The organism is Pseudomonas sp. FBCC-B1565, from assembly GCF_059133265.1.
The window spans coordinates 5882742-5998084 of the sequence record NZ_CP101438.1 but is presented as its reverse complement, the minus strand read 5'-3'; the positions used below and the strand labels follow the sequence as shown (position 1 = coordinate 5998084).

Here is a 115343-nt window from a genome sequence, read left to right as displayed (position 1 = left end):
CAGACCGCCCAGGGCTCAGTGCAGGCTGCACAGGTGGTCATCGCCTCCAACGCCTACACAGAAGGTGAGTGGACTGAACTGCGGCGCAATTTTTTCCCCGGTTATTACTACCAGGTCGCATCGGCCCCGCTGACGGACGCCGCCGCCGAACAGATTTTGCCCGGCGGCCAGGGCTCCTGGGATACACGCCAGGTCTTGAGCAGCATCCGCCGCGACGCCGACGGCCGCCTGTTGCTCGGCAGCCTGGGCAACGGCAACCAGAAACCCACCTGGTTCCTCAAAGCGTGGGCCGATCGGGTGCAGCAGCATTACTTCCCGCACCTCAAATCGGTGCAGTGGGAATACACCTGGACCGGCTGCATCGCCTTTACCCCGGACCATTTGATGCGCCTGTTCGAGCCCGCCCCGGGCATTGTGGCCGTAACGGGCTATAACGGCCGTGGCGTGACCACCGGCAGTGTGGTCGGCAAGGCGTTTGCCGACTATTTGTGTCACCAGAATCCCCAGGCCTTGCCGATTCCCTTTGCGCCGATGCAACCGTTGTCGGCAGTCGGGTTACGCAGCTGTCTTTATGAGGCGGGTTTCTCGCTGTATCACGCCGGCCAATGCCTGAGGATCGTGATCTGATCAGCGAAATACCGCTCAAAAGCCTGCATTTTCTTAGCAGGCTACTAATCTGTATTGGTGCAAGTCGTAGCAGTCGCGCACTGTAAATGTGCAGTTCCGTTACGCCGGCTGTTACAGCTGTAGGAACTGTCGTTTATAGGTTTGGTTGCAGGTGCGACCTGCCGAGGTTGTACTTTTTCGATCCATTGGTTGCACCTCTGGACGCTAGAGGGTTGCACGTACTGGCGAACGGAGCCGAAACGCCTGCAATAACAATGACACCGTGTCTTTTTGAAGAATAAAAACCTAATGGCACGCGCTTTGCTCTGGGCTTTCAGTGAAAAGTTTGAACGCAAGTTGTCGTGCCAAAAATCAAAAATATCGGAGCACCACTCATGTCCCAGACGTTTTACAAGAAAGGTTTTCTGGCCCTCGCCGTTGCAGCGGCACTGGGTGTTTCTACGTTTGTTCAAGCTGATGTGAAGATTGGCGTGGCGGGCCCTATGACGGGTGCCAACGCGGCTTTCGGTGAGCAGTACATGAAAGGTGCCCAGGCGGCAGCCGATGTGATCAACAAGGCCGGTGGCATCAACGGCGAGAAAATCGTGCTGGTGGCCGGCGACGACGCCTGCGAACCCAAGCAGGCTGTAGCCGTGGCCAACCGCCTGGCGGACCAGGACAAAGTGATCGGCGTGGTGGGGCACTTCTGCTCCTCCAACACCATCCCGGCGTCCGAGGTGTATGACGAAGCCGGCATCATCGCAATCACCCCAGGCTCCACCAACCCACAGGTGACCGAACGCGGCCTGGGCGCCATGTTCCGGATGTGCGGGCGTGACGACCAGCAAGGCATCGTGGCCGGCGACTACATCGTCGATGTGCTCAAGGGCAAGAAAGTCGCGGTCATCAACGACAAGGACACCTACGGCAAAGGCCTGGCCGACGCCACCGCTGCCCAGTTGACCAAGCGCGGCGTCAAGCCGGTGCTGGAAGAAGGCCTGACCCGTGGCGAGAAAGACTTCAGCGCCCTGGTCACCAAGATCCGCTCCACCGGTGCCGACGTCGTGTACTTCGGCGGCCTGCACCCGGAAGCCGGCCCACTGGTTCGCCAGATCCGTGAAGCGGGTCTGAAAGACGTGAAGTTCATGTCCGATGACGGCGTGGTCACCGACGAACTGGTTGCCACCGCTGGCGGTAAGCAATATGTCGACGGCGTGTACATGACCTTCGGCGCCGACCCGCGCCTGCTGCCGGACAGCAAGGCGGTGGTGGAAGAGTTCCGCAAGAACGGCACCGAGCCTGAAGGCTATACCCTGTACGCCTACGCGTCGCTCCAGGCCCTGGCCGCCGGCTTCAACGGCGCCAAGTCCAACAAGGGCGAAGACGCTGCCAAGTGGCTCAAGGCTCACCCGGTGAAAACCGTCATGGGCGAGAAAGCCTGGGATTCCAAGGGCGACCTGAAAATCTCCGACTACGTGGTTTACCAGTGGGATAAAGACGGCAAATACCATCAGTTGGAAAAGCAGAAGTAAGACTGAGCGCCGCCGTTCCAATGTGGGAGGGGGCTTGCCCTCGATAGCGCAGTGTCAGCCAACGCATGCATGACTGACGCACCGCAATCGGGGGCAAGCCCCCTCCCACAGGGGGAGTGGTGTTGTTATTGAAATCTGTTTTTTCCTCCAGAAGCGCCGCACACCTCCCGGTGTGCAGGTGCTCACCGCGTGAGATTGCGTTATGGATGGTATTTTCCTGCAGCAACTGGTCAACGGCCTGACCCTCGGGTCGGTCTATGGCCTGATCGCCATCGGCTACACAATGGTCTATGGCATCATTGGCATGATCAACTTCGCCCACGGCGAGGTTTATATGATTTCCGCTTACCTCGCGGCGATCAGTCTGGCACTGCTGGCTTACTTCGGCATCGAATCCTTCCCGCTGCTCATTCTCGGCACCTTGATCTTCACCGTGGTCGTCACCGGCGTGTACGGTTGGGTCATCGAGCGTGTCGCCTACAAACCGTTGCGCAACTCCACCCGACTGGCACCGCTGATCAGCGCCATCGGTATCTCCCTGATCCTGCAGAACTACGCGCAGATCGCCCAGGGCGCGAAGCAACAAGGCATTCCCACCCTGCTGGCAGGCGCCTGGCGCGTCGATTTCGGCACAGGGTTCGTCCAGCTCACCTACACCAAGGTCTTCATCCTCGTGGCGGCGTTCGCCGGCATGGGGTTGCTCACCTACGTGATCAAGTACACCAAGCTCGGCCGCATGTGCCGCGCCACCCAGCAAGACCGCAAGATGGCCTCGATCCTCGGCATCAACACCGACCGGGTGATCTCCTATGTGTTCGTCATCGGCGCCGCCATGGCGGCATTGGCCGGCGTGCTCATCACCCTCAACTACGGCACCTTCGACTTCTATGCCGGCTTCATCATCGGCATCAAGGCGTTCACCGCGGCGGTACTCGGCGGCATCGGCTCCCTGCCTGGGGCGATGTTGGGCGGGATCATCCTCGGTATCTCCGAGTCGCTGTTCTCGGGGTTGATCAACTCTGACTACAAAGACGTGTTCAGTTTCTCCCTGCTGGTGGTGATTCTGATTTTCCGTCCCCAGGGCCTGCTTGGTCGCCCACTCGTGGCGAAGGTGTAAACATGTCTGCTGCCAAATCAATCGATATCAAGAAAAGTGTGGTCGATACGATCCTTGCCGGGCTGATTTCGCTGATCGTGTTCGGTCCGATCGTCGGCGTGGTACTCGACGGCTACAGCTTCAACCTGGAACCGGCCCGCGTCGGCCTGCTGGTGGCCATCGTGATGGTCGGCCGCTTTGCCATGAGCCTGTTCCTGCAAACCCCCAAGGGCCTGAAGATTTTGCAGGGCTTCGAGAGCAGCGGCTCCGGCGTGCATGTGCTGGCGCCGGACTACAAGTCGCGGCTGCGCTGGATCATCCCGGCACTGATCGTGATCGCCATCGTGTTCCCGATCTTCGCCAACAAGTACCTGCTCACCGTAGTGATCCTCGGCCTGATCTACGTGTTGCTCGGCCTGGGCCTCAACATCGTGGTAGGTCTGGCCGGCTTGCTCGACCTGGGTTACGTGGCGTTCTACGCCATCGGCGCCTACGGCCTGGCACTGGGTTATCAATACCTGGGCCTGGGCTTCTGGACCGTGCTGCCATTGGCGGCCATCGCGGCGGCGCTGGCGGGGTGCATACTCGGGTTCCCGGTGTTGCGAATGCACGGTGACTACCTTGCCATCGTGACCCTGGGCTTTGGTGAGATCATCCGGTTGGTGCTCAATAACTGGCTGTCGTTTACCGGTGGGCCGAATGGCATGCCGGTGCCTTCACCGACCTTCCTCGGCCTGGAGTTCGGCAAACGGGCGAAGGATGGCGGGGTTCCGTTCCATGAGTTCTTCGGCATCGACTACAACCCCAACATCAAATTCCTGTTCATCTACATCGTGCTGTTCCTGGTGGTGCTGGCCGTGCTGTATATCAAGCATCGCCTGACCCGCATGCCGGTCGGCCGCGCCTGGGAAGCCCTGCGCGAAGATGAAATTGCCTGCCGTTCCATGGGCCTGAACCATGTGCTGGTCAAGCTCTCGGCGTTCACTATCGGTGCATCGACGGCCGGTCTGGCCGGGGTGTTCTTTGCCAGTTACCAGGGCTTCGTCAACCCCTCGTCGTTCACCTTCTTCGAGTCGGCGCTGATCCTGGCCATCGTGGTGTTGGGCGGCATGGGCTCGACGGTGGGCGTGGTGATTGCGGCGTTTGTGCTGACCGTCGCACCTGAGTTGCTGCGCAGCTTCTCCGAATACCGCGTGCTGCTGTTTGGCGTGTTGATGGTGGTGATGATGATCTGGCGACCGCGAGGTCTGATCCGCATCAGCCGTACCGGTGTGACACCACGCAAGGGGGTAGCGCCATGAGCAAGGAAGTCGTCCTCTCCGTGGAACACCTGATGATGCACTTCGGTGGCATCAAGGCCTTGAGCGATGTGAGCCTCAAGGTCGAACGCAACTCGATCTTCGCCCTGATCGGCCCCAACGGCGCCGGCAAGACCACGGTGTTCAACTGCCTCACCGGCTTCTACAAAGCCAGCGGCGGCAAGATCGAACTGAACATCCGCGGCAAGCAGACCAACGTGATCCAGTTGCTCGGCGAGCGCTTCCAGCCGACCGACTTCGTGTCACCGAAAAGCTTCTTCAGCCGTATGTACTACAAGATGTTCGGCGGCACCCATCTGGTCAACCGTGCCGGTCTGGCCCGGACGTTCCAGAACATCCGCCTGTTCAAGGAAATGTCGGTACTGGAAAACCTGCTGGTGGCCCAGCACATGTGGGTCAACCGCAACATGCTGGCGGGCATCCTCAACACCAAGGGCTACCGCAAGGCTGAAAGCGACGCCCTCGACCACGCCTTCTACTGGCTGGAAGTGGTGGACCTGGTGGACTGCGCCAACCGCCTGGCCGGTGAACTCTCCTACGGCCAGCAGCGCCGCCTGGAAATCGCCCGCGCCATGTGCACCCGGCCGCAGATCATCTGCCTGGATGAACCCGCTGCGGGCCTCAACCCCCAGGAAACCGAAGCCCTCAGCGCGATGATTCGCCTGTTGCGCGACGAACACGACCTCACGGTGGTGCTGATCGAACACGACATGGGGATGGTGATGAGTATTTCCGACCACATCGTGGTGCTCGACCACGGCAACGTGATCGCCGAGGGCGGGCCGGACGCGATTCGCAACGACCCGAAAGTGATTGCCGCCTACCTGGGCGCTGACGAAGAGGAGCTGGTATGAGCGCACCTATCCTCGAAATGAAGGACCTGGATGTGTATTACGGCCCGATCCAGGCCCTGAAGAAAGTCTCGCTGCACATCAACGAAGGTGAAACCGTCAGCCTGATCGGCTCCAACGGCGCGGGCAAGTCCACGCTGCTGATGTCGATCTTCGGCCAGCCACGGGCCGAGTCGGGGGAGATCCTCTACAACGGCGTCGACATTACCCACAAGTCGTCCCACTACATCGCCTCCAACGGCATTGCGCAGTCGCCGGAAGGGCGGCGGGTGTTCCCTGACATGACCGTCGAGGAAAACCTGCTGATGGGCACCATCCCGATTGGCGACAAGTACGCTCAGGAGGACATGCAGCGCATGTTCGAGCTGTTCCCACGGCTCAAGGAACGGCGTACGCAGCGTGCTATGACCATGTCCGGTGGTGAGCAGCAGATGCTCGCCATTGCGCGGGCACTGATGAGTCGTCCGAAGTTGTTGCTGCTGGACGAGCCGAGCCTGGGCCTGGCGCCGATTGTGGTGAAGCAGATCTTCTCGACCCTGCGCGAGCTGGCGGCCACCGGGATGACTATTTTCCTGGTGGAGCAGAACGCCAACCATGCGCTGCGCTTGTCGGATCGCGCATACGTGATGGTCAACGGCGAGATCCGCCTGACCGGCACTGGCAAGGAGCTGCTGGTCAACGAGGAAGTGCGCAACGCCTACCTCGGCGGGCACTGATCTAAATAACGACGCGGTCCCCCTGTGGGAGGGGGCTTGCCCCCTCCCACATTAAGCCGATCCACATGTATTTTTGTGGTGTGAATAGGGTTGCCGCCAAATTGTGGAAAACAAATCCAGCCCTCCTCCAAAGCGCGACATATAGCCGCCGCAAATCCCTGTTTTGTCACAGTTTTGACTTGTCCCCATCCGCTGTGGAACCGGCTGTGGGTAACGTGGGAGTAGCTGGCTGAAAGCCAACAAACACGCGGCCTGTAGCGCGGTGATTGTTTTTTGATCAGCGGGTTTTTGGGTACCGCCCGAGCCCGTTGTCAACCTGTTTAAAGACACAGGTATATGACTGGAATATGTCCCGGCAGCCTGTGGATAAGTCTGTGACTAAACTCTGGAAAGACCGCCGCAGAGGCCGGAATGACTGGCCTGGAGCCATCGTTCTGGTTTGCCGTTCGTAGAAGGGCCTACATACGCACCGGCCAAGGTCAAGCAAAAAACTTTCTAAAACCGCCTGCAACCCTTGTGTATAGAGGCCTGAGGCATTTTGCACTTGCCCCCAAAGACTGTGGGCGCAGTTGTGGATAACCTGCGCGCATATGGCTGTAAGCCACGGTCTATAAGGCTTTGCTTTAAGTGGTTAAAAAGTGATCAGGCATGTGTCAACTTGCGTGCCCAGTAGTTGCCGACATCGCGGCGTACGGGCATTCTGCTGGCTGTTTTTTTCCCGATGCCCGCAAGGAGAACACCATGTCCGACACGCTGTTTATTACTGGCGCAACCTCAGGTTTTGGCGAAGCCTGCGCCCGTCGTTTTGCCGAAGCCGGCTGGAAACTGGTGCTCACCGGTCGTCGCGCCGACCGCCTGAATGCATTGGTCGAAGAGCTTTCCAAGCAGACCGAAGTGCATGGCCTGGTCGTAGACGTGCGTGACCGCAAGGGCATGGAAGACGCCATCGCCAACCTGCCGCCCTCGTTCGCCACATTGCGCGGGCTGATCAACAACGCCGGCCTGGCGGTGGGTACCGACCCTGCACCCAAGTGCAATCTCGACGATTGGGAAACCATGGTCGACACCAACATCAAGGGCCTGCTCACCACCACCAGCCTGCTGCTGCCGCGCCTGATCGCCCATGGCCGTGGCGCCGGCATCATCAACCTCGGCTCCATCGCCGGCAGCTACCCGTACCCGGGCAGCCATGTGTACGGCGGCTCCAAGGCGTTCGTGAAGCAATTCTCGCTGAACCTGCGTTGCGACCTGCAGGGCACCGGCGTGCGCGTCACCAACATCGAGCCGGGCCTGTGCGAGAGCGAGTTCTCGCTGGTGCGTTTTGGCGGTGACCAGGCGCGGTATGACGCGACTTATGCGGGGGCCGAGCCGATCCAGCCGCAGGACATTGCAGATACCATCTTCTGGGTGATGAACACACCGGCACATGTGAACATCAACCGCTTGGAGCTGATGCCCGTGAGCCAGACCTGGGCTGGGTTTGCGATTGAGCGTGGGGCCAAGTAAGGCTTAAAAACGAGCCGCTGCCATCGGGGGCAAGTCGAATCGTCGCACCGCCCCGATGGCGTCAGATCGGCCAAAACAGGCCATAAGGTACACTCACCTCCTGAAAACCCCTCCGCACTCTGCGGATTCAAGGTTTTTGACGGGAGGAAATGTGAGTAACCGAGGTGAGCAGGCACTGCTCAAACAATCGACCATCCTGATGTTCGCCGTGGCGATCGCCGGGATTGTCACGGGTGTGGTATCTGGCGCCCAGTCCATTCTGTTCGACGGCTTTTTCTCGCTGATCGCCACCGCCATCAAGGTGCTGATGCTGATCACGGCCAAGCTGATCGCCAAGAAAAGCAACGAGCGCTTCCAGTTTGGCTACTGGCACCTGGAGCCCATGGTGCTGCTGATCGAAGGCAGCTTCCTGTTGTTGATCGCCATCTACGCGTTCCTCAACGGCGTGTTCGGCATTATCAATGGCGGGCGCGAGATCGAGTTGGGGCTGGTGATCATCTATGCGGCGGTGTTTACCGTCGTCGAGTTCGGCTATTTCTTCTACGTGCGCTACCGCAATCGCACGCTGAGATCATCGCTGATCCAGTTCGACAACATCAGTTGGCTGGTGGACGCGATGCTCTCGGTGGGCCTGCTGATCAGCTTTCTGGCGGCCCTGCTGCTCAAGTCCCAGGGCTATGGCGAATGGGCGGTGTATGTCGACCCGTTGATCCTGATCCTGCTGGCCCTGAGCATGCTGGCGCCGGCGTTCAAGATTTTGCGCCCGGCGTTGCGTGAGGTGCTGGGGATTGCGCCGGACCACCTGGACGACAAGGTGCGCGAGGTCATGGACGCGGCACAGGCCAAACATGGTTTCGACGACTACGTGTCCTACGTGCAAAAGCACGGGCGCGCACGGTTTATCGAGATTCATGTGGTGTTGCCGGCGGATTACCCGGTGGACAACGTCGCGACCCTGGATGGGTTGCGCGAAGAGATATCCACAGGGCTCGGCACGCCGGATGCGGCGCGCTGGTTGACGATCAGCTTTACCGGAGATCGCAAGTGGATTGCATAAGGCCCTGGTAACAGGTCGCCAAGTGATACGGCGTGGTCGACGGCATATCCCGTCGGCTCACCGCGCCCTTGGCATCCAGGCATTCATGCCAGCCTTTGGCATGCAAAAAGTGCTGTTGCAGCGCCAGCAACTGGCGCTGTAACCGCGCTTCGCTGTCCGGTTGCAAGGTCAGTGCCCGCAGGTACTCGGCCTGGGCCCAGATGCGTTGGGTGCCGTCACGCACCGTTCCGTCCAGCGCCAACATGCCGCTGACGGCGCCACTCTCGTTATCCACACCCTTCTCTTCGGCGTAGGCAAACGCCCGTGTCAGGGAGGCGTGCAACGGCGTACCGCGCAGTAACTCAGACGACTCCAGCAAGAAGAGCCACTCGAACTGGTGCCCTGGCTCAAACCAGTTATCCACAGCACCCAGCGGTTTTTCCATCATCACGCCGTGCTGGCGGTCGATGAAGCGCTGCTGCATGGCGTTGGCCAGGTCCAGCAGGGCGTCCTGCGTGATGGCGTCTTCGCGCACGGCCAGCGTGGCGAGGAAGCCTTCGGCGAGGTGCATCAGCGGGTTTTGCAGGGGGCCGGACTTGACGGATGACCAGTTGCGTTCCAGCACCGCTTCGTACAGGCCGTCGCCTGTGGAAAACCGTTCGGCGACCACTGCCAGGGCGGCATTGAGCACAGATTCCACCAGTGGCTCACGCACCTTGGCCCAGTAATGGGCGCAGGCGAAGATGATGAACGCGTGGGTGTACAGGTCTTTGCGCTTGTCCAGCGGTCGGCCGGCGGGGTCGATGCTGTAGAACCAGCCGCCATGTTCGGCGTCGTGGAAGTGCCGTTGCAGCGAGCGGAACAACGCCGCCGCACGTTCTTCGGCAAAGGCCGCATCGGGTCCGCCGATCAGGCTGGCGAACAGGTACAACTGCCGGGCGCAGGCCATGGCGCGGTAGCGTTGCGGGGGTAATGGCCGGTGGTCGGCGTCCAGCGCCTCGTAGGGCAATGCCAGGTCGGCATTCCAGCCGGGGCCTTGCCAGAGCGGCACGATCAGGCTGTGGAAGTGCGTGAGCACGGTGTTCAAGGAGGGTTGGGAAGCGCTGGGCATTGGCTGGCGTCGTCACGGCAGGGGTGTAGGCGCGCATGGTAGCAGGCTTGGGTTCTGTGGTGTCTGGTCTAGCGCTATCGGGGGCAAGTCCCCTCCCACAAGGTGGGAGGGGGCTTGCCCCCGATGAGGCCGTCAAATACGCCGCAAATCAGCCTGCCAACAACCAGACCCCGGTCGCCGCCGAAGCCGCCCCCGCAACCCGCACCAACGGCGCCGCCGCCGCCGGCAGGAAGCGCACCACCGCGTAACCGGCAGCATGCAGCACTGCGGTCGCAGCAACAAAACCTGCCGCGTACGCCCACGGGCTGGACATGTCCGGCAGCTCCAAACCATGGGCCACGCCATGGAACAGTGCGAACAAGGCTGTCGCGCCGACCGCCACGAACAACGGCGGACGCACCGCCAGCGCGACTGCCAGGCCCAGGGCCAGCACCGACGCGGCAATCCCGCTTTCCAGCGCCGGCAACGCCAGGCCTTCAAACCCCAGCACGCCGCCGATCAGCATGGTGCCCACGAAGGTGCACGGTAGTGCCCAGCGCGCGGCGCCTTTTTGTTGGGCGGCCCACAAGCCGACGGCGACCATGGCCAACAAGTGATCGATGCCGCTCAGGGGATGGCTGATGCCGGCCACCAGGCCGTTGTCGCCGTGGCCCGGGTGGGCGAAGGCCAGGGCAGGGGCCAGCAGCAGGGCGGCGGCGGTCAGCAGTTTCTTGAGGTTCATGGACAGGTTCCTTATGGGTTGATCAGGCGGCGGTCAGCAGGCCTTGGCGTTCGATGAAGGCGACGATGTCATCCAGGCCGACGCCGGTTTTCTGGTTGCTGAACACAAAGGGTTTACCGTTGCGCATGCGGGTGGTGTCGCTGTTCATCAGCTCCAGCGAGGCGCCGACCAGTGGGGCCAGGTCGATCTTGTTGATCACCAGCAGGTCGGACTTGCAGATGCCCGGGCCGCCCTTGCGCGGCAGCTTGTCGCCGGCGGACACATCGATCACGTAGATGGTCAGGTCCGACAGTTCCGGGCTGAAGGTCGCCGACAGGTTGTCGCCGCCGGATTCCACCAGGATCAGGTCCAGGCCGGGGAAGCGGCGGTTGAGCTGGTCCACGGCCTCCAGGTTGATCGAGGCGTCTTCGCGGATCGCCGTATGCGGGCAGCCGCCGGTTTCCACGCCGATGATGCGTTCCGGCGCCAGGGCCTGGTTGCGCACCAGGAAGTCGGCGTCTTCGCGGGTATAGATGTCGTTGGTGACCACCGCCAGGTTGTAGCGATCGCGCAGCGCCAGGCACAAGGCCAGGGTCAGGGCGGTCTTGCCGGAGCCCACCGGGCCGCCGATGCCGACGCGTAGAGGTTGTGCGTTCATGTGTGTTGTCTCCTAGGAACGGAACAGGCGGCTGTATTGGCGCTCGTGGGCCATGCACGCCAGGGACAGGCCAAAGGCGGCGCTGCCGAGTTGATCAGGGTCGATGCGGCTGGCGTCCTGCTGGGCGTGTTGCAACAGCGGCAGCAGTTCGCTGGTCAGGCGTTGGGCGGCTTGCTGGCCGAGCGGCAGGGTTTTCATGAGCACCGCCAATTGGTTTTCCAGCCAGCTCCACAGCCACGCGGCGAGGGCGTCGGCGGGGCTGATATTCCAGGCGCGGGCGGCCAGGGCCCAGCCCAGGGCGAGGTGAGGTTCGGTGCACTGTTGAAGAAAGGTGCGGGCCGCGTCGTCCAACTCGGGCAGGCCATTGAGCAGTTGTTGCAGGGAGTAGCCCATCTGCCGGCTTTCCTGATACAGCTCGCGGGTTTCACGGCTGGCGCGGTGTTCTTCACCCAACTGCGCCAGTCGCGACCAATCTGCCTCCAGGGCGGCCTGGCAATGGGCGAGCAGTAAAGGCGCCTCGAAACGCGAGAGGTTGAGCAGCAACTGGTCGCTGATCCAGCGGCGCGCAGTGGCCGCATCGTTGACGCGGCCGTTCTCGACGGCCATTTCCAGGCCTTGTGAATAGCTGTAGCCGCCAATCGGCAATTGCGGACTGGCCAGACGCAGCAGCGCCCAGGCTGGGTTCATAGACGCACGCCGAACTGGTGCAGCTTGGGTGGGTAGTTGAAGTCTTCATCACCATGGCGCGAATGATGATGGCCGCCGCCATAGGCACCATGCTCCGGCTGAAACGGCGCTTCGATGGTTTCCGTCTGTGCACCCAACTGTTCGAGCATGGCCTTGAGCACGTAGTCGTCGAGCAGGCGCAACCAGCCGTCACCTACTTGCAACGCCACGTGGCGATTGCCCAGGTGATAGGCCGCACGGGTCAGTTCGAATGCACTGCTGCAGGTCACGTGTAAGAGTTGTTCAGGCCGGGCGCACACGCGTACGACGCGTCCGTCTTCAGCCTGCAGAAATTCACCATCGTGCAGCGGTGGCTGGCCGCGCTCCAGGAAAAGGCCGACGTCTTCACCGTCGGCACTGAAACAGCGCAGGCGGCTTTTGCTGCGGGCTTCGAAATTCAGCAGCAACTCGGCGGCCCAGAGGGCTTGGGGGGCGATTCGGCGGTGGATCACCAGCATCAGGCAGCTTCCAGCTATGAGCGATGAAACAGCTAGAGCAAGGGGCTTGCCAACCTCGTCGAGGCGTAGGAAATGCCTGTAGGTATGCGGGGTGGCGCCACTAAATAGGGCGTGAAGACATTGCGTGTATGCGCCAAGTTGGTGCAAGAGATTGCCTGTTGCACGCGGGGTGGGCGTTTTCGGATTTTCCCTACATGGTCTGAGGAATCGGCGTTCATCAGGTTACCTGCGAGATCTTTAGCCTGTGCGTCGTGTTTTATCCACAGCGACGTTCATCATGTTCAAGTCACTTTGTTATCTATTCATTGTCAGCCTGACGTTTGTGCTTTCTCCGGCCTCCGCCAACTTGCAACACCCTGCCTCTTTCTCCGTTTCACTGAAAGAGGCATCCATCAATGATGTGATCGACCGTGCCCACCAACTGCTGGGAACGCCCTACAAATGGGGTGGCACCTCGGCGGATCAGGGCTTCGATTGCAGCAGTTTCCTGGTGTATCTGTTCAAGACCCAAGCCAATATCCAGATACCCCGCACGACGGTCGCGATGCACCGCTCCACGGCCCCGACCATCAAACGCAACGCGCTCAAGCCCGGCGATGCGGTGTTTTTCAAGGGGAATGGGCGCGGCCAGGTCAGCCATGTGGGCCTTTACATCGGTGAGGACAAATTTATTCATTCGCCGCGTACCGGCAAGAGCATCCGCATCGATTCGTTGAGCAACAGCTACTGGAACAAGAACTACACCACGGCCAAGCGCTTCCACTCGGCGGGATGATGGCGTTACTCGGTGCTGCCCAGGCCTTGCCAGTGCTTCAAACCGATAAAGATGAAGCGCAGTTGCTGGGTGATTTTCGCCTGAGGCGTGAGGTGGTCAGGCAGGGCCTGGGCCGGCGGGTCGATGATGTCGGGCAGGGTGGCGAACACACTTTTAACGATCAGGTCAGCCATCACGTGCAAACCTTCGGCATCCAGGTGCTGCAGCTTGGGCATCAGGGTCAGGTCGGCTGCCAGGTCGCGGGTGATGTCTTCGCGCAAGGCGCCGATCGCTTGGCGCACCGCGAGGCAGCCACCGTATTGTTCACGGGCCAGGAACAGGAATTGCGAACGGTTGGCCGAGACCACATCCAGAAAGATCCGCACGGAGGCATCGATAATGCCGCCCATCACGAATTCGTTGTGGCGCACCAGACGGATCGTGGCGCGGAAGGTTTGGCCCACTTCGCTGACCAGGACGAGCCCAAGCTGGTCCATATCGGCAAAATGGCGGTAGAAACCGGTAGGCACGATGCCGGCTGTCTTCGCCACTTCCCTCAGGCTCAGGCTGCCAAACCCACGGCCACACTCCATCAGATGGCGGGCTGCGTCCATCAAGGCGAGGCGGGTCTGTTGCTTCTGTTCGGCGCGGGGCAGCATTGGCAGGCGGGCTTTGTCGGCAAGTACAGCGACGCACTCTAGCAAAACAGCTTCGCTGGCGTCGAACTTGGCGGGTAGTACTTGCGTGACAGTCTCTACAAAAAGTCAAAAGCCCGATCGGCTGATCGGGCTTTTTTCTGGGCCACCACGGGGTTAGCTCTGTGCTTGATGCAGTTCTTGCAGACGGTCAGCGCCGCCTTCGGCAATACCTTGGGTGTAGGCACGCTCGTTGGCTTGTTCAGCGCCACCTTCAACCAGGCCTTTCTGTTCCAGACGATCACGGCCACCTTCGGCGACAGCGTTGCGTTCCAGCAGGCGATCAGCGCCACCTTCAACCAGACCTTTCTGTTCCAGGCGGTTGCGACCGTTTTCGGTCAGGCCTTCGGTGTAAGCGCGTTTGTTGGCGTGTTCCGAACCATTTTCAGCCACAGCGCCTTTGGCGTAGTCACGGTTTTCTTCTTCTTGCGAACCGCTGCGAGCGACGGTCTGGCTGAAATGTGCAGCGTCAGCTTTGACTTGTGGAGTGGCCTGTTCGGCAGCTGGCAGGGCAAAGGCACTGGAAGCCAGGATGGATAACAGGACGGTAGCGAGTACTTGGCGTTTCATGATGGGTTGCTCCTTGGGAGGGCGATAAAGTGGGTACAGGGCTAATGCTACTCTCGATAAGTCGATATAAAAGTTCATAAACACAATGGTAATAATCAACAGAATTGATTGTTCTAGGCGGAGGCTCTAGAACGGGCCTCTCAAGCACGCGGTTTTGCACCGGTGTGGGTATTTTCGACACGCGAGTGGGTAACAATGGTGCGGTGCCGCAGGGTAAATCTGTCGAAGTGGTCAGAAAATGAGGTTTTTCCTGGCAAATCGAGGATTGGGTTAAACCCCGCGACGGTTTGCCAGTCGTAGTCCTATAAGCTGTCTTTAAAGGCTGTCACCCAGCCAGTCGTATTCAGGAGTCTTGTGCAATGACGCGCACGCGTAAAATCGCCGCTTGGAGCTGCGCCAGCTTCGTGCTGTTAATCGCCATCGTGGTAGTGGTCCTGGTGTTCTTTGACTGGAACCGCATCAAACCGCCCCTCAATGCCAAGGTCTCCGAAGAATTGCATCGACCCTTTGCCATCAACGGCAACCTGGCGGTGGTGTGGGCGCGTGAGCCCGATGAAGGCGGCTGGCGTGCCTGGGTGCCGTGGCCCCATGTGATTGCCGAAGACCTGACCCTGGGCAACCCCGACTGGTCGAAAAACCCGCAGATGGTCACGCTCAAAAAGGTGGAACTGCGCATTTCACCCCTGGCGCTGCTGGTGCAGCGCGTGGTGATCCCGCGCATCGACCTCACCGAGCCCAGCGCGCAATTGCAGCGCCTGGCTGACGGTCGCGCCAACTGGACCTTCACGTTCGACCCCAAGGACCCCAACGCCGAGCCCTCCAACTGGGTGGTGGACATCGGCGCCATCGGCTTCGACAAAGGCCACGTGACCCTCGACGACCAGACCCTCAAGACGCAACTGGATGTGATCATCGATCCGCTGGGCAAACCCATTCCCTTCGGCGAAATCGTCGGCGACGCCGATGCCAAGAAGGCGCTGGAAAAAGGCTCCGCGCCACAGGATTACGCGTTCGGCCTCAAGGTCAAAGGCCAGTACCACGGCCAGAAACTCGACGGCAGCGGCAAGATCGGCGGCCTGCTGGCCTTGCAGGACGCGGCCAAGCCGTTCCCTCTGCAAGCCCAAGTCAAGATTGCCGACACCAGCATCGCCCTGGCCGGCACCCTCACGGACCCACTGAATCTGGGCGCCCTCGACCTGCGCCTGAAACTCGCCGGCTCCAGCCTGGGCAACCTGTATCCGCTGACCGGCGTGACCCTGCCGGATTCGCCGGCTTATTCCACCGATGGCCACCTGATCGCCAAGCTGCACGAGCCAACCGGCGCCTCGTTCAGCTATGAAAATTTCAACGGCAAGATCGGCAACAGCGACATCCACGGCAGCCTCGCCTACGTCGCTAGCCAACCACGGCCCAAACTCAGTGGCACGCTGGTGTCCAACCAACTGCTGATGACCGACCTCGCGCCCCTGATCGGCGCCGACTCCAACGCCCAGCAAAAAGCCCGTGGCGGTGACAGCAAGCAGCCCGCTACCAAGGTGCTGCCGGTGGAGGAGTTCCGCACCGAGCGCTGGCGCGTGATGGATGCCGATGTGGAATTCACCGGCAAACGCATCGTGCACAGTGCCGATCTGCCGTTCACCGACCTCTACACCCACCTGGTGCTCAATGACGGCGAACTGAGCCTCGAACCCCTGCGTTTCGGCGTGGCCGGCGGCAAGCTGGATGCGCAGATTCGCCTGAATGGCCGTACCACGCCGATGGAAGGCCGCGCCAAACTCACCGCGCGCAACTTCAAGCTCAAGCAACTGTTCCCGACTTTCGAACCGATGAAGACCAGCTTCGGTGAACTCAATGGCGATGCCGATATTTCCGGGCGCGGCAACTCGGTGGCGGCATTGCTGGGCACCTCCAACGGTGACCTGAAGATGCTCATCAACGACGGCGCGATCAGCCGTGGCCTGATGGAAATCGCCGGGCTCAACGTGGGCAACTACGTGGTGGGTCGCCTGTTCGGCGATAAGGAAGTGAAGATCAACTGTGCGGCGGCGAACTTCGGTATCAAGACCGGCCTGGCGACCACTCGCCTGTTTGTGTTCGATACCGAGAACGCGATCATCTATATCGATGGCACGGCGAATATGGCCACGGAGCAGCTTGATCTCACCATCACCCCGGAATCGAAAGGCTTCCGCCTGTTCTCGCTGCGTTCACCGCTGTACGTCAACGGGCCGTTCATCAAGCCCAATGCCGGGGTGAAAGCCATTCCGCTGGCATTGCGTGGTGCAGGCATGGTGGCGCTGGGGGTGATCGCCGGACCGGCTGCCGGGTTGCTGGCATTGGTCGCGCCGAGTGGCGGTGAACCGAATGAGTGCGCGCCGTTGCTGCAGCAGATGAAGGAAGGCAAGGCGCCGAAAACCGTGAAAGGCTAACTGCAAATGTGGGAGGGGGCTTGCCCCCGATGGCGGTAGACCAGTCGACATCTCAATTGACTGATCCACCGCTATCGGGGGCAAGCCCCCTCCCACATGGGGTTACAGGCTTTCTAGAATATCCGCCATGTCGTCCGCATGCTCTTCTTCCTGCGCCAGGATCTCTTCGAACAGGCGGCGCGTGGTCGGGTCTTTATCACCGATGTACTGGATGATTTCGCGGTAGCTGTCCACGGCGATCCGCTCGGCGACCAGGTCTTCGTAGACCATCTCCTTGAGGTCCTTGCCGGCCACGTATTGCGCGTGGGAGTTCTTCGACAGCAAGTCCGGGTTGAACTCCGGCTCGCCGCCCAACTGCACGATGCGTTCGGCGAGTTTGTCGGCGTGTTCAGCTTCCTGGGTGGCGTGTTCGAGGAACTCTTGCGCGGCGACGGCGGCCTTGATGCCGCTGGCCATGAAGTAATGACGCTTGTAGCGCAACACGCAGACCAGTTCGGTGGCCAGCGACGCGTTGAGCAGGCGGATGATTTCTTCGCGGTCGGCGTCATAGCCCTCGGTCACGGCACCGTTTTCGACGTTCTGGCGGGCGCGGCTGCGCAGGGTCGCAACGTCAGTCAAATTTGCTTCGGTCATCTCAATCTCCTGGGGCTAATCCGGTTTTGCGCCACGCTCTGTCGGCGTGATCGCTCCAAGTTGTGAGTCCTGGAGAAAGCAAAAAGTTTTATTGGATTTACCGATAGCGTCATAAGCCCGACTTGAGGCTGGGCTAGGCTGGATGGATCGGATTGAGAGGATGCCCGGTTCATGCCGCAGTCGTTGGCCACGCGCTACCCCCTGGTGTTGGTACCCGGCATGCTCGGCTTCGTGCGTTTGGGCTGGTTCCCGTACTGGTACGGCATCGTCCCGGCATTGCGGGCGGGCGGGGCGCAGGTATTTCCCGTGCAAGTGGCGCCGCTGGACTCCAGCGAGGTGCGTGGCGAGCAACTGCTGGTGCAGATCGAGCGCATTCGCCGCGAAACCGGTGCCGACAAGGTCAACCTGATCGGCCACAGCCAAGGCTCGCTCACCGCGCGGTATGCGGCGGCCAAGCGCCCCGAGTGGGTCGCCTCGGTGACCTCCGTGGCAGGCCCCAATCATGGCTCGGAGCTGGCGGATCATATCCACCTGCATTACCCCGCTGACGGCGTGAAGGGCCGGATCATGAGCGCGCTGTTTCACCTGGCCGCCTGGGTGATGGGCGTGCTGGAAACCGGCTATCGCGGACCGCGCTTCAAGACGGACTTGCAGGCGTCCCATCACTCCCTGACCAGTGCCGGCGTGGCGTTGTTCAACCAGCAATACCCGCAGGGATTGCCGCAGACCTGGGGCGGGCAGGGCGCCGAAGAGGTCAACGGCGTGCGCTATTACTCATGGTCCGGCACCTTGCAGCCGGGCATCACCGACCGTGGCCGTAACCTGTTCGACGGCACGAACCGCAGTTGCCGTTTGTTCGCCCGCAGCTTCGTACGGGAGAAGGGCCAGTGTGATGGCATGGTCGGGCGCTACAGCTCACACCTGGGGTTGGTGATCGGCGATGACTACGCGCTGGATCACTTCGATATCGTCAACCAGTCCCTGGGCCTGGTGGGCAAGGGTGCGGAGCCGATCCGGCTGTTTGTCGAGCATGCACGGCGCTTGAAGGCGGCCGGTGTTTAGCGCACCGGCGTGGTCCAGCGCTCCGACAAGATCACCCCGCCCAAGGTCAGCAGGCCGCCCACCAGGTGATACAGCGCCAGTTCTTCCTTCAGCACCACGGCGGCGATCAGCGCGGTGATCAACGGCAGCAGGTTGAAAAACAACGTGGTGCGGCTCGGCCCCAGGGTCTTCACCGAATGCATCCAGGCCAGCGGTGCCAGCATCGACGCCAGCAGGCACGCATACAACACCAGCGGAATATTGGCCCAACCCAGGCCGGCCTTCGCCGAGAACAGGAACAGCGGAAACAGCACCACCACCGCCACCAGCACCTGCAGATACAGCAGCACCAGCGGCGGCAGGCGCAGTTGCCATTTCTTCAGCAGGGTGCTGTAGACCGCATAGGCCAGGGTGGCGACCAGCATCATGCCGTCACCCAGGTTGACCCCGTGTTGCAGCAGTGCGCCGAGGCTGCCGGCGGACACAACCACCACCACGCCGGCGAATGACAGTACCGCGCCGGTCAGTGCGCCGTAGGTCAGGCGCTGGCCGAGGCTGATGATGGCCGCCGCCAGCGCCATCAATGGCATCAGTGACAGGATGATGCCCATGTTGGTCGCCGTGGTGAGCGACGCGGCGTAGTACGCCAGGCTCTGGTACACCGCCATGCCCAGCACGCCGAGGATGAACACCTTGCCCAGGTTCGGGCGGATCTGCGCCCAGTGGGCAATCACCGGCTTGAGCATGAATGGCGTAAACAGCAGCGCCGCCAGCAGCCAGCGGTAAAAGCCGATCTCCGCCGGGAAGATCGAGCCCACGGCCAGTTTGTTGACGACGGTGTTGCCGGCCCAGATAAAAATGGCCAGCAAGGGATAAGCGTATTGCATCGAAAGGAACCCGGTGTGTAGATGAGGCAGGATTATCCATTGTCTGGATCGAAGCCTATACTGCGATCCAGACAACCCACTGCTGTATCCAGACAACATGGCCAAGCACAACGTACGCCTCCAGGATTTCCCCCAACTGCCGAGCCCGGTGTATTTTCGCTATTCGGATTTCGCCCCCGACACCGAGTGCACGCCGCACCAGCATTTCTGGGGTTCGCTGGATTACTCTGCCAGTGGCGTGATGCGCATGGAAGTGGCCGGCAGCCGCTTCATGTCACCGCCGCAGTACGCCGTGTGGGTGCCGCCGCATACCGAGCACAGTTCCTATAACGCCGAGGCAATCGTCTACCACTCGGTGGGGCTGGCCCCGGAACTCTGCGAGCAATTGCCCCGGCAGCCGTGCACCCTGGCCATCAGCGATATCCTCAAGGCCATTCTCAGTGACTTCGCCCAGCGCGACGTGAACATGCCGCAGACCGAGTCCGACGTCCGCCTGGCCCAGGTGCTGGTGGACCAACTCAAGCAGGCGCCGATCCACGAGTGCTTCCTGCCCTACGCCCGTCACCCAGGGCTGCTCGGCGTACTGGAAGGCATGCAGGCTGATCCCGGCGACAACCGGCCGCTGGCGCACTGGGCCGAACAGGTGCACGTGAGCGAGCGCACCCTGGCACGTCAGTTCATACGGGAGCTGGGCATGAGCTTCGGCGAATGGCGCCAGCGCCTGCGCTACCTGGCCGCCATCGAGGCCCTCGACAGCGAGCGCAGCGTGCAACATGTGGCGTTTGACCTGGGCTACAGCACCGCCTCCGCGTTTATCGCCATGTTCCAGCGCCAGGCGGGATGTACCCCCGAGCAGTACCGGCGTGCCCATATTCGTAGTCGGTGAAGATGTAACAGGCTTTGACTACACTGCTCGGTAGGCCGTGCCCGTCGGCGCGGTAACAGGGAGAAAACTCCATGAAGATGCTGCGTATTCCGCTGTTGATGATGGGCTTGCTGTTGTGTTCCCAAGGCTTTGCCGCCACCGCCCAGCAAAACAAAATGACCACCTGCAACGCCGAAGCCACCACCAAGACGCTCAAGGGGGACGAGCGCAAGGCGTTCATGAAGACCTGCCTGTCCGCTCCGGCGGCCAATGATGCCAAGACCCTGACACCGCAGCAGCAGAAGATGAAGGATTGCAATGCGTCGGCGAAAACCAAGGCGCTGACCGGCGATGCGCGTAAAACCTTTATGAGCACCTGTCTCAAAGGCTGATCGCTCTTTCGCGAACGCCGCAGATCAACGGTGGGAGCCGGGCTTGCCCGCGATACAGGCGCCTTGCTCTGTCTGCTACACCGCGGCGAGGCCATCGCGGGCAAGCCCGGCTCCCACACTTGATCGCATTCACAACCGACCCACTCGCTTGATTCCCTCAAGGCTGGCAGACTGCCCATCCTTTAACGCCGTTCGTTTTGAGGCTGTATGCCAACGTTTTCTCAGCGTCACGTGCTATTGCTGGCCAGCTACATCATCATTTTTGGCGGGTTGCTGCTGGTGCTGCCGCTCAAATTGCTGCCCAGCCTGCTGGCCGGCCTGTTGGTCTATGAACTGGTCAACATGCTCACCCCTCAACTGCAACGGCTGATCGAAGGTCGGCGCGCGCGCTGGCTGGCGGTAGCGTTGCTTGGCACCCTGATCGTCAGCGTGCTGGCGCTGATCTTTGCCGGCGCCATCAGCTTCCTGCTCCACGAAGCGGAAAACCCCGGGGCGTCCCTCGATAAATTCATGGGTGTGGTCGACCGCGCGCGCGGCCAGTTGCCGCCGTTCCTCGACGCCTACCTGCCCGCCAGCGCTGCCGAGTTCCGTGTGGCCATCGGTGACTGGCTGAGCAAGCACCTCAGCGAACTGCAACTGGTGGGCAAAGACGCCGCCCACATGTTCGTCACCTTGCTGATCGGCATGGTGCTCGGCGCGATCATCGCCCTGCAGCGCGTGCCCGACCTGACCAAACGCAAACCCCTGGCCGCCGCGCTGTTCGACCGCCTGCACCTGCTGGTCCAGGCGTTTCGCAACATTGTCTTCGCCCAGATCAAGATCGCCGCGCTCAACACCGCCTTCACCGCCGTGTTCCTCGCCGTGGTACTGCCGCTGTGTGGCATCCACCTACCGCTGACCAAGACCCTGATCGTGCTGACCTTCCTGCTCGGCCTGCTGCCGGTGATCGGCAACCTGATGTCCAACACCCTGATTACCATCGTCGCGCTGTCGCTGTCGATCTGGGTGGCGGTGGCGGCGTTGGGTTACCTGATCGTGATCCACAAGGTCGAGTACTTCCTCAACGCGCGGATCGTGGGCGGGCAGATCAGTGCCAAGTCGTGGGAGTTGCTGTTGGCGATGCTGGTGTTTGAGGCCGCGTTTGGCTTGCCGGGGGTGGTCGCAGGGCCGATTTACTACGCGTATTTGAAGAGTGAGCTGAAGCTCGGTGGGATGGTTTAGGCCTTGTATTGGCCGGTCTGGCCCATCGGGGGCAAGCCCCCTCCCACATTTTGATCTGTGAACACATTCAAAGGTGGGAGGGGGCTTGCCCCCGATGGGCGCGACGCAGCGTTTCAGATAAAACTCAGCTGCCGTAGCGCTTGCTGGCCTCAATCGCCAAGCCGCTGCCAATACTGCCGAAGATATTGCCTTCCACATGCCGCGCATTCGGCAGCATCGCCGAAATGCTGTGGCGCAGTGCCGGAATCCCGCTGGAACCGCCGGTAAAGAACACTGTGTCTACCTGTGCCACGCTCACCGACGCATCGTTGAGCAACTGCGTGACGCTGTTGCGCACGCGCTCCAGCAAACCGTCGATGGCCGATTCAAATAGCGTCCGGCTCAGCTCCACGCTCAACCCTGGCTCAATCCGGTCCAGCAGCACGTGGCGGCTGTCGTCGTGGGTCAGCTGGATCTTGGTTTCTTCCACTTCCATGGCCAGCCAGTGCCCGGCGCGCTGTTCGATCAGCTTGAACAGGCGGTCGATGCCACCGGTGTCTTCGATGTCGTAGCGCATGCTGCCCAAGGCCAGCTGGGATTTTTGCGAGTACACCGAGTTGATGGTGTGCCAGGTGGCCAGGTTCATGTGGTGGCTGGTGGGCATGTAGGCGCCGCTTTTCATGCGGCTGCCGTAGCCGAACAGCGGCATCATGCCGTTCAGCGAGAGCTGTTTGTCGAAGTCGGTACCGCCGATGTGCACGCCGCCGGTGGCGAGGATGTCGCTCTGGCGGTTGTCGTTGTGGCGACGGTCCGGCGACAGGCGCACCAGGGAGAAGTCGGACGTACCGCCGCCGATGTCGACGATCAGCACCAATTCTTCTTTCTCGATGGTGGACTCGTAGTCAAACGCCGCCGCAATCGGCTCGTACTGGAACGAGATGTCCTTGAAGCCGATCTTGCGCGCCACGTCGACCAGGGTGTTCTCGGCTTCCTGGTCGGCCATCGGGTCGTCATCGACGAAAAACACCGGGCGACCCAGCACCACTTCTTCGAACTCGCGCCCGGCGTTGGCTTCGGCGCGGCTCTTGAGTTGGCCGATAAACAGCGCCAGCAGGTCGGTGAACGGCATTGCGGTACCGAGCACGCTGGTATCGTGCTTGATCAGCTTGGAACCCAGCAGGCTCTTGAGCGAGCGCATCAGCCGGCCTTCGTAGTTTTCCAGGTATTCGTGCAGGGCCAGGCGACCGTACACCGGGCGGCGTTCCTCGAAGTTGAAGAACACCACCGACGGCAATGTGATCTTGTCGTCCTCCAGCGCGATAAGCGTCTCCTCGCCGGGGCGGATCCAGCCGACGGTGGAGTTGGACGTGCCAAAGTCGATGCCGCAGGCACGGGCTGGGGATGGGTTTTTCATGTCTATCGGGTTCCGGTTGAAAAACGGCCGCGCAGTGTATGCCAGTCGAAGGCGGATGCGTAGGCCGACTATCCGCTAAATCGTGCTTGAAAGTTGGGTATTCGCCCCCACATCTGCTGCATACGGCAAGTGCCGATAACACTTTGACGCATCCCCAGGCCACATCACTCAACAAGTGCAATGCAGCGCACGTTGTGCCCCGGGCTGTGCGATCTCGATTAAGGATGGTGAACCGCCGATGGATTTCAAAGACTACTACAAGATATTGGGTGTCGAGCCGACGGCCGACGATAAGGAAATCAAGGCGGCCTATCGCAAGCTCGCGCGCAAATATCACCCCGACGTGAGCAAGGAAAAAGACGCCGAAGCCAAGTTCAAGGACGCGTCCGAAGCCTATGAGGCGCTCAAGAGTGCCGACAAGCGCGCCGAATACGACGAGCTGCGCAAATACGGCCAGCATGGCCAACCGTTCCAGGGCCCGCCGGGCTGGCAGAGCCGTGGCGGCTTTGGCGGCGGTGGTGGCGGTGAGGACTTCTCGGACTTCTTCAGCTCGATCTTCGGCTCCCGTGGCGACGCTTTTGGTGGCGGCCAGCGCCGGCCAGCCGGGCGCAAAGGCCAGGACGTGGAGATGCAGCTGTCGGTGTTTCTTGAAGAGACGCTGTCGACCGAGTCCAAGCAGGTCACCTTCCAGGTGCCGCAGTACGACGCGTCGGGCCGTCACGTGAGCAACACCACCAAGAGCCTGAACGTGAAGATCCCCGCCGGCGTTACCGACGGCGAACGCATTCGCCTCAAGGCCCAGGGCGCGCCGGGCATTGGCGGTGGTGCGAATGGCGATCTGTACCTGATCATCAAGTTCGCGCCGCATCCAAAATTCGAAGTGGATGGCGAAAACCTGATCATCAACCTGCCCCTGGCACCGTGGGAGTTGGCGTTGGGTGCTGAAGTGCAGGTGCCGACCCTCACCGGCAAGATCAACCTCAAGGTGCCTGCCGGCAGCCAGAACGGCCAACGCATGCGCGCCAAGGGCCATGGCCTGCTGAACAAGGCCGGGCAGCGCGGCTTCCTGTTCGTGCAGCTCAAGGCGGTAATGCCCAAGGGCAGCAGCGATGAGGTCAAGGCTCTGTGGCAGGAGCTGGCGCAAAAGGCGGCGTTCAATCCCCGCGAAAACTTCTGAGGGCGTGAACGCCTGGGCGCCCGTTACTGCGGGCGGGAGGCGCCGGGTTGCTGGTGATCGCCGCCGTGCGGTGTCAGCTCGGCCACCTCCCGGCGTGACAGCTCCAGCAGCTTGAGGTTACGTTCGGTGGCCTGCTCGATTTCCAGCCGGTTCAAGGCCTCGAGGTAGGCGTCATCAAAGTCTTGGTGTGCATCTTCCAGGGCGTTCTGCCGTGCGTCGGCATTGCGCTTGAGGGTGGCGAACTCGTCGGCATACCGCTGCTTGAGGTAGTCCACCCAGTAGTCCCGGCTGATCAGGTCCTCGTAAAACACCTCACTGCGTTCCGCGTCGAGAATGTTGCGGCGCGCGTCGGCCAGTTCAGTGCCAGTGATTGGCCGGCTGAACCGCATGTGGCGGGGTTGCCCAGGCAGCTCCAGCTGGTCCGGCCATCCCCTGGCCAGTCCGATGCGGTACGACAAGCGCACTTCCGCCACGTCCGAGTGTGGGACCAGCGCCCTGTCGGCCTCGACTTCGGCTCTGCCCAGCCGGAACAACTGCCGGGACAGGTTCAACAGGGCCGCACCTCTCAGATCCAGCCGCGCCGTATCGACGTTGAGCAACGCGTTGTGCTCGTAGACCCTGACTTCCAGCCCGCTGAAGGTCAGGATGCGGCCATCGACGCAGGTGCCGTGCGTATGGGACATGGCGAACAGCGCCTGGCGCAGTTCGGTGTTATCGGCGGCCGCTTCCAGCACGTTGCGTACCCGCTGCGACAGGTCGGCGCGAGCCGCGCCGAACTCCGTGGTGTCCTGCAACCGTTCGAGCAGGTGAAAAAACGCCTGGTGATCCGGTTCGGCCTGCAGTTGTGTCCAGATCTCCCGCAGCCTGCCTTGTTCAGGAAGGGGCAGGTCGTCTATCCAAGGCACCGATTGTTCAGGTAGTGCGGGTTGCGCCGGGAGCTCTTCGTCGGGTTGTTCAGGGAAGATTTCATCGGGCTCTGGTGATGACGGGAGCCCATCGTCCAGCATTGTCTGGATGTCCCGGCGTGACAGGCCCAGCGCCGAGTCACGCCCCGTGCGGTCCAGATACTCGATAAGCGCCGTCAGGCTGTCGTGCGACAAGGGGTTGTCGGAGATATCCGTACCCTCCATCAAGGCATCGTGGCTGCCATCCAGTGCTTCGGTCGGGATTGCACTGATGTCATTGGCGCTCAGGTTGAGCGTGCGCAGATGACCGGCTTCCAATGTGCCAGCCGGCCAATCGGTGAGGCGGTTACCGCTCAGGTTCAACACCTCGAGGGGCGAGCCAGGCTCGAGACTGAAAAACTCCATCAGGTTGTCGCTCATGTCCAGACGTTGCAGGTTTGGCCAGTCATCCAGGCCGATGGCCAACTCATCGTCGAATCGGTTGGATGACAGATCCAGCTCCCTCAACTCAGGTAATTCTGCGAGTGCCCTGGGCAAGCCCTGCAACTCGTTGCCGGTCAGGCGCAATGTGCGCAGGTTGGAAAAGCCTGCGAGGAAACCGTTGGAGCCTTGTTCGGCGAACAGGAGGCCGCTCAGGTCCAGGTGATGCACATGGGAAAAGTCCGCCGTTACCACCGGCAGGTTGTCCAGTTGCAAGCCGTTGAAACTCAGGGTCTGGCCCGCCGGGTCCGACGCCAGCCCCTGGCGCCAGCACGTGACGATGCGTTGCGCGGCCTGATTGCGGCGACTGGCCACGGACCAGTCGGTGGCTGGCGAGCCTCGCGTGTACAGCCAGCCATTGAGCTGGCGTATCAGGGTGTGCAGGGCCTCATTCCAGACGTCGATCAGAGCGTGCAAGTGCGTGTCACTGGCGCCGCCTGCGCGCAGGCGTGTCAGCCATTGCTGTAACGTCTGCTCATCCATGCCGTGCTGCAAACGTTGCAGGCGTTGCGGCAGGGGCAGGCCGGTGTCGGCGGTGGGCAGGTCGAGCAGGTGGCGGGCCAATGAGGCTCCGCTTTCGGCCTCGGGGAATACGTTGGTGGGTGGTTCCTCATAGGCAAAACGCTCCAGGGCTCCGGCGGGCAGGCCCCGGGCGGTTTCAACCCGCTGTCGGGCCACAGCCAGCGCGCCTTCGGAAACCTGGCTCAACGGCGTACCGACCACGTTGGTACTGAGCAGCAGCTCGTCTCTGGTCAGGATTGCCTCGGGCAACACGGTGATGCGGGTATTGCGCAGGTTCAGCGAGGTCAGTTGCGCCAAGTCCTCGAGACCGGTCGGCACTTGCTGCAGGTTCGTTTCTCGCAGGTTCAGCGTCCTGAGTCGTGGCATGTGATCGATCTCAAGGCGCGTGAGGGGATTGCCTTGCAGCGAGAGATGTTCCAGTGCGACGAAGTCCTGGAGCTCGGAGGGGGCGGCGGCCAGCTCGCAGTAGTTCAGTTCGACAGTGCGTGCCTGGGTGAATGCCCGGACGAAACGACTGACCTGCTCCATGGGCACACGCAGGTTCATCAGGCGCAAGGCTAGGGTGTGGGGGAAGCTGTTGGCCGGCAATTCGGGCAGGCTTGAGGGGCTGAAACCGCGTAGATCCACTTCCAGAAATGAGCTTGGCCGCGCGCGCAGTGGGTCAGCCGCCGCGTAGAGGTTGAGCAGCCCGCGACTCCATTGCACCCGCAAGTAACCGCCCATCCATCGTTGGTTTGCGTGTTCCACCGCGTGGGGAGGACGCAGCCACTCGTTCAGCCGCCGGTCGATTTCACTGTACTGTTCGCTCAGCGCCTCAATCGCGTCAAAGCGGGCGCGGTGACCGACCCAGCGTTCGGCGAAGCTGTTGATCAACACCTGCGAGTCCCGAGCGGGCTCCGTGAGGCGTGCCAGTTCCCCGACACAGTAAATCCGCACCATTTCCTCTAGGTCGATCAAGTGATCGGGTTGGTTGTTCAGCCGGGTATAGAGCGCTCTGAAGCTGTCGCGCGACATTCTCGACCAGTCCAGCGAGAGGCCGGACAGCAGGCGCTGGTGACCTTCCAGCAATTCGGCCGGAATACTCTGGATACCGGTGCCGCGCAGGTTCAGGCGCTCGAGCTGGGGCAGGTCCTGCACGCCAACCGGCCAATCGGTCACCTGAGAGCCGACTATTTCCAACTGGCGTAGCCGCGTCAGGCGGCTGACATCCAGACTGGGTTGGTGAGTCGGCGCAAACACGTTGTTGTTGGCAATGCTCAGCTCTTCCAACTGGCTGAGCGTGCCCAGGGTGTTGATGTTTTCGGCCGAGAGCGGTGAAAAGAGCTGCAATCTCGTAAGTCTTGGCCAGTGTGTCAATGTCTCGAGCTGGTTGATGCTCCGCGGGCCGGTGACGAAGATATGCAGGCTTTCCACGCTGGGGAACAAGCCAGGCAATTGCTCCAGCGGTTGGCCGTGGGTGACCAACACGCGCACATGGGAAAAATCCGCCGTCAACGGTGGCAACGGGGCGTCGGTGGTGAGTTCAAGTCTAGCGGCTGTCTGCACGTCACTGGCGAGGGGCGCATTGCGCCAACTGGCCCTGAGGTTTTCGGCTGTGGTATTGCGCAGCATGGCTTCCAGTGAGGTGGGCGGCTGCGTTGCAACCCACTGCGCCAGTGTGTTTTCCAGGGTTTCCCATTCACGCCCGCGTGCCTGCAACAGCCCGTAGATCTGCGCGTCGGTTTGCCCGGCGCGGCGTTGCTGGAGGATAAAGCCGTTGGCCTGCTCGTCGCTCAGGTCGGGGTACAGGTCTTGCACGCGCGTGACCAGCGACGGGTCCATGCCGGCGCCACGGCCACTGGCGTAGTAACCGGCCTGATTCACGCGGATGCGCGCAGGCGGCTTGAACCGCGTCGCCTCACCACGGGGCTGGCCCAGCCACTGCGGCGCCAGGTGACGGTGCTCGACCGCACTGCGAATGATGCTGCGCTGCAACTCGGCCTGCTGGCCCACATGGGGAACACCCAACGCCTGGCGCGCTTCGTCGGGCAGGGCATGCAGCACCGACGCGTAAAAGTTGTCGCCATACCTGGGCAGGCTGTTGAGGGCCTCGCCGCGCTCGTCGAACGCCTGGTAGACCGGGCCTTTCTTGACCAGGAATTTGCGCTGCATCGCGTGCTGGTTGCCGATGGCCTCGATCAGCCGGCCACCTACGTGTTCATCGCGGATTTCCAGGCGCACCGCGTCCGACCAGCCCGGCAGTTTCTGCAATGCGTGCAGGGCCAGGCGCTTGCTGTCGGTGGTCGCGATGTGATCCGTGTGCAGCCCGGCATAGGCGCGGGCTTGGCGCCCTTGTCGTGCATACCAGCGGCCTTCTTCGAGCAAGGCCAGCGGCACTTTGCCGGTGCTCTCCAGGCGCTCGAGGGCTTCGGCACTGGCGTGGACCAGGATGTCTTGCGCTGCTGGCTTGCTCAGCCCCGGACAGGCTTTTTGCAATTGTGTGATGCGCAGGTCAGTGGGTTTTGGCCCTTCATAGAGACTTTCGAAAATCGCTGATCGACGGGTCTGCGCAAAGTCGGCGATCTGTTTTCTGAACTCCACCGGCCTGGCCTCGCGCACCCGTGCCGCCTCGCCACCGAGCAGGCCGGTGATCTCGTCCTCGTCCAGCGCCGCCAGGATACGCCCCGGCAGCTCGCTGCCCAGTACATCCGCGCGGCTCATACGGATGGGCGCCCTGGCGCGCACGCCGGCATACAAGCGCTCGGCGCCGTACTGAATGGATTTCCCCCGCAGGCTCGGACCGTCAAAGACCTCCAGCACCCGACCCGTCGGCCAGCGGGGCAACTCAGTGACCAGCGGCAAGATGTACAGATAACGTTCGTCCACCGCCGTGCCGGTCTGCACCTGGCTGATCACGTCTTCGACGCCCCTGTCGGCTTCAAACAGGCGCATGGCATCCGTCAACTCGGGCGGCGGCGGCTGGTTGTCCAGGTGGACCTTGCGCAGGGTGTTATCGCTGACGCCGCTGACTTCGGCGATCTTCAACAGTTGCTCGTCGGAGTATTGCTCGGTCGCGTGGCCGAACCGGCGTAGCAGCGTGAGCCGGTCCCAGGCCAGTGGGCGTTCCAGGGTGTGGCGCCAGGCCCCTTGCCCGTTGTGCCGCAGCAGCGGCTGATAGGCATCCGGATCACTGGGGTGCTGAATGCGCCACTCGCCGGGCGTTGTACCTTGGCTTATTTCGTAGTGCTTACCGTCCTGGCGGATATAGGTTTTGCCGTTGACCGCATAACGTCCCTGGGGATCGGGGCTGGCCTCGGGCGCCAGGGCAACGTCGCTTGCATAGGCGTTCAGGTCGGGCTTCCACAGGCGGGTTTCTCCGTTGGGCAAGGTGACTGACTGCAACCCCTCGATCACCGGTTCAGCCGGTACCGCCGTCAATTTGGCCAGGCCTCTTCCTACCCCCACTTGAGCAGCAAGCAACACCAGGTTCTCCGCTACATCAATCAGGTGAGCCTTGGCCGCTTTGCGATCACCTTCGGACCACTCCTTCACACCTTCGAAGGTTTCGTACAGGAGCTGGCCGGCCATCACGGCGATCATGACTTCACCCAGCACCGGTACGAATATCGACACCCCGGTCAACAGCAGCATGCCGATATTGAGCAGCGCCGCCAATTTGCGCGAACGCACGGTGGCATCCACTTGCGCGGTCGGCACGGCGTGGCTGCGGGCGTCGGCGTAGACTTTGGCGCGGTGTTGCTCGTAGAGGTAGGTCCACAGGTCGAAGTTATCGATCCAGAAGATACCGCTGTGCACGGGCGCGATAACGACAGGGTTCAGGTACGGATCGTCGTTGGCCACCTGCTGGATCGGGTTGGGCGGTGGCAGGGTGTTGACCCGGCTGAACAGGGAAAACGGGTCGAGCCCCTGGCGTATCTGGTCCAGCAAGGGCGCATACGGGGCCAGGTCCTGGGCAACCGTGGTTTCCGAGGTGTCCTGGGTGAATTGGCTGAAGTAGTCCGCGCGGTCGGCGTAATCGACGAACTGGCTGAAAAAACGCTGGTAGGCGCTGGGGCTGCCGGCGGTGGCCGGGGGCGTGTCGCGGGCGGTGAAGCGCTCTTTGAACAGTGGCTTGAGCTGGCGCAAGGTGTAGCGTTTGAGGGGCGATTGCGGATCGTCGGGGATGTACAGCAGCAACTCGCTCGCGTTGTGGAGCTCTCCGCTGACCAGAAATACCACCACGCCCGTGAGACGGTGCTTCATCAAACTCAAGTCGCGAAACCAGATGCGTTGGCCGTTCAGCATCGGTTCGGTTTCGCCGCCGACCACCGCGAGCACCATGCGGTAGTCCGCGTCGGTGATGTCTTTTTTCAGCAGGGCCTGTTCAGCGGCAACGCGCAGGGAGGCCTTGTGGGCGGTGATGAATTTGTCACGCACTACGGCCTGCGTGACCGCGTCTTTGGGCTCCAGGTAATCCTTGAGGTAGGCCTGGTACTTCGCGCCGATGTCCAGTGAGCGGCACAGCCCAGTGAATTGCGCCACGGTCAGTGATGTAGACACTGCGTCGAATTCATCTCCGGTCTTGACCACGAACCCCGACGAAGGGTGAAAGGCGTTGGCCTCACATTCAGCCTCTTCGAAGTTGTGCAGGGCGGCTTGCAGCAGAGGCAGCTTCAGGGCTTCGAACCAACCGGCCGTGATCGAGAAAACGCCGACGGTGATGGATTTTCTGAGCCTCAGAAAGGTTTTATCGACATCCAGCTGCACCTTGAACTGATCGTTCAATGCCTGGGTCAACAGGGGCCGGGCAAAGGTGTCGATGTCTTGCATCGCGGACATGGCCTTGTCCAGTTTGCCTTGCGCAGTGAAGCTTGCGGTGATGGCGTCTTGCAGCGATTTGCGTTGTGCTGCCGAGGCGTGCTGGTACCAATCGGGCGTCGTCGCGGGCGTCGTTTTCAGGGCTTCACGTTGCTGCGCAGTGGCCTGGGTCAGCCAATCGGGAATGGCGTTTTCGAGAAAGGGGGTGTGCAGGCTTTTTGAAGCGGGTGAAGCCGTCATGCTGTCTCTCCTTGGGTAGTGGAGCAGACAGCAGATCACTTCGGCAGGCGCGGCTAGCGGTAGATAGAGAACACCACCGAAGGCTGGCGCCAGGGCGGGCAACCCTGGCGCCGGGTGGTCAGGTGATCGGGTTGGCGCGCAGCTCCGTGCGGGTCAGTGTTTCAATCAGGTTGGCTTCCTGGATGGCAAGCTGGGCCTGCAAGTCCCTGGCCTGCTGCGCGTAGTCGGCGTCGCCCAGCGAGCCTTCGACATGCTGGTCATGCAGCGCTGCCAGGCGCTCATGGAAGGGCTGGCCCTGCGCCTCGAATTGCTCGCGGTACTTCTGGGTCAAGTACTCCTGCCAGAATTCCCTGGAGATCAGCGCCTGGAGTTCGGCGGGCGAATTGTTCAGCTTGAGGATGTTGTCGCAGGTGGCCTTCAACACCTCTTCACTGACCCGGCCCAGGCCGATGAACTGCGCCGATTGCGGTTGTCCCGGCAAATCGAGTCTGGTTTTGTCTTTGAGCCCGAATCGATAGGCGAGCCTGATTTCAACTTCCTCGAGCATGGCGATCTGCTCGGCTTTCTCCTGCGCCGACAACCTTGGGTTGTTGTTGATCGCCTCGGTGCGCCTGGCGATATCGTTGAGCGCGGTTTTTTCCACCTCGTCGAGACGGAACAAGCCCCTGGACAATTTGATCAGTGCGGCGCCTTGATTCACATCGGCAGCCAGGGTCTTGGCGTTGTGCACCATGGCCATGACTTCCACGTTGCTGAACGACAGCCCGGCGCGATCACAGCAGGTCGCGCGGCCTGCCCATTCGAACATCTGCTCGCGCAACGCGGCGGATTCTTCGGAGTTTTGTGTGATGGCGTCGATCACCCTCCACACCCGTTGTTGCAGGTCTGCATGGCCGCCGCGAGGTTCACTCAGGCCTTCGAGCATAGCGAAGAAACCGTCACTGCCAGGCTGTTCGCGCAATTGCCGCCACTGGGTTTGCCGGGCGGCGACCTGGTCCTCGGCCAGGTCTTGGGTCCAGCGTTGAGTCTGCGTCGGCTCGATCATCACATGGTCCCGAATGCGCGGCGGCAGAGGTGTGCGCGCCGGGGCGAGTGCCGAGATGACCAGTTGGTTCGGGTGGTCGGCCGAGGCCAGGCCTGCCTGTTCAAGCCTGGCCCTGTAGTCCCTTAGTTGCTGGCGCGTCTGCTCGGTCAACGGGTTGTTGTTGAGTTCGATTTTGTGAGTGAGCTGCACGGACTGCGCCAGTTGCGCGTCGGGTGGGTTGATGAGCGAGCCGGGCAGTTGGGTGATGCGGTTATCCCTCAGCGCGACCGTGTCCAGCAAGGGTTGCGCGCCTAACCCTGTGGGGAATGTCTCAAGCCCGCAGTTTTGCAGGCCCAGCGTACGCATATCGGTGAACACGCTGAAGTCCGGTGTAAGGCCCAGTGGGTTGTTTCCCAGCAGCAGCGCCCTGAGCGTGGTTCGCCGGGCCAGCACTTGCGCGGTTTCAGCGGTCAATCGGATCTGGTTGTTCTGCAGGAACAGGCGGGTCAACCCGTTCATTTCATTGAGCGCCATCGGCAACTCGCGCAACTGGTTGTTTGACAGGTCCAGCCAGCGCACGCCGCTATGGCGTAGCAGGAACTGCTCGGGGCAGGTGCTCAGGTGCATGTTGCTCAGTTTGAGTGAGCCCACGTGGCTGAAATCGGCGTCCAGTTCGGGCAGGCTCGGCAGGTTGAGGCCGCTGAGGTCGAGTTCCAGGCCAATGGCTGTCCCATCGTTGGCGTGTTGTGTCGGCGTTTCCTTGCGCCAGCACTTCAGGACCCTCTCCCTGGCCTGGTAGCGGTCATCCAGGTCGATGACATTCAGCAAGCGCTGTTGCGTGCGCACGTAGCCTCCGCCGGTGCGGCTGTTGGCATTGCCGCCCGCCGCCGCCCAGGTATTGAGTTGTGTGTTGAGCGTCTCGAACTCTTGCTCCAAGCGCAAGAGTTCGGTGTTGGCGCCGTCACCCAGGGCCCAGATGAATTGCCGGGATTCCAGAATACTGCGCCTCGGGTACAGCGCCCGGGTGCGTTCAAGCTGCGGGTTTTGCATATCGAACACATCGGCGGTTCCGATCAGGTCCGGACGCTGTTCGTTCAGGCGCCTCCAATAGGCGTCGAAGCGCTGCGCGTACTCTGGCGGGAATGGGTTGCCTTTGAGGCGGGTGACTCCGTTGATCCTCGCGATGGTTTCCAGTTGCTGCGGTTGTGGGGCGAGATTGGCCTCGGGTATTTCGCGCAGGCGGTTGTTGCGCAGGTCGAGCAGTTGCAGGCTGGTTTTATCCTGCAGGCCGGTCGGCCACTGATCGATCCCGGTATAGGACAGGTCCAGTGTTTTCAAACGGTTCAAGGCGCTGACGTCTGGAGTGATGCCCAGGCGGTTGCCGCTGAGTTCCAGGGTTTCCAACTGGTGCAGGCGGCTCAGTTGGGCGGCGCTCTGTGGGGTCAGCATGATTTTGTTCGCTTTCAGGCTCAACTGGGCCAGCTGGGGCATTGCGTCGAGTCCATCGGGTAACGCTGCGAGTTCGCAGCCATCCAGGCTCAGGGTCTTGACCTGGCGGAAGTTGTTCAGAAACGTCTGGGCATTGCCCGACCACATTTTGGTGTTCAGCTCCAGTTTCTCGACGTGGCTGAAGTCTGCCGTCAGCGCGGGCAGGTCCACTGGCATACCGCTGATGATTTTCAGCGTATTGCCCGACTCACGACGCCAGCAGCGCTTGATGTCCTCGGCGATCACCCGGGCGTAGCCGCCAGCCCGGTCGTACGCAGTCACCACCAGGCGCGGTGGATTGGCTTTGACCCAAGCCTCCAGATCAGTTTCGAGCTTGCTGTACTCGGCTTCCCGCAGCCTCAGCCTGGTACGCACGTCGCTGCCCAGTGATTCGATAAAGGCGTCGATTTGCGCATCGCTGAAAGAGGGGTAGAGCTTGCGCACCCGCTGCGCTGTGCTGCGAAATGGCGACACCAGTTTTTCGTAACCGCGACCGCCGCCCAGTAAACGCATGGTGGTGTCGTAGGCCGGCTTGCGCACCGGGTGTTCGAGCAACACGCCGCGCAGTGCCTCGCGTGGCAAGGGGGCGGCCTGGATGGCAGCTTGCAACTGTCGGGCGTCGGCCAGCCGAAGGTCCTGGCGTTCACCCGATGACAGCGCGTCCAGAATGGCCTGGTACAGATCCGTAGGGCGAGGCCCTTTGAATTGGCCGTTTTCCAGTTGTACCAGGGTTTTGCCCGGTGCGGTGTCCAGTTCGCCGATGGCATCGAGCAGCGGACCCTGGGTGGAGTGCTGGCGCAATTCCACGCGTGCTCCGCGTCGCCAGCCGGGCAGTGTCTCCAGGGTCCGCAGGGCCAGGCGCTGGCTGTCGAGGTCGTAGGGGGTGTTCAGGTAGAGGTTTTCATAGGCGCGGGCTACGCGGGTTTCCTGTTCGGCCCATTGCGCCTGCTCGGCGAGCGCGTCCGGCAGGCGTGCGGTGCGGCGCAAGGCGACCAGGTCTTCGGTGCTCAGTTGCGTGAGCAAGTGCACGGCGATCGGGGTCGGCAGTTTCGGGTAGGCGTCTTTCAGGCGTTGCACGTCCAGGTCGGTGCTGGCCGTCAGTGTCTGATAACGCTCCTCCACCTGTGCCACCTTGAATCGTTCGACAAAATCCCCCAGCTCCCGCCGCAACTTGCCGGCCCGTATGGCAAGCGTGTCCTCGGGCGAACCAGGGATGTCGACCAGCTCCGGATCAGTGCCTTGCAATGTGCTCAGCACTTCACGCAACCCTTCGCCGCGTGCCAGCTGTTGCTCGGTAAGCAGCACCGTGCGCCGGCGCGAAGACGGTGGGTAGGGTTCGTCGTCCCATACGATGCGCCCCTCATGGTCGATTACCCGCAGCGTCGGGGAGCTGGACAGCAGGCCGCGCCGCTTCATCAAGTCCAGTTGTGTGCCCAGGTCCGCCTGGGGGTAGACCTGAGGGTCGGCGCTTTTGAGCTGTTCGATGAAGGTGGTGACCTGCTGATGAAGCCTGAAACGCTGCAACGAGTCGGCCAGCAGCAGGGGCACGTTTTCGGCGTTGGCATGGGCTTCACGCAAGGCGTTGGCGCTCACCCCGCTGGCTTCTTGGGCCTTGAACAATTGTTCGTCATCGAGGGCCTCGGCAGGCAGGCCCAGGCGCCGTAGCAAGGTGGTGTCATCCCAGGCCAGTGGGGTTTCGCCCTCGTGGTGCCAGGCGCCTTCGCCATTGTGTGTCAGCTTCGGTGCATAGGCGTCGGTACGGGTCGGGTGCTGGATGCGGTATTCGGTGCCTTCCGGGTCCTGGGCCACGCGATAGGTCCGGCCTTCCAGCGGCAGAATCCTCTGCCCGTCCTGGGTGTACAAGCCATGCGCATCGGGCCGGGCATCCGCCGCCAGTTTGACGGGCGATGCATAAGGCTCCAGGTCGGGTTTCCACAAACGGGTCTTGCCGTCGGCCGAGGTCACCGGTTGCAATTGCTCGACCACCGGCTCGGCCGGCACCGCAGTCAGCTTGCCGAGGCCCTTGCCTGCACCGGCCAGCACCGCCAGAAACACCAGGTTCTCCGCCACGTCGATGAGGTGGGCCTTGGCCGCCTTGCGATCACCCTCAGCCCATTCCTCCACACCCTCGAAGGTTTCATACATCAACTGGCCGGCCATCACCGCCATCATGACTTCGCCCAGCCCCGGCACGAATATCGACACGCCGGTCAACAGCAGCATGCCGATATTGAGCAGCGCCGCCAGTTTGCGCGAGCGCACGGCGGCGTCGACATCCGCCGTGGGCACGGCGTGACTGCGGGCGTCGGCATAGACTTTGGCGCGGTGCTGTTCGTAGAGGTAGTCCCACAGGTCAAAGTCGTCCCGCCAGAACAGGCCGCTGTGGGCTGGCGGCGTGATAACAGGGTGCAGGTACGGGTCTTCGTTGGGGACTTGCTTAGGTGGCGGTGACGCTGGCAAATCGTTGACCCGGCTGAAGATGGAAAACGGGTCCAGCCCCTGGCGGATCTGATTGAGCAGCGGTGCAAAGGGGGCCAGGTCCTGGGACAACGTGGTGTCCGAGGTGTCTTGGGTGAACTGGCTGAAGTAATCCGCGCGGTCGGCGTAATTGACGAACTGGCTGAAAAAACGCTGGTAGGCGGTGGGGTTGCCGTCTTCGGCCGGGGGCGTGTCGCGGGCGGTGAAGCGTTGTTTGAACAGGGGCTTGAGCTGGCCCAGGGTATAGCGCTTGAGGGGCGATTGCGGGTCGTTGGGGATGTACAGCAGCAATTGGCTGGTGTCGTGAAGCTGGCCGCTGAGCAGGAAGACCACCACGCCCGTCAGGCGATGTTTCGCCAGGCTCAGGTCGCGGAACCAGACGCGTTGGCCGTTCAGCATCGGGCGGGTTTCGCCGGCGATCACCGAAAGCACCATGCGGTAGTCCGCGTCGTTGATGTCTTTTTTCAGCAGGGCCTGTTCGGCGGCGGTGCGCAGGGCAGCCCTGTGGGCGACGACGAAGTGTTTGCGCAGCACCGTCGCTGCGAGCGCGTCCTTGGGCTCCAGGAAGTCCTTGAGATACGCCTGGTACTTTGCGCCGATATCCAGCGAGCGACACAACCCGGTGAATTGCGCCACCGTCAGCGGGGTGGATACCGCGTCAAAGTCATCCCCGTTCTTGATTACGAACCCCGACGTTGGGTGAAAGGCGCCGGCTTCACATTCATCCTCTTCGAAGTTGTGCAGGGCCGCTTGCAGCAGCGGCAGTTTCAATGCCTCGAACCAGCCGGCGGTGATGGACGCGATGCTGACGGTGATGGGTTTCCTGAGCCTGAGGAAGGTCTTGTCCACATCCAACTGAACCTTGAACCGATCGTTCAGCGCCTTGACCAGCAGGGGCCTGGCAAAGGTGTCGATGTCTTGCAGCGTGGACATCGCCTTGCCCAGCTTGCCTTGCGCGGTGAAGCTGGCGACGACGCTGTCTTCCAGCGTCTTGCGTTGCGCCGCCGAGGCCTGTTGATACCAGGCGGGCAGCGCGGCATCCGAGTGTTTGAGTGCGCTGCGGTAGGACGAAGGCACGTCTGCCAGCCAGGCCGGTATGGCGTCTTTGAGGACGTCATGATGGCGGCTGTCAGTGACGGATGGAGACTCAGGCATGGTGTCGCTCCTGCAATGAATGAGGGAGTCGACAGCACATCATGCGCCCAGGCTCGGGCAGCGGTAGATAGGTAGGGCCGACGGCCGGCAGGCGCGACTTAGGATTGCGCGATTGTCAGATCACACGGTAGTCACCTCATGTCCGAGCCAACCTCCCCACCTGCACCCATTGAACAAGGCCAGCATTACGCTCTGATCAAACAGGCGATTGCGCCGTGCCTGAGCCAGGCGTCGCCCTCGCGTCGCCTGGCGCTCAAGCAAACCCCGGCACAGATTCCCGATTGGTATGCCGCCGCCTCTCAATCGCGCAAAGACCAACTCAAGGCGTTGCTGGACGCGCGTTGCACGTCGCTCAACGCGTTGGAAAAGTCCCTGGCGAAGCTGCAGTCGGTGACAGCCTTCGCCCAGCCGCTGCTGGAAGCGGCGCTCAGGCAGGCCGGTTTCGAACTGGACGTCAATCAAACCTGGTTGCGCCTCTACTATCCGGTCGAAGACGCCTTTGGCGTGGCGACCGGCGGGTTCAGGACCAAGACATTCTCGTTGTTGCAGGCGGCCTTGAACAACTTCGAGGCGCGGGAAGCCCGGGCCGGGTTTTTCAATGCGTCTTCCGGGTTCATCACCACGCCCGATGCCCGGGGACAATTCGAGCGGCATGCCACGACGCTGAAGATCGAGGTGTTCGCCCAGTTGTGCCGTGGCCTGGACCTGGGCGCGAAGTACCAGGCCCACCTCAAGTCCTTCCTGCAGCCCCAGGATGCGGTCGCCGAAGGCGTGCTGCGCGAGCGTTACTTGAAGCACCAGAAGGCGGCTTTCGAAGCGGCAGCCTGCCTGGCCCTGCTCAAGGGCGATATCGATGAAGGCGACCACGCCCTGTTGATGCGCGTGCTGGCCGGCGAGCCGCAGATCATGCTGGGTGACAAGCAGGTGTGGTACCGCGTGCCCTGCGTGATGAACCTGCGCCTGCAGGATTGCCTGGTGATCGACCCCTGCGTCAAATACCGCTACTCCACATGGGTGATCGTTTATATCCCGGACGACCCCGACCACCCGATCAAGCGCTACGTCTCCTACGACGCCTTCAGCAACGCCATGACCGACCGGCTCAAGGCTGGGCCGGGGAGGGCTGCTGATCGCTCTCAAGTCGCACCGGCCACGGACTACCAGCGCTTCATCAGCCAGTTCGTTGCCTACCAGCACCGGCCCTACTACTTTCGCAGGCTCACCGAGCTGGTGCTGGATGCGCCGCCGCAGCCCTTCGCCTTGCAATGGATACGCTCGGAGTGGGGCCAGTACATCACCGAGCTCTTCAGCCCACCGGCCATCACAGGGATTGCCTCGATCTTCGGCGACTCCCAGCCCCAGGGGCGCGTACCGATCAGCGCACCTGAATTCGATGTCAATGCGGTTTCGATCAAAGGGCTCTGGGAAGAAGTGGACCTGTGGCCCTATCGATACGAAAACCTGCGTACCCGGCTGTACGCCGATGCACGCGCCCAGGCCGTGAGCACCGCGGATGCCGACGAAGCCGGACGGTCTCGGCGCCTGGAGCACTATCTGAATATCGGTTTGTTTGGCGTGAACCTGCTGGGCATGGTGATCCCACCGCTGGGCGTGGCGATGTCATTGGTGACGGCCGGGCAGTTGTTGTACGAAGTGCTGGACGGTGCTATCGATTGGGCGCAGGGCGACCGTGAAGCCGGCTGGGCGCATATCACCGATGTCATTGAAAACCTGGCGCTGCTGGCGGTCGGTGCGACCGTCAGCCATCTCACCCTTTCGCCCTTTATCGAACAGCTCAAAGCCGTGCCATTGCCTGGCGGCAAGGTGCGGCTGTGGAAACCGGACCTGTCGGCCTATGAACATACGTTGCGGTTGCCACAAGGCTCGGTCGCGGATGGGCGCGGGCTCCATCGGGTCGGCGGCAAACAGGTGCTGGAACTGGAAGGCAAGCGCTATGCCGTGCAACAGGATGCCGAGACCGAGGGCTACTACATGGAGCATCCAACGCGCAGCGACGTCTACCAGCCCCGGCTGACCGCCAATGGCAGTGGGGCCTGGAATCATGAACTGGAACAGCCGTTGCGCTGGCGCGGGGCAACCCTGATGCGGCGCCTGGGGCCGGTGATGGACGGCTTCAGCTACGCCGAGCTGGAGCAGATCCGTCGGGTCAGCGGGGTTGAGGAAGACAGGCTGCGTCGTGTGCATGCCGAGGGCGAGCCCGTGCCGGCGATCCTGCTGGACACGGTGCGCCAGTTCCGGGCCTATCACGATGCGGTGGCGGTGGCCGAGGGGATCGGCCAGGGCAAGCTCTCCAGTGCCCTGTGCAGCTTCCCGGCCTTACTGGTCACTGAGTTGAGCGGATGGCCGGAGCATCTGGCGCTGGAAGCCTATTCGGACATTGAACCGCGCAGCGTGTCGGCCAAGTACGGTAATTCAAAAGCCATTGCGCGGGACACGCTGCGTCTCAGCCGCATGGCGTTGATGAGGGGGGAGTTGCCTGCGGCGGTCATCGGCTTTTTGAGCGAAGCACAAACCCACGCGTTACTGCCCGGCTACACCCCAAGGACCCCGGAACTACGCATTGGCGCCTTGCGCAAACGCCTGAAGGACTTTGCGGTGAACCAGCGCGCCCGGTTGATGCGCAGCCTATACGCCGAGCAGCAGCCCACTGCGCAGCCCGCCACCCAATTGATTACACGCCAGTTTCCACGCGTGCCGGCGCTGATGGCCGAGGAGCTATTGGTCGGCGCTACGCCGCAGGAATTGCGCACCCTCAACACTGACCAGCGCGTGCCGTTGCGCATTGCCGAGGCCGCACGCCAGGCGCAGCAGCAAATGCGCCTGGCCCACGCCTATGAAGGGCTATACCTGGAAGCGCTGGCGGACAAGGATACCGAGGTCCTGGCGCTCAACACGCTTCAGTCCCTGCCGGGGTGGAAGGACGACCTGCGCCTGGAGGTGCGCGACGCCGAGCTGGAAGGGGAGTTGCGGGCCAGCTTCGGCGCCGAAGACGCCTCTGAGCGCAAGGTGCTGGTGCGGGTCGGCGAGGGCCGCTATCAGGCGCGCAATATTCGTGATGAAACCCTGCACGAAACCGAAGACCTGTATGCGGCCCTGCAACATGCCCTGACCGATGCGCACCGTCGGGCCATCGGCTTGCCGAGCATCAAACAAGGTCCACAACTGAAGGCAAAAATCGTTGAAGGCGCGCTGCCACGGGATCAACTGCGGCCATTGCTCAAGATGCAGCAACGCCGCTACCGCTTTGCCGACCGCCCCTCGATGCGCCTGCCCGGCGGACGGCTGGGGTATCGATGGAGCAATCATGGCCAGGACACTGCCTGGGGGCGCATCGTCGAGGAGCGCGTGCGCAGCCTCTACCCCACGTTGACCAGCGAACAGGTGAGCGCGTTTGTCGATGGGTTGGGCGTGGAGCCGCACGCGAAGCTCAAGGCCCTGGAGCTGGAATACAAAACCTTCGACAACGCGTTGCAGAACTGGCTGCGCGAGCACGTCCGGCAAGTGTCCGCAGAGGCTCGCCGCTCTGGCGCGTTCCTGCACCAGCGGCGTGCGCGCCTGAGGATCGTCAGGGCCTTGCGCGAAGCATGGCGTCGCACCGGAAGCGAGGACCTGGATATCAGCGGGTATTCCCATGGCCAGGTCATTGACCTGTCTGGAGAGGACCTGTTCGACCAATTGGAAGAACTGCCCCTGCTGACCGTCAACTTCGATCACGTCTCGGCCCTTGAACTCTCTGGCGCCGGCATCGAGACCGATCCCACCCCGTTCCTGCGTCATTTCAAGCGCCTGCGTCGTCTCGGCCTGGAGAACAACGAGCTGACGGTGCTGCCTGAGGCAATCGGGCAGATGTTGCGTTTGACTGCGTTGGACTTGTCCGAAAACCAGATCGTCCTGGACATCGACGCTGTCAATCGCCTGAAAGGGCTGACGCAACTGAACTACCTGGGACTGGAGAGTAACCCGCTTCACCTGGCCCCCGACATCGGCCGCATGCCGGACTTGAGCATGCTGCTGCTCGGCGATACCGGGCTCGGCACTTGGCCGCCTGGCCTGTTCGATCAGCCTCGTGCACGTTCTTTTGTACTGGACCTGAGTGCCAATCGGCTGGACAGCGTGCCGCAGGTCGAACCGGGGTCAAGCCAGGCGAATACCGTGGCGCGTACGCGGATCAACGCGGAACCACGGTACATCTCCGCACAGAACCTGGACGTGATCAGGGGCTATCGGCAATCGGTAGGGCTGGAGCCTGATCGACCCTATCCGCCCAGGGGTGTGCTTGACAGCATTCATTGGCGCACGGGCTTGAGCGATGAGCAGTGGGTCGCCAAGCAGCACCTGTGGGACAGCCTTGAGCACGAGCACGGGTCCGAGCCTTTTTTTAGCGAGTTGCGCAAACTGTCCGAGTCCGCAGACACCCTTGAGGAGGACGCCGCCAAAGCCGACCTGACGCGCAAAGTGTGGACCATGATCGAGTCTGCAGCTGCGCACCGGGCTCTGCGTGACAAGCTGTTCATTATGGCCGCGGCGCCCACCACCTGTGTGGATGCCGGCGCGCAACTGTTCAATGCCATGGGCATTGAAGTGCTGGTGGCCCAAGCCTACGAACTGGTGGCCGAGGACCTGGTGGAACGCCAATTGCTGGAGCTGGCGCGCGGCAAGTCGCGCTTGGACGAGTTGGGCCGGATCGCCCGCGGCAGGGTCAGTGAACTGGTGGCTCAGGGGCGCAAATTCCCCGAGTACGATGCCGAGGGGCTGCGCGTCACGCATCGTGATGCGCAAGGCAACGTGATGCGGGACATCGACGAGGTGGAGATCTACCTGATTTACGCCACCGAGTTGGCTTCCGAGGACAAACTGGACTTGCCTTGGCAATCGGCGCGCATGATGTTCGAGGAGCCGGATGTGACCCCTGCCATGATCGAGCAGGCACGCGTGCGAGTACTGGCCCTGGAAGAGGGCGACCTGTTGCGCAAGTCGATTGGTGAGCAGCCGTTTTGGCTGGGCTTTCTCAAGCAGTCCAATCCCGGGTCGTTCCAGGCGCTGCAGGCCGAGGCCGAGGCGGCGTTCGATCGGTACGCCACCTCGGACCCGGCACGGTTCGAGGCTGAAATGGCGAACCTGGCGACGCAAGACAAGGCCCTGGTCGCCAAGCTGACCGGCCAGGCCCTGGACCGTGCGCGGTTGTCGCGTATCGGCGTGCCGCTCGTGGGCTAGAACAGGAAATAGCGCTGCGCCATCGGCAGCACATCCGCCGGTTCGCACCACAGCAACACGCCGTCGGCCTTGACCTGGTAGGTCTGTGGGTCGACCTCGATGTGGGGCAGGTAGTCGTTGTGGATCAGGTCGGTTTTCTGCACGTCGCGACAGCCCTTGACCACGGCAATCTGCTTTTTCAAACCCAGGGCTTCGGGTACGCCGGCGTCCTGCGCGGCCTGGCTGATAAAGGTCAGGCTGGTGGCATGCAGGCTGCTGCCGAAGCTGGCGAACATCGGGCGGTAGTGCACCGGTTGCGGTGTTGGGATCGACGCGTTGGCGTCGCCCATCAGGCTGGCGGCAATTGCCCCGCCCTTGAGGATCAGCGTCGGCTTGACCCCGAAGAACGCCGGGCGCCACAGCACCAGGTCGGCCCATTTGCCAACCTCGATGGAGCCGACGATATGGCTGACGCCGTGGGTGATCGCCGGGTTGATGGTGTATTTGGCGATGTAGCGTTTGACGCGGAAGTTGTCGTTGCCCGCACCATCGCCAGGCAGGGCGCCGCGCTGTTTTTTCATCTTGTCGGCGGTCTGCCAGGTGCGCGTGATCACCTCGCCGACGCGGCCCATGGCCTGGCTGTCGGAGCTGATCATGGAGAACGCACCCAGGTCATGCAGGATGTCTTCGGCGGCGATGGTTTCACGGCGGATGCGGCTTTCGGCGAACGCCACGTCTTCGGCGATGCTCGGGTCCAGGTGATGGCAGACCATCAACATGTCCAGGTGTTCGTCGATGGTATTGCGGGTGAACGGTCGCGTTGGGTTGGTGGAACTGGGCAGCACGTTGGCAAAACCACAGGCCTTGATGATGTCCGGCGCATGGCCGCCACCGGCGCCTTCGGTGTGGTAAGTGTGAATGGTGCGGCCCTTGAACGCTGCAAGGGTGGCCTCGACGAAGCCGGATTCGTTGAGGGTGTCGCTGTGGATCGCCACCTGCACGTCGTACTCGTCGGCCACGCTCAGGCAGTTGTCGATACTGGCGGGGGTAGTGCCCCAGTCTTCGTGCAACTTCAAGCCGATGGCGCCGGCCTTGACCTGCTCGATCAAGGGTTCCGGCAGGCTGGCGTTGCCCTTGCCGGTGAAGCCGATGTTCATCGGGAACGAATCGCTGGCTTGCAGCATGCGCGCCAGATGCCACGGGCCTGAGGTGCAGGTGGTGGCGTTGGTGCCGGTGGCCGGTCCCGTGCCGCCGCCGATCATGCTGGTGACGCCGCTGTTCAGCGCCTCTTCGATTTGCTGCGGGCAAATGAAGTGAATATGCGTGTCGATGCCACCGGCGGTGAGGATCATGCCTTCACCGGCGATCACTTCGGTGCTGGCGCCAATGGCCATGGTCACGCCGGGCTGGATATCCGGGTTGCCGGCCTTGCCGATGGCGTGGATGCGGCCGTTCTTCAAGCCGACGTCGGCCTTGACGATGCCCCAGTGGTCGATGATCAGGGCGTTGGTGATCAGCGTGTCGACCACTTCATGGGCGAGCAACTGGCTCTGGCCCTGGCCATCGCGGATGACCTTGCCGCCACCGAATTTCACTTCTTCGCCGTAGACGGTGAAGTCCTGTTCGACTTCGATGAACAGCTCGGTGTCGGCCAGGCGGACCTTGTCACCGACGGAGGGGCCGTACATGTCGGCGTAGGCTTGGCGGCTGATTTTCATGTGGTTGCCCTGAAGATATGTGTTGAATGTGAGATCGCTATCGGGGGCAAGCCCCCTCCCACCTTGATGTGTGAACACGGTCAAAATGTGGGAGGGGGCTTGCCCCCGATAAGGCCCTAAAGATCACCCATGATCCGTCCGGCAAACCCGAATACCCGCCGCCCACCGCTCAAATCCACCAACTCGATTTCACGGCTCTGCCCAGGTTCAAAGCGCACCGCCGTGCCCGCCGGGATATTCAAGCGCATGCCACGGCTCGCGGCCCGGTCAAACGTCAGCGCGTCATTGGTCTCGAAAAAATGGTAATGCGAGCCCACCTGGATCGGTCGGTCGCCACTGTTGGCCACGCTGAGGGTGACGGTGCGCCGGCCGACGTTGAGTTCGATGTCGCCAGGCTGGATCCGGTATTCGCCAGGAATCATGCAGGTTGCCCCAGGGTCTTGAAGTAGATGGCGGTCGGGCTGTAGCGCCCGTCCGGGCTTTGGCAGTAGTCGGGCAGTTCGCCGATCTTGGTGTAGCGCAGCGACTGGTAGAAGGCTTCGGCCGGGGAGCCGGCTTCGGTGTCCAGGTACAGCAGGCCGCGCTTGTGCTGGCGTGCGGCGAGCTCCAGGGTGTGCATCAGTTGCTGGCCCAACCCATGGCGCCGTGCATTGCTGTGCACCAGCAGCTTTTGCACTTCGGCGCGGTTGAGGCCGTTGGCTTTCTGGCACAGCGCCAATTGCACACTGGCGATCACCTGCTCGTCGCGCACCACCACCCACAGCAGCAGGCTGGCGTCTTCGATGCTCGCCTGCACGGTGCCCAGATAAGCCCGCGCCTGGGCCTCATCGAAGTCCGCCATGAAGCCGACCGAAGCGCCATGCCTGACCGCGTCCAGCAACAGCTCGATCAAGCCCAGGCGGTAATGGGCAAAACTTTCAGCATTGACTCGACGCAGCTGCGCGGCGTTCATCGATCTCACTCCTTGGGCGGTTCGGCGCCCGGGTTCAAGGCCAGTTGCATGAAGGTCAGGTCCAGCCAGCGGCCGAACTTGATACCCACCTGCGGCATTTGCCCGGTGGTGACGAAGCCCAGGCGCTCATGCAGGTGGACCGAGGCCTGGTTGCCGCTTTCGATGGCGGCGACCATCACGTGTTTGCCGCACTCACGCGCACGTTCGATCAACGCTTGCATCAGCCGTGGGCCGAGGCCTTTGCCGCGCTGGTCGTTACGCACGTACACCGAGTGCTCGACGCTGTAGCGGAAACCTTCGAAGGGACGCCAGTCGCCGAACGATGCATACCCGGTGACTTCATCGTTTTCCACCGAGACCAGGATCGGATAACCCTGGGCATGCCGCGCACTGAACCAGGCCTGGCGGTTGCCCAGGTCCACCGGTTGTTCGTTCCAGATCGCCGTGGTGTTCAGCACCGCATCGTTGTAGATGTCGCGGATCGCCGGCAGGTCGTTTTGGGTTGCATCACGAATCATGACCAGGCCTCACGCGATGGGTTGGTGAACGGTGACCAGTTTGGTGCCGTCGGGAAAAGTGGCTTCCACCTGGATGTCCGGGATCATTTCCGGGATGCCTTCCATCACCTGTTCGCGGCTGAGCAGGGTGGTGCCGTAATGCATCAGGTCGGCCACGGTGCGGCCGTCACGGGCGCCTTCCATCAGTGCGGCGGAGATATAGGCGATGGTTTCCGGGTAGTTGAGCTTCACCCCGCGCGCCAGCCGGCGTTCGGCCACCAGGCCTGCGGTGAAGATCAGCAGTTTGTCTTTTTCCCGTGGGGTCAGGTCCATGGTTCAGGTGCTCCAGATTCGTGGTGAAACGGCTTCCCGGCCCAGCACCGCCGGGCGCAACAGGCGCCATAAATCGATCAGCCATGCGCGCGCCAGCAGCGCTTCACTGGCCAGGCAGCGGGCGACCAGCAAGCCCGGCAATTGGGTCAGGTCGCCGCGCACGCTGTGGGGCCGGGCGCGGCAGGTCTCCAGCAGTTCAGGTTCGATATCGCCCGTGAGCAGCAACGTCGCGAACACCGGCTGGCCATCCAGCCCGATGGGCGACTCCAGCAAGCCGTCGGCGCCCACAATGCGCTGGCGTTCATGCCAGAGCAACTGGCCGTCGCGGCGGATATCCAGCTGTGATTGAAAATGCCCCAGAGCAAAGCGTTCACCGCTGGCCGGTCGACCCAGGGCAACCACGTCCCAGTAAAACAGACGGGCATCGCCCTGCAGGTCGATGCGCGTGGTGAGTTCGGCCTGGGCCGCGCTGAACACGATGGTTTCCTGGGGCAGCCACTCCAGCGTGGCGCCGGCTTCAACGCTCAATTCGAGTTGCTGGAACGCAGGGCCCTTGGCGCGATACCACTTGGCGGCACCGGGGCTGGTCAGTTGGGCCCAGGCCCCTTCGGCGACATGGGCACGGATATCCAGGCGGTCACCACCGGCAATCCCGCCGGGCGGGTGCACGATGATGTGCTGGCACACCTCGGGGCCTTCGGCGTACAGGTGCTTCTGCACCCGCAGCGGGCCCTGGTGACGGCGCATTGTCGGGCGCGTGGTATCACCGAAGCGCGCATAGCCGAGTTCCAGCTCGGCATGCCAGCTGGGGGTGAACAGTGCGGTGGAGGCGGGCAGGTTCATGGTGAGTGCTTGAGGTCTTTTTTAAACAGCTTTTCCCTAGGTGTAGCAAAGGACGTGCCGGGGTGAAACACGGATTAGAGGTCGGTCCTGATGGAGGCGTGCACTGTTGTGGTGCTGTGCCGTCTTGAGCGATTTATTCAATGCGCTGTTGTGGTGCGCTCGGCCAGATATAGTTAGGCCCCTTCAGGGAGGGCGGGAGCGTTAGATGGGCGTTTCTTCCTCGACCCTTCCCGAAGGTGCTGCACGATGGACATCCATGACATGCCACAACCCGATGGTGTTCGGCAAAACCCCGTCTCAGATGGGCAACTGCCTGCCCTCAGCCCACCCTTTATCAGCGCCGATGATGCGGCGTATTGGGCCCATACCCAAATAGGCAGCAAGCGCGAACGCGAGTACGGCGGTGCGATTCTCAAGCACGCAGGCCAGTATTTCGCGACAGTGCCCAAGCAGGGTGCGACCAAGCAAATAGCGCTCGATAGCGTGATCCCGATCAAGGATGGCAAGCCGATCTTGCCGGCGGATTACACCTGCTCCGGGTTTTACCACTCCCATCCTGATACCGATGATGACTTTCCCTCAAGGATGTTCCCGGCCAGGCAGCGTTCAATTCTGCGCGGCTTGTTTTCTTACCCCGACATGCAGGTCATTTTTCGCTTGAGCGGTCATGTACCGGCGCATTATCTGTCGGGGCCAGATGGCACTTTGTTGAAATTTGTCGTGCGAACCCAGGCAAAGTTGCAGGCGTTTCTGACCCGGCTGGACCCCGCCATCCACCCTGAGATCGACTTTTTCACGGACTATGTGCCGGAGGTGGCCGAGGCCGGCGCACTGTGGGTACTGGTGCCCAACGCTGCCTGGGGCGGTGTGCGCGGGCGGGTCAGCAAGGACTGGGTGCTCAAGGAGTGGGTGAATGACCAACCCTTGAAGGGCGGCGAGCGGATGCAACCGTTCTCTTCCGCTGTCTTTGCGTTCTCACAACTGTCAGCGCTGATTGCCTTTACGGACGAGGCGTTTGACCAGCCACTCTGGGGGTATCTGCTCAAGGCCGCAGGCCGCGATGAATACGTCTATGTGCCTGGCGAGGGTACCGTGGATGAATGGGGGCCGCCGCACACCCTATTCTCGCGTGACGCCAACGGTCAGACGCAACTGCCGCCAGGCTTTCTGATCGAGGGCGTCTTGATGCACCTGGTCGATAAAACCAGGCCACCTTTTTTACCCGCGCACCTGGCGAGCCTGATCGAGGTGTTGGCGGACGCTCCCGCTCTCTTTGACCCCCTGCGCCCGCCGACCCTGTCGCAGCGGCTCCCCGATGGCGGCTTGAACAGTTACAGGCTCTCGGGCACGGATGCCGAGTCGTCGTTGCTGGGCAAGGGCGGGGCGATCGCACAACGGCAGATCGAGACCGGCGCGCTCACGGTGTTCCGTTACCTTGACCGGTTGGCTAGCATGGGCGAGATGGCGGTCTTGAAGGCGGGGGTGATTTGGCCACGCATTGGAAAAATACAGCCGTGGTTTGAAGAGTTACGGCCCCACTTCAGCCCGGATTTTCTCAGGCCCAATGACGCTGCCCGCTACCTCTGTGAGCAAGTATTGCGGCGTGATATCTCTCATTTTGGCTACATCCTGCAGCGCAATGACGGTAAGTTCGTGGCAACCGGACTGATCGCCGATATCAACCGGCTGGTGGGTATGGGGATGTCGAAAGGTAGCGTTCTCGACGTCCTGACGTTGCCGGCAGATTATCGCTATTACGGTTTTTTCGTTGCCGTTGGCAGCAACCCGGAAGAACTGAAACGGATGCTGGCCTCCCATCCGGACGTTGAAGGAAGGCGCTCGCTGGATGAGCGTCTGCTGTTGACGCTGACGATTCCCTATCGGAACTATGTCGCCAGCCTGACGGCGGATGGTCAGCCCATTCCTTGCCTTTACTATTCGGGTACGGCGGGTTCACTGGTCAAGTATGTGAGCAGCGGCAGCCCACAAGAGCGCGAGTTTCATACGGCGCTGACAGCGATCATCGACACCGGTATCTTCAAGCCCCGCATGGATGGTTTCCGTGGTACGCCCCTGCAAGTCGTCAGCAAGATGGCAAGCCTGGGTGAGTTCCATGTCATCGAGACGAACGCGGTCTTCGGCAACTCCCGTGGCAGGCTGCCTGTGACATGGAACGCATTTGAGTCGTTTGTCTCCGTGTCTCCTGTCGAACCGCCGTACAACTGGATCGTACCTTTCCCGGAACTGGCCGCTGAAGTGGCGCACGGGCAGTTCGGCCTCAAGCCGCAGCTGCGACAAGTCGCGTTTATTTTGAAAGCTACCGGAGCCCAAGCGTACTTCTCGACGCAGCCTGCGCCCATCGGCAGCCGGATGTTTTCACCGTCATCGGTTTTTACCCAGGATGCCAACGGTGATCCGCTGATACCCGAGGGGTATGAGGTCCACGGAATTTGCTACCAGTCGCTGCCCGGTACTGGGATGAAAACCCTTCAACACTGGTTGTACGAAAGCTTTGTCGCGCCCCAGGACCTGGCGGCTGCAATCGCCCAGGCCCGAGAGTCGAACCGTACGCTGCGTGCGCTCTACTTGAGCACGCGTGACGGTGCGCAATTGCAATACCGCTTCAGCGGGACGGGGTTGGAGAGCCAGTTGTATGGCGTCACACCTACCGGGGAGGTCAACGATAATGGCCATCAGGCGAGTTTGCGCTCCGGAGCCGTGACGCCTACGGAGTACGTACTGCGGGTGGCGGCGGCGGGCGAGTTGTCGGTGTTGGTGGCCGGCAAGCTGTGGGACATCCAGGGCCGCGTGGAACCAACCTGGCGGCCCTTTGCGCGCTACCGCATGCCGGAGTTCAGTGCGCCGTTTCTGCAGGCCGATGATGCCGCACGGTTTGCCCATGAACAGGTGGGTGCCGATCGTTATGCTGAATACTGCGGTTGCATCCTCAAGACACCCGACCAGCGTTTTGTCGCCACGCTGCCGGTGGCCTGTCTGGAGGCACAGCGGTTTGCCATCGGCACGGTGTTTCCGGCGGACCACAACGGTGTGTTGCTGGTCCCCGAGCCCTACGTGCTCTACGGGCAATACGCGTCATGCCGGTCGGTTGCCCGGCTGGACAAGACCCGCATGCAGCGCAACGGCTGGTCACGGGAGGAGGCCAGTGTCGATTGGCAACTGTTCAGCGATGCCGATCTGCGCAACCTCATCGGCAACCGGCACTGGGTCTCCACCGGCTACCTCTCCTGCGATGAGGACGGCCTGATTGCCTTTGACCTTACGGGCGCCAAGGCCCAATTGGATGAATTGAACCCAGACACCTCCTCGGCGCCCCGCGAGCCGCAGGCCAGGGTGCGGCACTTGTCGGCCAGCGGCTTGCGCATTGTGCTCGGCAGTCCGTTGTGGGGATTGCCTGGCAGTGTCTCGCCAACCTGGCGTGCCTATGCGCCGGCGGCAACCTTTGAAAAACCGCAGCAGGTGGCGTTTGGCGCAGTGTTTTCCACTGCCAGGGAAGCGGTTGCAGACGCTCACAAGCGATTGCGCCGGGGCTATTACGCGGCCCAGACGGGTTTTGCTTTTTTGCTCAAGCACGCGCAAAAGGACCAGTACGTGCTGAGCCAGCTTGTCCCTGCGGATGGCGCCAATCCGTTGTTCAACCTGGCGAGTCTGTTTGGTAACCGCGATGACGGTGCGTTCATTTTTCCCCAGGCATTTGAATTGCACGGGTTGTATTACGCGCGCCTGTGGATGCCCGACAACCTGCAGAATCCGCAGCGTTGGCTGGCTCGGCACTTCCTGTCTTCGGCCGACCTGTACAGCGCCTTCCTGTCCGCCCGGCGTTGGCGTGATACGGGTAGCAGCGTGACCTTACCCGTGTTTATTTCAACCCTGGACAACGCCGTGCTCGAGTACCAGACGGCTGTCTCGACGCCGTTGTTCGACCCGGAAAAACAGGCGTCCGGCACCTTTGAAGACGTGCATACCCAACTGAGCGGAGGCCAGCTATCACCCCAGGCATTTGTTAGAAAAGTCATCGGCACGAGCTGGCTCGGTGTGCTGGTGCCCAGTGAATGCTGGGACGAGGAGAGCAGCAGGCTGGGCGCCGACTGGCTGCCTTATGCCGACTTCAGTCGCAGGGCGTTGAGCCCGGCGTTCTTTCACCAGGCGGATGCGCTGCGCTACGCCCACCAGCGCCCGGGCAATCGCCGCGACAGGGTGTACGGCGGCTTGCTGCTCAAGCGCGTCGACGGCCTGTTTGTCGCCACCGAGCCGCTGCCCGTCGCGACAGAGAACTTCGATCCCAAATGGATCCTGCCGGATGAAGACGTGCGTGCGGACTGGTTGGCGCCGGGCATGACGCTGGTGGCGCGCTACCGTTCGCGGCGGGACGTACTGCCCAGCTTGGTGCTGGACGAGGACGGCGAGGCGGTCTATCGAGCGATGTTGTCCACCGATGTGCTGGGCACGGCGCTCACGTGCCAGCACCTGTGGAGCCATGAGTACCTGTTCGGGCTGGATGGCTCGGTGATCGGTTTCAGTTGCAAAAGCGCAACGGACGCGACCCAGCAAGGCCCGCTTTCCAACGACCTTGAAGCGCTCCGGCAAGCGCTGGCACCGGCTGAGCAAACGCCTCACGACCCGCTGAGCAACGCGCTCGAGAAGCAGATGCGCGACGGTAGCCTCACGCCTGTGGCGTTCGTCAATCGGCTGCTCAAGGTCGCCTCGATGACCGTGGTGCAAGGCAGTGCGCTATGGGGCAATGCTCAGGTGCTGGGCAGCGGATGGCTGCCTGCGCGTGGTTTTACCGCGCCTGACCGGTTCATCCATGCCACGGCCGATCGCGCCTTGGGGCCGGTGTTCAGTCATATCGATGACGCCGCGCGCAACGCCCATGAAAGCGCCGGAGAGCGAGACCGGCTGACCTACGGTTTTATCTTCAAGTTGGCCAATGGTCACTGGATGGCCAGCCTACCGGTGGACGGTGAAGACCGACGTTTCCCCTACGACAGGGTGTTGCTGGGCGGGCGTTTGCCGGTGGGCTGTACGGTGGCGGCGCTCTATCTGTGCGCCCCGGCTCGTCAGCCGCAAGAGTTGCGCGCATCAGCGGTCTATCACGCCTTCATCCCGCCGAGTCTGTTGCGTGCAGCGTTGGCGGTGGTGCGTACGAAAACAAATGCCGGGGCTGCGCCTTATCTGCCGTTGTACCTGTCCTGCGCCGACAGCGCCCTGCTCAAATACCGTGCCTCACGCCTGGACAGTAACTGGGACGAAGAGCCGCAGTTGCAGGCCTATATCCGCACGTTGAATGGGCACTTCAACCCTCACGACTACATTCGCCAGGTCGCTCGTGCCGGGCAGCTCGAGGTGCTGGTGACGGGGGCGATCTGGGCCGGCCAAGGGCCGGTGTCACAGTCCTGGCGTGAACGTGCGCCAGCTGCGGTCGCCGCAGACCCGGATGCGCGGGTGGTGCTCGGGCCGCTGTTTTCTCATCCGGATGATGCCGCGCGGTATATGTGGCGCCGCTCACCGGCTGTTCCAGGCAAGGCGAGCATGGGGGCTGTCCTGAAAAATGCAGCGGGCAACAGCTATCTCGCCAGTGAGCCGGTGGACGACAGCGGGCCGAGTGTCCACGTGGGGCTACGTATGAATACGAGTGCTTATCGACGCCTGTTCGGCTGGGTGATGAACCTGGATGAACGCACTCAACCGCGTCCCAAATACCCTGCGGGTTACCGCGTCATGGGCGTACAGCAACTGCACAAGTGGGAGGCCAATCCGGAGCGGCTGGCTGACCGACATGAACAAGCTATCGCCGAAAACTTTATCTCGCAGAAGGAGTTCAGGTTTGTGGTCGACATGTTAAGGCAGGATAAAGTGGCTGGCGCCCGCTACTACTTCACTCCCAGAAATGGCGCCCTGTTGGTCTACGCGCCCAGTTTCGAGCGCGTCGAGCACGACCTGCTGCTGTCTGGCTGGATCGACCCCGAATCGGACAAACCCCGGCTCAAGACCAGCGAAGCCCTCACGGTCTTGTTCAATTCCGGTCGGTTGCATGTGTTGGAGCCCGACCGTTTCTGGCAACCCAAGGGGCATGTCGCATCGCGTTTTCTGATGGAGTTGCGCAAAGCGCAGCAGACTCGACTCAGATCGTGACGAGGCCACGCACACCCTCGCTTTCCATGTGCTCGCCACGGCCCTGCTGCACGATTTCGCCCCGGGACATCACCAGGTACTGGTCGGCCAGTTCGGCGGCGAAATCGTAGAACTGCTCCACCAGCAGGATCGCCATGTCGCCGCGTGCGGCGAGCTTCTGGATCACCGCGCCGATTTCCTTGATCACCGAGGGCTGGATGCCTTCGGTGGGCTCGTCGAGGATCAGCAGGCGCGGGCGGCTGGCCAAGGCCCGGCCGATGGCAAGTTGTTGCTGCTGGCCGCCGGACAGGTCGCCGCCGCGTCGGTGTTTCATTTGCAGCAACACCGGGAACAACTCGTAGATGAAGGCCGGGACTTCCTTGGCCTCCTTCGCGCCAAAGCGTGACAGCCCCATCAACAGGTTTTCTTCCACGGTCAGCCGGCCGAAGATTTCTCGGCCCTGGGGTACGTACGCGATGCCGGCATGCACCCGCTGGTGCGGCTTGAACGCGGTGATGGCCTGGCCTTCCCAGGTCACCGCGCCTTCCTTGGCCGGCAACAGGCCCATCAGGCACTTGAGCAAGGTGGTCTTGCCCACGCCATTGCGCCCGAGCAGGCAGGTGACTTCGCCGATCTTCACGTCAAAGGACAGCCCGCGCAGGATGTGGCTACCGCCGTAGTATTGGTGCAGCTTGTCGACTTGCAGCATTCTCAAACCTCCTTAGATCCCACATAAAGCAAGCCAGTGTCCTGGTCAGCGACCGAGGTAAACCTCGATCACCCGCTCGTTTTCCTGCACCTGCTCCAGCGACCCTTCGGCCAGCACGCTGCCCTGGTGCAGCACGGTCACGTGGTCGGCAATCGAGCCGACAAACCCCATGTCGTGCTCCACCACCATCAGCGAATGCTTGCCCGCCAGGCGCTTGAACAGTTCGGCGGTGAACTCGGTCTCGGCGTCGGTCATCCCCGCCACCGGTTCGTCCAGCAGCAACAATTGCGGGTCCTGCATCAGCAGCATGCCGATTTCCAGGAACTGCTTCTGGCCGTGGGACAGCAACCCGGCCTGGCGCGGTGCGGAGGCGGTCAGGCGGATGGTGTCGAGCACTTCATCGATACGGTCTTTCTGTTCGCCACTCAGGCGTGCGCGCAGGCTGGCCCACACCGATTTGTCGGTCTTCTGCGCCAGTTCCAGGTTTTCGAACACGCTGAGGGCTTCGAACACCGTGGGCTTCTGGAACTTGCGGCCGATGCCGGCCTGGGCGATCTGCACTTCGCTCATGCCGGTCAGGTCGAGGTTTTCGCCAAACCAGGCGGTGCCGTGGCTGGGGCGGGTCTTGCCGGTGATCACGTCCATCAGCGTGGTCTTGCCCGCGCCGTTGGGGCCGATGATGCAGCGCAGTTCGCCGACGCCGATGTACAGGTTCAGGTCGTTGAGGGCCTTGAAGCCATCAAAGCTCACGCTGATGTCTTCCAGGGTCAGGATGGTGCCGTGGCGGGTGTTCAGGCCCTTGCCGGCCGCCTGGCCAAGGCCGATGGCATCGCGGCCGCTGCCCGCATCGAAAATGGGTTCCAGCATGACGTTCCTCATTTCTTCAACAGGCCGATAACGCCCTTGGGCAGGTACAGGGTGACGAGGATGAACAGCGCCCCGAGGAAGAACAGCCAGTATTCCGGGAAGGCCACGGTGAACCAGCTCTTCATGCCGTTGACCACGCCGGCGCCGAGCAACGGGCCGATCAGCGTGCCGCGCCCGCCCAGGGCCACCCACACGGCGGCTTCGATGGAGTTGGTCGGCGACATTTCGCTGGGGTTGATAATGCCCACCTGCGGCACATACAACGCCCCGGCCAAACCACACAACACCGCGCTCAACACCCACACGAACAGCTTGAAACCACGCGGGTCGTAGCCGCAGAACATCAGGCGGTTCTCGGCATCGCGCAGCGCGGTCAGTACCCGGCCGAACTTGCTCTGCGCCAGGCGCCAACCGATGTACAGGCTCGCCACCAGCAACGCGACGGTGGCGACAAACAGCACCGCCCGCGTGCCCGGCTCGGTAATGCCAAACCCGAGGATGCTGCGGAAGTTGGTGAAGCCGTTGTTGCCGCCAAACCCGGTCTCGTTGCGGAAGAACAGCAGCATGCCGGCAAACGTCAGGGCCTGGGTCATGATCGAGAAATACACGCCCTTGATCCGCGAACGGAAGGCGAAGAAGCCGAACACCAGCGCCAGCAACCCCGGCGCGAGCACCACCAGGCACAAGGCCCAGAGGAAATGCTCAGTGCCCACCCAGTACCACGGCAGTTCGGTCCACGACAGGAAGGTCATGAACGCCGGTAACTCATCGCCGGAGGCCTGGCGCATCAGGTACATGCCCATGGCATAACCGCCCAGCGCAAAGAACAGGCCGTGGCCCAGGGACAGCATGCCCGCGTAGCCCCACACCAGGTCGAGGGCGAGGGCGACGATGGCGTAGCAGAGGATCTTGCCGACCAGGGTCAAGGTGTAGGCCGAGATGTGAAAGAGATTGTCCGGCGGCAACAGTGACAGCAACGGCAGCGCGAGCAGTACCGCGAGGATCACCACGCCGAGGGCAATCGTCAGCTTGGGGCCGGCCTTTTGCGTGGCCGTGAGCATCAATGGCTGGTTCATCAGTCGATCACCCGTCCTTTCAGTGCGAAGAGTCCCTGCGGGCGTTTCTGGATAAACAGAATGATCAGCGCGAGGATCAGGATCTTGCCGAGCACGGCACCGATCTGCGGTTCCAGGATTTTATTGGCGATGCCCAGGCCGAACGCCGCCGTGACGCTGCCGGCCAACTGGCCGACACCGCCGAGCACCACCACCAGGAACGAGTCGATGATGTAGCTCTGGCCCAGGTCCGGGCCGACGTTGCCGATCTGGCTCAAGGCGACGCCGCCCAGGCCTGCAATGCCCGAGCCCAGGCCAAACGCGAGCATGTCCACGCGCCCGGTGGGTACGCCGCAGCAGGCGGCCATGTTGCGGTTCTGGGTCACGGCGCGCACGTTGAGACCCAGGCGGGTCTTGTTCAGCAGCAGCCAGGTCAGCAGCACCACGCACAGCGCGAAGGCGATGATCACGATGCGGTTGTACGGCAGCACCAGGTTAGGCAGCACCTGGATCCCGCCGGACAGCCACGCCGGGTTGGACACCTCGACGTTCTGCGCGCCGAACACCAGGCGCACCAGCTGGATCAGCATCAGGCTGATGCCCCAGGTGGCCAGCAGGGTTTCCAGGGGGCGGCCGTAGAGGTGACGGATCACCGTGCGCTCCAGGGCCATGCCGATGGCGGCGGTGACGAAAAACGCCACCGGCAGCGCGACCAGCGGGTAAAACTCGATGGCCGCCGGTACGTAGCGCTGCATCAGCAGTTGCACCACGTAGGTGGAGTAGGCACCGAGCATCAGCATCTCGCCGTGGGCCATGTTGATCACGCCGAGCAGACCGAAGGTGATCGCCAGGCCCAGGGCCGCGAGCAACAGGATCGAACCCAGGGACATGCCGCTGAAGGCTTGCCCGAGCAGCTCGCCGATCATCAGTTTGCGCTTGACCTGGGCCAGGCTGGTTTCGGCGGCGGTGTGCACGGCGGCATCGCTTTCGACGCCCGGTGCAAGCAGGGCTTCCAGGCGCGTACGGGCCAGCGGGTCGCCGGTATTGCCCAGCAAACGCACGGCATTCAGGCGAATGGCCGGGTCGGTGTCGACCAGTTGCAGGTTGGCCAGGGCCAGGCTGAGGGCGCTGTGAACTTGCTCATTGGTTTCGGTGGCGACCTGTTGGTCGAGGAATTTCAACTGCGCGGGTTGTGCGCTTTTCTGCAAGGTCTTCGCGGCCGCCAGACGCACCTTGGGGTCGGCGGCGAGCAGTTGCTGGCTGGCCTGCACGTTATCGATCAGACCGCGCAGGCGGTTGTTCAGGCGCACGGTTTTGGTCTCACCGTTGACGGTGAGTTGACCTTGTTGCAGGGCGTCCACCAACTCGATGCGCGCCGGGTCAGGCTGGGCGGCCCAGTCCTGGAGCAGCTTGGCTTGTTGCGTCGGGTTGGCGGCCAGGAAGTCTTCGGCGTCGCTGGCGTGTGCGGCCAAAGGCAGCAACAGCAGCAAAGCCAGTAAACAGCGGTAGAGGGCAGTGGGCATAAACAAATGTCCTGATCACGCGCGGACAAGCTTGATGTGGGAGGGGGCAAGCCCCCTCCCACATTTTTATCTGCGCTTGGGGCTTAGTTACTTTTCACCGCATAGTCCGGCTTCTTGTCATTGCCAGGAATGTACGGGCTCCACGGTTGCGCGCGGATCGGTTCCTGGGTCTGCCACACCACCGAGAACTGCCCATCGGCCTGGATCTCGCCGATCATCACCGGCTTGTGCAGGTGGTGGTTGGTCTTGTCCATGGTCAGAGTGAAGCCCGACGGCGCGGCGAAGGTCTGGCCGGCCAGGGCTTCGCGTACTTTGTCGACATCGGTGGACTTGGCTTTCTCGGCCGCTTGCGCCCACATGTGGATGCCCACGTAGGTGGCTTCCATCGGGTCGTTGGTCACGGCTTTGTCCGCGCCCGGCAGGTTGTGTTGCTTGGCGTAGGCTTTCCAGTCGGCGACGAACTTCTTGTTCACCGGGTTCTCCACCGACTGGAAGTAGTTCCAGGCCGCGAGGTTGCCCACCAGTGGCTTGGTGTCGATGCCGCGCAATTCTTCTTCGCCCACGGAGAACGCCACCACCGGTACATCGGTAGCCTTCAAGCCCTGGTTGGCCAGCTCTTTGTAGAACGGCACGTTGGAGTCGCCGTTCACGGTGGAGATCACCGCGGTTTTGCCGCCGGCGGAGAACTTCTTGATGTTGGCAACGATGGTCTGGTAGTCGCTGTGCCCGAACGGCGTGTAGACCTCTTCGATGTCTTTATCCGCGACGCCCTTGGAATGCAGGAACGAGCGCAGGATCTTGTTGGTGGTGCGCGGGTACACGTAGTCGGTGCCGAGCAGGAAGAAACGCTTGGCCGCGCCGCCTTCTTCGCTCATCAGGTACTCCACCGCCGGGATCGCCTGCTGGTTGGGCGCCGCACCGGTGTAGAACACGTTCGGCGACATCTCTTCGCCTTCGTATTGCACCGGGTAGAACAGCAGGCCGTTGAGTTCTTCGAACACCGGCAACACCGATTTGCGCGACACCGAGGTCCAGCAGCCGAACACCACGGCGACCTTGTCCTGGGTCAGCAACTGGCGGCCTTTCTCGGCGAACAGCGGCCAGTTGGACGCCGGGTCGACCACCACCGGTTCGAGCATCTTGCCGTTCACGCCGCCCTTGGCGTTGATCTCGTCGATGGTCATCAGCGCCATGTCCTTGAGGGACGTTTCGGAAATGGCCATGGTCCCGGACAGCGAGTGCAGGATGCCGACCTTGATGGTCTCGGCGGCCTGGAGGGTCCAGCTCATGCCCATGGCGGCAATGGATGCCGACAGTGTGAAAGCCTTGATCAAGCTGCGACGCTTCATGGTGCGATCTCCGTGTACCCAAGTGTTGTTGTTGGACAGATGCAAGGGCGATTGCAAAGGCTGTGCCCGCTTTGACGGGAGTGCTGTCCAGGGCTGTATCCGGGCGGGGGGGCTACGCAGGCCGCACTGAAACGGCGCCGTAGCAGCTGGGTGGTGCAGGGTGGGCATTGTTTTGGTGCGCGGCGCCGCTTAACTATTTAGCGCCCGGCGAATGGGGCGCGGGAGGATGGTGGGCACTTCGATTCTGCCAGGAGCTGTTCACATGGACGACCAACCCACGCGCCCGCAACGCGCTGCACTTGCACGAGGCCACGCCAAACTGGGCAGACTGACCCCGGCGTTCATCAGCACCGACGATCTGGTGCGCTACCTTCATGAACGCATGGCCCCACGGTTGCAGCTGGAACATGCCAGCGTGCTGCTGCAACGCTTGTCCGACGGCCTGTATCTGGCCAATGAACCGATTCCCGACCGGCCCACGGTGTTCAACTGGAACCTGCTGCTGGATGTCGATCCGGTCAGCCAGGACTTTATGGACCCTGAAGGTTTTCGAATTGTCGGTGGCTGGCATGCACACACGAACATGACCGATTGGGTCAAACGAGAAAACCCCTCGTGGACGGCAGATGAAGTCACCGCGTTCCAGGGGTTTTATTCCGAGCCGGACATCATCATCATTTTCCAGGACCGCCATCAATTCAAGGTCGTCTACCTGTCCGGCCCCGATGGCACACTGCTTAAGTTCGAGCCCGATGATTCCACCGCCGGCGCGGACTACGCGCGTTGGCTACGCAACCGCGGCGGCTTTGATTCGCCCCATGCCCACAGCGGCACCCTCGCGGGGTATTACCAGAAGCTGGCGTCACTCGGGCGCTTGACCTTCCTGGCGTCTATTCCCGCCTGGGGCGATTCGGTGGGCGCAGTTCCTGCTGATTGGCAACCGCGTAAACCCTTCAAGGCTCCTGCGCTGGCGTTGCCTTGCAGCCCGGTGTTCATGGACAAGCAGCAAGCGCTCTCCCATGCGTGGTCGCGCATCCAGCGCAGGCCAACCGCCAGGCAGCACGTATTGATCCTGCAGCGTGATGGGCACGAGCATTACCTGGCTGGGGAGCCAGAACGGGAGGCCTCTGTCGGCGGGCAACTGCCTTTACTGCCCGCAGGTTGCCACCTGCACGGCATCTACTTTCACTCCCGACCCTTGCCGGGCCTGTACCCTGATCAGGAAGTCTGGCTGTTCAAGCATTTCGTCAGCCCCCTGGAGTTGGCGCAGCGCATCGCGCAATTTCGCCATTACAGCCGGGGCGCGCAGTCCACCCTCGGTGCATCGCTGTATATCCGTGTGCGCGATGAAGCGATCCTGCGTTATCGCTTCTCCGGCTCAGCCGCCGAATCCCGGTTGTTCACCCAGGCCGCCGACGGCACGGTAGATACCGATGAGCTCCAGTCCAAACTGCACTCGGGCGTGTTGCTGACGCGCGATTTTGTCCGGCAAGTGGCCCGGGCCGGTGAGTTGACGGTGGAGAAAACCAGCGCGTTGTGGGACCGCAGCGGTGCGGTGGACGACACGTGGACGCCTTATTCGCAGGTTGTCTTGCCGGCATTGAGCGCGGCATTTCTCACCGCCGACGACGCGGCGCTCCATGCCCACCGGCGTATCGGCAGGCGCCGCGAGCAGGGGCTCGGCGGGCTGATCCTCAAGCGCGGCGATGGTCGCTTCGTGGTGACCGAGCCGCTGCCAGCCGGGCCACGCCCATTTGCCTTCGCCGGTGGGTACCCGGTGGACCGGCAGAAACAGCCGATCATTCTGCATCCCGACCACCATTTGCATGGGCGCTACGCTTCGCGCACGGCGCTGTCGCTGACCGACCCGGCCCAGGCGGTCGAGCGCAAATGGACCCGCCAGGACACCGAGCTGAATGCGCAGATGTTCCTGGCAGACGACGTTGCCGATCTGTTGGCAACCGGGCAAGTCGGCTACCTGTCGGGTACCGAGGACTGCCTGCTGGCCCTGGCCCCTTCGACCACCACTCTGGCGTGGCGCAAGCAATGGTCCAGCGAGACGGCGGGCATGCGCAGTGCAATCAACCAGCGCCTGGAAGAGGGCAAGGTCAAGCCTGCCGATGTTGTACGGACCCTGGCCGAAGCGGGAACGCTGCGTATTGTGCTCGGCAATGCGTTGTGGGGCCCAGCCGGTTTCGTCGAGGTGGACTGGTGCCCTTGGGTGCGGGCGCTGACGTTCCAGCGCCCCGCGACCGTCAGCCACGGGCCGATCTTCGAAAGCGCCGATGCGGCCGCGCGCGAACGACACCGACACGCCGCCCATTACTACGGTGACGATCATGTCAGCCGTTATTTTGCGTTCGTCCTCAAGCATCGCCAGCGCGAAGAGTACGTCGCCAGTGAGCTGGTCCCGGTGACGCGGCAGTCGGCGTTGCTGGCCCTGTCCCGGCTGTATGGCAATGCCTTGCCCGAGGGCTTTGACTGCCACAGCCTGTACTACAGCAAACCCTGGGTCGGCAACGGCACCCGCGGCTGGCTGCAACGCTTTTTCATCGAGCCGGAAGACTTGAGCGAGGCGCTGTTTCAGGCACGCGTCAATGCGCTGTTGTCGCCCCTCGGTACGCCGCTGTACATCGCGGTGCCGGACGGTGCGCTGCTGCGTTATCAGTCGCCGTCCACCCAAGGCCTGTTCGAAACGAGCAGCACGGGGGACAACGCGGCGACGGTACGCGCCAAGCTCAATGTCGGCACCCTGACGCCGTTGCAGTTTTTGCGAAATGTTGCGACTTCCGGTCGTCTGGAGGTCGTCGAGGCCAGCTCCTGCTGGGACCGCGAAGGCACGGTCACGGGGCTGTGGACGCCCTACGCGCACCTGTTGCGGCGTCGCCTGAGCCCGGCGTTTGTGTCGATGGACGATGCCGCGCTGTACGTGCGTCGCCGTGTGCCGACGAGCATCGAACACCCCTACGGCGGGCTGATCCTGCGGCGCGAAGACGGCTGGTTTTTCGCCACCGAACCCTTGCGGGTCCCCGATGACAGCTTCGACCTGAAATGGATCTTCCCCGATGAACTGGCCACCCGTGGCGAGCATCCGCTGCGAACGGTGCCGGTGGCCAGTTACTACGCAAGGCCCGTGGAGCAGTGGCCGTTCATGCTGTCGCCCACGCAGTCGCAGGTGTACGGCAACCTGTTTTCCACCCGTGCGCTGGCGCAGGTGTTCCTGACCGAGCGGGCGCGCATGCATCACTACTGGCTGGCCGCCGATGGCGCGTTGCTTCGTTTGAACACGCGTCCCGAGGAAAAAGCGCCGCTTGTGACCATCGCCGACCTAGTGACACGCCCGCGCAATCACCATGACTGGCTCAACGGCCGGGTCGAACGCATGCTGCGCGAGGGCGAGTTGACGCCCACCGCGTACGTCAACCGCATTGCCCAGACCTTCGCCTTGCACGTGGTCAGAGGCAGCGCGCTGTGGGGCAGCCCAGGCCCGGTACGCGGCTGGCAACCCTTTGCGCCTGTGCCGCCGGCCAACGGTGCCTATGTGCAGGCGTTCCACGATCCGGTGTGCAGCCCGGTGCATGTGCAGGCCGATGACGCTGTGCGCTACGCCCATGAACTCGCGGGGGCGCGTGGCGAATTGCAGTTCGGCTATGTGCTGGAATCGATCAGCAACGGGCATTTCATCGCGACCCTGCCGATCACTGACGCCGGCGCCAACCTGGCGCATCGGCGGGTATTCAGTGATGCCGGTTACCCTCATCGCTATGCCTTGGGCGGCCTGTACCTGTGTGCACCGCAGGTGTCCGAGGTGGTGCCGAGCGCGCCCGCACAGGCAGGCGACGGCGTCTATCAAGGGCTGTTTTTGCCGTCACGGTTGATCGAGGCGATGTACCAGGTAACGACCACACAGGAACGCCCTGCGTTGCCTCTTTACCTGTCATGCGCGGACGGGGCACTGCTGCGGTTCGTGGTGCGCGACCCACGGTTTATCGGGTATGGCGATGATGTGAAGCTGCGCCTGCGGCTGCTCACCCCACGTGACTTCATCCGGCGCATGGCGGCGGCCGGCGAGCTGCGGATTCTGGTGCCCAGCGAGCATTGGCCGGGGACCGGTATCGTCGGCGCAGACTGGCAGCCGGGACGCTCTCGTGGGGTCGAACCGGCGGGCGACAACTACCGCGCATTGGGGCCGGTCCATGCGCATCAAGATGACGCGGCGGGGTTCGTCCACGCTCGCGCCGGGCGTTTCACGGGGCAACAGGCGATCAGCGCGTTGCTGGAGAGCGGCGGGGTGATGGGCAAGCATGTACCGGTGCTGGAGCTGCCGGACCATGGTTTCCCTTCGGCGACGGCAGCGCGGTTATTTGTGACGGGGCCGTGGCCCGCAGGCTTGCAGGTGCGGGCGGCGCATCTGCTGTTCCATGCCGGGCTGGATCAGCCGCAGATGGGCGTCGAGCGCTTGTATGGCGAGTACTTCGTGAGCTTTCGTGAACTGGCGTACTACATTCATTCGCTCAAACAGCAGGGCCTGGCGATCAACGGGTTTTACCTCACCGCCCGGGACGGTGCCTTGCTCGGTTATGCGCCGCGCTTCGACCAGGCCGAGTACAACCTGCTGGCAACCACCGGCAAATGGAGCGCCGAAGGCGGCTACACGAGGTTCGCGCCAGACCCCTCACACGTGTTGGCCGAACTGGCGCGCACCGGCCGGTTGCGGGTACTGCACAGTGGTGAGTTCTGGACCCTGCGCGGCGCGCTGGGCATGGACCTGAAGCTGCCCGGCAGCCCCGGCGGGCGACCGTCCAGGGACGAGCTCTGAGGCGTTCAGCGCCGGCGCATCAAACCGATGAAGAACAATCCGCCAATCGCCGCCGTGGCCACGCCGATGGGCAGGTCTTCGGGGGCGATGAGGGTGCGTGCGGCCACGTCGACCCACACCAGGAACAAGCTGCCCAGCAGCGCGCACACCGGCAGCAGGCGGCGATGCTCGGCACCGACAAGACGTCGGGCGATATGCGGCACCATCAGCCCGACAAAGCCGATAGAGCCGCTGATGGAGACCAGCACACCGGTCATCAATGAGGCCACCAGGAACACCTTCAGCCGCACGGTGCGGGCGTTCAGGCCGAGGGTCACGGCGGTCTGCTCGCCGGCCATCAGCGCGTTCAACGGGCGCGCCATGCCCAGCAGCACCAGCAGCCCCAGCAGTACCGTCAACGCCGGAATCGCCAGCAGCTCCCAGCGCGCCAGGCCGAGGCCGCCGAGCATCCAGAACATCACCGCCGAGGCGGCGCGATGGTCACCCATGAACAGCAGCAGATTGGCCGCCGCCATCATCACAAACGACACCGCCACACCGCACAGCAACAGGCGATCGCTTTCCAGCCGGCCGTTACGACTGGCTACGGCCAACACCACTAGCATGCTCGCCAATGCTCCGATAAACGCGGCGATGGGCAGGGTCAGCAGGCCGATGACTTCGCCCACATGCAGCACCACGATCACCGCGCCCAGGGTGGCACCGGACGTGACGCCGAGCAGGTGCGGATCGGCCAGCGGGTTGCGCGTGACCGCCTGCAACACCGCGCCGATCAACGCGAGCCCGGCGCCCACCAGTGCGCCGAGCAGCATGCGCGGCACGCGGATCAGCCACACGATATGTTCCTGCCCGGCCGGCCAACTCACGTCGCCGACGCCGAGCGCCTTGTACAGCAGGATTCGCCACACCACGTCCACCGGCACCCGTGCCGGGCCGAAGCCCAGCGACAGGACGCAGGAGACCAGCAGCACCGCGCCAAGCGCGGCGAGCAGCAGCCCATAGCGACGGGTGATCATTCGCCGTGGAACCCCTTGGCCAGGGTTTCCACCGCCAGCACGTTGTCGATACCCGGCGTGGCCTGCACGTAAGGGATCACGATAAAGCGCTGGTTGCGGATCGCATCCACCGCTTGCAGCGCCGGGTTGTCGAGCAGGAATTGCTCTTTCTGTTCAGCAGTGACTTCGCTGTAGTCGACGATCACGATCACCTGCGGGTTGCGCTCCACCACGGTCTCCCAGTTGACGCGGGTCCAACTGGCCTCGATGTCATCGAGAATGTTGCGCCCGCCCGCCGCGTCGATCAGCGCCTGGGGCATGCCCAGGCGGCCGGAGGTCATGGCGCGGTCTTCACCGCTGTCGTAGAGGAACACCCGGGGCTTGTCGGCGGGCAGGTCTTTTTGTACCTCGGCGACCTGCGCCTGCATCTGCGCGATCAAGGCATTGGCGCGGTCCTGCACATCGAAGATCTTGCCCAGGTTGCGCAGGTCGTTATAGGTGTCTTCCAGAGTCGCAGCCGGGCGCTTCATCACGAAGGCACAGGATTCGGTCAGCTCATACACGTTGATGCCCAAGGGTTGCAGCGTGCTTGGCGTGAGGTCGCCGCCCACACGCATGCCGTAGTCCCAGCCGGCGAAGAAGAAATCCACGTTGGCGTTGAGCAGGGTTTCCACCGACGGGTACTTGCTCGCCAGCTCCGGCAGGCCGTCGAGCAGCCCGGCCATTTCCGGGGTGACCGACTTCCAGCCGGTGACGCCGCTGTAACCGGCCATGCTCGGCTTGAGGCCGAGGGCGAGCATCATCTGGGTCATGTTGATGTCGTGGCTCACCGCGTGTTTCGGCGCTTCCTGGAAGGTCACGTCGCGGTTGCAGCTCTTGATGGTAACCGGGTAGTGGGTCGCTGCGGCGAGTGCCCCGGCGGTATTGAACAGCAAGGTAATGGCAAGCAGCGAACGCAGGATCATGGTTGGGTTATCCAGGTGATTCGGGGGTAGCCGGACAGCGGGTGGGTATCGATCAACGCCTCGACGCCAAACACATCGCGCAGCAGTTCGCGGGTCAGCACCTCATGGGGCGTGCCGTTGGCGACGATGCGCCCGTGGTTGATCACGTACAGGCGATCGCAGAAGGCGGCGGCCAGGTTGAGGTCGTGAATGCTCGCCAGGGTGCCGATGTGCAGGCGCTTGACCAGCCGCAACAGCTCCAGTTGGTAACGCGGGTCGAGGTGATTGGTCGGCTCGTCGAGGATCAGCAATTGCGGTTGCTGGGCCAGGGCACGGGCCAGGATCACACGTTGTTTTTCGCCGCCGGAGAGAGTGGCGAAGGCGTGGTCCTCGAAGCCTTGCATGCCGACGGATGCCAGCACCTGCTGGATCAACTGCCGGTCGTGCAGCGTGTCGCCGTCGAACAGGCCCTTGTGCGGCGTACGGCCCATGGCGACCACTTCATCGACGCGCAGGCCGAAGGCATCCGGGAACTCCTGCAACACCACGGCGATGCGTTGCGCGCACCACTTCGAACTCTGTTTCCACACGTTCTGATGGTCGAGCAACACGTCGCCCTGCGCCGGTTTGCTGAACCGGTAGGCGCAGCGCAACAGGCTGGTCTTGCCACTGCCGTTAGGCCCGATCAGGCCGACGAACTCTCCCGCACCGACCTGCAGGCTGGCGTCACGCAGCTGGAACCGGTGATGGCAGTGGTCATGCCCCGGCGGGGTCCAGGCCAGGTCGGTGAGGGTGAGTGCGGTCATCAGAAGGTGTAGTCCGCCGTGACAAAGAACGAGCGTGGTTCACCGAGGATCCACTGCTGGCCGTCGTTGTATTGGCTGACGGCATAGGTGCGGTCGAACAGGTTGTTCAACTGCAGGCCCAGGGTGGTGTTGCGCAGGGCTTTCCACGATACGGTGGCATCGACCACGGTGTAGCTGGGCAACTCGTTCTGGTTGGCCATGTCGGCATAGCGTGCATCCACATAACGCACACCGGCGCCGGCGCGGACATTGTCGGTCACCGCCTTGCTCAACCACAGGTTGGCGGTGCGGCGCGGTACGTCCACCGGGCGGTTGCCGTCGCGGGAGACTTGCACGCCGTTGACGTCCTGTTTGAAGTCGTCGTATTGCGCATGCACGATGGCCGCGTTGGCTTGCAGTTGCCAGGCGTGTGGCAGTTGCAGGTCGAGGCTGGCTTCCAGGCCACGGGAGGATTGCTGGCCGACTTGCTGCTGCAGGCTCGGGTTGCCCGGCACGTCGGTGAGCAGTTTCTTTTTGACGATGTGGTAGGCGGCCAACGTCCATTCACCGCGCTGGTCCCAGAAGGCTTGCTTGATGCCGATTTCAGTCTGCTTGGCGGTGGACAGGCCGAACTGCTGCTGGCCCTGGCTCAGGGAAATCAGGCCACCGACGCCGTCGGTGCTGGTGGCGTACTGGCCGTAGACCGAGGTGTCGGGCGTGATCGCGTAGACCAGGCCGGCCTTCCAGTTATTGCCGGTAAGGGTCTTGTCGGACTGGCTGCCGGTGCGCAGTTCTTCGCGGTCGATGTGCGCGTAGTCGCGGCGCAGGCCGGTGATCAGCGACAGTTGGTCGGTGAGTTGCAGGCGGTTTTCCGCAAAGCCGGCAACGGTTTTGGTGGTGGTGGCGAACAGCGGCTTGAACGGGTCGTTGCTGGCGAACTGGCCCGGGGCGGGGTGGTTCACGTCGATGGGTTGGCCGCTGGCAAAGGTGTCGGTAAACGGCGAGTTGCTGGCCAGGCGGAAGCGGATACGGTTGTATTCCACGCCGGTCACGGTCTGGCTGTCGAGGCCGAACAGGCTGTGCTTGAAGGTGAAGGTCTGGCGGTCGCCGACCTGTTCCTGGTTGTGCTTGATGCCGTAGTTGCCGCTGCGGGTCAGTTGGCCGCCGGTGAAGTTGTAGTTCTCGGCGTTCTGCCAGCGACGCTGGTTTTTCAGGTAATACAGCTCGTTGGTGGCGCTGACGTTGTCGTTGATCTGCCACTCGCTGGTCAGGCGCGTCCACTGGTCGTTGTAGTGCTGGGTGTCGTTGCTGACGTTGTAGTTCTTGTCGCGCAGGCCTTTGTGCAACTGGCCATTGATCAGTGGTGTGCCGAAGTAGTTCTGCGGGCGCTGGTCGCCGTAGTCGCTGGCGAAGGTGAAGCTCAGGTTGTCTGCCGCCTGCCAGCGCAGGGCACCGCTGACGAAGTCGCTGCTGGAGTCGCCACGGTCGATAAAACCGTTGCTGCGCAGGCGATTGAGGTTCAGGCGGTAGCTCAGGGTGTCGGTCAGCGAGCCGCCGCTGTCTAGGGCTTGTTGCTGGCGATCGTAGGAACCGTAGCCGAGGCGGATGTGGTTTTCGATCGCGCCGTCGAAGGGCTTTTTCGGCACGGTGTTGATCACCGCACCGGTGGCGCCTTCGCCGTACAGCACCGAGGCCGGGCCGCGCAGTACGTCGACGCGCTCCACCGACCAGGTGTCCACCGGGAAGGTCGAGGTGCCCATGCCCATGTACATGCGGTTGCCGTCATACAACTGCATCACCGAGCCCTGGCCGGTAAAACCCCGGGCCGACAACGAGGTGCCGCCGTCGCCCGGCGTGCCGGTGCGGCTGATGCCGGTGGCGCGGGAAATCGCGTCCTGCACACTGGCGTCGCCGCGTTCGCGAATCTGCGTACCGGTCTGGCTCTCGACGCTGCCGGGGGTTTGCAGGGCCGTGAGATTCAGGCGCGAGCCGGCGGTGGTCGGGGTCTTGAGGTCGACGTGATCATCGTCCACGGCAGGTGCGGTGACAGGGCTGGCGGGCAGGGTCAGGGCCTGGGCGCTGGTATGCAGGGCGAGCAGGCACAGGCCGGACGCGAGGTACTTGTTCATCGGGTGGAAAATCTTCTTGGCGGCAGTGCTCGCCGCTGGGCGCGGCGAGCTGAGGTATGCAGTAAGTGTTATAAGTTAACACTTCCTACGTCTAGGGTGAAAGCCCGCGTAAGACTACATAACGCCTCTATGTGGGGCATCTCGCCTATTTCATGTCGAACCTGAGGCAGCTTCACGTTGTGCGAACAGCCGCGACAGCACCAGGCGATCCAACACCCACACCACGATCAACGACGCACCCACCAGCGGGAAAACGATCGCCAGCCCGAGCATGATCACCATCGCGGTTTTCCACTTCGGCAGGTCATGGCGCAGCGGCGGAACACCCAGCCCGCCCACCGGCCGACGCTTCCACCAGATCACCACGCCGCTGACCGCGCTCAGCAGGATCATCAGGCAGATCAGCAGCACGATCAGCTGGTTGACCCAGCCGAACATCTTGCCCTCGTGCAGCATCACCCCGGTCTCGGTGGCGCGCGCCACCAGGTTGTAGTGCTCCCAGCGCACATCGGCGAGGACTTTGCCGGTGTACTGGTCCACATGCAAGGTGGCGTCGTTGCGTGGGTCGTTGGCGAACACCGCGATGGTGAATACACCTTCGGCGGTGGTGGGAAAGGTGATGCTGTAGCCGGGCTCGACATGGCGCGCGTTGGCCAGGTCGACCACTTGTTGCAGGCGCAACGCAGGTGCAGCCGGCGCAGCGTGCAGGGCGCCGTGGTTCATGTGCTCGGCGTGGTCGCCGGACATCGGCATCGGCGTGTTCTCCATGGCCCACGGCACGGTCTGTTGACTGGCTGTATTGAGGCTGCGCGCCTGTTGGTCGGACTGCGGCACGTTGTTCCACATCGCCGCTGGAAAGCGATTCCACAGCTCGGCGTATTGCTTGCCCCAGAAGCCGGTCCAGGTCATGCCGCTGAGCAGCATCACCAGCAACAGCGAGGCGCCCCAGAAGCCGGTGACCGCATGCAGGTCACGCCAGAGCACCCGGCCACGGGCAGTGAAGCGCGGCCACAATACGCCCGCCGATGATTTGCCACGCGGCCACCATAGGTACAGGCCCGACACCACCAGCATCACGCCCCAACCGGCGGCGAGCTCCACCAGGCGGTCGCCGACCGTGCCAATCATCAGCTCACCGTGCAGGGCGCGGGCGATGGCTTGCAGGTTGTATTTGGCATCCTGTTCGCCGAGGACCGTGCCGCGGTAGGGGTCGACAAAGACCGTCACTTCGCGCGCGTTGTTATGCATCACGAACTGCGCGCTGCTGGTGGCGTCGGCGGGGGGCAGGTATTTGCTGATCGCAGCCTTGGGGTAGGCCGCCTGGGCGCGTTGCAGTTGCTCGTCGGCGCTCAGGGCGTGCGCGGCGCTTTGCACCTTGAGCAGGTCGCCGTACATCAGCGGGTCGAGCTGGGGTTTGAACAGGTAGATGATGCCGGTCAGGGCCAGCAGCACCATGAAAGGGGCGACGAAGAGGCCGGCGTAGAAGTGCCATCGCCAGGCCAGGTTGTAGAAGGATATTTTTTGAGTGCTCATCATTGGGCTCCGCAAGGCTTTGAATTTTTTGTGTCTGGTTGGCCGTCATCGGGGGCAAGCCCCCTCCCACACTTGATTTTGTGAACACCTTCAAATGTGGGAGGGGGCTTGCCCCCGATGCTCCTAGAAGCTCATGTCGACTTTGGTCCAGAGCGTTCGCCCTGGCTCCTTGATGGCTTGCGGGTCGGTGGCCGGGTAGCCGAACCCGGCGTTGCCGGCCAGGTTCAGGTGCTCGGCGTAGGCCTTGCCGAACAGGTTGTCGACGCCGGTGCTGACCTTGAAGTGTTTGTTGATGCGGTACGCTGCGTTCAGCGAGAACACGCCAAAACCGCCGCTCTTGTCGTAGTCCTTGCCGACCACGTTGCCCTTGTTGGGGTCGATGCGGTGTTGCGCCGCCACCACGCGCCACAACGCCCCGGCGCTCCAGTCGTCTTCGCTGTAGGTCAGGCCCAGGCGTGCATCCAGCGGTGGCATTTGCGGCAGCGCCTTGCCGTCGCTGCTGTTCTTGCCCCAGGCGTAGGCGAGGGTGGCGTCAGCCTTCCAGTTGCGCGTCAGCTTGTACGCCGCGCCCAATTCGCCGCCCATGATGCGCGCGTCGACGTTGCGGGCCTGGGAGGTGGTACCCATCATCCCGGGCCTGTAGTCGAACAGGATGAAGTCCTGTACCCGGCCGATGTAACCCGAGGCCCAGGCTTCCAGATGGTCGGCTTTGTACTGCGCGCCGAAGTCGAGCTGGGTGGTTTTCTCCGGCTTCACACCGTCGAAGGCATTCACCGAACCGACCGCGCCGGTGTTGGGCGAAAACAGCTCCCAGTAATCCGGGAAGCGTTCCGAATGGCCCAGGCCCGCATAGACGGTGGTGGGGCTGTCGGCCAGGTCGTGTTCATACCGCACGAAGCCCGATGGCAGGGTGTCGGCGCGGGTGTCGTCGGCGGTCGGGTTCGGGCGGGACATCATCCCCGAGCCGCTGGTTTGGCGGAAATCCTTGGCCGAGGCGCGGTCCAGGCGTGCGCCGGTGATCAGGCGGTCGCGGTCGGCGGCGTACCAGGTCAGTTCGCCGAACACGCCGTAGTTATGGAAGTTGGCGTCCTTGACCCGGGGCAAGTCCTTGTAGGTGTCGATGCCCATGCTGCTGCGCTGGCGGTGTTCGTTGGTCTGCGCGTCGAGGCCGCTGATCAGTTGCACATCGGCCCAGCGCCAGGTGGCCTTGATCCGTGCGCCGAGGGTGCGCCGGTCGACGTTGGAGGCCATTGGGCCGGCCATCATGCCGGTGCCGGACGGTGTGCGCAGGCTGTAGTTGTCCATCACGTGGTCGGCGTAGTTGTAGTAGACCTGGGCCTCGACCTTGTCCAGTACCTCGCCGATGTTGGACTTTTCAAAGCGTAGCCCGAGGCTCTCGCGCAGGAACTGCGAACCGTCCATGCCGCGCCCGGCGTAACGCGCTTCGCCATCGCCACGGCCGGCGGTGAGCTCCAGCAGGGTGTCGGCGTCGGGGGTGAAGCCGACCGCCACATCACCGTTCCATTTGTCGTAGCGCGAGGCGACGGTGTCGTTGTTGCCGTCCTTGTAGTCATCGGCGTGGGCCTGATTGCCGATCACCCGCACATAGCCCAGCGGCCCGCCGGCGGCGGCATCGATGACCTTGTCGAAGCGCCCGTTGGAACCGGCCAGCACACTGGCGTTGAGGCGTGTGCCCAGCTCGCCGAACTGCTCCGGCTCGCGCTCGAACAGGATGGTGCCGGCCGACGCGCCCGGGCCCCAGAGCACGGTTTGCGGGCCTTTGATCACGGTGAGCTTGTCGTAGGTCTCCGGCGAGATGTACGAGGTGGGCGCGTCCATGCGGCCGGGGCAGGCGCCGAGCATCATGCTGCCGTTGGTGAGGATGTTCAGACGCGAGCCAAACATGCCACGCAGCACCGGGTCGCCATTGGTGCCGCCGTTGCGCACCAGGGCGAAGCCGGGGATGGTCTTGAGGTAGTCGCCGCCATCGCTGGCGGGCACCGGCTGGCGTGGGTCTTTGGGGTTGGTGATAACGGTCAGCGCTGAGCTGGGGGCGATCGCCGTGATCACGGTGGGCGTCAGCTCATGTTCGGCGTGCTCGTCGGCCTGAGCGTGAGGTGCCAGTAGCGCACCGCACAGGGCGGCGAGCACGGGGGTATATCCCAAACGGGTGTCAGCAGAAAACCTGGACATGACAAATTCCATCAATCAGTCGTAAACAACACGGCCAGCAGCCTGCGGCTGTCTGTCTAAAGTCGGCCGGGGTGAAGTAACGGTGTTAAGTGCTTACGAAACGATGGGCGGCGCACGGCTGCGGGCGCCGGGGAAGATGCTCTGCCGGGCATGGCCCAGGCGTGTGGCGGGGGGGAGGGCGTTGGCCGGCGGCGGGCTGCTCAGGGTGAAGGTTGAAATGCCGCCGGGCAGGGCGGGGCAGCTATAGAGCAGGTCGCAATAGCCGCACTTGGACCAGAGGGCGTGGTGTTCGTCAGGTGCCTTGGGTTGATGGGAGGCGCCGTGGTCCATCGGCATGTCCATCGACATACCGGCGTGATGATCCATCGGCATCGCTTGGGAAATCAGCGGACCGATAAAGATCATCAGCATGGCGAACAGGCTGATCCAACTGCCGCTTCTCAGGCGGGCGTGTGGAGACAACCTGGCGCGAGGGGCGCCCATCGCGTGTCAGCCTATTGGGCGTGCTTATGCTCGTGTGTCGCCATCGGTGGCACCTTCTGCACCGACACTTCCACCTCGACCTTGCCGGCCTTTTCGAAGGTGAGCGTCAGCGGGAATTGCTTGCCGTCGGCCAACAGGCTGCGGTCCTTGAGGCCCAGCAGCATCACGTGATACGCCATCGGCGCGAAGGTCAGCTCGCCCTTGGCCGGTACGGCGACGCTGGGCACCTGCTGCATCTTCATCAGGTCGCCTTGCATCACATGCTCGTGCAGTTCGGCCTTGTCCGCCACCGGCGTGTCGACGTGGAGCAGGCGGTCCGGGGTCTCACCGGTGTTGTGAATCACAAAATAGGCGGCGACGGTCGGCGCATTCGGTGGCAACTCCTGGGACCAGGGATCGCTGACCAGCAGGTCGCCAGCCTTGTAGTCATCGGCATTGGCAGCACTGAACACCGGCAGCAACAACGCAGCCAGAAGCAGGGAAGATTTGAGCATGGCAGTTCTCCAGAACGGTTCTAAACGCAGTTCACTTGCGAAGAAGATCAGACCGTTGGAGAGGCGCGGGGGTTGAGGCTCGGCCATTGCTGGCGCGGGGTGGGGCTTTGCAGCTGGGGTGGCGGCAAGCGCTGTGAAGTATTGAATTGGGTGAGATACAACTGCGGCACATGCCCCGGCAACGCCACCAACGGCACCGAGCCCGAGCAGCACCAGCAATGCTGCATGGTGGAATGATCGTCCTGCTGCGGCGCCGGGATCTCCAGCTTGCCCAGGGCGATGGTCTTGAGGCTCGTGCCATTGGAGGAACAGAAGCTGCCCCACAGCAATTGCCGGACCGGGTCGCTGGACTGTTGCATCGCGCTGGCCATCGGCATGGCAAAGGCGTTGAACAGCACTGCAAGGCAGGCGATCCAGGCAATTGCAAAGCGTTGACGGGCCATGGCGGACAATCCGTAGGGTTAAACGATCAGGCGGGTATTTAGCCTGATCGTAGGGGATAAGTAAAAAGGGGCGGTGTGGTTTGGTGTCGCAGTGACGGGTTTGAGGATAGACGGGATTTGACTGGATGCCGATCTTCAACGCGGCACAGCTCAAATGTGGGAGGGGGCTTGCCCCCGATGACGGTGGGTCAGCCACTGATTTGTTGACTGGGCTGACGCTATCGGGGGCAAGCCCCCTCCCACATTTGGCCGGTGTTCGACAATGAATAGGGGCAAGCAGAAATATCCGACAGGCCTTTAAGGTTGTCCCTAGGACACTCAATCTCTAGTCTCCGTACACCGCTGCAAACTCAGCGGTCGGGCGTCGCGGCCCGGACTTCTCCAGACGCCGAAGCGTCATTGCCTCCTTTCAGTTGGCGTTTTTTTATCGTCTACTGTGCGGCGCTATGGCGGCTGTGCGCGGGATACCTTCGGGTATGCCGGTGTTCTGGAGAATCGGTCCGCGAACCTGCGTACAGCTGCCACCCCCATCGCGTCGCGGCGATCAGTGGCAGCTCCTCTATTACTTCTCCGGAGCTTCACAATGATCAAACCCACCCCAAATCCCCCCGTCCGGCTATTCACCGTAGCAGACGGCTTCAGCACCGAAGACCTGTTGGTCAATCTCAGCGAAACCCTTGCCTCGGCGAATGCGCTGAGTTGCGATCTTGCGTTTGACCTGGAAGGCTCGAAACGAGAGGAATTGCTCGGCGTTGCGCAGTTGATTGAGCTGGCGCTGCTGCTGGCTGATCGTGTGCATGATGGTGTCGGGCAAACGAAAAACGCTGCGTGATGATGCAGTTCTAAAGGTGGGAGGGGGCTTGCCCCCGATTACGGTGTGTCAGTCTATACATCTGTGAATGATCTACCGCTATCGGGGGCAAGCCCCCTCCCACATAGAATCGATGGTGTTTAGAGAGTGGTGATTGCCTGTAGAACCGCAGGCACAGTAGTGAATTCTCGATCCACCGCCGCCAACACCGGCCGCTTCAACACCAACACCGGCACTCCAAGCTCCCTTGCCACTTCCAGCTTCGGCTCCGTCGCGGTGCTGCCGCTGTTCTTGCTGATCAGCACATCAATGCCACGCCGTGCGAACAACGCACGCTCATCTTCGATCAAGAACGGCCCACGCGCGCCGATCACTTCACAGCGCTCGTTCCCCGGATACACATCCAACGTGCGCAGTGTCCAGAACTGCTCTGGCGGGATCTCATCAAGGTAATGCAACGGCTCTCGCCCCAACGTGAACAACGGACGCTTGAAGGGTTTGAGCGCTTCAATCAGCGAAGCCCAATCACTGACCTCGCGCCAATCATCCCCCGCCTGCGGCTGCCACGCCGGGCGGCGCAAGGCCCAACATGGCACGCCGCTCAACTGCGCGGCCTCGGCAGCATTGCGGCTGATTTGTGCTGCATACGGATGGGTCGCGTCGAGAAGCAGACTAATCCCCTCATTCCGTACAAACCGCGCCAACCCCTCAGCCCCACCATAACCGCCGACCCGCACCTGGCAGGTCAGGTCGGTGGGCACGCGCCCAACCCCGGCCAGGCTGTAGATATGTTCCGGGCCCAATGTACGAGCAATGGCCAGCGCTTCGGTCACGCCGCCCAACAGCAGGATGCGTTTCATAGCGGCTTGACCACTTCCAGCAAGGTAATCGGCAACGCCTGGCGCCATGTATCAAACTCCCCCAACGGCTGCGCCTGAGCGACATGGATGCGCGTCAGTTCGCCGCCATACTGCGCGCGCCAGTTCATCAAGGTCATTTCGCTTTGCAGGGTCACGGCGTTGGCGACCAACCGCCCGCCAGGGCGCAGGTGTTGCCAGCAGGTGTCGAGCACGCCTTCGCGGGTCACGCCGCCGCCGATGAAGATGGCGTCTGGTGCTTCCAGGCCAAGCAATGCAGCGGGGGCCTTGCCGCGAATCAGTTGCAGGCCGGGCACGCCAAGGGCGTCGCGGTTGTGTTCGATCAGGCCTTGGCGGCCTTCATCGGCTTCAATCGCCAGCGCGCGACAACTGGGATGCGTGCGCATCCATTCAATCCCAATGGACCCGCTGCCCGCACCCACATCCCACAGCAGTTCGCCGGGCATCGGCGCAAGACGGGCAAGGGTCATGGCGCGCACATCGCGTTTGGTCAGTTGGCCGTCGTGCTTAAAGGCTGAGTCCGGCAAACCTGCACGACGCGACAGGCGAGCAGTATGGGCGTCGGCCAGGCAGTCGATGGCGACGAGGTTCAAATCGGCGACCGAGGTGTGTTCCCACGAGTGCGCCAACCCGTCGATGCGCTGCTCATCCGCGCCGCCCAAGTGTTCAAACACAGACAAACGGCTAGCACCGAACCCGGATTCGCTTAGCAGCGAAGCAATCAACGCCGGGCTGCGCCCGTCATTACTCAACACCAACAACCGCACCCCACTGGCCAGGTGCGCATTCAGCGCCGCCAACGGCCGCGCCACCACCGACAACGTCACCACGTCCTGCAACGGCCAGCCCAACCGCGCTGCCGCCAACGATACCGACGAAGGCGCCGGCAAGATCAGCAGCTCATCCGCCGCCACCTGCCGCGCCAAACTCGCCCCCACGCCATAGAACATTGGATCGCCACTCGCCAGCACACACACTGGCTCCCCGCGCCGCGCCAGCACCGGCTCCAGCGAAAACGGGCTCGGCCACACCTGGCGTTCGCCACGGATACACACCGGCAGCAGGTCCAACTGGCGCTGAGCACCTATAATCCGCGTGGCGCGCAACAGGGCATGCCGGGCGTTCCTGCCCAGCCCCTTGAAGCCGTCTTCTCCGATGCCTACAACCGTCAGCCAGGGCGACATATAAATTCCTTGAACGACATCCGACGGGCAGGCTTTTCATGCCGCCGGACAAAGCAGGCATAATACCGCGCCTTTACCCACCAACCGGTAGCCCCGTGAACCCAACGCCCGCTGTGAATACCTTGCGCCCCTCGGCCTGTCCGGGGTTGCTGCGTATTGTCCAGGCGTTGGATGGCGGTATTTGCCGGATCAAATTGGCCGGTGGTTCGATCACCAGCAAGCAAGCCCAAGTGGTGGCAGATGCGGCCCAGGCCTATGCGGGCGGGGTGATCGAGGCGACCAACCGCGCCAACCTGCAGATTCGCGGGATTGGTGCCCAAGAGCAGGCATTGATCGCCCTGCTACTGGCCGCAGGCCTGGGTCCCAGCAATGCCGCCGGCGACGATGTCCGCAACCTGATGCTCAGCCCCAGCGCCGGGATCGACCCGCAGATGCTGTTCGACACCCGCCCGCTGGCCGATGAGATCCTCGCCACCCTGCAAAACCACCCACGTTTCCATGAACTGTCAGCCAAGTTCGCCATACAGCTGGATGGCGGTGAAGCCCTGGCGATGCTTGAGCATCACCACGACCTGTGGCTGTCGGCCTTCATCCGCAATGGCCAGACGCTCCTCGCGTTCGGCCTGGCCGGTTGCCCGGGGCTGGATGCGCCACTGGCCGCCGTGCCGCTGGAGCAGGGGCATGCGCTGGTGGTGGCCGTGCTGGAGGCGTTTCTGGACATTGCCACTCCAGAACAAACCCGCATGCGCCACCTGCCTGTGGATAACATGCTGAGTCATTTAAACCAGCCGCTATTGCCTGTTGATGGCTTCAAACGCCAGCCCAGCGGGGCTTTGCTGCACCTTGGCACTTATCCACAGGATCAAAAGAATCAGTTTTATGTTGCCGCCATCGCACCCTTGGGCCGCCTGGATGCGACGATGCTCAAAGGCGCCGCGCAACTGGCCAGCGAGTACGGTGATGGCACCCTGCGCTTCACCCCTTGGCAAGGCGTGTTGCTGCCCAACATCGAAAAACCGTACGCCGTGACCGAGCGCCTGGCGCAACTGGGCTTCCTTTGCTCCATCGATCAACCCCTGGCGCGCATGACCGCCTGCACCGGCGCCAGCGGGTGCGGCAAGGCCCTGGCCGACACCAAGGCCGATGCCGTGCAACTGGCTGCCTTGCAGCCCGGCCATGACGTGCACCTGTCCGGCTGCCCCCGTTCCTGCGCGGCTGCGCACGTTGCGCCGGTCACCTTGCTGGCGGTGAGCCCCGGCCACTACGACCTCTATTTCCGCGACGCAGCCCAACCCGGTTTCGGCCGGCTGCACGCGCGCACCCTTTCCATTGAAGCGGCGGGCGCCCTGTTGCGCGCTCGTCCACGGAGCAACACCGATGATTGATTACATCCGCGACGGTCAGGAGATCTATCGCAACTCCTTCGCCATTATTCGCGCGGAAGCCAAGTTGGAGCGCATTCCGGCCGACCTGGAAAAACTCGCGGTGCGCGTGATTCATGCGTGCGGCATGGTCGAGGCCATCGACGGCCTGCAGTTTTCCGAAGGCGCGGGCAAGGCCGGGCGCGATGCGTTGGCCGCTGGCGCGCCGATCCTGTGTGATGCGCGGATGGTCTCCGAGGGCGTGACCCGCGCGCGCCTGCCGGCCAATAACGCAGTGATCTGCACCCTGCGCGACGACAGCGTGCCGGCGCTGGCGCGGGAGCTGGGCAACACCCGTTCCGCCGCCGCGCTGGAGCTGTGGCGTCCGCACCTGGAAGGCAGTGTGGTGGTGATCGGCAATGCGCCGACCGCGTTGTTCTACCTGCTGGAAATGCTCGATGCCGGTGCGCCTAAACCTGCCTTGATCCTGGGTTTCCCGGTCGGGTTTGTCGGTGCTGCCGAATCCAAGGCGATGCTGGCGGCGGACAGCCGTGGCGTGCCGTTCGTGATCATGCAGGGTCGCCTGGGCGGCAGTGCGATGGCCGCCGCCGCGGTGAATGCCCTGGCCACGGAGGTCGAATAATGCCGGCACGCGGACGTTTGATCGGCCTGGGCGTAGGCCCCGGCGACCCGGAATTGATCACCCTCAAGGCGCTGCGCCTGCTGCGCGAATCGCCGGTGGTGGCGTATTTCGTGGCCAAGGGCAAGAAGGGCAATGCCTTCGGCATCATCGAAGATCACTTGGTGCCCCAACAGACCCTGATGCCGCTGGTGTACCCGGTAACCACCGAGGTGCTGCCGGCGCCGATGTCCTATGAGCAGGTGATCAGCGATTTCTATGACGCCGCCAGCGTCGATGTCGCCGCGCACCTGGATGCCGGCCGTGATGTGGCGGTGATCTGTGAAGGCGACCCGTTCTTCTACGGCTCCTACATGTACCTGCATGACCGCCTCGCCGAACGCTACGAAGCGCAAGTCATCCCCGGCGTGTGCTCGATGCTCGGCGGCGCCTCGGTGCTGGGTGCGCCGTTGGTGTATCGCAACCAGAGCCTGTCGGTGCTCTCGGGCGTGTTGCCCCATGAGGATCTGAAGCGGCGCCTGGCAGACGCCGACGCGGCGGTGATCATGAAGCTGGGCCGCAACTTCCCGAAAGTGCGCCAGGTGCTTGAAGAACTCGGCCTGGCCGAGCGTGCGCTGTACGTGGAGCGGGCGACCATGGCCAACCAGAAGATTGTGCCGTTGGATCAGGTCGACCCGGCGTCTTCGCCGTACTTCTCACTGATCATCGTGCCGGGCGAAAGGTGGCAAGGTTGATGAACCCGGCGATTGTCATTCTGGGCCAGGGCAGCCTGGCCACCGCGCGCCGGATCCAACAGCTCTACCCCGAGGCGCGGATCCACGGTCTGGCCGGGCGCGTTGGAGGTGCTGACCAGACTTACAGTGAGTTCGGCACGACCTTGCGCCAGTTGTACCAGCAAGGCACGCCGCTGATTGCGCTGTGCGCCGCCGGTATCGTGATCCGCACCCTGGCGCCGCTGCTGCTGGAAAAAGGCGAAGAGCCAGCCGTGCTGGCCGTGGCGGAAGACGGCAGCGCCGTAGTGCCGCTGCTCGGTGGCCTTGGCGGTGTGAACGTCATGGCGCGCGAGATTGCTGCCGCGTTGAACGTGGCCGCTGCGATCACCACCAGTGGCGAACTGCGGTTTGGCACCTGCCTGCTCAACCCGCCGCAGGGCTATGAGCTGGCCGACCTCGAGTTGGGCAAGCGGTTCGTTTCCGACCTGTTGGCCGGTGAAAGTGTGCGCATCGAAGGTGTAGCGCCGTGGCTGGATCAGGCCAACTTGCCGCAGGATCAACAGGCGCGCCTGGCGATTCATGTCGGCAGTGCCGAGCGCCAACCCACCGCCAATGAATTGCTGATCTACCCGAAGAACGTCAGCGTGACCTGCAAGCCCGGCGCGCAATTGGCCGAGCGTGTGCGCACGGCATTGCATGAAGCGGGTATCGCCGTGCAATCCCTGGCGTGCCTGCTGGCCAGCGAAACGCAGATGGCCGAAGCGTCGTTGCGTGACGCGGCGTTGGAACTGGGGGTGCCGCTGCGTTTTACCGGCGTTTCCCAGGACGCCGATATCGTGGTCAGCGTGGCTGAACAGCCGCTGGACTTGTCGCAGATCGGTCGTGTTCGTGGCCGCCTTGCCGTGATCGGCCTGGGCCCCGGTGCCGCCGAGTTGATGGTGCCAGCGGTGAAGGCTGAACTGGCGCGTTGCACCGATGTGCTGGGTTACGAGACCTATGTGCGCATGGCCGGCCCGTTCCGCGAGGATCAAGTGCAACACTGCACCGATAACCGCGAAGAAATGCAGCGTGCCCGTCACGCCTTCGAGCTGGCGGCCCAAGGCCGTTCGGTGGTGGTGGTGTCGTCCGGCGACCCGGGTGTGTTTGCCATGGCTGCCGCCGTGATTGAGGCGTTGCACGAATCCAGCGACCCGACCTGGCATCAGGTCGACCTGGAGATCCTGCCGGGCGTCTCGGCTTCGCTTGCCACTGCCGCCCAGGCCGGCGCACCGTTGGGCCATGACTTCTGCGTGATGTCGCTGTCGGATAACCTCAAGCCCTGGTCGATCATCGAAAAGCGCCTGGACCTGGCGTCCCAGGCCGACCTGGCGCTGGCGTTCTACAACCCGATCTCGCGTTCGCGGCCTTGGCAACTGGGGCGCGCCCTGGAAATCGTCGCCCTGCATCGCACACCGCAAACGCCGGTGGTGCTGGGCCGTGATATCGGTCGCCCGGGGCAGAGCCTGCGTGTCACTACGTTGGGGCAACTGACGCCGGAGCAGGTGGACATGCGCACCATGGTGCTGATCGGCTCGTCCACCACCTGCACATTCCCCCGTGCCGGTGGGGGTGAATGGGTCTACACACCGCGCTGGTACGGTGAAAAACCCGCCTCCTGAAAACGGCCTGTCGTCTGCCTGAAAGCGCCGAATTGCCCAGGGATTTTCCTGGCGTTGTTCGGCGCTTTTTCTTTTTTTTGCGACGAAATATGGAAACTCACCCGTGATGCCGCGTTATTGCTGGGCGTTGTGGTTCAACGGGTTGCGCCAAGGGATTTTTATCGTCTGGAAAGCCCATCGGCCAGTGAACTAGGGTGGACACAAGCCCCACGTTGGGGTGCTTGTGGAGAATCAAAATGGAGCGACATCATAGACGGATCAACAGTACAAAAAGGCGCAAGTTGATTGCCGCCTACAAATTACCGGGCGCGTCAGGCAAGCACGCGTCTGTACCGCTGGACACCGAAGATGACTTCAATGCGGCGGTGGTCAACAACAGTGTGATTTCGTTTGCCGAAGGCCTTTCGGGTCTGAACCGAGAGTACGTGCGTAAAAGTTATCTGCTGGCCAGCAGCTACGTCAGCGATGTGTTGAATGTGCACCGCGGTACCGAGGACTGGTACGACGAATTCATCAAGGTGATGGTCAGCCTGGGGTGGCTCCCGGTGCGTAGCAGCTTCGAACGGGTCTCACGTTCGGGCAAGGGGCTGACCGTGCAGTTGGCGGCGCTGAACCTTATTGCCACGCTGTTGGCTTCCACGTCCTTGTCCGCGCCGCTGCTTAGCGTGATGCCGAAACTGGCGGCGGATGCACTGGAGGCGTTGAAGCAGGCGCCGGCGTCTTTTGAATTGTTCAAGCGCAACAGCTCGGTGCACCAGGGCGGTGATTTCGGCCTGGCATCCTGTGCCGAAACCGATGGCGAATTGACGATGGTGCTGGTGACCTACAGCACTCACGGCGTGAGCAAACAGGTAGGGCTGCCCTTCCTGGAGTGGGACAGTTCCTCGTGCGAGGCCTTCAGCGGGCAGACGTGCCTGGTGCTGAATACCTCGGTGGTCAACGAAAAGACGATCCAACTGATGCGCGAGAGCGCGGGAGACAAAGTACAACTGGCGATTGCCAAATACCGGATCTAAGGCACTAGGTAGCCGCGTACCCCGGTGAAGATGATCTGCGCGGCCAGGGCGCAGACGAACAGGCCCATCAACCGGCTGACAATCTGCAAGCCCTGGTCACCGAGGATGCGTTCGATACGGTTGGACAGGTACAGCACCACGCCCACCGTGAGGCTGGCCAGGGCGATGCTGAGGATGGCGGTGAGCTTGTCATCCCAGTGCGGTTGGCTCACGCCCATCACCAGCAGCGCACCGATGGTGCCGGGGCCGACGGTGAGTGGGATGGTCAGCGGCACGATGGTCACATCCTGCTGCACGTTGTCGGTCTGCACCGCCGACTTGCCCTGGGCCATGCCCAGGGCGGAAATGAACAGCACACTGCCGGCGCCGATGCGGAAGGCGTCGACGGTGATGCCGAACACACTGAAAATCACCCGGCCGAACAGGTACAGCAACACGCTCGATACCAGGGTCGCCAACGCCACCTTCCACGCCAGGCGCCGCCGCTCTTTGCTGGAATAGCCACGGGTCAGGCTGATAAAGCAGGACAGCACGAAGAACGGGCTGTAGAGCACCAGCATTTTCAGGTAGACGCTGAATAACACGTGGAGCATGGGGGCGGCTCGCAGGAGGAAAGTGTGGAGAGTCTATCAGGCGCCAGAGATCAAATGTGGGAGGGGGCTTTTGTGGTGAGCGGGCTTGCCCCGCGCTGGGCTGCGAAGCAGCCCCAATAAGAACGCCGAGTTATGTCAGGCACTCTGCGGCGTTTGGTTTTAGGGCCGCTTCGCGCCCCAGCGCGGGGCAAGCCCGCTCACCACAAAAACCAGTTCCTACAGGAGGGCAGCGTTTCAAGTTAAGACGGGGCGTGCTCGGGCCTTTGCTGACGCTGCGCCACCCAAAACTCCACCAGCTCGCGCAACTGCGACAACTCCACCGGCTTGGCCATATGCCCATCCATCCCGGCCTGGCGCGCACGCTCCTTGTGTTCCGACAGAATGTGCGCCGTCAACGCCACCACCGGCGTGCGGATGCGCTGGTGGCTGACTTCCCAGGCACGCAGCTGCTGGGTCGCCGAGAAACCATCGAGGATCGGCATTTCGCAGTCCATCAACACCAGGTCATAACGCTGGGCCTTCATTGCTTCCAGCGCTTCCTCGCCATTGCTGGCAGTGTCCGGGCTGAGGTTGAGCTTGCCGAGCATGCCGCGAATCACCTTGGTGGAGATGCTGTTGTCCTCGGCTACCAGGATGCGGAAATCCGTCGGCACGGTGATGGCGGCCGGAGCGCTGAGGACCGGGCGTGGCAGCACGTTGCCTTTGCTGCGTTGGGTCAGTTCATCCGCCAGGGTGGTCTTGAGCGTGTAGCCGGCCACCGGTTTGGCGAGGATGCGCTTGATCCCGCAATTGCGCGCGATGATCTTGCTCGGCGCGTTGCTGATGCCGGTGAGCATGATCAGCAGGATGTCGTGGTTCAGGCTCGGGTCTTCCTTGATCTTTGCCGCCAGTTGCATGCCGGTCATGCCGGGCATGTTCTGGTCCAGCAGCACCACATCGAAGTAATCGCGCAGGTGCGCCTTAGTGCGCAGCAACGCCAGGGCTTCCTTGCCCGAGGGCACGGCGCTGACGTTGAGGCCCCAGGCCGAACATTGTTGCACCAGTACTTTACGGCAGGTGTCGTTGTCGTCCACCACCAGCACGCGCGCGCCTTTGAGCGGGCCGTCGAGGTCGGAGGTCGGGTGTTCCAGGCGTTCCGGGTCCAGCGGCAGGGTCAGCCACAGGGTGCTGCCCTGGTGGCTGCCGCTCTTGATGCCGAACTCGCCATTCATCAACAGGATCAACTGGCGGGCGATGACCAGGCCCAGGTGGCCGTTCAAACGGGTGGCCGAGAAGAAATTCTTGCTGTGCAGTTCGCTGTGCAGCAGGGCATCGCGCTCGGCGGGTTCCATCGGCAGGCCGCTGTCTTGCACGGCAATGCGCAGGCGTGGCTTGGTGCTGCGGTCGTCCAGGGCCACCACGATCAGCACTTCGCCTTCGTCGGTCTTTTGCAGGGCGTTTTCCAGCAGACTCAACATGGCCTGGCGCAGGCGCGTCGGGTCGCCGCTGATCACGCGGGGCACCTGGGGCTGGATAAAGCTGATCAGTTCGACGTTCTGCTGCTCTGCCTTGGCGCGGAAGATACTCAGGCAGTCTTCGATCAGCGCATTGAGGTCGAACTGCACATCGTCCAGTTCGATCTGGCCGGATTCGAGCTTGGAGATATCGAGGATTTCATTGATCAGCGTGAGCAGTTCGTTGCCGGCGCTGTGGATGGTTTGCACGTAGTCGCGCTGCTTCACCGACAGCGGCGTGCCCAGCAGCAGTTCGGTCATGCCCAGCACACCGTTCATGGGGGTGCGGATTTCGTGGCTGATCTTGGCCAGGAACTCGGCCTTGGCCGCGATTTCGGCATTGCTCGCCGCCAGGTCGCGGCTGAGGCTGAAACGCGCCTCGACAATTGCCCGCTGGCGCTCGCCCAACGCCAGGCTCATCAGCAGGCCGCTGAGGCAGATAAACGCCAGCAGCGTGACGATCAGGCCCTGGGGCGAGACCATCGTCAGGCCCAGCAACGCCGGCAGGATGATCAGCGTACCGATGTTGAACACCACCATCGCCGCCACGAACAGGCGTGCCGGGCGGTAGCCTTTCTGCCAGTGATAGGCTGAGACAAACAGCATGCTCAAGCCGGCGAGGGCCACCAGGGCGTAGGTGATGATGTTCAGCGGCAGGGTGTTGACGAACAACAGCAACAGGCCGCACAGCACGATGAACAGGATGTCCGCCATCAACAGCTTGTTCAGCGGGTGCGGGCCCAGGGGCATGAAGAAACGGTAGGCAAACATCAAACCGCAGGGTGCGGTGAGCAGCAGCGCCAGGTAGGCGCCTGGGGTCTGGATTGCATGCCAGTTCGGCAGCCATGGCCCTACCAGGTTGAGCAGCAGCGCCAGGCTGAGCATCAGCAGCACTTCGCACGCCGCCAGCCACAGGCTGCTGCGCGAGCGGTGATAGGCGAAGCGCGTCAGGTTGTGCAGGATCAGCATCAGCAGGCAGCCGAACAGCAGGCCGTAGATCAGCGTCTGGGTCTGGTCGGCGGCGGCGAGTACGGCTGGTTCCAGGGTGATGTAGGGGCGCAGTTCGTGTTCCGAGACCAGGCGCAGGTAAACCTCGAGGGGCTTCTGGCTCTGGGGCAGCGGCAGCATGAAGTCACTGCTGGGCAGCGGCCGCTCAGCCTGGGGCTGGCGAGTGCCGGTGCTTTGCTGTTCCACCAGGGTGTCGCCGTCCAGGACATAGAGGCTCAGGTGTGACAGATCCGGGGCGAATACCCGTAGCACTTGTTCGTGCTTGCCGGGTTGCAGCTTGAAACGTACCCACAACGCACCGTCCGGTTCCGCAGCGGTAATGCGGTCCAGTTCGATGGGGCTGAATTGATTGGTGTAGCGCGAGGAACGGATGTCGCTCAGTTGCAGGTCGGCCTGTTCATCAAGCAATACTGCCCAGCCACTGCCTTGCGCGGCGGCCTGGGCCGGGAGCAAGCAGAGCAGTGTCAGCAAGCTGACAGTGAAACCTATGGCGATCCTGAGCCAGCGCACGGCGAAATCCCTTCGTAGGTTGATGCACGGTTAACTATGCGCGGGTAGGCCTGCATACGGCAAGGGCCAGAGGCCCCTGCCTAGCCGAACGGATAGCTGCTTACTGGTTCTCGCCACGCTCCCGCGCAATGGCGCGATAGCCGATGTCCTTGCGGTAGAAACAGCCTTTCCAGTCGATCTTCGCGGCCAGCTTGTAAGCCTGTTGCTGCGCGGCGTCGACGCTGGCGCCCATGGCGGTGGCGCATAGCACACGGCCACCGGCCGTTACGACCTGGCCATCCTTGAGCGCGGTGCCCGCATGGAACACCTTGCCTTCCAGCGTAGCAGCCGCGTCCAGGCCTTCAATCACATCGCCCTTGGCGTAGTCGGCAGGGTAACCACCGGCCGCCAGCACAATGCCGACGCTCGGACGTGGGTCCCACTGCGCTTCAACCTTGTCCAGGGCCTGGGCCAATGCGGCTTCCACCAACAGCACCAGGCTCGATTGCAGACGCAGCATCACCGGTTGGGTTTCCGGGTCGCCGAAGCGGCAGTTGAACTCGATGACTTTGGGGTTACCGGCTTTGTCGATCATCAGGCCGGCATACAGGAAACCGGTGTACACATTGCCTTCGTCGGCCATGCCGCGCACGGTCGGCCAGATCACCAGGTCCATGACGCGCTGGTGCACGTCGGCCGTGACCACCGGGGCAGGGGAGTAGGCGCCCATGCCACCGGTGTTCGGGCCGGTGTCGCCGTCGCCGACGCGCTTGTGGTCCTGGCTGGTGGCCATCGGCAAGACGTTCTTGCCGTCGACCATCACGATGAAGCTGGCTTCTTCGCCGTCGAGGAACTCCTCGATGACCACGCGGGAGCCGGCATCACCGAACGCGTTGCCGGCGAGCATATCGCGCACGGCGTCTTCGGCTTCCTGCAGGGTCATCGCCACGATCACGCCTTTACCAGCAGCCAGGCCATCGGCCTTGATCACGATTGGCGCACCTTTTTCACGCAGGTAAGCCAGGGCTGGCTCGATCTCGGTGAAGTTCTGGTAGTCGGCCGTCGGGATCTTGTGGCGGGCCAGGAAATCCTTGGTGAACGCCTTGGAGCCTTCCAGTTGGGCAGCGCCGGCGGTTGGGCCGAAGCAGTCCAGGCCACGGCTGCGGAACAGGTCCACGACGCCGGCCACCAGCGGGACTTCCGGACCGACGATGGTCAGGGAGACGTTCTTTTCAGCAAAATCTGCCAACTGCTCAAGGGCCAGCACGTCGATCGCGACGTTCTCGCACTTGGCTTCAATGGCGGTGCCGGCGTTGCCGGGGGCCACGAACACTTTCTGGACGCGCGGGTCCTGGGCAACTTTCCAGGCCAGGGCGTGTTCACGGCCACCGCTGCCAATGATCAAAACATTCATTTCAAAAACCTCGGATGACGCAAATTCTTGGGAACACTGTGGGCGCTTTTCTGTGGGAGCTGGCTTGCCTGCGATGCGGGCGCCTCGGTGTAACAAGTGCACCGAGGTGATGCTATCGCAGGCAAGCCAGCTCCTACAGAAGCCAGTGCCCACCAGGCAATGTTGGATCAGTGGCGGAAGTGGCGCATGCCGGTGAAGACCATGGCAATGCCGGCCTCGTCAGCGGCGGCGATCACTTCGGCATCGCGCATCGAACCACCCGGTTGGATTACGGCGGTCACACCGGCTTTCGCGGCATTGTCCAGGCCGTCACGGAACGGGAAGAACGCATCGGAAGCCATTACCGAACCCACCACCTGCAAACCGGCGTGCTCAGCCTTGATCGCGGCGATACGCGCCGAGTTCACCCGGCTCATCTGGCCAGCGCCGACACCGATGGTCTGGCGGTTCTTGGCGTAGACGATGGCGTTGGATTTAACGTACTTGGCCACCTTCCAGGCGAAGATCAGGTCGTTGATCTCTTGCTCGGTCGGCGCGCGCTTGGTCACCACTTTCAGGTCGGCGCTGCCGATCATGCCGATGTCACGGCTCTGTACCAGCAAGCCACCGTTGACGCGCTTGTAGTCCCAGGCCGCCGCGCGGTCAGCCGACCACTCGCCGCAGGCCAGCAGGCGCACGTTGGCTTTGGCGGCGACGATGGCGCGGGCTTCTTCGCTGACGCTTGGGGCGATGATCACTTCAACGAACTGACGCTCGACGATCGCTTTAGCGGTCTCGGCATCCAGTTCGCGGTTGAAGGCAATGATGCCGCCGAAGGCCGATTCGGTATCGGTAGCGTAGGCCAGTTCGTACGCCTGGCGGATACCGCCTTCAGCGTCCGGGCTCACGGCCACGCCGCACGGGTTGGCGTGCTTGACGATCACACAGGCTGGCTTGACGAAGCTCTTCACACATTCCAGCGCGGCGTCGGTGTCGGCTACGTTGTTGTAGGACAGCTCTTTGCCTTGCAGTTGGGTCGCGGTGGCGATGCCCACTTCGGCAGGCTTGGCCTCCACGTAGAACGCCGCGCTCTGATGCGGGTTCTCGCCGTAGCGCATCTCCTGGGCCTTGATGAACTGGCTGTTGAAGGTGCGTGGGAACTGGCTGCGACCTTCTGTGCTGAGGGTTTCAGCGGTCTGGTTCACGGTGCCCATGTAGTTGGCGATCATGCCGTCGTAGGCGGCGGTGTGTTCGAACGCCTTGAGCATCAGGTCGAAACGCTGGGCGTAGGTCAGGCCACCGGCCTTCAGGCTTTCCAATACGTTGGCGTAATCACTGGCGTTGACCACGATGGCCACGTCTTTGTGGTTCTTGGCCGCCGAACGCACCATGGTTGGGCCGCCGATATCGATGTTTTCGATGGCGGTCGGCAGGTCGCAGCCTGGCTTGTTGATGGTGGCTTCGAACGGGTAGAGGTTAACGGCCACCAGATCGATCGGCTTGATACCGTGCTCGGCCATGATCGCGTCATCGGTGCCACGACGGCCGAGGATGCCACCATGGATCTTCGGGTGCAGGGTCTTGACCCGACCGTCCATCATTTCTGCGAAGCCGGTGTAGTCCGCCACTTCCACTGCGGCCACGCCGTTGTCCTGCAGCAGTTTGAAGGTCCCGCCCGTGGAGAGGATTTCCACGCCCAGAGCTTCCAGCTCCCGGGCAAATTCGAGGATCCCGGTCTTGTCGGAGACACTGATCAAGGCGCGGCGGATCGGCAGGCGGGTAGTCTGGTCGGTCATTTCAATTTCCATCAAAAGCAAAGGAGTCAGCAAAAAAGGCGACCGGTTTTACGCGGGCGCCTTTCTGGTTTGATTGAATGCTTACAGCAAATCGTATTGCTTGAGCTTTTTGCGCAAGGTGCCACGGTTGAGGCCCAGCAGCTCACTGGCTTTGGTCTGGTTGCCCTTGACGTAGTTCATCACGCTTTCGAGCAAGGGCGCCTCGACTTCGGAGAGCACCAGGTTGTACACGTCCGTGACGGAAGCGCCCTCAAGGTGGGCGAAATAATTGTGCAGCGCCTTCTCGACACTCCCGCGAAGGGTCTGGCCTTCTTCGCTCGGCGTGTTGAGGTGCTGTTTCAAATTGACGTTGTCGCTCACGGGTGTTGTTCCACTCACTAAAGTCTCGGTCATCATCGTCATGCGGCCACCCCCTCTCCGTCCCCTGTCCCCAGGCTCTTGTAACGCTCGCTGAAGAACTCACGAACGTTGGCGCATTGTGCTTCCGTATCATCCAAACGATTGAAGTGGGCGCGAAACTCCCTGGCGCCCGGCAGGGTTGCGAGATACCAGCCGACATGCTTGCGAGCAATGCGTACTCCCATCACATCTCCATAGAAGGCGTGCAGGGCGGCCAGATGCTCTAGCAGAATACGTTCCACCTCGATTAGCTCCGGTGCCGGCAACACTTCACCGGTACGCAGAAAATGCTCGATCTCACGAAAAATCCACGGACGCCCCTGGGCGGCCCGGCCAATCAACAAGCCATCGGCACCGGTGGCGTGCAGCACGCGCCGGGCCTTCTCGGCGGAGTCGATGTCGCCATTGGCGAATACCGGCATCGATACCGCCTGCTTGATCGCAGCGATGGTGTCGTACTCGGCTTCACCGGTGTAAAGGTCGGCGCGGGTGCGGCCATGCACCGCCAGCGCTGTAATGCCTGCCTGTTCAGCGATCTTCGCCACTGTCAGGCCGTTCTTGTTGTCCCGGTCCCAACCGGTACGAATCTTCAGGGTGACCGGCACATCCACTGCGGCGACAACGGCCTGCAGGATCTCGGCTACCAACTGCTCATCTTTCAACAGGGCGGAACCGGCGGCCTTGTTGCAGACCTTCTTGGCCGGGCAGCCCATGTTGATGTCGATGATCTGCGCCCCCAACTCCACGTTGGCCCGGGCCGCATCCGCCAGCATCTGTGCATCGCCACCGGCGATCTGTACCGAGCGCGGCTCGGGATCACCTTCGTGGATCATGCGCATCCGCGATTTGCGGGTGTTCCACAAGCTCATGTCGCTGGTGACCATTTCCGAGACTACTAGACCCGCGCCCAAACGCTTGCACAGCTGACGAAAGGGCTGGTCGGTGACGCCCGCCATCGGGGCGAGGATCAAGCCGTTCTGCAATGTGTATGGGCCGATGCGTACCGCCGACATAGGACTTCCCTGTTGTGGGGCCGGATCATTAGAGTTCGAAAAAGGGTTGGCATGATACCCGCTCTCGATGACTGGATAAAGGCTGAATTGGATAAAATCTGAACAGTTATTTCTTTATCGCCAGCGGTTTGGTTGCGCAGGGCAAAGTCAATAACCTGCCGTCAAACCTCAATGCATGAACCGATTCACTCGGGCGAGTGGAAGCTCAGGCTGTAATTCACGGCTTTGTTGCCCGGATCGAGGATATCCAGGGAGATATGGATCGGGGTTTGTGATGGCATTTCGCTAACGCCGGCCAACTCACCGCTGAGGTATTCGGCGGGTTTGAAGCGACGGCTGGCAATCAGGTTGCCGTTCAGGTCGGCAAAACGCAGCTCTAGCAGCGGGAAGGGCTGGGAGAAGGTTGCACGGTTATAGATGATCGCATCCACCACCAGCGCCCCGGCGAAATCGGGGTGGCTGCGCACCACCAGGTTACTGCTCTTGATATGGGCGATATCGACCCGCGACGGCACTGTGCAACCCAGGGTGGGGCACAGTTGCAGGAACCACGGGCGATACGCGTCCTGGCGGGCCAGGTCGTCGAATTGGTAGGCGATGTATTGGCCTGCGAGGCCGGCGGCGGCGATCAGGACCAGCAGCAGCCAGACCAGGCGACGGCCCAGGCCCGTCGGGCGTTTGTGTGCGTAGAGGTGCAGCGGATCGTCTTCCAGGTCCTGGAGCAAATCGTCATGGGCGCTGGTTTCAGCGCGTGGGCGCTTGCGGCGGGGTGGCAGGCGATCTTCGGGGTCGGCCGCTTTGGTCAGCGGCGTGAACGGTGGGTCGATGTCGTCATCGTCTGGTGTTGAGCGCAGGGGTGGCTCATCGTCGAGATCGTCGGTGTGGAGCGACATGGACGGTTCGGTGCGCTGCCTGGTCGCAGGTTCTGGCTCGTTTTCGCTGACGTGGAGGCGCTCTTCAGGCGGCTCGCTGAACAGGCTTGCCGCCCATTTCTCTTCTTCGGCCTTGACGCTGTCGCGGCTGGCGCTGAGAGGCTCGTCCTTTTGTCGACGATCGGCGCCCGCATGCCGGCGTTCTGCGCCCGGGGGCAGGGTGTGCTGAATCTCGCGGCGTTCCAGCTTGGCCAGTTCTTCGTCCAGGTCCAGGTTGTCCAGGTCCAGCTCTTCGGCGGTCCACTGTTTCTGGCTGATGGCGCGCGGTGCCTCGGCAGTGGTCTCGGGCTGCGGCGCCGGCGCCTGGCCGCGTTGCTCCAACAGCTGGCGGGCCGCATTGAACACTTGCAGGCACGAGCCGCAGCGCACCACGCCACGGGCCACGCTCAATTGAGCGTGGCTGACGCGAAAGCGTGCTTGGCAATGCGGGCACTGGGTGACGAAACTGTCGGTCATGCGGCCATCCGATTCAGGCAAGCGCTCATTCTAGCGCCGACGACCGCTGATGCGTACCCAGCCATCGCGGTTGGCGATCGGATCCAGCTCGAAATCCTTGGCGTAGGCGGCGGCGACGTCTTCGCCCTGCTCGGCCAGGATGCCCGACAGCGCCAGGCGGCCGCCCGGCCTGACCAGGCTCGACAGTTGCGGCGCCAGCGCCACCAGCGGCCCGGCGAGGATGTTGGCCACCAGCACGTCGGCCTGTACCTGGGGCAGTTGCTCCGGCAGGTAGAGTGGGAATTTGCCTTCAGGAATGTTGTTGCGCCCAGCGTTGTCGCGGGAGGCTTCCAGGGCTTGCACGTCGATGTCGGTGCCCACGGCTTCCTTGGCGCCGAGCAGCAGGGCGGCAATCGCCAGGATCCCCGAGCCGCAACCGAAGTCCAGCACGTGGCTGTCGGTCAGGTCCTGGCCGTCCAGCCATTCCAGGCACAGCGCGGTGGTCGGGTGGGTGCCGGTGCCGAATGCCAGGCCCGGGTCCAGCAGCAGGTTGACTGCGTCGGGCTCGGGCGCGGCATGCCAGCTCGGTACGATCCACAGGCGCTGGCCGAAACGCATCGGCTGGAAGTTGTCCATCCAGCTGCGTTCCCAGTCCTGGTCTTCGATGACTTCGCTGTGGTGCTCTGGCAGCGGGCCGCCGGTGAGCAGTTCCATATGGGCCAGCACGGCGTTGGCGTCGGTGCCGTCTTCGAACAGGGCCAGCAGGTGGGTGTGGGACCACAGCGGCGTGGTGTTGAGTTCGGGCTCGAAGATCGGTTGGTCTTCGGCGTCCATGAATGTTACGGAGACAGCGCCTACTTCGAGGAAAGCGTCTTCATAGGTTTCGGCTTGTTCTGGGCTGATGGCGAGACGGACTTGCAGCCAAGGCATGGCGGGCACCTTTGAAAAAATGAGTGTGCAGCGGGGTGGGGCTGCGAAAGGGCGCAAGTTTACGCGAGCGCACAGAAGAAGACGACATACACCGATCAAATGTGGGAGGGGGCTTGCCCTCGATGGCGCTGGATCAGACACAGATGCATCAACTGACACTCCCTCATCGGGGGCAAGCCCCCTCCCACATTGGACCCTGTACATCCAGAAATTCCAGGGCCCAGACACAACAAAGCCGCCCGGAGGCGGCTGTGTTGTTTGGAGCACTTACTGGTTGGCCAGCTTGTGTTCCAGGTAGTGAATGTTCACACCACCTTCGCAGAAGCCTTCATCACGTACCAGTTCCCGATGCAGCGGGACATTGGTCTTGATGCCATCCACCACGATTTCATCCAGGGCGTTGCGCATGCGGGCCATGGCCTCATCGCGGGTGGCGCCCCAGGTGATCAGCTTGCCGATCAACGAGTCGTAGTTGGACGGAACCTTGTAGCCGCTGTACAGGTGCGAATCGACGCGAACGCCGTTGCCACCTGGAGCATGGAAATGCTTGACCAGGCCTGGGCTCGGGATAAAGGTTTTCGGGTCTTCGGCGTTGATCCGGCACTCCAGGGAGTGGCCGTGGATCTTCACGTCGTCCTGGGTGAAGGACAGCACGTTGCCGGCGGCGATGCTCAGCATCTCCTTGACGATATCAATACCGGTGACCATCTCCGAGACCGGGTGCTCTACCTGCACGCGAGTGTTCATCTCGATGAAGTAGAAACGACCGTTTTCGTACAGGAACTCGAAAGTACCCGCGCCACGGTAGTTGATATCGATGCACGCCTTGACGCAGCGCGCCAATACTTCCTGGCGGGCTTTTTCGTCCAGGCCCGGTGCCGGGGCTTCTTCCAGTACCTTCTGGTGGCGACGTTGCAGCGAGCAATCGCGGTCACCCAGGTGAATGGCGTGGCCCTGGCCGTCGGACAGTACCTGGACTTCCACGTGACGTGGGTTGGTCAGGTACTTTTCCAGGTAGACCATCGGGTTGTTGAACCAGGCGCCTGCTTCGGAGCGGGTCTGCTTGGCGGCTTCGATCAGGTCTTCTTCCTTGTGCACCACGCGCATGCCGCGACCACCACCGCCACCGGCGGCCTTGATGATCACCGGGTAGCCGACTTCGCGACCAATGCGCAGAGCGGTTTCCTCGTCTTCAGGCAGCGGGCCGTCGGAACCTGGAACGGTTGGCACGCCGGCAGCGATCATGGCTTCCTTGGCGGAGACCTTGTCGCCCATCAGGCGAATGGTCTCGGCTTTCGGGCCGATGAAGGTAAAACCGGATTTTTCCACCTGGTCGACAAAGTCGGCGTTTTCCGCGAGGAAACCGTAGCCTGGGTGGATGGCGGTAGCGCCCGTCACTTCTGCTGCAGCGATGATGCTTGGGACTTTCAGGTACGAGCTTGTAGCCACTGGCGGGCCGATGCAGATGCTTTCGTCCGCCAGTTTCACGTGCATCAGTTCCGAGTCGGCCGTCGAGTAAACAGCGACGGTCTTGATGCCTTGTTCCTTACAGGCGCGCAGGATTCGCAGGGCGATCTCACCGCGGTTGGCGATCAGGACTTTTTCCAGTTTCTTCGCAGGTTTCAACATCGAAGGCACTCCGCGGTTCAAACGATGGTGAACAGCGGCTGGTCGTACTCAACCGGCTGACCGTTTTCTACCAGGATGGATTCGATGACGCCGGCTTTTTCAGCGGTGATGTGGTTCATCATCTTCATCGCTTCAACGATGCAGATGGTGTCGCCCACTTTCACGGTAGCGCCGACTTCAACGAAGGCTGGCGAAGTCGGTGCCGGGGTGCGGTAGAACGTACCGACCATTGGCGACTTGACCACGAAGCCGTTCAGCGCAGGCGCGGCCGGGGCAGCTGGAGCAGCGGCAGCTGCAGGGGCGGCGGCAGGCGCAGCAGCGGCCGGAGCCGGCGCTTGCATCTGTGGCGCATAGAACTGCTGGGCCGGGGTCTTGCTGTGGCGGCTGATCCGTACGGACTCTTCGCCTTCCTTGATTTCCAGCTCGTCGATACCGGACTCTTCCAGCAGTTCGATCAGTTTCTTAACTTTACGGATATCCATGAATCATCAACTCCCAAGGGTCGGTCAGGGGCGCTTGGCCGGTTGTTCAAGTTGTTCCAGGGCGGCCTCCAGGGCCAGTCGGTAACCGCTGGCGCCAAGGCCGCAGATCACACCTACCGCTACATCGGAGAAGTAGGAGTGATGGCGGAAAGCTTCGCGTTTGTGCACGTTCGACAAATGCACTTCGATGAATGGGATGCTCACCGCCAGCAGCGCGTCACGTAATGCAACACTTGTATGCGTAAAAGCGGCGGGATTGATCAGGATAAAGTCCACGCCTTCGCCGCGCGCGGCATGGATGCGATCAATCAATTCGTACTCGGCATTGCTTTGCAGGTAGAGCAGATGGTGGCCGGCTTCACGCGCCCTGCGTTCGAGATCAAGGTTGATCTGCTCCAGGGTGACAGCCCCGTAGACGCCCGGTTCACGGGTGCCGAGCAGGTTCAGGTTGGGTCCGTGAAGAACCAGTAAGGTCGCCATCGGCTGTTCCTTGTTATTGATGTGGGTACGGCAGAACCCGGCGACTATGCCGCAAAGCCTTTGTGACTGTCCAGTTCTATGCAGTAGGCGGCACGATTAGCGAGGATAGCGCGAAAATTGTGACTGTGGGGCTGGATTCGGTCATTGGCAACACCGTCTCGAATCCTGTGGAGATCGTGTCAGACGCGGAAGGCTTGAACGGCAGTGTTGAGCTGCCCACCCAGCACCAACAACTGCTCACCCTGTCGTCGGCCCTGTCCGATTCGCAGCAAATTATCCTCACCCAACTGATGAATCCGCTCACTGTTGTCGCGAATCTCACTGACGGCACCACTCTGCTGCGCGGTCACATCGGCGATGCGCACGGCGGTCTCGGAGATGGTCTGGATCGCGCCGACGATTTCATCCAGCGCACCGTCCGCTGCCTGGGCTTGCTGGGCGGTGGCTTCGGCGTGTTCGACCTGGGCGCGCATGCCTTGCACCGATTGGTGGGCGGCGCTTTGCAGCCCGGCGATCAAGGTCTGGATTTCGGCGGTGGCGCCAGCGGTGCGTTGGGCCAGCGAGCGCACCTCGTCGGCCACCACGGCAAAACCGCGTCCGGCTTCACCGGCACGGGCGGCCTCGATGGCGGCGTTGAGGGCCAGCAGGTTGGTCTGGTCGGCAATCGAGCGGATCACCGTGAGTACCCCGCCGATGGTGGCAGATTCCTCAGCGAGTTTTTCGATCATCTGCGCGTTTTGCTGCACTTCGCCCACCAGGGCATGCAGCCCGGTCAGGCTCAGGCCGATCACGCGCTGGCCTTGCTCCACCGCCTGGCCGGCGCTGCGACTGGCACCGGCAGCCTGGCTGGCGTCGCCGGCGACTTGCTGGATCGTCGCTTCCAGTTCGCCCAGCGAATCACGGATCTGCGCGGTATCCCCGGCCTGGCGTTCGGCGCCGTCGTGCAGGCCGCTGCTCAGTTCGGCGAGGGTGCGGCTGCTGCCGGCGACTTCCTCGGCGTTGCCGCGAATGGTGCCGACCAAATCCACCAGGTAGGCGCGCAGGCGGTTCAGAGACGCTTCGATATCGTGCAGTTCGCGGTTGGTCTTGCCCAGGGCAATCGGCCGGCTGAAGTCACCTTCGGCCCAAGTCGACAGGGCTGGCGCCAGGTTGGTCAGCACTCGCGCCAGCTTGCGTTGCAGGGTGTCGATCAATAGCGCGATCAACAGGATCAGGCCAATCATCAGCCCTTGCATCAGGCGCACTTCGCCCTGGATCTTGGCGTGTTGCGCACGCACGACCGGCTCCAGGCCGGCGATGGCTTGTTGCACGGTGTTGATTTTCTGGTGGGTTTTGGCGGCCAGGTCGGTGCGTTGCTGGATCTGGTCGCGGGTGCGCTTGAGTTCGGCGGGGTAGCGGGTCAGCAGGCTGTTGAGTTCACGCTTGAGGTCGACGCCGGTGTCTTGGGCTTCAGTTTTTTCGCTGTTCTCCAGGCCCATCAGCGCAGAAAAATCATCGGCGCTGGACTCGGCGCTGGCCTTCACGCCGAGCAACGGCAGTTGCTCCAGCAGGTCGGCCTGGCTGCGAATGTTGCCGACTTCGCGTTCCACATCGTCGGCCAGTTCCGCACGCCCGCTGCTCACCAGTTTGTCGCGGGCCAGCGACAACTTGCCCAGATGCTGGGAGGCGGCCAGCAACGGCGGCAGATAGCGGGCGGCTTCGGGAGAACTCACGCCGATGGCGTACTGGCTCAGTTGCTCCAGGTTGGCGCCCAATTCACGTTCGGCTTGCAGCAGCAAGGCTTGCGGGTCGCCTGCCAGCTTGCCGGCCGCCAGCAAGTCGGTCTTGCTGAACGCATCCAGGTCCACCAGGCTTGGGCGCAGGTTCTGCGCCAGGTCCGCCGGCAGTTCATTCAGATGCTGTACCAGGCTTTCCAGGCTCTGGCCCGCGCTGCTCAAGCGCAGGGCGTCGCCGCTGGCCAGGTAGTCGTCGATATTGCGCGCGGCTTCGTTCTGGAAACTCTGCGACAGGCCCAGGTAGCGCTCCATCAGCAAATAGGGCCGCTCCAGCGCCCGTTGCGACCACCACAACGTCGCCCCCAGCGCCAGGCACACGGCCACCAGAAGAAGGGTATTGAGATTGGTCAGCAGCTTCAGGCGCATGCGTGGTTTCAACCGACAGCAAAAGATAAGTGCCTGAAGTTATTGCGTTTCCGTTACAAAGTTATGACGGAATCAGTGGATTCCGGTGAAAAGATGGCACTTTGCTTTGATGTGCGTGCGGCTTGCACACGATTGCGCCCAGCGTCCTTGGCACGGTACAGCGCCTCGTCGGCCTGGGCGGCCATCATCAGGCTATCGGAGCCGTCGCACAGCTCCACCAGTCCTGCGCTGAAGGTGCACCACAAATCCTGGGGTTGCGCCGGGTAGTGGATCTCGGCAAAGCGCCCACGGATTTCATCCAGCACTCTGCAGGCCGATTCCAGATCGGTGTCGGGCATCACGATGGCGAATTCCTCACCACCATAGCGCCCGATGTAGTCGGTCTTGCGCAGGCGCTGCTTGAGAAACAGCGCCAGACTCTTGATCACGCGGTCGCCCATGGGGTGGCCGTGGCTGTCATTGACCCGCTTGAAGTGGTCGATGTCGAGCATGGCAAAGCTCAATGGCTTGTTCTCGCGGCGCGCGCGGAAGCTGCAGTCTTCGAGCAATTGCAGGATGTGGGTGTGGTTGTACAGGCCGGTCAGGCTGTCGCGTACCATCCGCGCCTTGAGGTTGCGCGCCCGCGCCGCGCGGTTGCGCACGGTGGTGATCAGGTGGCGCGGCTTGATCGGCTTGGTGAGGAAGTCGTCACCGCCTTCGCTCATGGCGTCCAGTTGCTTATCCAGGTCGTCTTCGGCCGACAGGTAGATGATCGGCACGCTGACGTAACGGTCGTTATGGCGGATGACCTTGGCCAGTTCGGTGCCGGTACAGGCGGGCATGTACATGTCGAGGATGATCAGGTCGGGCTGGAAGTCCGCCAGCTCGGCCATGGCCTGGATCGGCTCGATCAAGGTGCGAGTGACGATGCCGGCACTGTTGAGCAGGCGCTCGGTGTGCAGTGCCTGGGCCCGCGAATCGTCGATGATCAGCACTTTATACGGTTCGTACTGGGCAACGCAGGTCAGTACTTCGATCTTTTCCAGCAGGCTGGAAGCTTCCAGCGTACCGGTGAGGAATTCCTGGCCCCCGGCGCGCACGGCGGCCAGGCGGGTCGGGGTGTCGGTTTCGTGCAGGCTGAAGAACAGCAGCGGCAGCTTCTGTTCCAGGCCTTCCTGGGCTTCGGCGGCGAGCTTGAGGCCCAGGCCGGCACCGCAGAAATCCACGTCCATCACAATCGCCGAAGGCAGGCGCTCGGCCATCGACGCACGAAACGCCGCCACGCTGTCCAGGGATTGGGCGCTCATGCCAAAGAACTCCAACTGCTTGGCCAGGCGCTCGGCACGGTCGTGATCGGCCAGCATCACGTAGATCGGCTTGCGCATCGGCGGCAGGAAGGTTTGCTCAAGCTGGTCGCCCTGGCGCAGGCCGGTACGGGACAGGCGCTGCATCAGGCGGTTGAGTTCGGTGATCAGTTGGCTGCTCAGGCGCCCGCGGTTTTCGTTCACGGCCTTGAGAGACTCGCCGATGTGGTGCGCGAGCTGGCTGTGTTCCGGCTGTTCGAAACGCTCGGCAAAGCGCAGCAGGCGCAGATTGGCCTCGCTGAGTTCGGAAAGGTCGGTGCCGGACCACTCGCTGCGTTGCAGGCGCTGCCAGATCTCAAGAATTTGACGTGCCTGATGAATTACCCGCTGGGCAAAATGCTGCTTGAGGCGCTCACGGCTGGGGTCTTCTGGCTCGGTCATATCCTGACTACTAGTGAGGGTGCATGCTGAGGTCGACTGATGGCTCTATGCTAGCACCTCTTTCCCATGGGATGAGTGTCATACGTCAATAAACTGTGCGTGCGGAGTATTCAGTTGCTGACCCGCTGGTCGCTCGGCGTAAAAAGCGTGCATCCTTTATAGTCCAACACCCTCTGTGCGCCAGTTTGGCGAAAAGCCCCGCACGGGCGGGCACGATGGGGTAGGGTTGTGGTCGGAGTGTTTGAACGCACGCCATCAATTCAAGTGCATGAACTCAAGTGATTGAAAGGATATCGCCATGCTGGACTGGAAAAACCGTGCAGGCAGTGCCAAAGGCCCCGCCCCTGAGCCCAAGTCGGCCAACCGCAGCTATTTTCGTACCTTGCTGATGAGCCGCGCCGTGCTCAGCGTGCTCGGCCTGTACCTGTTGGTCACGGGCGCCCTGGGCTGGTACTGGAGCGAAGAGCCGGCGCTGTTCCCGGTCCAGCAGAATGCACAGCTTGCCGCCGAAAAAGACGGCAAGCAGATGGTGGTGGGCTTTACTACCGTCGAAACCCTCAAGACTGTGGTCGGTACCTTGCTGAACAAGCCGGGTGGCTACATTTCCAACGACCGCTTCCCGCCTGGCCTGTGGATGGACAACATGCCGAGCTGGGAATACGGCGTGCTGGTGCAGGTACGTGACCTGACCCGCGCCCTGCGCAAAGACTTCGCCCGCTCCCAATCGCAATCGGCGGAAGACGCCGATCTGGCCAAGGCCGAGCCGCGCTTCAACTTCGACAACAAGAGCTGGGTGCTGCCGTCCAGCGAGTCCGAGTACCAGGAAGGCATCAATTCCCTGAGCCGCTATGAAGCGCGCCTGTCCGACCCGAACCAGAAAGGCGCGTTGTTCTATGCGCGGGCCGACAACCTGAACAACTGGCTGGGCGATGTCGCCACCCGCCTGGGCTCGCTGTCGCAACGCCTGTCGGCGAGTGTGGGCCGGGTGAAGTTGAACACCGCGCTGAAAACCGAAGCGCTGGCGCCGGGTGAAGTGCCGCAGGTTGATGAAGAAGTGGTGGAAACCCCATGGATGCAGATCGACAACGTGTTCTACGAAGCCCGTGGCCAGGCCTGGGCCCTGTCCCACCTGTTGCGCGCCATCGAAGTGGACTTTGCCGACGTCCTGGCCAAGAAGAACGCCACCGTCAGCGTGCGCCAGATCATTCGTGAGCTGGAAGCCTCGCAGGAACCGGTGTGGAGTCCTATGATTCTTAACGGCAGTGGCTTCGGTGTACTGGCGAACCATTCGCTGGTGATGGCCAACTATATTTCCCGGGCAAACGCTGCAGTGATCGACTTGCGTCAGCTCCTCAACCAGGGTTGATGATGGACGCTACTCAAAAGGAGGCCGCCCACCGCGCGGCTTCCGATGCCGAACTGATCTGCTGGGTCGATGAGCAGGACACTCTGCTCGGCAGTCTTGTCAGGGCCGATCTGCGCCAGCGCGGGTTGATCGGCCGTTGCACCTTTATCTTCCTGTTCAATTCGGCCGGTGAGCTGTGTGTGCACCGGCGCACCCTGAGCAAAGCCATGTACCCCGGTTTCTGGGACACGGCGGCGGGCGGGATGGTGGCTGCGGGCGAATCCTACGCCGTGTCGGCGGCTCGCGAGCTGGAAGAAGAACTGGGCGTCGGCGGGGTGGAACTGGTCGAACATGACCATTTCTATTTCGAAGATGGCGATAGCCGGCTCTGGTGCAAATCCTACTCCGCCATCTGGGACGGGCCACTGTGCCTGCAGCCGGAAGAGGTCATGGAGGCGCGCTTTTTACCTATCGACACCGTCCTGCAGGAGGCTGAGCAAAAGCCCTACTGCCCGGACGCCCAGGAAGGCTTGCGCCGCTATCTGGCCTTACGTCGCTAAAGTTGCATAAATTGGCGCCATTTGGCTCTTAGCAAGTCGGCTTTTTGTGGTTACACTGCGCGACTTTTCACCCGAACCGCCTTGGCGGTTCGGTAGCGCTGCCCCTGCCTGAGTGGGGCTTCGCGGTCGGTCATCCTGATCGATCAGTCTTCATCCTCCCAAGAGGATTGCCGGTGGCCAAAAAAGCCGCATCCTTCGCCGCCCTTGGTGGCCTGGTATTTTCCACCGACGCAGGTCGACACTGCCCGGACTGTCGTCAGCCCGTGGATTCGTGTACCTGCAAACAGACCCTGATCCCCGAAGGCGACGGTATTGCCCGCGTGCGCCGCGAGAGCAAAGGCCGTGGCGGCAAGACGGTGACCACCATCACCGGTGTGCCGCTGGCCGAAGATGCGCTGAAGGAACTCGCCACCACGCTGAAAAAGCGTTGTGGCACCGGTGGCGCGTTGAAAGACGGTGTCATCGAGATCCAGGGCGATCACGTCGAGTTGCTGTTGGCCGAGCTGATCAAACTCGGGTACAAGGCCAAGAAGTCCGGCGGCTGAAAGCCTCTTCCCGACCTGTGTCTAAACTCTGTCCTGCGCGTGGGGTCCTACCTTGCACGCAGGCAAATCGTCATTTTCATTCTTTAGACTGCGCCAGCCTCAACCAGGGGCGGCGCTTTCGCCTTCATTTATAGGGGACTTCGATGTCCGTACGACGCACACGCAAAGACGATGGCAGCCAATGGACAGTTGCGGACAGCCGCAGTGTTTACGGGATTCGCCATTGGGGGGCCGGGTATTTCGCGATCAATGAAGCCGGTCGCGTAGAAGTCCGTCCGAACGGCCCGAACAGCACGCCCGTCGACCTGTACGAGCAAGTCGACGAACTGCGCAAGAGCGGCCTGTCGTTGCCGCTGCTGGTGCGCTTCCCCGACATCCTGCAAGACCGTGTACGCCAACTGACCGGTGCTTTCGATTCGAACATCGAGCGCCTGGAATACCAGAGCAAGTACACCGCGCTGTACCCGATCAAGGTGAACCAGCAGGAAGCGGTGATCGAAAACATCATTGCCACCCAGAACGTGTCCATCGGCCTGGAAGCCGGCTCCAAGCCCGAGCTGCTGGCGGTATTGGCCCTGGCGCCGAAGGGCGGCACCATCGTCTGCAACGGTTACAAGGACCGTGAGTTCATCCGCCTCGCGCTGATGGGCCAGAAGCTCGGCCACAACGTGTTCATCGTGATCGAGAAAGAATCCGAAGTTGAGCTGGTGATCGAAGAGGCCGCCAGCCTCAAGGTCAAGCCACAGGTTGGCCTGCGTGTGCGTTTGTCGTCGCTGGCGTCGAGCAAGTGGGCGGACACCGGTGGCGAGAAATCCAAATTCGGTCTGTCGGCGGCGCAACTGCTGTCGGTGGTTGAGCGCTTCCGTGCGGCCGGCCTGGACCAGGGCATCCGCCTGCTGCACTTCCACATGGGCTCGCAGATCGCCAACCTGGCCGACTACCAGCACGGTTTCAAGGAAGCCATTCGTTACTACGGCGAACTGCGCAACCTCGGCCTGCCGGTGGACCACATCGACGTCGGTGGCGGCCTGGGCGTGGACTACGACGGGACGCACTCGCGTAACGCCAGCTCCATCAACTACGACATGGATGACTACGCCGGCGTGGTCGTGGGCATGCTCAAGGAGTTCTGCGACGCGCAGAGCCTGCCGCACCCGAACATCTTTTCCGAAAGCGGCCGTTCCCTGACCGCCCACCACGCCATGCTGGTGGTGCAGGTCACCGACGTCGAGAAACACAACGACGAAATCCCGACCATCGAAAACAAGGAAGCCCTGCCGGAAACCGTGCAGTGGCTGGTGGACCTGCTCGGCCCGACCGACATCGAGATGGTCACCGAAACCTACTGGCGCGCCACCCACTACATGAGTGACGTGGCCACCCAGTATGCCGACGGCAAACTGACCCTGGCCGAAAAAGCCCTGGCCGAGCAGTGCTACTTCGCCGTATGCCGCCGCCTGCACAACTCGCTCAAGGCCCGCCAGCGCTCGCACCGCCAGGTGCTGGACGAACTCAACGACAAGCTGGCCGACAAGTACATCTGCAACTTCTCGGTGTTCCAGAGCCTGCCGGACACCTGGGCCATCGGCCAGGTATTGCCGATCCTGCCGCTGCACCGCCTCGACGAAGAGCCGCTGCGCCGCGCCGTACTGCAAGACTTGACCTGCGACTCCGACGGCAAGATCAAGCAGTACGTCGACGAGCAGAGCATCGAGACCAGCCTGCCGGTGCACGGCTTGAACGAAGGTGAAGACTACTTGCTGGGGATCTTCCTGGTGGGCGCCTATCAAGAGATTCTCGGTGATATGCACAACCTGTTCGGTGATACCGATTCGGTGAACATCTACCAGCGTGAAGACGGTTCGGTGTACAGCGCCGGTATCGAGACCCACGACACCATCGAAGACATGCTGCGCTACGTGCACTTGTCGCCGGAGGAGTTGATGACGCACTACCGTGACAAGTGTGCGAGCGCGAAGATCAGCGCCAGTGAGCGTACGCAGTTCCTGGATGCGTTGCGCCTGGGCTTGACCCGGTCTTCCTACCTGTCCTCGTAAAAAATGTGGGAGGGGGCTTGCCCCCGATAGCGGTACATCAGCAACACTTAAGTTGCCTGATCCACCGCCATCGGGGGCAAGCCCCCTCCCACATTTGACGCAGTGCTGATCCTGAAATTGTCTGAGGGCTGAGCAATGTTGAGCAAATGGCCGCAAGTGTTCACCCTGGCAGTGGCCGCATTCTTGGCCGCCTGCTCCCCCATCAAAGTCCTCAACGCCCTCACCCCTTCCAGCACCTTCACCAAGACCGCGGCCATCGCCTACGGCGCTGATCCGCGCCAGAAACTCGATATCTACCGTCCCGCTCCCGCCATCGCCAACGCGCCCGTCGTTGTGTTTTTCTACGGTGGCAGCTGGAACAGCGGCTCCAGGGACGACTACGGTTTCGTCGGCGAAGCCCTGGCGTCACGCGGTATTGTCGTGGTGATTGCCGACTACCGGCTTTATCCCCAAGTGCGTTACCCCGCGTTTCTCCAGGATGGCGCTCAAGCGGTGGCCTGGACCCACCAGCACATCGCCGAATACGGCGCTGACCCGCAGCGGCTCTATGTGATGGGCCACAGCTCCGGCGCCTATAACGCGTCGATGTTGGCGCTGGATGCGCGCTGGTTGAATGCGGTGGGCTTATCGCCTGCCATTTTCAAAGGCTGGATCGGACTGGCCGGGCCGTATGATTTTCTGCCCATTGAAAATAAGGACGTACGGCCGGTGTTCTTCTTCCCTGACTCGCCGCCTGAGTCTCAGCCGATCAACCACGTCAGTGCCGATGCGCCGCCGAGCCTGGTAATGGCGTCAACGGACGACAATCTGGTCAACCCCACGCGCAATACTGGCGGCTTGGCTAATAAGTTGCGCGCGGCCGGCGTGCCGGTAGAAGCGTTTTACTTCTCCAGGACCAACCACCAGACGCTGGTGGCCTCCCTGTCCAGGCCGTTGCGTTGGTTGGCGCCGGTGCTGGATCGGGTCATCGTGTTTATCCAAGCCACTGATCCTGTCGGTTCAAGCGCCAGGCAATCGCCCACAAAGTAAGGCTGCGCAGGGCCATGAACAGCAGGAAGCTTATCCACAACCCGTGGTTGCCGAACCCCTGAAACGCCCAGGCAAATGGCAGCAGGATCACCACGGTCAGCAACATGCCATTGCGCATTTCCCGTGCACGGGTGGCGCCGATGAACAGCCCGTCCAGCAGGTAGCTCCACACCGCAATCAAGGGCAACACGGCCAGGTAGGGCAGGTAGATATCGGCGGTCTCGCGCACGCTGGGGATATCGGTCTGCATGGCAATAAACAAATGGCCGGCGAAGGTGAACAACAGGGCAAAGCCGACGCTGGCAATCAACGACCAACCGCAAGCGACCACTAATGAACGGCGCAAGGCCTGGCGGTCATGGGCGCCGATGGCGTGGCCGCACAAGGCTTCCACCGCATGGGCCAAGCCGTCCAGCGCATGGGCCGTCAGCAACAGGCCGTTGAGCAGCAGTGCATTAGCCGCCACGGTGGCGTCGCCCAGGCGTGCGCCTTGCACCGTGATCATGAAAAACACCGATTGCAGCGCAAGGCTGCGGATGAAGATGTCGCGGTTCACCGCCAGCAACGGGCGCCAGCTCTCCCATAGTTTCAGTGCTGCCCAGGCGATATGGCCGGGGTAGGCGCGCAGGGCTTTTTGCGTCATCGCCAGGCCCAGCAAGGCGCCGGTCCATTCGGCGATAACGGACGCCCGCGCTGAGCCGACCACCCCCCAATCCAGACCCAGCACAAACCACAGGTTCAGGGCGATGTTGACCAGATTGGTGGTCAGCAGGATCGCCAACGGCGCACGGGCGTTCTGCGTGCCGAGGAACCAGCCCACCAGTGCATAGCTGGCAAGGGCGGCAGGCAGGCCGAACAGGCGCGTGTGGAAGAAGTCCCGGGTCAGTTGATTGAGTTCGGGTGAGGGTTGCATCCATTCCAATGCCAGATGACTCAGCGGAATACCCACGGTGCCCAGCAGCATGGCTAACCCCAGCGCCAGCAGCAGGCCTTGCAGGAGGATATGTCGCAACGCGGCCCCATCATTGCGCCCGGCAGCTTGTGCTGCAAAACCGGTGGAGCCCATGCGCAGGAAACCCATGGCCCAGGCCAGGAAGGTATACAGGCTGGCCCCGACCGCCACGGCGCCCAGTTGATGGGCGTGGGGCAGGTGGCCGATGACCATGCTGTCGACCAGGGCCACAAGGGGCACCGAGATATTCGACAGGATCATCGGCGCGGCCAGGGCCCAGACGCGGCGGTGGGTGGGGCGGTGGCGCCAGTCGATGAGTAGGGTGGGCATGGGGGCTCCTTGGGGGAGCGGCATTGTAACGGGCCCTTTATCTCACTGCAGAACCAATGTGGGAGGGGGCAAGCTCCCTCCCACCTTTGGATCTCCAGTGTTTGTGGGATTTGGCTCGACATTGCGTCCCATCAAGAACCAAAGCACCCTCCGTCGGTCAATGTGACCAGCACCACATCGGCCCCGTGCGGGCTGATATATAGTTCACCCTTCGGACCCCTCTCACAACGAGTGCCCCATGTTTAACAAAGGATTGTTCCTGGCCTGTGCGCTGGCCCTGCTGAGCGCCTGCGATTCCTCCGATAAACCGGCAGCCCCGACTGCTCCAGCCGCGGCGACGATTGCACCCCAGCCGGCCAAGGCGGCGGTCGACGTGGCGGCGCTGAAGCAGCGCTATGCCGGGCGTGAGTTGAGTGTGGTGGACGTGTCCGAAGTGCAGCTCGATGGGGCCAGCACCCTGTCCGTGAGCTTTTCCATTCCGCTGGACCCCGATCAGAAGTTCGCCGACAAACTCCACCTGGTGGACAGCAAATCCGGCAAGGTCGATGGCGCCTGGGAAATCTCCGACAACCTGATGGAACTGCGCCTGCGTCACCTGGAGCCGCAGCGCAAATTGGTGCTCACCGTCGATGCCGGGCTGAAGGCGGTCAACGGCAACACGCTCGCCACCGAGTACGGCGCCCGCCTGGAAACCCGCGACCTGCAAGCCACCGTCGGCTTCGCCAGCCGTGGCACCTTGCTGCCGACGCGCCTGGCCGAAGGGTTGCCGGTGATCGCGCTGAACGTCGACAAGATCGACGTCGAATTCTTCCGCATCAAGCCCGAATCCTTGCCGACCTTCCTCGCGCAGTGGGGGCGCAACACCAGCCTGCAGAGTTATGAATCCCGCGAACTGCTGCCGCTGGCCGACCTGGTCTACGGCGGTCGCTTCGACCTGAACCCGGCGCGCAACACCCGCGAAACCCTGTTGCTGCCGATCGCCGGCCTCAAGCAGTTGCAGCAGCCGGGTGTGTACCTGGCGGTAATGCGCGCCTCCGGCACTTATAACTATTCCCAGCCGGCCACGCTATTCACCTTGAGTGATATCGGCCTGTCGGTGCACCGCTACGCCAATCGCCTGGATGTGTTTACGCAGGCGTTGGAAGGCGGCAAGGCACTGGACGGCGTCGACCTTGAAGTGCTCGACGCCGAGGGCCGTGTGGTCGGCCAGGGCAAGACCGAAAAGGGCGGCCACGCCGAGTTGCCGTTGCCGAAAAAGGCCCAGGTGTTGCTGGCCAAGCAGGGCGAGCAGACCAGCATGCTGCGTCTGGACAGCGCCGCATTGGACCTGGCCGAGTTCGACATCGGCGGTCAGCCTTCCCACCCCTTGCAGTTCTTTGTCTTCGGTCCGCGTGACCTGTATCGCCCCGGCGAAACCGTGCTGCTCAACGCCCTGCTGCGCGACAAGGATGGCAATGCCGTCAAACCGCAGCCGGTGAGTGTTGAAGTGCGCCGCCCGGATGAACAGGTGAGTCGCAAATTCGTGTGGGATGCCGACGCCTCCGGCCTCTATCAATATCAACTGCAATTGGCCGGCGAAGCCCCAACCGGGCGCTGGCAGCTGGTGTTCGACCTGGGCGATGGCAAGCCGCAACTGTATGAATTCCTCGTCGAAGACTTCCTGCCCGAGCGCCTGGCGCTGGAACTCAAGGGCAGCGATACCCCATTGAACCCGGCGGATAACCCGGTGATTCAAGTGACCGGACGCTACCTCTATGGTGCGCCGGCATCGGGCAACCGGGTCAGTGGACAGATTTATGTGCGGCCGTTGCGCGAAGCGGTCAAGTCGCTGCCGGGCTATCAGTTCGGCTCCGTCACTGAAGAAGAGCTGAGCCAGGATTTCGAACTGGACGAAAGCGTGCTCGACGCCAAGGGCCAGGAAGCGTTGACCCTGGAAAGCAAGTGGGCCGAGGCTAAGTCGCCGCTGCAACTGATCGTGCAAGCCAGCCTGCACGAGTCGGGCGGGCGACCGATCACCCGGCGCCTGGTGCAGCCTATCTGGCCGGCCGAGCAACTGCCGGGCCTGCGCGGCTTGTTTGACGGCAAGGAAACCAACGGCGATGGCCCGGCGGAGTTCGAAGTGCTGCTGGCCAACCAGGACGGGCAGAAACTCGCCGCGCAGAATCTCAAGGTGCGCCTGGTACGCGAGCGCCGCGACTACTACTGGAACTACTCCGAGAGCGACGGCTGGAGCTACCACTTCAACGAGAAATTCCTCAACCTCGACGAACAGACCCTGAACATCAAGGCCGGCGACACGGCCAAGGTCAGCTTCCAGGTGGAGTGGGGCCCGTACCGCGTCGAGGTGGAAGATCCGCAGACCGGCCTGGTCAGCAGCCTGCGCTTCTGGGCCGGCTACCAGGCCCAGGACAACACTGAAGGCGGCGCCGTGCGCCCCGATCAGGTCAAGCTGGCGCTGGACAAACCGGCGTATGGCGACGGCGATACCGCCAATGTCACCGTCACCCCGCCCGCTGCCGGTAAAGGCTACCTGCTGGTGGAGTCCGCCGAAGGGCCGCTGTGGTGGCAGGAAATCGATGTACCGGCCGAGGGCAAAAGCTTTGCGGTGAAACTCGACCCGAAATGGTCGCGGCATGATTTGTACGTCAGTGCCCTGGTGATTCGCCCGGGCGAGCGCAAAGCCAACATCACGCCCAAACGTGCCGTGGGCCTGCTGCACCTGCCGTTGGATCGCACCCAGCGCAAACTCGGCGTGACCCTCACCGCGCCGGAAAAAATGCGCCCCAAACAGCCGCTGACGGTGAAAGTCGCCGCCAAAAACGCCGATGGCAGTGTGCCGAAACAGGTGCATGTGCTGGTGGCAGCGGTGGACGTGGGCATCTTGAACATTACCGAATACCCGACGCCGGACCCGTACTCCAGCCTGTTCGGCCGCAAGGCTTACGGCGTGGACCAGTTCGATATCTACGGCCAGTTGATCGAAGCCGGGCAGGGGCGCTTGGCCAGCCTGGCATTCGGCGGTGATGCGGCGCTGGCCAAGGGCGGCAAGCGCCCGGACACCAGCGTGACCATCGTTGCCCTGCAAAGCGCGCCGGTGACCCTGAACGAGCAGGGCGAGGGCGAAGTCAGCGTCAATATCCCTGACTTCAAAGGCGAACTGCGCCTGATGGCCCAGGCCTGGACCGATGACCGCTACGGCATGGCCGAAGCCAAGACGGTGATCGCCGCGCCGTTGATTGCCGAGCTGTCGGCGCCGCGCTTCCTGGCCGGTGGTGACCAGACCACGTTGGCAATGGACCTGTCCAACCTGTCGGGCCAGGCGCAGAAGCTGGATGTGCAACTGAGCGCCGAAGGGCAGTTGGAGTTGGCCAACGCTGGCGCGCAAACCGTCGAGTTGAAACAAGGCCAGCGCACCACCCTGCGCATCCCGGTGAAAGCCTGGGGCGGTCTGGGGCAGGGCAAGGTCAAGGTCACCGTGAACGGGCTGGACCTGCCGGGTGAAAACCTGCCGCCGTTCACCCGTGAATGGACGTTGGGCGTACGCCCGGCGTACCCGGCACTGCTCAAGCATTACCGCGCGGTGCTCAAGGATCAGCCGTGGAGCCTGCCGGCAGGCACGCTCGATCAGTTCGACTCATCAGGGCGCCAGGCGCTGTTGAGCCTGTCGAGCCTGCCGCCGCTTAACCTCGGTGCGCAGATCAGTGCACTCAAGGCCTACCCTTATGGTTGCCTGGAGCAGACCGCGAGCGGCCTGTACCCGTCGCTGTATGCCGACGATGCGCTGCTCAAGCGCCTGTCGATCAAGGGCGAGTCGGACAGCGAACGTAAACGCAAGATCGAGCTGGGCATCGAACGCTTGCTAGGCATGCAGCGCTACAACGGCAGCTTCGGTCTGTGGGGCGCCGATGGCGAAGAAGAATACTGGCTGACGGCCTACGTCACCGACTTCCTGTTGCGTGCCCGCGACCAGGGCTTTGCCGTACCGCCGCAAGCCTTGAAGAAGGCCAGCGAGCGCCTGCTGCGTTATGTGCAGGAACGCAACCTGATCGACGTCGACTACAGCGACAACGCCGACCACACGCGCTTCGCCGTACAGGCCTACGCCGGCATGGTGCTGGCGCGCAGTCAACAGGCGCCATTGGGGGCGCTGCGCAGTATTTTCGAACGACGCAGCGATGCACGCTCCGGCTTGCCGCTGGTGCAGCTGGCTATCGCACTGCAGAACATGGGCGACCAGCCGCGTGCCGACCAGGCCTTGCTCGCGGGGTTGGCGACGCAGCGTAACGCCAATGAGTGGCTGGCCGACTACGGCAGCCCATTGCGGGACCAGGCAATGATCCTGGCCCTGCTGGAAGAGAACGACCTGGCCAAGGGCAAGCGTGAGGAGCGCTTGTTTATCCTCTCGGATCAGTTGGCGGCCAGCCCGTACCTGTCGACCCAGGAGCGCAACTCGCTGTTCCTGGCCGGGCGCCTCGGGTTTGCCAAGCCAGAGGCGAACTGGCAGGTGTCGCTGACCGGCAGTGGCGGCGTGCAGGCATTGAGCAACCAACACTCGACGCTGGAATTGGAGGGCAAGCTGCTGTCCAGCGATCTGACCTTGAGCAATCAGGGGGACGCACCGGTGTACCAGCAGCTGACGATCTCGGGTTATCCACAGGTGCCACCGGCAGCCGGTGGCGACAACCTGAGCATCCGCCGCGAATATCTGGGCATGAACGGCCAGCCACTGAACCTGCGCAACCTCAACAGCGGTGAGCTGGTACTGGTGCATCTGGCGGTCAGCGCCAAGCAGCGTGTGCCGGATGCCCTGGTGGTGGATTTGCTGCCGGCCGGCCTGGAGCTGGAAAACCAGAACCTGGCACAAAGCGCCGCCAGCTTGGAAAACGCCAGCAGCCAGGTGAAGGAATGGCGTGAGTCGATGCAGAACGCCTCGCTCAAGCACCAGGAGTTCCGTGACGACCGCTACGTGGCGGCGATCAACCTGGACGGCTCCGGCACCACGCACCTGCTGTACCTGGCGCGGGCCGTGACGCCGGGCACTTACCGCGTGCCGCCGCCGCAGGTGGAGTCGATGTACCGGCCGAACTGGCAGGCGGTGGGGGAGACGCCGGCGGATCTGGTGATCAAGGGACGTTAATGTAAAACGGGGCCTCAATGTGGGAGGGGGCAAGCCCCCTCCCACAGGTGATTTTCGGTGTTTCGGGGTCAGTGGACGACCCAGCTCAGAAGCCACAGGCCCAGCAGCAGCCAGATGATGCCCATGATGATCGACGCCCGCATGAAGGCGCGCACCGCCGAGTACAGCAGCATCAGGCCGACAATCAGAGTGAGGATGCTGATGATCGAGGTGTCCATGCCCAAGGTGCGGGACAGGCCTTCGACAAAGTTGCCACCGGCGTGGGTCAGCGCACCGAACAGGCCGCTGAGTCCGTCGACGATAAAGCGGATGATCGAACCGAGCGCCTGGCCCAACCATTCGAAAAAGCTTTCTACCTGCATGTGTGTGTCCTGATGAGAAGGTGGGCGTATCTGTGCCTTTGGTTGTTATTGCAACAGGCTAGTTCCCTACCAGCATAGAGGTTTGCCCGTTTGAGTTTGCGTTTAGTTGCCCGCTGGACCCTGGCCAGCCTTTTGTTGGTGATCGCCCTGCTGTGGCTGGCCGATCGCATCTGGCCGTTGCCCCTGCCCAAGGATGACCTGGCGCGGGTGGTGCTGGCCGAGGATGGCACGCCGTTGTGGCGGTTTGCCGATGCCAACGGTGTGTGGCGCTACCCCGTGCAAACCAGCGAAGTATCTCCGTATTACCTGGATGCGCTGCTCACCTATGAGGACCGCTGGTTCTACCAGCACCCCGGCGTGAATCCGCTGGCGCTGGTGCGGGCGACGTGGCAGAACCTGACCGGTGCGCGGGTGGTGTCGGGCGGCAGCACCTTGTCGATGCAGGTGGCGCGCTTGCTGGATCCGCATTCGCGCACCTTCCATGGCAAATTGCGCCAGTTGTGGCGCACGGCACAGCTGGAATGGCACCTGTCCAAGGAAGAAATCCTCAACCTCTACCTGAACCGCGCCCCGTTTGGCGGGACGTTGCAGGGCGTGGCTGCCGCCAGTTGGGCGTACCTGGGCAAGTCGCCGTCACAGCTGACCCACGCCGAAGCCGCCTTGCTCGCCGTGCTGCCCCAGGCGCCCAGCCGCTTGCGTCCGGACCGCCACCCCCAACGCGCCCAGGACGCCCGTGACAAAGTGCTGCGCCGCCTCGCCGAATTCCAGGTGTGGCCGCAAGCTGCCGTCGATGAGGCCCTGGAAGAACCGCTCTTGCTTGCCCCGCGCCTGGAACCGAGCCTGGCGCCCTTGCTCGCACGGCGCCTGAACCGCCCGGACAGCCCGCCGCTGATCCGCACCACCCTGGACGCCACCCTGCAACGTCGCCTTGAAGACCTGCTGTTGGGCTGGCGCGCGCGTTTGCCGGAGCACACCTCGGCCGCGATCCTGGTGGTGGAAGAGGAAACCATGGCCGTGCGGGCCTACCTCGGCTCGGTGGATATCAACGACGTCAAGCGCTTCGGCCATGTGGACATGATCAGCGCCCTGCGTTCGCCGGGCTCCACCTTGAAGCCCTTCCTTTATGGGATGGCGCTGGATGAGGGGCTGATCCACTCCGAATCCCTGCTGCAGGATGTGCCCCGGCGGTATGGCGATTACCGGCCAGGTAACTTCTCCATGGGTTTCACCGGTGCAGTGCCGGCGAGTACGGCGCTGTCCAGCTCGCTCAACCTCCCGGCGGTGCAGTTGCTGGAAGCCTACGGGCCGAAGCGCTTCGCCGCCGAAATGCGCATCGGCGGCGTGCCTTTGGCATTGCCGGCGTTGGCCGAGCCGAACCTGGCGCTGATCCTGGGCGGTGCGGGCAGCCGTCTTGAAGACCTGGTGAGCGGCTACAGTGCCTTCGCTCGAGACGGCAAAAGCGCCACCCTTCGCTTGCAACCGGACGACACCCTCAGAGAGCGGCCGTTGCTGTCGCCAGGCTCCGCCTGGATTGTGCGGCGCATCCTCAGCGGCCAGGCGCGACCCGACCGCGACCCGCGTGCCGAGTTGGTGCAGCGCCCGGTGCTGGCCTGGAAGACCGGCACCAGCTACGGCTTTCGCGATGCCTGGGCGATCGGTGTGGGGCCGCGTTACTTGATCGGCGTGTGGATCGGCCGCCCGGACGGCACGCCGGTGCCGGGCCAGTTCGGCCTGGCCTCCGCCGCACCGTTGATGTTGCAGGTGCACGATGTGCTGACTAACCGCGACAGCCAGCGCGGTATCAGCGCGCCGGTCAAGCCGGTGCCGGCAAATGTCGGTGTGGCCGCGATCTGTTGGCCGCTGGGCCAGCCGATGAGCCGCAGCGATCCCAACTGCCGCCGCCAGCGCTTTGCCTGGACGCTGGACAACACCACGCCACCCACTTTGCAGGCGTTGGACCAGCCGTTGAGCGTGGGCTTGATGGAAAGTGTGTGGGTCAATGCCAAGGGCTTGCGGGTGGACGCTCATTGCCCTGGCGCCGAGCCCAGGAGTATCGCCCTGTGGCCCGCGCCCCTGGAGCCTTGGCTGCCCAGGGCCGAACGCCGCGAAGCGCGCATTCCCGCGGCCGACCCTGATTGCCCGCCACCGGCGCTGGCCGCGTCGTCACCTTTATCCATCGTTGGCGTACGTGAAGGTGACCAACTGCGCCTGCCCGCTGCCAGCCAACAGGCGCTGCGCCTGAAAATCTCCGCCCTGGGCGGCAGTGGCCGGCGTTGGTGGTTCCTTAACGGCGCGCCCCTGGGCGACAGCGCCAACCAGGACTTTATCAACGCCAGTTTCGAACAACTTGGGCGTTATCAACTCAGTGTCCTCGACGAAGCCGGGCAGACGGCGCGCATCGAGTTCAGCGTCGTTGATTAGATCGCTATCGGGGGCAAGCCCCCTCCCACACTGGGATGTGTTGGTCTATCAAAGGTGGGAGGGGGCTTGCCCCCGAAGGCGGTCTGAAGGTTCACTTGCCTTCAAGGCCATTCCCCCCGAAGCTATCCACCTTCAGGAGCCTGCCGCATGAACCTCGAACACCTCACCGAACGCCTGCACCGCATCCGCGATACCAACGACTGGAAGCCGTTCCACAGCCCGAAAAACCTGGCCATGGCCGCCAGTGTGGAAATGGCCGAACTGGTGGAAATCTTCCAATGGCTGACCGAAGACCAGTCGCGGCATTTGCCGGCCGACAAACTCGCCCATGCCGGGCAGGAAGTCGGCGATATCGTGTTGTACCTGCTGTTGCTGTGCAGTGAGCTGGGGCTTGATATGAATGAGGTGGTGCGCGCCAAACTGGCCGACAGCGAACGGCGGTTTGCCCATGAGTGACCGTCATTTCGACCAGTTGGCCACGCGCTTCGCCGAGAAAATCTACGGCGGTGCCAAAGGCGCGATCCGCCTGGCAGTGCTCCAGGCCGACCTCACCGAAGCCCTGCCAAAGCGCCCGCTGCGTGTGCTGGATATTGGTGCGGGCCTGGGCCATATGTCGCTGTGGCTCGCCGAACAAGGCCACCAGGTGACCCTGGCCGAACCGGCCGAACCGATGCTCGAAGGCGCCCGCCAACGTTTCGCCGAGGCGGGGCAGACCGCAACGTTTATCCATGCACCCTGGCAAGACCTGCTCGGCCAGCTCACCGAACCCTACGACCTGGTGCTGTGCCACGCGGTGCTGGAATGGCTCGCCGAACCCCATGCGATCCTGCCGGTGCTGCACCAACTCACGGCGCCGGGTGGGTGGTTGTCCCTGGCGTTCTACAACCGCGATGCGCTGATTTATCGCAACCTGCTCAAGGGCCATTTCCGCAAAATGCGCAAGAATGACATGGCCGGCGAAAAGCAGAGCCTCACGCCGCAACAACCGCTGGACCCACGAGAATTGGCGGCGCAACTCGAAGGCCTTTGGCAGGTCGAAAGCCAAAGTGGCGTGCGGGTGTTCCACGACTATATGCCGGTGGAATTCCAGGCCCGTGCGGATTTACAGGACCTTTTGGAGATGGAACTCGCTCACCGTCGTCACCCAAGCTTTGCCGGACTTGGGCGTTATTTGCACTGGATCTGCCGTCCGGTTTAAGCGGCCCAGTCTGCGGAGGTCGAAATGCGTCGTCTCTGTTTGATCCTGTTGTCCCTGGGGTTGGGCGCCTGTTCAAGCCCCAATCCTTATGTTGCCGCGTCGGCGCCGATCCCACCGGCGCCGCCCCAGGCGGCCCACACCTTTGATGCCAGTGCCTACCCGGCGCCGGTGCGCGATTACGGCGCCTACCGCAATTGGGCCTGGCGCAACGGCCAGCTTCCAGCGGGCACGGCCTGGGCGGATTCGGCGCAGATTGCCGAAGCGGTCAGCGGCGCCCTCGACCAGCGCGGCCTGCGCCCCTTGCATGACAATCGCCCGGCGGACCTCTTCGTCAGCGCCGACGTGCGCCTGGAGAAGCGTCTCAAGCAAGTCCAGGATGACTACGGCTACGGTTACGGCGGCTACAACCGCTATGGCAATGGCTATGGCATGTACAACTCGGTGCCGATCGTGCGCACCTATGAAGTGCAGGTCGTGGTGGTGCGCGTCAACCTGTTCGATGCCCGCACCGGCCAGCCGGTGTGGAGTGCCAGCGCAGAGACGGGCAGCCAGGGCAGCCTCAGTGAGCGGGGAGATGCCTTGCGCCAGGCGGTGCAGAAGGCAATGACGGCGTACCCTCCCAGTTAACCGCTATTCTCATCTTTAGCGCGGGTCGCTCTTTGGAGAACAACCATGTTTCGTCGTATCGCTACGCTCGCTTTTGTTGTGCTGCTTGGCGGTTGCCAGAATGCCCAGGTC

General features: G+C 62.6%; 84 protein-coding genes (2 of these 84 cut by a window edge). 35 read left to right on the top strand and 49 right to left on the bottom strand.

Annotation, left to right across the window (positions count from 1 at the left end):
* The 8 genes from amaA to NL123_RS27735 form a co-directional block, all read left to right on the top strand.
* Window positions 1-627: the 3' portion of an L-pipecolate oxidase gene (amaA, locus tag NL123_RS27770; RefSeq protein WP_494356754.1), read on the top strand. 657 nt of this gene lie to the left of the window's left edge; only the last 627 of its 1284 coding nucleotides appear in the window; its start codon lies off the left edge, out of view; the stop codon is at window positions 625-627.
* 374 nt (window positions 628-1001) lie between these two features.
* The gene (locus NL123_RS27765) at window positions 1002-2138 is read left to right on the top strand and encodes a branched-chain amino acid ABC transporter substrate-binding protein (RefSeq protein ID WP_248485877.1); all 1137 of its coding nucleotides are present in this window, start codon (window positions 1002-1004) and stop codon (window positions 2136-2138) included.
* A 202-nt stretch (window positions 2139-2340) separates the two neighbouring features.
* Window positions 2341-3255: an ABC transporter permease subunit gene (locus NL123_RS27760; RefSeq protein ID WP_248485878.1), complete on the top strand. Its 915-nt coding sequence runs from the start codon at window positions 2341-2343 to the stop codon at window positions 3253-3255.
* Between the two features lie 2 nt (window positions 3256-3257).
* On the top strand, window positions 3258-4535 hold the full coding sequence (livM, locus tag NL123_RS27755) for a high-affinity branched-chain amino acid ABC transporter permease LivM (RefSeq protein WP_058423438.1): 1278 nt from the start codon (window positions 3258-3260) through the stop codon (window positions 4533-4535).
* The gene (locus NL123_RS27750; RefSeq protein ID WP_071497226.1) at window positions 4532-5407 is read left to right on the top strand and encodes an ABC transporter ATP-binding protein; all 876 of its coding nucleotides are present in this window, start codon (window positions 4532-4534) and stop codon (window positions 5405-5407) included. Before livM ends, NL123_RS27750 begins: the two co-directional genes overlap by 4 nt.
* Complete coding sequence (locus tag NL123_RS27745) at window positions 5404-6120, top strand: ABC transporter ATP-binding protein (protein ID WP_494356753.1); 717 nt, start codon at window positions 5404-5406, stop codon at window positions 6118-6120. The genes NL123_RS27750 and NL123_RS27745 overlap by 4 nt, the downstream gene beginning before the upstream one ends.
* Before the next feature lie 741 nt (window positions 6121-6861).
* Window positions 6862-7626, top strand: a complete 765-nt coding sequence (locus tag NL123_RS27740) for an SDR family oxidoreductase (RefSeq protein ID WP_058423435.1) — start codon at window positions 6862-6864, stop codon at window positions 7624-7626.
* Window positions 7627-7777: 151 nt separating this feature from the next.
* Window positions 7778-8683, top strand: coding sequence for a cation diffusion facilitator family transporter (locus NL123_RS27735; protein WP_248485879.1), 906 nt, complete (start codon window positions 7778-7780; stop codon window positions 8681-8683).
* On the opposite strand, the gene NL123_RS27730 is transcribed toward NL123_RS27735, so the two are convergent.
* The 5 genes from NL123_RS27730 to ureE all read right to left on the bottom strand — a co-directional run bounded on the left by NL123_RS27730 (window position 8655) and on the right by ureE (window position 12315).
* Window positions 8655-9773 (bottom strand): AGE family epimerase/isomerase, encoded by a 1119-nt coding sequence (locus NL123_RS27730; protein WP_494356752.1) that lies wholly within the window; start codon window positions 9771-9773, stop codon window positions 8655-8657. The two genes, NL123_RS27735 and NL123_RS27730, sit on opposite strands and share 29 nt — an antisense overlap.
* 148 nt (window positions 9774-9921) lie before the next feature.
* A complete protein-coding gene (locus tag NL123_RS27725; RefSeq protein ID WP_248485881.1) occupies window positions 9922-10494 on the bottom strand; it encodes a HupE/UreJ family protein in 573 nt (190 codons plus the stop codon).
* Between the two features lie 22 nt (window positions 10495-10516).
* Window positions 10517-11131, bottom strand: coding sequence for an urease accessory protein UreG (gene ureG / locus NL123_RS27720; RefSeq protein ID WP_071491647.1), 615 nt, complete (start codon window positions 11129-11131; stop codon window positions 10517-10519).
* 12 nt (window positions 11132-11143) lie between these two features.
* Entirely contained in the window at window positions 11144-11818 is a 675-nt protein-coding gene (locus NL123_RS27715) for an urease accessory protein UreF (RefSeq protein ID WP_494356751.1), read from the bottom strand.
* Window positions 11815-12315 carry an urease accessory protein UreE gene (gene ureE / locus NL123_RS27710; protein ID WP_034105644.1) on the bottom strand — a complete coding sequence of 167 codons (501 nt, stop codon included), beginning with the start codon at window positions 12313-12315 and terminating at the stop codon, window positions 11815-11817. Before ureE ends, NL123_RS27715 begins: the two co-directional genes overlap by 4 nt.
* 277 nt (window positions 12316-12592) lie before the next feature.
* Here ureE and NL123_RS27705 point away from each other — a divergent pair, with 277 nt between their 5' ends.
* A complete protein-coding gene (locus tag NL123_RS27705; protein ID WP_494356750.1) occupies window positions 12593-13090 on the top strand; it encodes a C40 family peptidase in 498 nt (165 codons plus the stop codon).
* A gap of 5 nt (window positions 13091-13095) precedes the next feature.
* On the opposite strand, the gene NL123_RS27700 is transcribed toward NL123_RS27705, so the two are convergent.
* Window positions 13096-13728, bottom strand: coding sequence for a TetR family transcriptional regulator (locus NL123_RS27700; RefSeq protein WP_058423535.1), 633 nt, complete (start codon window positions 13726-13728; stop codon window positions 13096-13098).
* 153 nt (window positions 13729-13881) lie between these two features.
* Window positions 13882-14334, bottom strand: coding sequence for a hypothetical protein (locus tag NL123_RS27695; protein ID WP_494356749.1), 453 nt, complete (start codon window positions 14332-14334; stop codon window positions 13882-13884).
* A gap of 359 nt (window positions 14335-14693) precedes the next feature.
* Here NL123_RS27695 and NL123_RS27690 point away from each other — a divergent pair, with 359 nt between their 5' ends.
* The gene (locus NL123_RS27690) at window positions 14694-16763 is read left to right on the top strand and encodes an AsmA family protein (RefSeq protein WP_494356748.1); all 2070 of its coding nucleotides are present in this window, start codon (window positions 14694-14696) and stop codon (window positions 16761-16763) included.
* A 102-nt stretch (window positions 16764-16865) separates the two neighbouring features.
* Here the strand turns inward: NL123_RS27690 and NL123_RS27685 are convergent, their stop codons facing one another.
* Window positions 16866-17396, bottom strand: coding sequence for a ferritin-like domain-containing protein (locus NL123_RS27685; protein WP_010213553.1), 531 nt, complete (start codon window positions 17394-17396; stop codon window positions 16866-16868).
* A gap of 171 nt (window positions 17397-17567) precedes the next feature.
* Here NL123_RS27685 and NL123_RS27680 point away from each other — a divergent pair, with 171 nt between their 5' ends.
* On the top strand, window positions 17568-18458 hold the full coding sequence (locus NL123_RS27680; RefSeq protein WP_248485886.1) for an esterase/lipase family protein: 891 nt from the start codon (window positions 17568-17570) through the stop codon (window positions 18456-18458).
* Here NL123_RS27680 and NL123_RS27675 read toward each other — a convergent pair.
* The gene (locus NL123_RS27675) at window positions 18455-19324 is read right to left on the bottom strand and encodes a DMT family transporter (RefSeq protein ID WP_494356747.1); all 870 of its coding nucleotides are present in this window, start codon (window positions 19322-19324) and stop codon (window positions 18455-18457) included. The genes NL123_RS27680 and NL123_RS27675 overlap by 4 nt on opposite strands.
* A gap of 97 nt (window positions 19325-19421) precedes the next feature.
* On the opposite strand from NL123_RS27675, the gene NL123_RS27670 reads away from it, so the two are divergent.
* From NL123_RS27670 to NL123_RS27660, 3 genes are all read left to right on the top strand, one after another.
* Complete coding sequence (locus NL123_RS27670) at window positions 19422-20210, top strand: AraC family transcriptional regulator (protein ID WP_092246685.1); 789 nt, start codon at window positions 19422-19424, stop codon at window positions 20208-20210.
* Between the two features lie 71 nt (window positions 20211-20281).
* Window positions 20282-20581 carry a PsiF family protein gene (locus NL123_RS27665; protein WP_017849707.1) on the top strand — a complete coding sequence of 100 codons (300 nt, stop codon included), beginning with the start codon at window positions 20282-20284 and terminating at the stop codon, window positions 20579-20581.
* A 207-nt stretch (window positions 20582-20788) separates the two neighbouring features.
* Window positions 20789-21802: an AI-2E family transporter gene (locus NL123_RS27660; RefSeq protein WP_027607720.1), complete on the top strand. Its 1014-nt coding sequence runs from the start codon at window positions 20789-20791 to the stop codon at window positions 21800-21802.
* A gap of 124 nt (window positions 21803-21926) precedes the next feature.
* Here the strand turns inward: NL123_RS27660 and NL123_RS27655 are convergent, their stop codons facing one another.
* Complete coding sequence (locus NL123_RS27655; RefSeq protein WP_494356746.1) at window positions 21927-23195, bottom strand: Hsp70 family protein; 1269 nt, start codon at window positions 23193-23195, stop codon at window positions 21927-21929.
* 238 nt (window positions 23196-23433) lie between these two features.
* On the opposite strand from NL123_RS27655, the gene NL123_RS27650 reads away from it, so the two are divergent.
* On the top strand, window positions 23434-24372 hold the full coding sequence (locus NL123_RS27650; protein WP_494356745.1) for a DnaJ C-terminal domain-containing protein: 939 nt from the start codon (window positions 23434-23436) through the stop codon (window positions 24370-24372).
* A 23-nt stretch (window positions 24373-24395) separates the two neighbouring features.
* On the opposite strand, the gene NL123_RS27645 is transcribed toward NL123_RS27650, so the two are convergent.
* Together NL123_RS27645 and NL123_RS27640 are read right to left on the bottom strand one after the other, a co-directional pair.
* Complete coding sequence (locus NL123_RS27645) at window positions 24396-31316, bottom strand: NEL-type E3 ubiquitin ligase domain-containing protein (RefSeq protein WP_494356744.1); 6921 nt, start codon at window positions 31314-31316, stop codon at window positions 24396-24398.
* 118 nt (window positions 31317-31434) lie between these two features.
* Window positions 31435-37461, bottom strand: coding sequence for an NEL-type E3 ubiquitin ligase domain-containing protein (locus NL123_RS27640; protein ID WP_494356743.1), 6027 nt, complete (start codon window positions 37459-37461; stop codon window positions 31435-31437).
* Between the two features lie 138 nt (window positions 37462-37599).
* Between NL123_RS27640 and NL123_RS27635 the strand changes: the two genes are divergently transcribed.
* On the top strand, window positions 37600-42696 hold the full coding sequence (locus NL123_RS27635) for a dermonecrotic toxin domain-containing protein (RefSeq protein ID WP_494356742.1): 5097 nt from the start codon (window positions 37600-37602) through the stop codon (window positions 42694-42696).
* Here NL123_RS27635 and ureC read toward each other — a convergent pair.
* The 6 genes from ureC to NL123_RS27605 all read right to left on the bottom strand — a co-directional run bounded on the left by ureC (window position 42693) and on the right by NL123_RS27605 (window position 47018).
* Complete coding sequence (ureC, locus tag NL123_RS27630; protein WP_494356741.1) at window positions 42693-44393, bottom strand: urease subunit alpha; 1701 nt, start codon at window positions 44391-44393, stop codon at window positions 42693-42695. The two genes, NL123_RS27635 and ureC, sit on opposite strands and share 4 nt — an antisense overlap.
* A gap of 116 nt (window positions 44394-44509) precedes the next feature.
* Window positions 44510-44815 carry an urease subunit beta gene (locus NL123_RS27625; RefSeq protein WP_092249868.1) on the bottom strand — a complete coding sequence of 102 codons (306 nt, stop codon included), beginning with the start codon at window positions 44813-44815 and terminating at the stop codon, window positions 44510-44512.
* A complete protein-coding gene (locus NL123_RS27620) occupies window positions 44812-45345 on the bottom strand; it encodes a GNAT family N-acetyltransferase (protein WP_248485892.1) in 534 nt (177 codons plus the stop codon). Before NL123_RS27620 ends, NL123_RS27625 begins: the two co-directional genes overlap by 4 nt.
* A 5-nt stretch (window positions 45346-45350) precedes the next feature.
* A complete protein-coding gene (locus NL123_RS27615; RefSeq protein ID WP_179028622.1) occupies window positions 45351-45863 on the bottom strand; it encodes a GNAT family N-acetyltransferase in 513 nt (170 codons plus the stop codon).
* Window positions 45864-45872: 9 nt separating this feature from the next.
* On the bottom strand, window positions 45873-46175 hold the full coding sequence (gene ureA, locus NL123_RS27610; protein ID WP_003171437.1) for an urease subunit gamma: 303 nt from the start codon (window positions 46173-46175) through the stop codon (window positions 45873-45875).
* 3 nt (window positions 46176-46178) lie between these two features.
* Window positions 46179-47018, bottom strand: coding sequence for an urease accessory protein UreD (locus tag NL123_RS27605; RefSeq protein ID WP_494356740.1), 840 nt, complete (start codon window positions 47016-47018; stop codon window positions 46179-46181).
* A 246-nt stretch (window positions 47019-47264) separates the two neighbouring features.
* Between NL123_RS27605 and NL123_RS27600 the strand changes: the two genes are divergently transcribed.
* Window positions 47265-53171 carry a hypothetical protein gene (locus NL123_RS27600; protein WP_494356739.1) on the top strand — a complete coding sequence of 1969 codons (5907 nt, stop codon included), beginning with the start codon at window positions 47265-47267 and terminating at the stop codon, window positions 53169-53171.
* On the opposite strand, the gene urtE is transcribed toward NL123_RS27600, so the two are convergent.
* The 5 genes from urtE to urtA form a co-directional block, all read right to left on the bottom strand.
* Complete coding sequence (gene urtE / locus NL123_RS27595; protein WP_058423552.1) at window positions 53161-53859, bottom strand: urea ABC transporter ATP-binding subunit UrtE; 699 nt, start codon at window positions 53857-53859, stop codon at window positions 53161-53163. The two genes, NL123_RS27600 and urtE, sit on opposite strands and share 11 nt — an antisense overlap.
* A gap of 45 nt (window positions 53860-53904) precedes the next feature.
* Window positions 53905-54738, bottom strand: coding sequence for an urea ABC transporter ATP-binding protein UrtD (gene urtD / locus NL123_RS27590; RefSeq protein ID WP_248485895.1), 834 nt, complete (start codon window positions 54736-54738; stop codon window positions 53905-53907).
* The gene (gene urtC / locus NL123_RS27585; RefSeq protein WP_248485896.1) at window positions 54735-55802 is read right to left on the bottom strand and encodes an urea ABC transporter permease subunit UrtC; all 1068 of its coding nucleotides are present in this window, start codon (window positions 55800-55802) and stop codon (window positions 54735-54737) included. The genes urtD and urtC overlap by 4 nt, the downstream gene beginning before the upstream one ends.
* Window positions 55802-57304 carry an urea ABC transporter permease subunit UrtB gene (urtB, locus tag NL123_RS27580; RefSeq protein ID WP_494356738.1) on the bottom strand — a complete coding sequence of 501 codons (1503 nt, stop codon included), beginning with the start codon at window positions 57302-57304 and terminating at the stop codon, window positions 55802-55804. Before urtB ends, urtC begins: the two co-directional genes overlap by 1 nt.
* An 83-nt stretch (window positions 57305-57387) precedes the next feature.
* Complete coding sequence (gene urtA / locus NL123_RS27575; RefSeq protein WP_248485898.1) at window positions 57388-58653, bottom strand: urea ABC transporter substrate-binding protein; 1266 nt, start codon at window positions 58651-58653, stop codon at window positions 57388-57390.
* Window positions 58654-58915: 262 nt separating this feature from the next.
* Between urtA and NL123_RS27570 the strand changes: the two genes are divergently transcribed.
* Window positions 58916-63472, top strand: coding sequence for a hypothetical protein (locus tag NL123_RS27570; RefSeq protein WP_494356737.1), 4557 nt, complete (start codon window positions 58916-58918; stop codon window positions 63470-63472).
* A gap of 5 nt (window positions 63473-63477) precedes the next feature.
* On the opposite strand, the gene NL123_RS27565 is transcribed toward NL123_RS27570, so the two are convergent.
* The 9 genes from NL123_RS27565 to NL123_RS27525 all read right to left on the bottom strand — a co-directional run bounded on the left by NL123_RS27565 (window position 63478) and on the right by NL123_RS27525 (window position 73471).
* On the bottom strand, window positions 63478-64488 hold the full coding sequence (locus NL123_RS27565; RefSeq protein ID WP_494356736.1) for a FecCD family ABC transporter permease: 1011 nt from the start codon (window positions 64486-64488) through the stop codon (window positions 63478-63480).
* The gene (locus NL123_RS27560; RefSeq protein WP_248485901.1) at window positions 64485-65432 is read right to left on the bottom strand and encodes an ABC transporter substrate-binding protein; all 948 of its coding nucleotides are present in this window, start codon (window positions 65430-65432) and stop codon (window positions 64485-64487) included. The genes NL123_RS27565 and NL123_RS27560 overlap by 4 nt, the downstream gene beginning before the upstream one ends.
* Complete coding sequence (locus NL123_RS27555; RefSeq protein ID WP_248485902.1) at window positions 65429-66217, bottom strand: ABC transporter ATP-binding protein; 789 nt, start codon at window positions 66215-66217, stop codon at window positions 65429-65431. The genes NL123_RS27560 and NL123_RS27555 overlap by 4 nt, the downstream gene beginning before the upstream one ends.
* A complete protein-coding gene (locus tag NL123_RS27550; protein ID WP_494356735.1) occupies window positions 66217-68325 on the bottom strand; it encodes a TonB-dependent receptor in 2109 nt (702 codons plus the stop codon). Before NL123_RS27550 ends, NL123_RS27555 begins: the two co-directional genes overlap by 1 nt.
* A 150-nt stretch (window positions 68326-68475) precedes the next feature.
* Window positions 68476-69858, bottom strand: a complete 1383-nt coding sequence (locus NL123_RS27545; protein WP_494356734.1) for a PepSY-associated TM helix domain-containing protein — start codon at window positions 69856-69858, stop codon at window positions 68476-68478.
* A gap of 123 nt (window positions 69859-69981) precedes the next feature.
* Window positions 69982-72051 (bottom strand): TonB-dependent copper receptor, encoded by a 2070-nt coding sequence (locus NL123_RS27540; protein WP_494356733.1) that lies wholly within the window; start codon window positions 72049-72051, stop codon window positions 69982-69984.
* 93 nt (window positions 72052-72144) lie between these two features.
* Complete coding sequence (locus tag NL123_RS27535) at window positions 72145-72534, bottom strand: DUF2946 domain-containing protein (protein WP_494356732.1); 390 nt, start codon at window positions 72532-72534, stop codon at window positions 72145-72147.
* A gap of 11 nt (window positions 72535-72545) precedes the next feature.
* Window positions 72546-73028 (bottom strand): copper chaperone PCu(A)C, encoded by a 483-nt coding sequence (locus NL123_RS27530; RefSeq protein WP_494356731.1) that lies wholly within the window; start codon window positions 73026-73028, stop codon window positions 72546-72548.
* 47 nt (window positions 73029-73075) lie between these two features.
* A complete protein-coding gene (locus tag NL123_RS27525; protein ID WP_494356730.1) occupies window positions 73076-73471 on the bottom strand; it encodes a DUF2946 domain-containing protein in 396 nt (131 codons plus the stop codon).
* A 583-nt stretch (window positions 73472-74054) separates the two neighbouring features.
* Here NL123_RS27525 and NL123_RS27520 point away from each other — a divergent pair.
* Window positions 74055-74303: a DUF6124 family protein gene (locus NL123_RS27520; protein WP_043204711.1), complete on the top strand. Its 249-nt coding sequence runs from the start codon at window positions 74055-74057 to the stop codon at window positions 74301-74303.
* Between the two features lie 119 nt (window positions 74304-74422).
* On the opposite strand, the gene NL123_RS27515 is transcribed toward NL123_RS27520, so the two are convergent.
* Both NL123_RS27515 and cbiE read right to left on the bottom strand, forming a co-directional pair.
* Window positions 74423-75142 carry a cobalt-precorrin-6A reductase gene (locus tag NL123_RS27515; protein WP_494356729.1) on the bottom strand — a complete coding sequence of 240 codons (720 nt, stop codon included), beginning with the start codon at window positions 75140-75142 and terminating at the stop codon, window positions 74423-74425.
* Window positions 75139-76344, bottom strand: coding sequence for a precorrin-6y C5,15-methyltransferase (decarboxylating) subunit CbiE (cbiE, locus tag NL123_RS27510; protein WP_248485910.1), 1206 nt, complete (start codon window positions 76342-76344; stop codon window positions 75139-75141). The genes NL123_RS27515 and cbiE overlap by 4 nt, the downstream gene beginning before the upstream one ends.
* Before the next feature lie 38 nt (window positions 76345-76382).
* Here cbiE and cobG point away from each other — a divergent pair, with 38 nt between their 5' ends.
* From cobG to NL123_RS27485, 5 genes are all read left to right on the top strand, one after another.
* On the top strand, window positions 76383-77729 hold the full coding sequence (cobG, locus tag NL123_RS27505; protein ID WP_494356728.1) for a precorrin-3B synthase: 1347 nt from the start codon (window positions 76383-76385) through the stop codon (window positions 77727-77729).
* On the top strand, window positions 77722-78348 hold the full coding sequence (locus tag NL123_RS27500; RefSeq protein ID WP_248485912.1) for a precorrin-8X methylmutase: 627 nt from the start codon (window positions 77722-77724) through the stop codon (window positions 78346-78348). The genes cobG and NL123_RS27500 overlap by 8 nt, the downstream gene beginning before the upstream one ends.
* Window positions 78348-79079, top strand: coding sequence for a precorrin-2 C(20)-methyltransferase (locus NL123_RS27495; protein WP_058423571.1), 732 nt, complete (start codon window positions 78348-78350; stop codon window positions 79077-79079). The genes NL123_RS27500 and NL123_RS27495 overlap by 1 nt, the downstream gene beginning before the upstream one ends.
* Window positions 79079-80716: a precorrin-3B C(17)-methyltransferase gene (gene cobJ, locus NL123_RS27490; RefSeq protein ID WP_494356727.1), complete on the top strand. Its 1638-nt coding sequence runs from the start codon at window positions 79079-79081 to the stop codon at window positions 80714-80716. The genes NL123_RS27495 and cobJ overlap by 1 nt, the downstream gene beginning before the upstream one ends.
* Window positions 80717-80952: 236 nt before the next feature.
* Window positions 80953-81732, top strand: coding sequence for a hypothetical protein (locus NL123_RS27485; protein ID WP_494356726.1), 780 nt, complete (start codon window positions 80953-80955; stop codon window positions 81730-81732).
* Here the strand turns inward: NL123_RS27485 and NL123_RS27480 are convergent.
* The 13 genes from NL123_RS27480 to NL123_RS27420 form a co-directional block, all read right to left on the bottom strand.
* Window positions 81729-82325, bottom strand: a complete 597-nt coding sequence (locus NL123_RS27480; protein ID WP_003171467.1) for a MarC family protein — start codon at window positions 82323-82325, stop codon at window positions 81729-81731. The genes NL123_RS27485 and NL123_RS27480 overlap by 4 nt on opposite strands.
* Before the next feature lie 239 nt (window positions 82326-82564).
* Window positions 82565-85336, bottom strand: a complete 2772-nt coding sequence (locus tag NL123_RS27475) for a hybrid sensor histidine kinase/response regulator (RefSeq protein ID WP_494356725.1) — start codon at window positions 85334-85336, stop codon at window positions 82565-82567.
* Between the two features lie 100 nt (window positions 85337-85436).
* The gene (gene purD / locus NL123_RS27470) at window positions 85437-86729 is read right to left on the bottom strand and encodes a phosphoribosylamine--glycine ligase (protein ID WP_071493000.1); all 1293 of its coding nucleotides are present in this window, start codon (window positions 86727-86729) and stop codon (window positions 85437-85439) included.
* 167 nt (window positions 86730-86896) lie between these two features.
* On the bottom strand, window positions 86897-88504 hold the full coding sequence (purH, locus tag NL123_RS27465; RefSeq protein WP_248485916.1) for a bifunctional phosphoribosylaminoimidazolecarboxamide formyltransferase/IMP cyclohydrolase: 1608 nt from the start codon (window positions 88502-88504) through the stop codon (window positions 86897-86899).
* An 81-nt stretch (window positions 88505-88585) separates the two neighbouring features.
* The gene (gene fis, locus NL123_RS27460) at window positions 88586-88906 is read right to left on the bottom strand and encodes a DNA-binding transcriptional regulator Fis (RefSeq protein WP_002555375.1); all 321 of its coding nucleotides are present in this window, start codon (window positions 88904-88906) and stop codon (window positions 88586-88588) included.
* On the bottom strand, window positions 88903-89916 hold the full coding sequence (dusB, locus tag NL123_RS27455; RefSeq protein ID WP_016976994.1) for a tRNA dihydrouridine synthase DusB: 1014 nt from the start codon (window positions 89914-89916) through the stop codon (window positions 88903-88905). The genes fis and dusB overlap by 4 nt, the downstream gene beginning before the upstream one ends.
* A 185-nt stretch (window positions 89917-90101) precedes the next feature.
* Window positions 90102-91304, bottom strand: a complete 1203-nt coding sequence (locus NL123_RS27450; protein WP_494356724.1) for a DUF3426 domain-containing protein — start codon at window positions 91302-91304, stop codon at window positions 90102-90104.
* A 30-nt stretch (window positions 91305-91334) separates the two neighbouring features.
* Window positions 91335-92213 (bottom strand): 50S ribosomal protein L11 methyltransferase, encoded by an 879-nt coding sequence (prmA, locus tag NL123_RS27445; RefSeq protein ID WP_248485918.1) that lies wholly within the window; start codon window positions 92211-92213, stop codon window positions 91335-91337.
* A 267-nt stretch (window positions 92214-92480) separates the two neighbouring features.
* Window positions 92481-93842, bottom strand: coding sequence for an acetyl-CoA carboxylase biotin carboxylase subunit (gene accC / locus NL123_RS27440; protein ID WP_494356723.1), 1362 nt, complete (start codon window positions 93840-93842; stop codon window positions 92481-92483).
* Between the two features lie 17 nt (window positions 93843-93859).
* Complete coding sequence (gene accB, locus NL123_RS27435; RefSeq protein WP_010213489.1) at window positions 93860-94324, bottom strand: acetyl-CoA carboxylase biotin carboxyl carrier protein; 465 nt, start codon at window positions 94322-94324, stop codon at window positions 93860-93862.
* A 24-nt stretch (window positions 94325-94348) separates the two neighbouring features.
* Window positions 94349-94804 (bottom strand): type II 3-dehydroquinate dehydratase, encoded by a 456-nt coding sequence (gene aroQ, locus NL123_RS27430; RefSeq protein WP_017136743.1) that lies wholly within the window; start codon window positions 94802-94804, stop codon window positions 94349-94351.
* A 179-nt stretch (window positions 94805-94983) separates the two neighbouring features.
* Entirely contained in the window at window positions 94984-95532 is a 549-nt protein-coding gene (locus NL123_RS27425) for a methyl-accepting chemotaxis protein (protein WP_494358349.1), read from the bottom strand.
* A gap of 1466 nt (window positions 95533-96998) precedes the next feature.
* Window positions 96999-98669, bottom strand: coding sequence for a response regulator (locus tag NL123_RS27420; protein ID WP_248485920.1), 1671 nt, complete (start codon window positions 98667-98669; stop codon window positions 96999-97001).
* Window positions 98670-99057: 388 nt separating this feature from the next.
* Between NL123_RS27420 and NL123_RS27415 the strand changes: the two genes are divergently transcribed.
* From NL123_RS27415 to NL123_RS27395, 5 genes are all read left to right on the top strand, one after another.
* Entirely contained in the window at window positions 99058-100035 is a 978-nt protein-coding gene (locus NL123_RS27415; RefSeq protein ID WP_494358348.1) for a DUF2333 family protein, read from the top strand.
* A 2-nt stretch (window positions 100036-100037) separates the two neighbouring features.
* The gene (locus NL123_RS27410) at window positions 100038-100574 is read left to right on the top strand and encodes an NUDIX hydrolase (protein WP_248485922.1); all 537 of its coding nucleotides are present in this window, start codon (window positions 100038-100040) and stop codon (window positions 100572-100574) included.
* 173 nt (window positions 100575-100747) lie between these two features.
* On the top strand, window positions 100748-101119 hold the full coding sequence (locus tag NL123_RS27405) for a translation initiation factor Sui1 (RefSeq protein ID WP_005784408.1): 372 nt from the start codon (window positions 100748-100750) through the stop codon (window positions 101117-101119).
* Window positions 101120-101262: 143 nt separating this feature from the next.
* Window positions 101263-103176: an arginine decarboxylase gene (gene speA, locus NL123_RS27400; RefSeq protein WP_071491593.1), complete on the top strand. Its 1914-nt coding sequence runs from the start codon at window positions 101263-101265 to the stop codon at window positions 103174-103176.
* A 135-nt stretch (window positions 103177-103311) separates the two neighbouring features.
* Complete coding sequence (locus tag NL123_RS27395; RefSeq protein ID WP_494356722.1) at window positions 103312-104205, top strand: alpha/beta hydrolase; 894 nt, start codon at window positions 103312-103314, stop codon at window positions 104203-104205.
* Here NL123_RS27395 and NL123_RS27390 read toward each other — a convergent pair.
* Complete coding sequence (locus NL123_RS27390) at window positions 104150-105487, bottom strand: MATE family efflux transporter (protein ID WP_494356721.1); 1338 nt, start codon at window positions 105485-105487, stop codon at window positions 104150-104152. The genes NL123_RS27395 and NL123_RS27390 overlap by 56 nt on opposite strands.
* Before the next feature lie 238 nt (window positions 105488-105725).
* Between NL123_RS27390 and NL123_RS27385 the strand changes: the two genes are divergently transcribed.
* The gene (locus tag NL123_RS27385; protein ID WP_494356720.1) at window positions 105726-110624 is read left to right on the top strand and encodes an alpha-2-macroglobulin; all 4899 of its coding nucleotides are present in this window, start codon (window positions 105726-105728) and stop codon (window positions 110622-110624) included.
* Window positions 110625-110692: 68 nt separating this feature from the next.
* Here NL123_RS27385 and NL123_RS27380 read toward each other — a convergent pair whose 3' ends face one another.
* The gene (locus tag NL123_RS27380) at window positions 110693-110986 is read right to left on the bottom strand and encodes a hypothetical protein (protein WP_248485926.1); all 294 of its coding nucleotides are present in this window, start codon (window positions 110984-110986) and stop codon (window positions 110693-110695) included.
* A 90-nt stretch (window positions 110987-111076) separates the two neighbouring features.
* On the opposite strand from NL123_RS27380, the gene pbpC reads away from it, so the two are divergent.
* The 5 genes from pbpC to NL123_RS27355 all read left to right on the top strand — a co-directional run.
* Window positions 111077-113407, top strand: coding sequence for a peptidoglycan glycosyltransferase PbpC (gene pbpC, locus NL123_RS27375; protein WP_494356719.1), 2331 nt, complete (start codon window positions 111077-111079; stop codon window positions 113405-113407).
* Between the two features lie 147 nt (window positions 113408-113554).
* A complete protein-coding gene (locus tag NL123_RS27370; RefSeq protein ID WP_494356718.1) occupies window positions 113555-113863 on the top strand; it encodes a MazG-like family protein in 309 nt (102 codons plus the stop codon).
* The gene (locus tag NL123_RS27365; protein ID WP_248485929.1) at window positions 113856-114605 is read left to right on the top strand and encodes a methyltransferase; all 750 of its coding nucleotides are present in this window, start codon (window positions 113856-113858) and stop codon (window positions 114603-114605) included. Before NL123_RS27370 ends, NL123_RS27365 begins: the two co-directional genes overlap by 8 nt.
* Window positions 114606-114629: 24 nt before the next feature.
* Window positions 114630-115232, top strand: a complete 603-nt coding sequence (locus NL123_RS27360) for a DUF4136 domain-containing protein (RefSeq protein WP_494356717.1) — start codon at window positions 114630-114632, stop codon at window positions 115230-115232.
* 45 nt (window positions 115233-115277) lie between these two features.
* A protein-coding gene (locus NL123_RS27355; protein ID WP_248485931.1) for a DUF4136 domain-containing protein crosses the window boundary here: on the top strand, window positions 115278-115343 show its 5' portion. The gene runs 492 nt beyond the window's last position; only the first 66 of its 558 coding nucleotides appear in the window; the start codon lies at window positions 115278-115280; the stop codon falls past the right edge of the window.

Coding starts and splice junctions, on each gene's coding strand:
- NL123_RS27765 (WP_248485877.1), top strand. CDS start 1,002: ATGTCCCAGACGTTTTACAAGAAAGGTTTTCTGGCCCTCGCCGTTGCA.
- NL123_RS27760 (WP_248485878.1), top strand. CDS start 2,341: ATGGATGGTATTTTCCTGCAGCAACTGGTCAACGGCCTGACCCTCGGG.
- livM (WP_058423438.1), top strand. CDS start 3,258: ATGTCTGCTGCCAAATCAATCGATATCAAGAAAAGTGTGGTCGATACG.
- NL123_RS27750 (WP_071497226.1), top strand. CDS start 4,532: ATGAGCAAGGAAGTCGTCCTCTCCGTGGAACACCTGATGATGCACTTC.
- NL123_RS27745 (WP_494356753.1), top strand. CDS start 5,404: ATGAGCGCACCTATCCTCGAAATGAAGGACCTGGATGTGTATTACGGC.
- NL123_RS27740 (WP_058423435.1), top strand. CDS start 6,862: ATGTCCGACACGCTGTTTATTACTGGCGCAACCTCAGGTTTTGGCGAA.
- NL123_RS27730 (WP_494356752.1), bottom strand. CDS start 9,773: ATGCCCAGCGCTTCCCAACCCTCCTTGAACACCGTGCTCACGCACTTC.
- NL123_RS27725 (WP_248485881.1), bottom strand. CDS start 10,494: ATGAACCTCAAGAAACTGCTGACCGCCGCCGCCCTGCTGCTGGCCCCT.
- ureG (WP_071491647.1), bottom strand. CDS start 11,131: ATGAACGCACAACCTCTACGCGTCGGCATCGGCGGCCCGGTGGGCTCC.
- NL123_RS27715 (WP_494356751.1), bottom strand. CDS start 11,818: ATGAACCCAGCCTGGGCGCTGCTGCGTCTGGCCAGTCCGCAATTGCCG.
- ureE (WP_034105644.1), bottom strand. CDS start 12,315: ATGCTGGTGATCCACCGCCGAATCGCCCCCCAAGCCCTCTGGGCCGCC.
- NL123_RS27705 (WP_494356750.1), top strand. CDS start 12,593: ATGTTCAAGTCACTTTGTTATCTATTCATTGTCAGCCTGACGTTTGTG.
- NL123_RS27700 (WP_058423535.1), bottom strand. CDS start 13,728: ATGCTGCCCCGCGCCGAACAGAAGCAACAGACCCGCCTCGCCTTGATG.
- NL123_RS27695 (WP_494356749.1), bottom strand. CDS start 14,334: ATGAAACGCCAAGTACTCGCTACCGTCCTGTTATCCATCCTGGCTTCC.
- NL123_RS27690 (WP_494356748.1), top strand. CDS start 14,694: ATGACGCGCACGCGTAAAATCGCCGCTTGGAGCTGCGCCAGCTTCGTG.
- NL123_RS27685 (WP_010213553.1), bottom strand. CDS start 17,396: ATGACCGAAGCAAATTTGACTGACGTTGCGACCCTGCGCAGCCGCGCC.
- NL123_RS27680 (WP_248485886.1), top strand. CDS start 17,568: ATGCCGCAGTCGTTGGCCACGCGCTACCCCCTGGTGTTGGTACCCGGC.
- NL123_RS27675 (WP_494356747.1), bottom strand. CDS start 19,324: ATGCAATACGCTTATCCCTTGCTGGCCATTTTTATCTGGGCCGGCAAC.
- NL123_RS27670 (WP_092246685.1), top strand. CDS start 19,422: ATGGCCAAGCACAACGTACGCCTCCAGGATTTCCCCCAACTGCCGAGC.
- NL123_RS27665 (WP_017849707.1), top strand. CDS start 20,282: ATGAAGATGCTGCGTATTCCGCTGTTGATGATGGGCTTGCTGTTGTGT.
- NL123_RS27660 (WP_027607720.1), top strand. CDS start 20,789: ATGCCAACGTTTTCTCAGCGTCACGTGCTATTGCTGGCCAGCTACATC.
- NL123_RS27655 (WP_494356746.1), bottom strand. CDS start 23,195: ATGAAAAACCCATCCCCAGCCCGTGCCTGCGGCATCGACTTTGGCACG.
- NL123_RS27650 (WP_494356745.1), top strand. CDS start 23,434: ATGGATTTCAAAGACTACTACAAGATATTGGGTGTCGAGCCGACGGCC.
- NL123_RS27645 (WP_494356744.1), bottom strand. CDS start 31,316: ATGACGGCTTCACCCGCTTCAAAAAGCCTGCACACCCCCTTTCTCGAA.
- NL123_RS27640 (WP_494356743.1), bottom strand. CDS start 37,461: ATGCCTGAGTCTCCATCCGTCACTGACAGCCGCCATCATGACGTCCTC.
- NL123_RS27635 (WP_494356742.1), top strand. CDS start 37,600: ATGTCCGAGCCAACCTCCCCACCTGCACCCATTGAACAAGGCCAGCAT.
- ureC (WP_494356741.1), bottom strand. CDS start 44,393: ATGAAAATCAGCCGCCAAGCCTACGCCGACATGTACGGCCCCTCCGTC.
- NL123_RS27625 (WP_092249868.1), bottom strand. CDS start 44,815: ATGATTCCTGGCGAATACCGGATCCAGCCTGGCGACATCGAACTCAAC.
- NL123_RS27620 (WP_248485892.1), bottom strand. CDS start 45,345: ATGAACGCCGCGCAGCTGCGTCGAGTCAATGCTGAAAGTTTTGCCCAT.
- NL123_RS27615 (WP_179028622.1), bottom strand. CDS start 45,863: ATGATTCGTGATGCAACCCAAAACGACCTGCCGGCGATCCGCGACATC.
- ureA (WP_003171437.1), bottom strand. CDS start 46,175: ATGGACCTGACCCCACGGGAAAAAGACAAACTGCTGATCTTCACCGCA.
- NL123_RS27605 (WP_494356740.1), bottom strand. CDS start 47,018: ATGAACCTGCCCGCCTCCACCGCACTGTTCACCCCCAGCTGGCATGCC.
- NL123_RS27600 (WP_494356739.1), top strand. CDS start 47,265: ATGGACATCCATGACATGCCACAACCCGATGGTGTTCGGCAAAACCCC.
- urtE (WP_058423552.1), bottom strand. CDS start 53,859: ATGCTGCAAGTCGACAAGCTGCACCAATACTACGGCGGTAGCCACATC.
- urtD (WP_248485895.1), bottom strand. CDS start 54,738: ATGAGGAACGTCATGCTGGAACCCATTTTCGATGCGGGCAGCGGCCGC.
- urtC (WP_248485896.1), bottom strand. CDS start 55,802: ATGAACCAGCCATTGATGCTCACGGCCACGCAAAAGGCCGGCCCCAAG.
- urtB (WP_494356738.1), bottom strand. CDS start 57,304: ATGCCCACTGCCCTCTACCGCTGTTTACTGGCTTTGCTGCTGTTGCTG.
- urtA (WP_248485898.1), bottom strand. CDS start 58,653: ATGAAGCGTCGCAGCTTGATCAAGGCTTTCACACTGTCGGCATCCATT.
- NL123_RS27570 (WP_494356737.1), top strand. CDS start 58,916: ATGGACGACCAACCCACGCGCCCGCAACGCGCTGCACTTGCACGAGGC.
- NL123_RS27565 (WP_494356736.1), bottom strand. CDS start 64,488: ATGATCACCCGTCGCTATGGGCTGCTGCTCGCCGCGCTTGGCGCGGTG.
- NL123_RS27560 (WP_248485901.1), bottom strand. CDS start 65,432: ATGATCCTGCGTTCGCTGCTTGCCATTACCTTGCTGTTCAATACCGCC.
- NL123_RS27555 (WP_248485902.1), bottom strand. CDS start 66,217: ATGACCGCACTCACCCTCACCGACCTGGCCTGGACCCCGCCGGGGCAT.
- NL123_RS27550 (WP_494356735.1), bottom strand. CDS start 68,325: ATGAACAAGTACCTCGCGTCCGGCCTGTGCCTGCTCGCCCTGCATACC.
- NL123_RS27545 (WP_494356734.1), bottom strand. CDS start 69,858: ATGAGCACTCAAAAAATATCCTTCTACAACCTGGCCTGGCGATGGCAC.
- NL123_RS27540 (WP_494356733.1), bottom strand. CDS start 72,051: ATGTCCAGGTTTTCTGCTGACACCCGTTTGGGATATACCCCCGTGCTC.
- NL123_RS27535 (WP_494356732.1), bottom strand. CDS start 72,534: ATGGGCGCCCCTCGCGCCAGGTTGTCTCCACACGCCCGCCTGAGAAGC.
- NL123_RS27530 (WP_494356731.1), bottom strand. CDS start 73,028: ATGCTCAAATCTTCCCTGCTTCTGGCTGCGTTGTTGCTGCCGGTGTTC.
- NL123_RS27525 (WP_494356730.1), bottom strand. CDS start 73,471: ATGGCCCGTCAACGCTTTGCAATTGCCTGGATCGCCTGCCTTGCAGTG.
- NL123_RS27520 (WP_043204711.1), top strand. CDS start 74,055: ATGATCAAACCCACCCCAAATCCCCCCGTCCGGCTATTCACCGTAGCA.
- NL123_RS27515 (WP_494356729.1), bottom strand. CDS start 75,142: ATGAAACGCATCCTGCTGTTGGGCGGCGTGACCGAAGCGCTGGCCATT.
- cbiE (WP_248485910.1), bottom strand. CDS start 76,344: ATGTCGCCCTGGCTGACGGTTGTAGGCATCGGAGAAGACGGCTTCAAG.
- cobG (WP_494356728.1), top strand. CDS start 76,383: ATGCCGCCGGACAAAGCAGGCATAATACCGCGCCTTTACCCACCAACC.
- NL123_RS27500 (WP_248485912.1), top strand. CDS start 77,722: ATGATTGATTACATCCGCGACGGTCAGGAGATCTATCGCAACTCCTTC.
- NL123_RS27495 (WP_058423571.1), top strand. CDS start 78,348: ATGCCGGCACGCGGACGTTTGATCGGCCTGGGCGTAGGCCCCGGCGAC.
- cobJ (WP_494356727.1), top strand. CDS start 79,079: ATGAACCCGGCGATTGTCATTCTGGGCCAGGGCAGCCTGGCCACCGCG.
- NL123_RS27485 (WP_494356726.1), top strand. CDS start 80,953: ATGGAGCGACATCATAGACGGATCAACAGTACAAAAAGGCGCAAGTTG.
- NL123_RS27480 (WP_003171467.1), bottom strand. CDS start 82,325: ATGCTCCACGTGTTATTCAGCGTCTACCTGAAAATGCTGGTGCTCTAC.
- purD (WP_071493000.1), bottom strand. CDS start 86,729: ATGAATGTTTTGATCATTGGCAGCGGTGGCCGTGAACACGCCCTGGCC.
- purH (WP_248485916.1), bottom strand. CDS start 88,504: ATGACCGACCAGACTACCCGCCTGCCGATCCGCCGCGCCTTGATCAGT.
- fis (WP_002555375.1), bottom strand. CDS start 88,906: ATGACGATGATGACCGAGACTTTAGTGAGTGGAACAACACCCGTGAGC.
- dusB (WP_016976994.1), bottom strand. CDS start 89,916: ATGTCGGCGGTACGCATCGGCCCATACACATTGCAGAACGGCTTGATC.
- NL123_RS27450 (WP_494356724.1), bottom strand. CDS start 91,304: ATGACCGACAGTTTCGTCACCCAGTGCCCGCATTGCCAAGCACGCTTT.
- prmA (WP_248485918.1), bottom strand. CDS start 92,213: ATGCCTTGGCTGCAAGTCCGTCTCGCCATCAGCCCAGAACAAGCCGAA.
- accC (WP_494356723.1), bottom strand. CDS start 93,842: ATGTTGAAACCTGCGAAGAAACTGGAAAAAGTCCTGATCGCCAACCGC.
- accB (WP_010213489.1), bottom strand. CDS start 94,324: ATGGATATCCGTAAAGTTAAGAAACTGATCGAACTGCTGGAAGAGTCC.
- aroQ (WP_017136743.1), bottom strand. CDS start 94,804: ATGGCGACCTTACTGGTTCTTCACGGACCCAACCTGAACCTGCTCGGC.
- NL123_RS27425 (WP_494358349.1), bottom strand. CDS start 95,532: ATGATCGAAAAACTCGCTGAGGAATCTGCCACCATCGGCGGGGTACTC.
- NL123_RS27420 (WP_248485920.1), bottom strand. CDS start 98,669: ATGACCGAGCCAGAAGACCCCAGCCGTGAGCGCCTCAAGCAGCATTTT.
- NL123_RS27415 (WP_494358348.1), top strand. CDS start 99,058: ATGAGCCGCGCCGTGCTCAGCGTGCTCGGCCTGTACCTGTTGGTCACG.
- NL123_RS27410 (WP_248485922.1), top strand. CDS start 100,038: ATGGACGCTACTCAAAAGGAGGCCGCCCACCGCGCGGCTTCCGATGCC.
- speA (WP_071491593.1), top strand. CDS start 101,263: ATGTCCGTACGACGCACACGCAAAGACGATGGCAGCCAATGGACAGTT.
- NL123_RS27395 (WP_494356722.1), top strand. CDS start 103,312: ATGTTGAGCAAATGGCCGCAAGTGTTCACCCTGGCAGTGGCCGCATTC.
- NL123_RS27390 (WP_494356721.1), bottom strand. CDS start 105,487: ATGCCCACCCTACTCATCGACTGGCGCCACCGCCCCACCCACCGCCGC.
- NL123_RS27385 (WP_494356720.1), top strand. CDS start 105,726: ATGTTTAACAAAGGATTGTTCCTGGCCTGTGCGCTGGCCCTGCTGAGC.
- NL123_RS27380 (WP_248485926.1), bottom strand. CDS start 110,986: ATGCAGGTAGAAAGCTTTTTCGAATGGTTGGGCCAGGCGCTCGGTTCG.
- NL123_RS27370 (WP_494356718.1), top strand. CDS start 113,555: ATGAACCTCGAACACCTCACCGAACGCCTGCACCGCATCCGCGATACC.
- NL123_RS27365 (WP_248485929.1), top strand. CDS start 113,856: ATGAGTGACCGTCATTTCGACCAGTTGGCCACGCGCTTCGCCGAGAAA.
- NL123_RS27360 (WP_494356717.1), top strand. CDS start 114,630: ATGCGTCGTCTCTGTTTGATCCTGTTGTCCCTGGGGTTGGGCGCCTGT.